This is a genomic window from Enterobacter pseudoroggenkampii (assembly GCF_026420145.1).
Taxonomy (GTDB): Bacteria; Pseudomonadota; Gammaproteobacteria; order Enterobacterales; family Enterobacteriaceae; genus Enterobacter; species Enterobacter pseudoroggenkampii.
Genome location: NZ_JAPMLV010000001.1, coordinates 115,037 through 227,096 on the forward strand (window position 1 = coordinate 115,037; position 112,060 = coordinate 227,096).

Annotated in this window: 110 protein-coding genes, 1 other RNA gene and 1 other annotated feature (2 of these 112 cut by a window edge); of the genes, 57 read left to right on the plus strand and 54 right to left on the minus strand. The window is 56.2% G+C overall.

What is annotated here, in order from left to right; all coding sequences use genetic code 11:
• A protein-coding gene (locus OTG14_RS00550) for a SadB/YajI family lipoprotein (RefSeq protein ID WP_267214443.1) crosses the window boundary here: on the minus strand, positions 1 to 107 show its beginning. Its footprint begins 433 nt before the window's first position; 107 of the gene's 540 nt are visible here — the first part of the coding sequence; its start codon is at positions 105 to 107; its stop codon lies off the left edge, out of view.
• A gap of 152 nt (positions 108 to 259) precedes the next feature.
• Here OTG14_RS00550 and nrdR point away from each other — a divergent pair, with 152 nt between their 5' ends.
• The 5 genes from nrdR to thiL all read left to right on the plus strand — a co-directional run bounded on the left by nrdR (position 260) and on the right by thiL (position 3,865).
• On the plus strand, positions 260 to 709 hold the full coding sequence (nrdR, locus tag OTG14_RS00555) for a transcriptional regulator NrdR (protein WP_008503337.1): 450 nt from the start codon (positions 260 to 262) through the stop codon (positions 707 to 709).
• A gap of 4 nt (positions 710 to 713) precedes the next feature.
• Positions 714 to 1,817: a bifunctional diaminohydroxyphosphoribosylaminopyrimidine deaminase/5-amino-6-(5-phosphoribosylamino)uracil reductase RibD gene (gene ribD, locus OTG14_RS00560; protein ID WP_090418042.1), complete on the plus strand. Its 1,104-nt coding sequence runs from the start codon at positions 714 to 716 to the stop codon at positions 1,815 to 1,817.
• Between the two features lie 87 nt (positions 1,818 to 1,904).
• Positions 1,905 to 2,375: a 6,7-dimethyl-8-ribityllumazine synthase gene (ribH, locus tag OTG14_RS00565; protein ID WP_006176874.1), complete on the plus strand. Its 471-nt coding sequence runs from the start codon at positions 1,905 to 1,907 to the stop codon at positions 2,373 to 2,375.
• Positions 2,376 to 2,396: 21 nt separating this feature from the next.
• The gene (nusB, locus tag OTG14_RS00570; protein WP_024906809.1) at positions 2,397 to 2,816 is read left to right on the plus strand and encodes a transcription antitermination factor NusB; all 420 of its coding nucleotides are present in this window, start codon (positions 2,397 to 2,399) and stop codon (positions 2,814 to 2,816) included.
• 77 nt (positions 2,817 to 2,893) lie between these two features.
• Positions 2,894 to 3,865, plus strand: a complete 972-nt coding sequence (thiL, locus tag OTG14_RS00575; protein WP_248163482.1) for a thiamine-phosphate kinase — start codon at positions 2,894 to 2,896, stop codon at positions 3,863 to 3,865.
• Between the two features lie 54 nt (positions 3,866 to 3,919).
• On the opposite strand, the gene OTG14_RS00580 is transcribed toward thiL, so the two are convergent.
• The 4 genes from OTG14_RS00580 to xseB all read right to left on the minus strand — a co-directional run bounded on the left by OTG14_RS00580 (position 3,920) and on the right by xseB (position 7,988).
• The gene (locus OTG14_RS00580) at positions 3,920 to 4,894 is read right to left on the minus strand and encodes an aldo/keto reductase (RefSeq protein WP_048992550.1); all 975 of its coding nucleotides are present in this window, start codon (positions 4,892 to 4,894) and stop codon (positions 3,920 to 3,922) included.
• Between the two features lie 64 nt (positions 4,895 to 4,958).
• The gene (gene dxs, locus OTG14_RS00585) at positions 4,959 to 6,821 is read right to left on the minus strand and encodes a 1-deoxy-D-xylulose-5-phosphate synthase (RefSeq protein ID WP_024906812.1); all 1,863 of its coding nucleotides are present in this window, start codon (positions 6,819 to 6,821) and stop codon (positions 4,959 to 4,961) included.
• Positions 6,822 to 6,845: 24 nt separating this feature from the next.
• The gene (ispA, locus tag OTG14_RS00590) at positions 6,846 to 7,745 is read right to left on the minus strand and encodes a (2E,6E)-farnesyl diphosphate synthase (RefSeq protein WP_248272979.1); all 900 of its coding nucleotides are present in this window, start codon (positions 7,743 to 7,745) and stop codon (positions 6,846 to 6,848) included.
• Positions 7,746 to 7,988, minus strand: coding sequence for an exodeoxyribonuclease VII small subunit (xseB, locus tag OTG14_RS00595; RefSeq protein ID WP_008503331.1), 243 nt, complete (start codon positions 7,986 to 7,988; stop codon positions 7,746 to 7,748). It abuts the gene before it with no gap.
• A gap of 191 nt (positions 7,989 to 8,179) precedes the next feature.
• Between xseB and thiI the strand changes: the two genes are divergently transcribed.
• A complete protein-coding gene (gene thiI / locus OTG14_RS00600; RefSeq protein ID WP_061715878.1) occupies positions 8,180 to 9,628 on the plus strand; it encodes a tRNA uracil 4-sulfurtransferase ThiI in 1,449 nt (482 codons plus the stop codon).
• Between the two features lie 69 nt (positions 9,629 to 9,697).
• Here the strand turns inward: thiI and yajL are convergent, their stop codons facing one another.
• Together yajL and panE are read right to left on the minus strand one after the other, a co-directional pair.
• On the minus strand, positions 9,698 to 10,288 hold the full coding sequence (yajL, locus tag OTG14_RS00605; protein WP_248272978.1) for a protein deglycase YajL: 591 nt from the start codon (positions 10,286 to 10,288) through the stop codon (positions 9,698 to 9,700).
• A complete protein-coding gene (gene panE / locus OTG14_RS00610; RefSeq protein ID WP_248272977.1) occupies positions 10,251 to 11,162 on the minus strand; it encodes a 2-dehydropantoate 2-reductase in 912 nt (303 codons plus the stop codon). Before panE ends, yajL begins: the two co-directional genes overlap by 38 nt.
• 121 nt (positions 11,163 to 11,283) lie before the next feature.
• Between panE and OTG14_RS00615 the strand changes: the two genes are divergently transcribed.
• Positions 11,284 to 11,775, plus strand: coding sequence for a YajQ family cyclic di-GMP-binding protein (locus OTG14_RS00615; protein ID WP_023334701.1), 492 nt, complete (start codon positions 11,284 to 11,286; stop codon positions 11,773 to 11,775).
• A 31-nt stretch (positions 11,776 to 11,806) separates the two neighbouring features.
• On the opposite strand, the gene OTG14_RS00620 is transcribed toward OTG14_RS00615, so the two are convergent.
• From OTG14_RS00620 to OTG14_RS00655, 8 genes are all read right to left on the minus strand, one after another.
• Positions 11,807 to 13,168, minus strand: coding sequence for an MFS transporter (locus OTG14_RS00620; protein WP_248272976.1), 1,362 nt, complete (start codon positions 13,166 to 13,168; stop codon positions 11,807 to 11,809).
• A 149-nt stretch (positions 13,169 to 13,317) separates the two neighbouring features.
• Positions 13,318 to 14,205: a heme o synthase gene (gene cyoE / locus OTG14_RS00625; protein WP_013095848.1), complete on the minus strand. Its 888-nt coding sequence runs from the start codon at positions 14,203 to 14,205 to the stop codon at positions 13,318 to 13,320.
• Between the two features lie 11 nt (positions 14,206 to 14,216).
• Complete coding sequence (locus tag OTG14_RS00630; protein WP_006176899.1) at positions 14,217 to 14,543, minus strand: cytochrome o ubiquinol oxidase subunit IV; 327 nt, start codon at positions 14,541 to 14,543, stop codon at positions 14,217 to 14,219.
• Positions 14,543 to 15,157 (minus strand): cytochrome o ubiquinol oxidase subunit III, encoded by a 615-nt coding sequence (locus tag OTG14_RS00635; protein ID WP_023334703.1) that lies wholly within the window; start codon positions 15,155 to 15,157, stop codon positions 14,543 to 14,545. The genes OTG14_RS00630 and OTG14_RS00635 overlap by 1 nt, the downstream gene beginning before the upstream one ends.
• On the minus strand, positions 15,147 to 17,138 hold the full coding sequence (cyoB, locus tag OTG14_RS00640) for a cytochrome o ubiquinol oxidase subunit I (protein ID WP_014168864.1): 1,992 nt from the start codon (positions 17,136 to 17,138) through the stop codon (positions 15,147 to 15,149). The genes OTG14_RS00635 and cyoB overlap by 11 nt, the downstream gene beginning before the upstream one ends.
• 16 nt (positions 17,139 to 17,154) lie before the next feature.
• Positions 17,155 to 18,102, minus strand: coding sequence for a cytochrome o ubiquinol oxidase subunit II (gene cyoA, locus OTG14_RS00645; protein WP_014882770.1), 948 nt, complete (start codon positions 18,100 to 18,102; stop codon positions 17,155 to 17,157).
• Between the two features lie 477 nt (positions 18,103 to 18,579).
• A complete protein-coding gene (ampG, locus tag OTG14_RS00650) occupies positions 18,580 to 20,055 on the minus strand; it encodes a muropeptide MFS transporter AmpG (protein ID WP_032646163.1) in 1,476 nt (491 codons plus the stop codon).
• Between the two features lie 46 nt (positions 20,056 to 20,101).
• Positions 20,102 to 20,680 (minus strand): lipoprotein, encoded by a 579-nt coding sequence (locus OTG14_RS00655; RefSeq protein WP_023310568.1) that lies wholly within the window; start codon positions 20,678 to 20,680, stop codon positions 20,102 to 20,104.
• 305 nt (positions 20,681 to 20,985) lie between these two features.
• Between OTG14_RS00655 and bolA the strand changes: the two genes are divergently transcribed.
• The 11 genes from bolA (at position 20,986) to OTG14_RS00710 (ending at position 32,064) form a co-directional block, all read left to right on the plus strand.
• Positions 20,986 to 21,303 carry a transcriptional regulator BolA gene (gene bolA / locus OTG14_RS00660; protein ID WP_021241655.1) on the plus strand — a complete coding sequence of 106 codons (318 nt, stop codon included), beginning with the start codon at positions 20,986 to 20,988 and terminating at the stop codon, positions 21,301 to 21,303.
• 330 nt (positions 21,304 to 21,633) lie between these two features.
• The gene (gene tig / locus OTG14_RS00665; RefSeq protein ID WP_024906818.1) at positions 21,634 to 22,932 is read left to right on the plus strand and encodes a trigger factor; all 1,299 of its coding nucleotides are present in this window, start codon (positions 21,634 to 21,636) and stop codon (positions 22,930 to 22,932) included.
• 259 nt (positions 22,933 to 23,191) lie between these two features.
• On the plus strand, positions 23,192 to 23,815 hold the full coding sequence (gene clpP / locus OTG14_RS00670) for an ATP-dependent Clp endopeptidase proteolytic subunit ClpP (protein ID WP_010428105.1): 624 nt from the start codon (positions 23,192 to 23,194) through the stop codon (positions 23,813 to 23,815).
• 126 nt (positions 23,816 to 23,941) lie between these two features.
• A complete protein-coding gene (gene clpX, locus OTG14_RS00675; RefSeq protein ID WP_024906819.1) occupies positions 23,942 to 25,216 on the plus strand; it encodes an ATP-dependent protease ATP-binding subunit ClpX in 1,275 nt (424 codons plus the stop codon).
• 182 nt (positions 25,217 to 25,398) lie between these two features.
• Positions 25,399 to 27,753: an endopeptidase La gene (gene lon / locus OTG14_RS00680; RefSeq protein ID WP_023334706.1), complete on the plus strand. Its 2,355-nt coding sequence runs from the start codon at positions 25,399 to 25,401 to the stop codon at positions 27,751 to 27,753.
• A gap of 210 nt (positions 27,754 to 27,963) precedes the next feature.
• A complete protein-coding gene (hupB, locus tag OTG14_RS00685; RefSeq protein ID WP_002444653.1) occupies positions 27,964 to 28,236 on the plus strand; it encodes a nucleoid-associated protein HU-beta in 273 nt (90 codons plus the stop codon).
• Between the two features lie 212 nt (positions 28,237 to 28,448).
• On the plus strand, positions 28,449 to 30,320 hold the full coding sequence (gene ppiD / locus OTG14_RS00690; protein WP_267214444.1) for a peptidylprolyl isomerase: 1,872 nt from the start codon (positions 28,449 to 28,451) through the stop codon (positions 30,318 to 30,320).
• A gap of 148 nt (positions 30,321 to 30,468) precedes the next feature.
• A complete protein-coding gene (locus OTG14_RS00695) occupies positions 30,469 to 30,849 on the plus strand; it encodes a helix-hairpin-helix domain-containing protein (protein WP_248272974.1) in 381 nt (126 codons plus the stop codon).
• A gap of 99 nt (positions 30,850 to 30,948) precedes the next feature.
• Entirely contained in the window at positions 30,949 to 31,347 is a 399-nt protein-coding gene (locus OTG14_RS00700) for a YbgC/FadM family acyl-CoA thioesterase (protein WP_024906822.1), read from the plus strand.
• Positions 31,348 to 31,394: 47 nt separating this feature from the next.
• Positions 31,395 to 31,748 (plus strand): type II toxin-antitoxin system RelE/ParE family toxin, encoded by a 354-nt coding sequence (locus OTG14_RS00705; protein WP_024906823.1) that lies wholly within the window; start codon positions 31,395 to 31,397, stop codon positions 31,746 to 31,748.
• Complete coding sequence (locus tag OTG14_RS00710) at positions 31,735 to 32,064, plus strand: addiction module antidote protein (protein WP_024906824.1); 330 nt, start codon at positions 31,735 to 31,737, stop codon at positions 32,062 to 32,064. The genes OTG14_RS00705 and OTG14_RS00710 overlap by 14 nt, the downstream gene beginning before the upstream one ends.
• A 2-nt stretch (positions 32,065 to 32,066) precedes the next feature.
• On the opposite strand, the gene queC is transcribed toward OTG14_RS00710, so the two are convergent.
• Both queC and OTG14_RS00720 read right to left on the minus strand, forming a co-directional pair.
• Positions 32,067 to 32,762: a 7-cyano-7-deazaguanine synthase QueC gene (queC, locus tag OTG14_RS00715; RefSeq protein ID WP_032646166.1), complete on the minus strand. Its 696-nt coding sequence runs from the start codon at positions 32,760 to 32,762 to the stop codon at positions 32,067 to 32,069.
• A 66-nt stretch (positions 32,763 to 32,828) separates the two neighbouring features.
• The gene (locus tag OTG14_RS00720; protein WP_248272973.1) at positions 32,829 to 34,529 is read right to left on the minus strand and encodes an SgrR family transcriptional regulator; all 1,701 of its coding nucleotides are present in this window, start codon (positions 34,527 to 34,529) and stop codon (positions 32,829 to 32,831) included.
• Between the two features lie 101 nt (positions 34,530 to 34,630).
• Here OTG14_RS00720 and cof point away from each other — a divergent pair, with 101 nt between their 5' ends.
• On the plus strand, positions 34,631 to 35,449 hold the full coding sequence (gene cof / locus OTG14_RS00725; RefSeq protein WP_248272972.1) for an HMP-PP phosphatase: 819 nt from the start codon (positions 34,631 to 34,633) through the stop codon (positions 35,447 to 35,449).
• Between the two features lie 41 nt (positions 35,450 to 35,490).
• On the opposite strand, the gene OTG14_RS00730 is transcribed toward cof, so the two are convergent.
• On the minus strand, positions 35,491 to 36,537 hold the full coding sequence (locus tag OTG14_RS00730) for a PLP-dependent cysteine synthase family protein (protein WP_248272971.1): 1,047 nt from the start codon (positions 36,535 to 36,537) through the stop codon (positions 35,491 to 35,493).
• Positions 36,538 to 36,652: 115 nt separating this feature from the next.
• On the opposite strand from OTG14_RS00730, the gene OTG14_RS00735 reads away from it, so the two are divergent.
• From OTG14_RS00735 to amtB, 5 genes are all read left to right on the plus strand, one after another.
• Positions 36,653 to 37,111, plus strand: coding sequence for an Lrp/AsnC family transcriptional regulator (locus tag OTG14_RS00735; protein ID WP_023310581.1), 459 nt, complete (start codon positions 36,653 to 36,655; stop codon positions 37,109 to 37,111).
• Positions 37,112 to 37,141: 30 nt separating this feature from the next.
• Positions 37,142 to 38,914, plus strand: a complete 1,773-nt coding sequence (locus OTG14_RS00740) for a SmdA family multidrug ABC transporter permease/ATP-binding protein (RefSeq protein ID WP_148769736.1) — start codon at positions 37,142 to 37,144, stop codon at positions 38,912 to 38,914.
• A complete protein-coding gene (locus OTG14_RS00745; RefSeq protein ID WP_267214445.1) occupies positions 38,907 to 40,688 on the plus strand; it encodes a SmdB family multidrug efflux ABC transporter permease/ATP-binding protein in 1,782 nt (593 codons plus the stop codon). Before OTG14_RS00740 ends, OTG14_RS00745 begins: the two co-directional genes overlap by 8 nt.
• A gap of 220 nt (positions 40,689 to 40,908) precedes the next feature.
• Entirely contained in the window at positions 40,909 to 41,247 is a 339-nt protein-coding gene (gene glnK / locus OTG14_RS00750; protein ID WP_008503304.1) for a P-II family nitrogen regulator, read from the plus strand.
• 35 nt (positions 41,248 to 41,282) lie between these two features.
• Complete coding sequence (gene amtB, locus OTG14_RS00755; RefSeq protein WP_061715867.1) at positions 41,283 to 42,572, plus strand: ammonium transporter AmtB; 1,290 nt, start codon at positions 41,283 to 41,285, stop codon at positions 42,570 to 42,572.
• A gap of 190 nt (positions 42,573 to 42,762) precedes the next feature.
• On the opposite strand, the gene tesB is transcribed toward amtB, so the two are convergent.
• Complete coding sequence (gene tesB / locus OTG14_RS00760) at positions 42,763 to 43,623, minus strand: acyl-CoA thioesterase II (protein WP_024906832.1); 861 nt, start codon at positions 43,621 to 43,623, stop codon at positions 42,763 to 42,765.
• Between the two features lie 200 nt (positions 43,624 to 43,823).
• Between tesB and OTG14_RS00765 the strand changes: the two genes are divergently transcribed.
• Complete coding sequence (locus tag OTG14_RS00765; RefSeq protein ID WP_024906833.1) at positions 43,824 to 44,351, plus strand: YbaY family lipoprotein; 528 nt, start codon at positions 43,824 to 43,826, stop codon at positions 44,349 to 44,351.
• A gap of 30 nt (positions 44,352 to 44,381) precedes the next feature.
• Here OTG14_RS00765 and OTG14_RS00770 read toward each other — a convergent pair whose 3' ends face one another.
• Positions 44,382 to 44,693 carry an MGMT family protein gene (locus OTG14_RS00770; RefSeq protein WP_483413893.1) on the minus strand — a complete coding sequence of 104 codons (312 nt, stop codon included), beginning with the start codon at positions 44,691 to 44,693 and terminating at the stop codon, positions 44,382 to 44,384.
• Between the two features lie 170 nt (positions 44,694 to 44,863).
• On the opposite strand from OTG14_RS00770, the gene ffs reads away from it, so the two are divergent.
• The 3 genes from ffs to OTG14_RS00785 all read left to right on the plus strand — a co-directional run bounded on the left by ffs (position 44,864) and on the right by OTG14_RS00785 (position 45,685).
• Positions 44,864 to 44,960, plus strand: an RNA gene (gene ffs, locus OTG14_RS00775) — signal recognition particle sRNA small type.
• Positions 44,961 to 45,221: 261 nt separating this feature from the next.
• Positions 45,222 to 45,473 carry a hypothetical protein gene (locus OTG14_RS00780; RefSeq protein WP_023310587.1) on the plus strand — a complete coding sequence of 84 codons (252 nt, stop codon included), beginning with the start codon at positions 45,222 to 45,224 and terminating at the stop codon, positions 45,471 to 45,473.
• A complete protein-coding gene (locus OTG14_RS00785) occupies positions 45,470 to 45,685 on the plus strand; it encodes a hypothetical protein (RefSeq protein ID WP_008503298.1) in 216 nt (71 codons plus the stop codon). The genes OTG14_RS00780 and OTG14_RS00785 overlap by 4 nt, the downstream gene beginning before the upstream one ends.
• 83 nt (positions 45,686 to 45,768) lie before the next feature.
• Here the strand turns inward: OTG14_RS00785 and yczR are convergent, their stop codons facing one another.
• Positions 45,769 to 47,190: a MocR-like transcription factor YczR gene (yczR, locus tag OTG14_RS00790; protein WP_032646174.1), complete on the minus strand. Its 1,422-nt coding sequence runs from the start codon at positions 47,188 to 47,190 to the stop codon at positions 45,769 to 45,771.
• Between the two features lie 86 nt (positions 47,191 to 47,276).
• Here yczR and yczE point away from each other — a divergent pair, with 86 nt between their 5' ends.
• The 3 genes from yczE to OTG14_RS00805 all read left to right on the plus strand — a co-directional run bounded on the left by yczE (position 47,277) and on the right by OTG14_RS00805 (position 52,229).
• The gene (gene yczE, locus OTG14_RS00795; protein WP_024906836.1) at positions 47,277 to 47,888 is read left to right on the plus strand and encodes a membrane protein YczE; all 612 of its coding nucleotides are present in this window, start codon (positions 47,277 to 47,279) and stop codon (positions 47,886 to 47,888) included.
• Positions 47,889 to 47,966: 78 nt separating this feature from the next.
• Positions 47,967 to 49,037, plus strand: a complete 1,071-nt coding sequence (locus OTG14_RS00800) for a LacI family DNA-binding transcriptional regulator (protein WP_248272967.1) — start codon at positions 47,967 to 47,969, stop codon at positions 49,035 to 49,037.
• A 102-nt stretch (positions 49,038 to 49,139) separates the two neighbouring features.
• On the plus strand, positions 49,140 to 52,229 hold the full coding sequence (locus tag OTG14_RS00805; protein ID WP_267214446.1) for a beta-galactosidase: 3,090 nt from the start codon (positions 49,140 to 49,142) through the stop codon (positions 52,227 to 52,229).
• A gap of 38 nt (positions 52,230 to 52,267) precedes the next feature.
• Here OTG14_RS00805 and OTG14_RS00810 read toward each other — a convergent pair whose 3' ends face one another.
• Entirely contained in the window at positions 52,268 to 53,071 is an 804-nt protein-coding gene (locus OTG14_RS00810; RefSeq protein ID WP_267214447.1) for a nickel/cobalt efflux protein RcnA, read from the minus strand.
• A 133-nt stretch (positions 53,072 to 53,204) separates the two neighbouring features.
• Here OTG14_RS00810 and OTG14_RS00815 point away from each other — a divergent pair, with 133 nt between their 5' ends.
• Complete coding sequence (locus OTG14_RS00815; protein ID WP_024906840.1) at positions 53,205 to 53,477, plus strand: metal/formaldehyde-sensitive transcriptional repressor; 273 nt, start codon at positions 53,205 to 53,207, stop codon at positions 53,475 to 53,477.
• Here OTG14_RS00815 and OTG14_RS00820 read toward each other — a convergent pair.
• A complete protein-coding gene (locus tag OTG14_RS00820) occupies positions 53,470 to 55,035 on the minus strand; it encodes an EAL domain-containing protein (RefSeq protein WP_267214448.1) in 1,566 nt (521 codons plus the stop codon). The two genes, OTG14_RS00815 and OTG14_RS00820, sit on opposite strands and share 8 nt — an antisense overlap.
• 219 nt (positions 55,036 to 55,254) lie before the next feature.
• Between OTG14_RS00820 and OTG14_RS00825 the strand changes: the two genes are divergently transcribed.
• Together OTG14_RS00825 and ykgO are read left to right on the plus strand one after the other, a co-directional pair.
• Positions 55,255 to 55,515: a type B 50S ribosomal protein L31 gene (locus tag OTG14_RS00825; RefSeq protein ID WP_006176933.1), complete on the plus strand. Its 261-nt coding sequence runs from the start codon at positions 55,255 to 55,257 to the stop codon at positions 55,513 to 55,515.
• Positions 55,516 to 55,517: 2 nt separating this feature from the next.
• Positions 55,518 to 55,658 (plus strand): type B 50S ribosomal protein L36, encoded by a 141-nt coding sequence (gene ykgO, locus OTG14_RS00830; RefSeq protein ID WP_003859006.1) that lies wholly within the window; start codon positions 55,518 to 55,520, stop codon positions 55,656 to 55,658.
• On the opposite strand, the gene OTG14_RS00835 is transcribed toward ykgO, so the two are convergent.
• Complete coding sequence (locus tag OTG14_RS00835) at positions 55,655 to 56,365, minus strand: GNAT family N-acetyltransferase (RefSeq protein WP_248272964.1); 711 nt, start codon at positions 56,363 to 56,365, stop codon at positions 55,655 to 55,657. The two genes, ykgO and OTG14_RS00835, sit on opposite strands and share 4 nt — an antisense overlap.
• Before the next feature lie 101 nt (positions 56,366 to 56,466).
• Between OTG14_RS00835 and pdxR the strand changes: the two genes are divergently transcribed.
• The gene (pdxR, locus tag OTG14_RS00840) at positions 56,467 to 57,927 is read left to right on the plus strand and encodes a MocR-like pyridoxine biosynthesis transcription factor PdxR (RefSeq protein ID WP_267214449.1); all 1,461 of its coding nucleotides are present in this window, start codon (positions 56,467 to 56,469) and stop codon (positions 57,925 to 57,927) included.
• Here pdxR and OTG14_RS00845 read toward each other — a convergent pair.
• The 6 genes from OTG14_RS00845 to acrA form a co-directional block, all read right to left on the minus strand.
• Entirely contained in the window at positions 57,899 to 58,366 is a 468-nt protein-coding gene (locus OTG14_RS00845) for a YlaC family protein (protein ID WP_024906844.1), read from the minus strand. The genes pdxR and OTG14_RS00845 overlap by 29 nt on opposite strands.
• Before the next feature lie 117 nt (positions 58,367 to 58,483).
• Complete coding sequence (gene maa / locus OTG14_RS00850) at positions 58,484 to 59,035, minus strand: maltose O-acetyltransferase (protein ID WP_090417995.1); 552 nt, start codon at positions 59,033 to 59,035, stop codon at positions 58,484 to 58,486.
• 205 nt (positions 59,036 to 59,240) lie between these two features.
• On the minus strand, positions 59,241 to 59,459 hold the full coding sequence (locus OTG14_RS00855; RefSeq protein WP_010428174.1) for an HHA domain-containing protein: 219 nt from the start codon (positions 59,457 to 59,459) through the stop codon (positions 59,241 to 59,243).
• Between the two features lie 27 nt (positions 59,460 to 59,486).
• Entirely contained in the window at positions 59,487 to 59,861 is a 375-nt protein-coding gene (gene tomB, locus OTG14_RS00860; protein WP_008499288.1) for an Hha toxicity modulator TomB, read from the minus strand.
• Positions 59,862 to 60,370: 509 nt separating this feature from the next.
• Positions 60,371 to 63,517: a multidrug efflux RND transporter permease subunit AcrB gene (gene acrB / locus OTG14_RS00865; RefSeq protein ID WP_045909754.1), complete on the minus strand. Its 3,147-nt coding sequence runs from the start codon at positions 63,515 to 63,517 to the stop codon at positions 60,371 to 60,373.
• 22 nt (positions 63,518 to 63,539) lie between these two features.
• Complete coding sequence (gene acrA / locus OTG14_RS00870) at positions 63,540 to 64,733, minus strand: multidrug efflux RND transporter periplasmic adaptor subunit AcrA (protein ID WP_048991485.1); 1,194 nt, start codon at positions 64,731 to 64,733, stop codon at positions 63,540 to 63,542.
• Positions 64,734 to 64,873: 140 nt separating this feature from the next.
• Here acrA and acrR point away from each other — a divergent pair, with 140 nt between their 5' ends.
• Entirely contained in the window at positions 64,874 to 65,527 is a 654-nt protein-coding gene (gene acrR / locus OTG14_RS00875) for a multidrug efflux transporter transcriptional repressor AcrR (RefSeq protein WP_024906848.1), read from the plus strand.
• 113 nt (positions 65,528 to 65,640) lie between these two features.
• Positions 65,641 to 68,988 (plus strand): mechanosensitive channel MscK, encoded by a 3,348-nt coding sequence (mscK, locus tag OTG14_RS00880; RefSeq protein ID WP_267214450.1) that lies wholly within the window; start codon positions 65,641 to 65,643, stop codon positions 68,986 to 68,988.
• Position 68,989: 1 nt separating this feature from the next.
• Here mscK and rsmS read toward each other — a convergent pair whose 3' ends face one another.
• Positions 68,990 to 69,166, minus strand: a complete 177-nt coding sequence (gene rsmS / locus OTG14_RS00885; protein ID WP_048225921.1) for a pleiotropic regulatory protein RsmS — start codon at positions 69,164 to 69,166, stop codon at positions 68,990 to 68,992.
• 14 nt (positions 69,167 to 69,180) lie between these two features.
• The gene (gene priC, locus OTG14_RS00890) at positions 69,181 to 69,708 is read right to left on the minus strand and encodes a primosomal replication protein N'' (RefSeq protein WP_248272961.1); all 528 of its coding nucleotides are present in this window, start codon (positions 69,706 to 69,708) and stop codon (positions 69,181 to 69,183) included.
• A 50-nt stretch (positions 69,709 to 69,758) separates the two neighbouring features.
• On the opposite strand from priC, the gene OTG14_RS00895 reads away from it, so the two are divergent.
• The 9 genes from OTG14_RS00895 (at position 69,759) to OTG14_RS00935 (ending at position 79,127) form a co-directional block, all read left to right on the plus strand.
• Positions 69,759 to 70,136, plus strand: a complete 378-nt coding sequence (locus OTG14_RS00895) for a DUF454 family protein (protein WP_013095896.1) — start codon at positions 69,759 to 69,761, stop codon at positions 70,134 to 70,136.
• Between the two features lie 151 nt (positions 70,137 to 70,287).
• Positions 70,288 to 70,839 (plus strand): adenine phosphoribosyltransferase, encoded by a 552-nt coding sequence (gene apt, locus OTG14_RS00900; RefSeq protein ID WP_000127359.1) that lies wholly within the window; start codon positions 70,288 to 70,290, stop codon positions 70,837 to 70,839.
• Positions 70,840 to 70,927: 88 nt separating this feature from the next.
• Positions 70,928 to 72,856: a DNA polymerase III subunit gamma/tau gene (dnaX, locus tag OTG14_RS00905; protein ID WP_208763569.1), complete on the plus strand. Its 1,929-nt coding sequence runs from the start codon at positions 70,928 to 70,930 to the stop codon at positions 72,854 to 72,856.
• Positions 72,186 to 72,250 (plus strand) — a sequence feature (DnaX frameshifting element). It overlaps the preceding gene by 65 nt.
• A gap of 53 nt (positions 72,857 to 72,909) precedes the next feature.
• Complete coding sequence (locus tag OTG14_RS00910; RefSeq protein WP_003858972.1) at positions 72,910 to 73,242, plus strand: YbaB/EbfC family nucleoid-associated protein; 333 nt, start codon at positions 72,910 to 72,912, stop codon at positions 73,240 to 73,242.
• Positions 73,242 to 73,847, plus strand: a complete 606-nt coding sequence (recR, locus tag OTG14_RS00915; protein WP_008499298.1) for a recombination mediator RecR — start codon at positions 73,242 to 73,244, stop codon at positions 73,845 to 73,847. Before OTG14_RS00910 ends, recR begins: the two co-directional genes overlap by 1 nt.
• A gap of 110 nt (positions 73,848 to 73,957) precedes the next feature.
• Complete coding sequence (htpG, locus tag OTG14_RS00920; protein ID WP_267214451.1) at positions 73,958 to 75,832, plus strand: molecular chaperone HtpG; 1,875 nt, start codon at positions 73,958 to 73,960, stop codon at positions 75,830 to 75,832.
• 195 nt (positions 75,833 to 76,027) lie between these two features.
• Positions 76,028 to 76,672, plus strand: coding sequence for an adenylate kinase (gene adk / locus OTG14_RS00925; RefSeq protein ID WP_006809841.1), 645 nt, complete (start codon positions 76,028 to 76,030; stop codon positions 76,670 to 76,672).
• A 125-nt stretch (positions 76,673 to 76,797) separates the two neighbouring features.
• Positions 76,798 to 77,760: a ferrochelatase gene (gene hemH / locus OTG14_RS00930; RefSeq protein WP_248272959.1), complete on the plus strand. Its 963-nt coding sequence runs from the start codon at positions 76,798 to 76,800 to the stop codon at positions 77,758 to 77,760.
• Between the two features lie 62 nt (positions 77,761 to 77,822).
• On the plus strand, positions 77,823 to 79,127 hold the full coding sequence (locus tag OTG14_RS00935) for an inosine/guanosine kinase (protein ID WP_047347244.1): 1,305 nt from the start codon (positions 77,823 to 77,825) through the stop codon (positions 79,125 to 79,127).
• 92 nt (positions 79,128 to 79,219) lie between these two features.
• On the opposite strand, the gene ybaL is transcribed toward OTG14_RS00935, so the two are convergent.
• A complete protein-coding gene (gene ybaL, locus OTG14_RS00940; protein ID WP_024906856.1) occupies positions 79,220 to 80,896 on the minus strand; it encodes a YbaL family putative K(+) efflux transporter in 1,677 nt (558 codons plus the stop codon).
• A 229-nt stretch (positions 80,897 to 81,125) separates the two neighbouring features.
• Positions 81,126 to 82,346 (minus strand): MFS transporter, encoded by a 1,221-nt coding sequence (locus OTG14_RS00945; RefSeq protein WP_061715852.1) that lies wholly within the window; start codon positions 82,344 to 82,346, stop codon positions 81,126 to 81,128.
• A 169-nt stretch (positions 82,347 to 82,515) separates the two neighbouring features.
• Here OTG14_RS00945 and ushA point away from each other — a divergent pair, with 169 nt between their 5' ends.
• Complete coding sequence (gene ushA, locus OTG14_RS00950) at positions 82,516 to 84,168, plus strand: bifunctional UDP-sugar hydrolase/5'-nucleotidase UshA (protein ID WP_024906858.1); 1,653 nt, start codon at positions 82,516 to 82,518, stop codon at positions 84,166 to 84,168.
• 92 nt (positions 84,169 to 84,260) lie between these two features.
• On the opposite strand, the gene ybaK is transcribed toward ushA, so the two are convergent.
• The 3 genes from ybaK to copA form a co-directional block, all read right to left on the minus strand.
• On the minus strand, positions 84,261 to 84,740 hold the full coding sequence (ybaK, locus tag OTG14_RS00955) for a Cys-tRNA(Pro)/Cys-tRNA(Cys) deacylase YbaK (protein WP_023343509.1): 480 nt from the start codon (positions 84,738 to 84,740) through the stop codon (positions 84,261 to 84,263).
• 199 nt (positions 84,741 to 84,939) lie between these two features.
• Positions 84,940 to 85,734 carry a TraB/GumN family protein gene (locus OTG14_RS00960; protein WP_248163508.1) on the minus strand — a complete coding sequence of 265 codons (795 nt, stop codon included), beginning with the start codon at positions 85,732 to 85,734 and terminating at the stop codon, positions 84,940 to 84,942.
• A 50-nt stretch (positions 85,735 to 85,784) separates the two neighbouring features.
• Positions 85,785 to 88,283, minus strand: coding sequence for a copper-exporting P-type ATPase CopA (gene copA / locus OTG14_RS00965; RefSeq protein WP_267214452.1), 2,499 nt, complete (start codon positions 88,281 to 88,283; stop codon positions 85,785 to 85,787).
• A 108-nt stretch (positions 88,284 to 88,391) separates the two neighbouring features.
• Here copA and cueR point away from each other — a divergent pair, with 108 nt between their 5' ends.
• Positions 88,392 to 88,802, plus strand: coding sequence for a Cu(I)-responsive transcriptional regulator (gene cueR / locus OTG14_RS00970; RefSeq protein ID WP_024906861.1), 411 nt, complete (start codon positions 88,392 to 88,394; stop codon positions 88,800 to 88,802).
• Here cueR and OTG14_RS00975 read toward each other — a convergent pair.
• The 3 genes from OTG14_RS00975 to OTG14_RS00985 are packed head-to-tail and all read right to left on the minus strand — an operon-like array spanning position 88,799 to position 91,046.
• Complete coding sequence (locus tag OTG14_RS00975) at positions 88,799 to 89,251, minus strand: NfeD family protein (protein WP_024906862.1); 453 nt, start codon at positions 89,249 to 89,251, stop codon at positions 88,799 to 88,801. The two genes, cueR and OTG14_RS00975, sit on opposite strands and share 4 nt — an antisense overlap.
• Complete coding sequence (locus OTG14_RS00980; RefSeq protein WP_024906863.1) at positions 89,248 to 90,162, minus strand: SPFH domain-containing protein; 915 nt, start codon at positions 90,160 to 90,162, stop codon at positions 89,248 to 89,250. The genes OTG14_RS00975 and OTG14_RS00980 overlap by 4 nt, the downstream gene beginning before the upstream one ends.
• A gap of 44 nt (positions 90,163 to 90,206) precedes the next feature.
• Positions 90,207 to 91,046, minus strand: coding sequence for a hypothetical protein (locus OTG14_RS00985; protein WP_024906864.1), 840 nt, complete (start codon positions 91,044 to 91,046; stop codon positions 90,207 to 90,209).
• 143 nt (positions 91,047 to 91,189) lie between these two features.
• On the opposite strand from OTG14_RS00985, the gene fetA reads away from it, so the two are divergent.
• Entirely contained in the window at positions 91,190 to 91,861 is a 672-nt protein-coding gene (fetA, locus tag OTG14_RS00990; RefSeq protein WP_032646196.1) for an iron efflux ABC transporter ATP-binding subunit FetA, read from the plus strand.
• Complete coding sequence (gene fetB / locus OTG14_RS00995) at positions 91,854 to 92,636, plus strand: iron efflux ABC transporter permease subunit FetB (protein ID WP_024906866.1); 783 nt, start codon at positions 91,854 to 91,856, stop codon at positions 92,634 to 92,636. Before fetA ends, fetB begins: the two co-directional genes overlap by 8 nt.
• Before the next feature lie 49 nt (positions 92,637 to 92,685).
• Here fetB and OTG14_RS01000 read toward each other — a convergent pair whose 3' ends face one another.
• From OTG14_RS01000 to tesA, 3 genes are read right to left on the minus strand one after another with little or no spacing between them, the layout of a single operon-like run.
• Entirely contained in the window at positions 92,686 to 93,540 is an 855-nt protein-coding gene (locus tag OTG14_RS01000) for a co-chaperone YbbN (protein ID WP_024906867.1), read from the minus strand.
• Between the two features lie 58 nt (positions 93,541 to 93,598).
• Complete coding sequence (locus OTG14_RS01005) at positions 93,599 to 94,369, minus strand: SDR family oxidoreductase (protein WP_014882827.1); 771 nt, start codon at positions 94,367 to 94,369, stop codon at positions 93,599 to 93,601.
• Positions 94,370 to 94,397: 28 nt separating this feature from the next.
• Positions 94,398 to 95,021 (minus strand): multifunctional acyl-CoA thioesterase I/protease I/lysophospholipase L1, encoded by a 624-nt coding sequence (gene tesA, locus OTG14_RS01010; RefSeq protein ID WP_267215181.1) that lies wholly within the window; start codon positions 95,019 to 95,021, stop codon positions 94,398 to 94,400.
• Here tesA and ybbA point away from each other — a divergent pair.
• The 3 genes from ybbA (at position 94,992) to OTG14_RS01025 (ending at position 99,418) form a co-directional block, all read left to right on the plus strand.
• A complete protein-coding gene (ybbA, locus tag OTG14_RS01015; RefSeq protein WP_008499319.1) occupies positions 94,992 to 95,678 on the plus strand; it encodes a putative ABC transporter ATP-binding protein YbbA in 687 nt (228 codons plus the stop codon). The two genes, tesA and ybbA, sit on opposite strands and share 30 nt — an antisense overlap.
• A complete protein-coding gene (ybbP, locus tag OTG14_RS01020; protein ID WP_267214453.1) occupies positions 95,675 to 98,089 on the plus strand; it encodes a putative ABC transporter permease subunit YbbP in 2,415 nt (804 codons plus the stop codon). Before ybbA ends, ybbP begins: the two co-directional genes overlap by 4 nt.
• 183 nt (positions 98,090 to 98,272) lie before the next feature.
• A complete protein-coding gene (locus OTG14_RS01025; RefSeq protein WP_024906872.1) occupies positions 98,273 to 99,418 on the plus strand; it encodes a porin in 1,146 nt (381 codons plus the stop codon).
• 123 nt (positions 99,419 to 99,541) lie between these two features.
• Here the strand turns inward: OTG14_RS01025 and mnmH are convergent, their stop codons facing one another.
• The 6 genes from mnmH to ppiB form a co-directional block, all read right to left on the minus strand.
• Positions 99,542 to 100,612, minus strand: coding sequence for a tRNA 2-selenouridine(34) synthase MnmH (gene mnmH, locus OTG14_RS01030; protein WP_267214454.1), 1,071 nt, complete (start codon positions 100,610 to 100,612; stop codon positions 99,542 to 99,544).
• Between the two features lie 84 nt (positions 100,613 to 100,696).
• Positions 100,697 to 101,764, minus strand: a complete 1,068-nt coding sequence (gene purK, locus OTG14_RS01035) for a 5-(carboxyamino)imidazole ribonucleotide synthase (RefSeq protein WP_061715844.1) — start codon at positions 101,762 to 101,764, stop codon at positions 100,697 to 100,699.
• A complete protein-coding gene (gene purE, locus OTG14_RS01040; protein WP_014882834.1) occupies positions 101,761 to 102,270 on the minus strand; it encodes a 5-(carboxyamino)imidazole ribonucleotide mutase in 510 nt (169 codons plus the stop codon). Before purE ends, purK begins: the two co-directional genes overlap by 4 nt.
• A 171-nt stretch (positions 102,271 to 102,441) precedes the next feature.
• Positions 102,442 to 102,651, minus strand: coding sequence for a YdgH/BhsA/McbA-like domain containing protein (locus tag OTG14_RS01045; protein ID WP_024906875.1), 210 nt, complete (start codon positions 102,649 to 102,651; stop codon positions 102,442 to 102,444).
• Positions 102,652 to 102,787: 136 nt separating this feature from the next.
• On the minus strand, positions 102,788 to 103,510 hold the full coding sequence (gene lpxH / locus OTG14_RS01050) for a UDP-2,3-diacylglucosamine diphosphatase (RefSeq protein WP_024906876.1): 723 nt from the start codon (positions 103,508 to 103,510) through the stop codon (positions 102,788 to 102,790).
• A 3-nt stretch (positions 103,511 to 103,513) separates the two neighbouring features.
• Positions 103,514 to 104,008 carry a peptidylprolyl isomerase B gene (gene ppiB, locus OTG14_RS01055; protein WP_008499327.1) on the minus strand — a complete coding sequence of 165 codons (495 nt, stop codon included), beginning with the start codon at positions 104,006 to 104,008 and terminating at the stop codon, positions 103,514 to 103,516.
• A gap of 174 nt (positions 104,009 to 104,182) precedes the next feature.
• Here ppiB and cysS point away from each other — a divergent pair, with 174 nt between their 5' ends.
• Positions 104,183 to 105,568 (plus strand): cysteine--tRNA ligase, encoded by a 1,386-nt coding sequence (gene cysS / locus OTG14_RS01060; protein ID WP_032646206.1) that lies wholly within the window; start codon positions 104,183 to 104,185, stop codon positions 105,566 to 105,568.
• An 85-nt stretch (positions 105,569 to 105,653) separates the two neighbouring features.
• On the opposite strand, the gene OTG14_RS01065 is transcribed toward cysS, so the two are convergent.
• The 5 genes from OTG14_RS01065 to folD all read right to left on the minus strand — a co-directional run bounded on the left by OTG14_RS01065 (position 105,654) and on the right by folD (position 110,164).
• Positions 105,654 to 106,175 (minus strand): metal-dependent hydrolase, encoded by a 522-nt coding sequence (locus OTG14_RS01065; protein ID WP_267214455.1) that lies wholly within the window; start codon positions 106,173 to 106,175, stop codon positions 105,654 to 105,656.
• Positions 106,176 to 106,248: 73 nt separating this feature from the next.
• The gene (gene malI, locus OTG14_RS01070; RefSeq protein WP_061715843.1) at positions 106,249 to 107,265 is read right to left on the minus strand and encodes a Mal regulon transcriptional regulator MalI; all 1,017 of its coding nucleotides are present in this window, start codon (positions 107,263 to 107,265) and stop codon (positions 106,249 to 106,251) included.
• Positions 107,266 to 107,348: 83 nt separating this feature from the next.
• Positions 107,349 to 108,848 (minus strand): PTS transporter subunit EIIC, encoded by a 1,500-nt coding sequence (locus OTG14_RS01075; RefSeq protein ID WP_024906880.1) that lies wholly within the window; start codon positions 108,846 to 108,848, stop codon positions 107,349 to 107,351.
• A gap of 235 nt (positions 108,849 to 109,083) precedes the next feature.
• Positions 109,084 to 109,296, minus strand: a complete 213-nt coding sequence (gene ybcJ, locus OTG14_RS01080) for a ribosome-associated protein YbcJ (protein WP_023334767.1) — start codon at positions 109,294 to 109,296, stop codon at positions 109,084 to 109,086.
• Position 109,297: 1 nt separating this feature from the next.
• The gene (gene folD / locus OTG14_RS01085) at positions 109,298 to 110,164 is read right to left on the minus strand and encodes a bifunctional methylenetetrahydrofolate dehydrogenase/methenyltetrahydrofolate cyclohydrolase FolD (protein WP_008499332.1); all 867 of its coding nucleotides are present in this window, start codon (positions 110,162 to 110,164) and stop codon (positions 109,298 to 109,300) included.
• Positions 110,165 to 110,473: 309 nt separating this feature from the next.
• Between folD and fimA the strand changes: the two genes are divergently transcribed.
• From fimA to fimC, 3 genes are all read left to right on the plus strand, one after another.
• Entirely contained in the window at positions 110,474 to 111,037 is a 564-nt protein-coding gene (gene fimA / locus OTG14_RS01090) for a type 1 fimbrial major subunit FimA (protein ID WP_023310641.1), read from the plus strand.
• 68 nt (positions 111,038 to 111,105) lie between these two features.
• On the plus strand, positions 111,106 to 111,651 hold the full coding sequence (fimI, locus tag OTG14_RS01095; RefSeq protein WP_048991450.1) for a type 1 fimbrial protein subunit FimI: 546 nt from the start codon (positions 111,106 to 111,108) through the stop codon (positions 111,649 to 111,651).
• 34 nt (positions 111,652 to 111,685) lie between these two features.
• On the plus strand, positions 111,686 to 112,060 hold the 5' portion of the coding sequence (gene fimC, locus OTG14_RS01100) for a type 1 fimbria chaperone FimC (RefSeq protein ID WP_061715842.1). The gene runs 318 nt beyond the window's last position; only the first 375 of its 693 coding nucleotides appear in the window; its start codon is at positions 111,686 to 111,688; its stop codon lies off the right edge, out of view.

Sequence of the window (112,060 nt, forward strand, 5' to 3'; positions counted from 1 at the left end):
AGCGTATTCACGCTCTGTTTCATCTGACGGACTTCGGTTTGCTGTGCACAGGCGCTAAGGGTGAAGAGGCTCCCCACCAGCAAAATTTTCAGGTAACGTCTTGTCATTGCGTTTATTTCCTTGAAATAACGGATCGTCCTAATGGTAGCCAGCATCATCGTGTCAGACATAGATCCTTTGTCTCAAAAAGCTCTTCCTTTGTTGTCAGGCCAGATCAGGGTAAAATGAAAATTAGTTAACCGGATAACAGGGATACCGTATGCATTGCCCATTCTGCTCCGCTGTGGATACCAAAGTCATCGACTCTCGTCTTGTGGGCGAAGGGTCATCCGTACGCCGTCGTCGGCAATGTCTGGTGTGCAACGAGCGTTTCACGACCTTTGAGGTTGCTGAGCTGGTAATGCCGCGCGTGGTAAAAAGCAACGACGTGCGCGAGCCGTTTAACGAAGAGAAACTGCGCAGTGGGATGCTGAAGGCCCTGGAAAAACGTCCCGTCAGCGCGGACGACGTTGAAATGGCGTTAAACCACATAAAATCTTACCTTCGTGGTTTGGGTGAGCGTGAAGTGCCGAGCAAAATGATCGGCAACCTGGTGATGGAGCAGCTGAAAAAGCTCGATAAGGTCGCCTATATCCGCTTCGCTTCGGTCTACCGCAGTTTCGAAGATATCAAAGAGTTTGGCGAAGAGATCGCCCGCTTACAGGATTAAGCTCATGCAGGATGAGATTTACATGGCGAGAGCCATGAAGCTGGCGCAGCGCGGTCGTTTTACTACCCATCCTAACCCGAACGTCGGGTGCGTTATCGTCAAAGATGGCGAGATCGTGGGGGAGGGGTTTCACTATCGTGCCGGCGAACCGCATGCTGAGGTTCATGCGCTGCGCATGGCCGGCGAGAAGGCGCGCGGTGCTACGGCCTACGTCACGCTGGAGCCCTGCAGCCATCACGGGCGTACGCCGCCGTGCTGCGAAGCGCTGATCGCGGCAGGTGTTTCGCGCGTGGTCGCATCGATGCAGGATCCGAATCCGCAGGTAGCCGGACGCGGTCTGTATCGCCTGCAGCAGGAAGGCATTGACGTCAGCCATGGCCTGATGATGCAGGACGCGGAAGCGCTCAACAAAGGCTTTCTGAAGCGCATGCGCACGGGGTTCCCGTATATTCAGCTCAAGCTGGGCGCCTCGCTGGACGGTCGTACGGCGATGGCAAACGGCGAAAGCCAGTGGATCACGTCGCCACAGGCAAGGCGCGATGTGCAACGTCTGCGCGCGCAAAGCCATGCTATTCTCACCAGCAGTGAAACCGTTCTGGCTGACGATCCGGCTATGACCGTGCGCTGGGACGAACTGAATGCCGATACCCAGGCGCTTTACCCGCAGGAGAACCTGCGTCAGCCGCTGCGTATTGTCATTGATAGCCAGAACCGGGTGACGCCGAAGCACCGCATCGTCCAGCAGCCGGGTGAAACCTGGATTGCCCGCACTAAAGAAGATACGCGCGAATGGCCGGAAGGCGTGCGCAGCATTATGGTGCCGGAGCATAACGGTCATCTGGATCTGGTGGTGCTGATGATGCTGCTCGGCAAGCAGCAGGTGAACAGCATCTGGGTCGAAGCCGGGCCAACGCTCGCCGGTGCGCTCTTACAGGCCGGACTGGTGGATGAACTGATTGTTTACGTTGCGCCTAAACTGTTAGGTCACGATGCGCGCGGCCTGTTTGTGCTGCCTGGCCTTGAAAAACTGGCCGACGCACCGCAACTCAAATTTAGCGAGATTCGTCCGGTAGGTCCGGATGTCTGCCTCCACTTAACGACAGCGTAATTGCTCCTGAAATAGGGAAGCAGTGCGCAAAGTATTATGATAAAATCCGCCCCCCTGCGGGGCCAAATGAACCCGTAAAGGAAGAGTATGAACATTATTGAAGCTGCTGTAGCTACCCCGGACGCTCGCGTCGCCATCACCATTGCGCGTTTCAACAACTTCATCAACGACAGCCTGCTGGAAGGTGCTATTGACGCCCTGAAACGTATCGGCCAGGTTAAAGATGACAATATTACCGTTGTTTGGGTTCCAGGCGCTTACGAACTGCCACTGGCGGCGGGCGCGCTGGCGAAAACCGGTAAATATGACGCGGTGATTGCACTGGGTACCGTTATTCGTGGCGGCACTGCGCACTTCGAATACGTTGCGGGCGGTGCAAGCAACGGTCTGGCACACGTTGCGCAGGATGCTGAAATTCCTGTCGCGTTCGGCGTGCTGACCACCGAAAGTATTGAACAAGCCATCGAACGTGCTGGCACCAAAGCCGGTAACAAAGGTGCAGAAGCTGCACTGACCGCGCTTGAAATGATCAATGTATTGAAAGCCATCAAGGCCTGATTTTTTTGTAAGGGGAATTCCGTGAAACCTGCTGCTCGTCGCCGCGCCCGTGAATGTGCCGTCCAGGCACTTTACTCCTGGCAGTTGTCCCAGAACGACATCTCTGATGTTGAATACCAGTTCCTGTCAGAACAGGACGTGAAAGACGTTGACGTTCTGTACTTCCGTGAACTGCTGTCGGGAGTGGCGACTAATAGCGCGTATCTCGATGGTCTGATGAAGCCTTACCTGTCCCGTCTGCTCGAAGAGCTGGGCCAGGTAGAAAAAGCAGTGTTGCGTATTGCGCTGTTTGAGCTGTCTAAACGTGATGATGTGCCGTATAAAGTGGCCATCAACGAAGCGATCGAACTGGCGAAAACCTTCGGCGCTGAAGACAGCCACAAGTTTGTAAACGGCGTACTTGATAAAGCAGCACCTGCGATCCGTCCCCACAAAAAGTGATCCGCAAACCGGAGTTCTGCATTGCCTGACGGGCAGTGCGGCTCCGGTTTTTTCTTTTATTTGCTGAGGCATAACGTATGGCATGCGGCGAATTCTCCCTGATTGCCCGTTATTTTGACCGTGTCAGAACCTCTCGTCTTGATGTTGAAACCGGCATTGGCGATGACTGTGCACTTCTCAATATTCCCGAAAAACAGACGCTGGCAATCAGCACCGACACCTTAGTGTGCGGCCGTCATTTCTTACCGGATATCGATCCTGCCGATCTGGCGTATAAAGCGCTGGCGGTGAACGTCAGCGATCTGGCCGCGATGGGTGCCGATCCTGCCTGGCTGACGCTGGCTTTGACCCTGCCAGAGGTGGATGAAGCATGGCTGGGTGCCTTTAGCGATGCGCTGTTTGAGCAGCTTAGCTACTACGATATGCAGCTGATTGGCGGTGATACCACTGCCGGTCCGCTGTCGATGACGCTGGCGATCCACGGCTTCGTGCCGCTTGGCCGCGCGCTGAAGCGCTCAGGCGCAAAACCCGGTGACTGGATCTACATGACCGGTACGCCGGGCGACAGTGCGGCAGGGCTGGCGATCCTTCAGAACCGTTTAACGGTTGAAGATGCTGATGATGCGGCATATCTGGTAAAACGCCATCTGCGGCCAACACCGCGTATCTTGCACGGCCAGGCGCTGCGCGAACGGGCGAGCTCGGCTATCGATCTCTCTGACGGGCTTATCTCGGACCTCGGCCATATTCTGAAGGCTAGCGGTGTCGGCGCGCGCGTTGACCTGGACCTGTTCCCGCTGTCTGAGCAACTGCTTCGCCATGTAGAGCCTGAGCTGGCCCTGCGCTGGGCGCTGTCCGGTGGTGAAGACTACGAACTGTGCTTCACGGTGCCTGAGCTCAATCGCGGAACGCTGGATGTGGCGTTAGCGCATCTCGGCGCGAAATTTACCTGCATCGGTCAGATCATGCCGGAGAGTGAAGGGCTGAAGTTTGTGAAAGACGGTGAGCCGGTTACGCTGGACTGGAAAGGGTACGATCACTTCGCGTGATGTTGTGCGCTCTGTATTGCCGGGTGGCGGCTCCGCCTTACCCGGCCTACGTGCTTACTTAAATCCTACCACCGGATGCTGCTGATACGGCGTCTCCAGCTCGGCAACCTGCTCCGGCGTCAGCGTGATATCCACCGCATTCAGCAGTTCGTCAAGCTGCTCTTCCCGGGATGTGCCGATAATCGGCGCCGCGACGCCGCGCTTGCCCAGCAGCCAGGCCAGCGCCACCTGGGCGCGGGTTGCACCGGTATCGTCGGCGATCCCGGCTAAACGTTCGGCAATTAGCGCATCGCTGGCTTCTGTACCACCATACAGATTTTTTCCCACTTCATCCGATACCAGACGGGCCGTGGTTTCTCCCCACGGACGGGTCAGACGACCGCGCGCCAGCGGGCTCCACGGGATCACCGCCACGCCCTCCTGATGGCACAGCGGCAACATCTCGCGCTCTTCTTCACGATAGATCAAGTTGTAGTGATCCTGCATGGTGACGAAGCGCGCCCAGCCGTGCTGCGCCTGGAGATCCAGCGCCTGAGCAAACTGCGACGCGTGCATAGACGACGCGCCGATGTAGCGTGCTTTACCGGCTTTGACCACGTCGTTCAGCGCTTCAAGCGTCTCCTCGACTGGCGTGTTGTAATCCCAGCGGTGAATTTGCAGCAGGTCTACGTAATCCATGTTCAGGCGCCTAAGGCTGTCATCAATGGAGCGCAGGATCTGTGCGCGAGAAAGTCCCTCAGCCAGGTCGCCTACCGGATAGTAGACCTTGGTGGCGACGACGATGTCATCACGACGGGCAAAATCGCGCAGGGCGCGGCCAACAATCTCCTCGCTGCTGCCGTCGGAGTAGCTGTTGGCGGTGTCAAAGAAGTTAATGCCGCCCTCGATGGCGCGTTTGATAATCGGACGGCTGCTCTCTTCCGGCAGCGTCCAGGCGTGGTTTCCCCGATCGGGTTCGCCAAAGGTCATGCATCCCAGACAAAGTCGGGAAACCTTAAGGTCCGTTTTTCCTAATGTTGTGTATTGCACGGTTCCGCTCCTGCTGTTTAAACACCAGGTTTAAGCATAGCAGGAGCGGAAAAGGGGGAAGGGGTCAGTCCAGCCAGCGGCGGATTTTAGCTTCGATACCGGCAGCGTCCAGGCCAATCGCCGCACGGGCTTCATCCTGGGTACCCTGAGGAATGAAATGATCCGGCAGGCCGAGGTTTAGCACCGGCACGGCTTTACGATTTGCCATCAGCACCTCGTTCACGCCGCTGCCCGCGCCGCCCATAATGGCGTTTTCTTCCAGCGTGACCAGCACGTCATGCGTCTCCGCCATACTCAGGATCAGCGATTCGTCGAGCGGTTTCACAAAGCGCATGTCCACCAGGGTGGCATTCAGCGCTTCAGCCGCTTTCGCCGCCTCTGGCATCAGCGTGCCGAAGTTCAGGATCGCCACTTTTTCACCGCGACGCTTCACCAGACCTTTACCGATCGGCAGTTTTTCCAGCGGCTGGAGCTCAACGCCCACCGCATTGCCGCGCGGGTAGCGAACGGCGCTTGGGCCATCCTGATAGTGGTAGCCGGTAAACAGCATCTGACGACATTCGTTCTCGTCGCTTGGCGTCATGACGACCATGTCCGGAATACAGCGCAGGAACGACAGGTCAAACGCGCCCTGGTGCGTCTGGCCGTCGGCACCGACGATGCCTGCACGATCGATAGCAAACAGCACCGGCAGCTTCTGAATCGCCACGTCGTGGATGACCTGATCGTAGGCGCGCTGCAGGAAGGTGGAATAGATGGCGACAACCGGCTTGTAGCCGCCAATGGCCAGGCCCGCCGCAAACGTCACCGCGTGCTGTTCGGCAATGGCAACGTCAAAATACTGGTCAGGGTATTTTCTGGAGAACTCCACCATGCCGGAGCCTTCACGCATGGCCGGGGTGATCGCCATCAGCTTGTTGTCTTTCGCGGCGGTTTCGCACAGCCAGTCGCCGAATATTTTTGAATAGCTCGGCATGCCGCCGCTGCTTTTTGGCAGACAGCCGCTGGACGGGTCAAATTTCGGTACCGCGTGGAAGGTGATCGGATCTTTTTCCGCCGGTTCGTAGCCACGCCCTTTTTTGGTCATGATGTGCAGGAACTGCGGGCCTTTCAGGTCGCGCATGTTCTTGAGCGTGGTCACCAGACCGAGCACGTCATGGCCGTCAACCGGGCCGATATAGTTAAAGCCCAGCTCTTCAAACAGGGTGCCCGGCACGACCATGCCTTTGATGTGTTCTTCGGTACGCTTGAGCAACTCTTTGATCGGCGGCACGCCGGAGAAGACTTTCTTGCCGCCTTCACGCAGCGAGGAGTAAAGCTTGCCGGAGAGCAGCTGCGCCAGATGGTTGTTCAGCGCGCCGACGTTCTCGGAAATCGACATTTCGTTATCGTTAAGGATAACCAGCATGTCCGGTTTGATGTCGCCCGCATGGTTCATGGCCTCAAAGGCCATACCGGCGGTGATGGCACCGTCGCCAATCACGCAGACGGTGCGGCGCTGCTTGTTCTCTTTTTCGGCGGCAACGGCAATCCCGATGCCCGCCGAAATGGAGGTAGAGGAGTGGCCAACGCTCAGCACGTCGTACTCGCTCTCACCGCGCCACGGGAACGGGTGCAGGCCGCCTTTCTGACGAATGGTGCCAATTTTATCGCGACGTCCGGTCAGAATTTTGTGCGGATAAGCCTGGTGGCCCACGTCCCAGATGAGCTGATCGAACGGCGTGTTATAGACATAGTGCAGCGCCACGGTCAGCTCTACCGTGCCAAGCCCGGAGGCGAAATGGCCGCTGGAGCGGCTAACGCTGTCGAGCAGGTAGCGACGCAGCTCGTCGCACAGCTTCGGCAGGCTCTCTTTCGGCAGCAGACGTAACTCCTGGGTGGAGTCAACTAACGCCAGTGTCGGGTATTTGGCAATATCAAAACTCATCAAAGGCTCATCGAGATATATAGTTTATTTATCACGCTGGATTATATAGTCCGCTAGCGCTTCCAGTGCCGAGGTATCCAGCGATTGCGCGGCCAGTTCATTTAGCGACTGGCGGGCATCGTCAATCAGATCCCGGGCTTTACGTTGGGCTTGCTCAAGGCCCAGCAGGGCGGGGTAGGTACTTTTGCCAAGCTGCTGGTCCGCACCCTGACGTTTACCCAATGTTGCAGTATCGCCCACCACATCCAGAATGTCATCCTGAACCTGGAATGCCAGACCGATACTTTCTGCGTAGCTGTCCAGAATCGGCAGGGCTTTGCGCCCTTGTTCACCCGCGCTCAGCGCGCCCAGGCGAACGGCGGAACGGATCAACGCCCCTGTTTTATGGCGATGAATACGCTCCAGCTGTTCCAGATTAACCTGACGTCCTTCCGCTTCAAGATCCAGCGCCTGTCCGCCGCACATGCCGGCTACGCCGCTGGCCATTGCCAGCTCGGAGATCATCGCCAGGCGGTCACGGTCAGCCACTTCCGCCATCGGCGCGTCGCTCAAAATCGAGAACGCCAGCGTTTGCAGGGCATCACCCGCCAGAATGGCATTCGCCTCGCCAAACTTGATATGGCAGGTGGGTTGACCCCGACGTAAATCGTCGTCGTCCATGGCCGGGAGATCGTCGTGGATCAGCGAGTAGGCATGGATGCACTCAACGGCGGCTGCCGGGGCGTCCAGCGTGTTATCGCTGATGCCAAACATATTGCCCGTGGCGTACACCAGGAACGGGCGCAGGCGCTTTCCACCCAAGAGTGCGCCATAGTGCATGGCTTCAACCAGTGGAGTGTTCTGAAAAGGCTGTGGCGCGATAAAACGGCGCAGGGCGTCGTTGGCGCGTACGACACGCGCCTGAAGCTCATTGGCAAAATCCATTTACTCGGCGTCCGGTGTGAAAGGCGTGGTTTTCGCGTCTTCGCTGTCGGAAAGCAGGATCTGCACGCGCTGCTCGGCCTGCTGCAGCTTGACCTGCCCCTGGCGCGCCAGCTGCACGCCACGCTCGAATTCGTTGAGCGCCTCTTCCAGCGGGAGATCGCCGCTCTCAAGGCGGGTAACAATTTGCTCCAGTTCACTCAGCGCAGTTTCGAAACTGGCCGGTGCGTCGTTCTTCTTCGGCATAGTGAATTGACTCTTATATTCTCAGCCCCGACATGGTAACGGACTCAGGGCAATTATCAAATAACGCGCAATGTGCACAGGAGCGGCGCGATGGTGGTATACTTGCGCGCCTGGATGCAGCCACGGGTGTGGGCTGCTGTACTCTTTTCCATTACAAGCCTTAATACGCTTGCCTAAGAAACATTGCCGCCATGAAGTTTATCATTAAATTGTTCCCTGAAATCACCATCAAAAGCCAATCTGTGCGTTTGCGCTTTATTAAAATTCTCACCGGGAACATTCGAAACGTATTAAAGCACTACGACGAAACCCTCGCCGTGGTGCGCCACTGGGACCACGTTGAGGTCCGTGCCAAAGACGAAAACAAACGTCAGGATATTCGCGACGCCCTGACCCGTATTCCGGGTATCCACCATATCCTGGAAGTGGAAGATGTCCCGTTCAGCGATATGCACGATATCTTCGAGAAAGCGCTGGTCCAGTACCGCGACCAGATCGAAGGCAAAACCTTCTGCGTGCGCGTAAAGCGTCGCGGCAAGCACGAATTCAGCTCCATTGAAGTGGAACGTTACGTCGGCGGCGGTTTGAACCAGCACGTTGAGACGGCGCGCGTACGTCTGACTAACCCGGACGTGACCGTGAACCTGGAGATCGAAAACGATCGCCTGCTGCTGGTAAAAGGGCGCTATGAAGGCATCGGCGGCTTCCCGATCGGCACCCAGGAAGACGTCCTGTCCCTGATCTCCGGCGGCTTCGACTCCGGCGTCTCCAGCTATATGCTGATGCGCCGCGGCTGCCGCGTGCATTACTGCTTCTTCAACCTGGGCGGCGCGGCGCACGAAATCGGCGTTCGTCAGGTCGCGCATTACCTGTGGAACCGCTTCGGCAGCTCTCACCGCGTGCGTTTCGTGGCGATTAACTTCGAACCTGTGGTTGGCGAAATCCTCGAAAAAGTAGACGACGGCCAGATGGGCGTCATCCTGAAGCGCATGATGGTGCGCGCGGCGTCCAAAGTGGCTGAACGCTACGGCGTGCAGGCGCTGGTGACCGGCGAAGCGCTGGGCCAGGTTTCCAGCCAGACGCTGACCAACCTGCGTCTGATCGACAACGTGTCTGATACGCTGATCCTGCGTCCGCTGATCTCTCACGATAAAGAACACATCATCGATCTGGCGCGCGAAATCGGCACCGAAGATTTTGCCCGCACCATGCCGGAATACTGCGGCGTGATCTCAAAAAGTCCAACGGTGAAAGCGGTGAAGGCGAAGATCGAAGCGGAAGAAGAGCACTTCGATTTCAGCATTCTGGAAAAAGTGGTGGCGGAAGCGTCCAACATTGATATCCGCGAGATTGCCCAGCAGACCGAGCAGGACGTGGTTGAAGTGGAAACCGTGAGCGGTTTCGGTGCTAACGATGCGATTCTGGATATCCGCTCTATTGACGAGCAGGATGACAAGCCGCTGAAGGTTGAAGGCGTCGACGTGGTTTCTCTGCCGTTCTACAAGCTGAGCACGAAGTTTGGCGATCTCGACCAGAGCAAAACGTACCTGCTGTGGTGTGAGCGCGGGGTGATGAGCCGCCTGCAGGCGCTGTATCTGCGCGAGCAGGGCTTTGCGAATGTGAAGGTGTATCGTCCGTAGTTTCTCGCCGGGGAGTGCGGCCTGATGCCCTCACCCCGGCCCTCTCCCACAGGGAGAGGGAGAAAACACCTATTCGTAATAATTATAAATCCCCGCCGGTATCACCAGCGATGACGCCACTTCGTACGCCTTCTCGCGCCCGACCAGCAGGTCAATAATCTTTAAGCCAAAATCAATTGCGGTGCCGGGTCCCTGGCTGGTCAGCAGGTTGACGCGCGGGTCCCAGACGACGCGTTTATCCACCCAATGCTCTTCCGGGATCGTATCCTTAAGCCCCGGGAAGCCGGTCATGTTGCCGATAGGGAAGATATCGTGCGGAATCAGCACCGTGCCGGCGGCGGCACAGATAGCGGCGACGATACGGCCGGATAAATGAAACTGACGCACGGTCTCGACCAGCAGCGGGCTGTCGCGAAAACATTCCGCGCCTTTCAGGCCACCGGGCAAAACGATGATGTCGTAATCCCCGTCGGCTACCTGCACGAGCGGGGCATCCGCGAGCAGCTTCACGCCGCGCGAGCAGGTAATCGCCAGGCTGCCGTCGCTGGCGACGCTGGCGGTTGTCACCTTAATGCCACCGCGCACCATCAAATCAATGGTGGTGACCGCTTCCATCTCTTCGCTACCAGGGGCGAGGCAGATCAGGGCTGACGCGCTCATATTCACTCTCCTTACGTTTAACCAGGTCATACAGACGGGCGTTTTCCGGCACCGCGATGCCGTGCGCGCGGGCGCGTTTTAGCAGATAACCGGTGATATAGTCGATCTCCGTGTGGCGTAATGCCCGAACGTCCTGCAGCATCGAGGAGATGTTTTCTGCCGTGCTTTCAATAATCTGCTCGACGTAGCAGCGCAAATCGTCCGCCGACGTGTGCAGGCCTTCCCGCTCAACGACCGCCGCGATTTCTGCACACAGCACCGCAACGTCCTGTGGATGATTTTTCAGCTCTCCGTTCGGACAGTTCCACAGCGCCGTCAGCGGATTGATCACGCAGTTTACGGCCAGCTTGCGCCAGAGCTGAGGACGAATATGGTTATGCCAGGCCACGTCCGGCAGCACCTTCTGCAGCACATCGGCCAGATAGCTATAGTCGCCATCCTGCGTTCTGGCGGGTCCAATGTGCGTCACCCCGCTGGCGACATGCACGATGATGTTACCGTCGCGACGGGCAGCGTGCGTGGTCGTTGCCATCAGCAGGGGCTGCGGAACGCTTTTCAGCTCGTCAAGGGTCCCCATGCCGTTATGCAGCAGCAGTATGGGCGAAGTGGGGGGGAGCTGGGCGGACAGCGTCTTTACCGCGTCTGAGACCTGCCACGCTTTGAGCGTCACCAGTAAAAGGTCACTTTGCGCCAGGAAATCAGGATCGTTCGCGGTGAGGGATTCGTTAAAGATGCTTCCGTCTTCACCAATCAGGTTTACACTGCAATAGGGCTGGGGCACGCGCAGCCAGCCCTGAACCTCATGTCCGTGCTTGCACAGCGCGGTCAGCCACAGCTGACCAAGGGCTCCACATCCGAGCACTGTAATTTTCATTGTTCCTCCTCACCTGCAACTGCGCCAGGTGTTACAGCTTAATTATACAGCTAAGCTTCTGTTGAGTTATGCCTCGTAGCGGGTATTATGCAACGCAACAAAAGTGAAGGGAGAAGAAAAGATGCCATCTTTCGATATTGTTTCCGAAGTTGATATCCAGGAAGTTCGCAACGGCGTTGAGAACGCAACCCGCGAAGTTGAGTCACGTTTCGATTTTCGTGGCGTTGAGGCGTCGTTTGAGTTGAACGATGCAAATAAGACCATCAAGGTGTTGAGCGAGTCTGATTTCCAGGTGAATCAGCTGCTCGACATTCTGCGCGCCAAGCTGTTAAAGCGCGGCATCGAAGGGACGTCTCTGGATGTACCGGAAGAGTTTGTGCACAGCGGTAAGAACTGGTTTGTTGAAGCTAAGCTGAAGCAGGGCATCGAGAGCGCGGTGCAGAAGAAGATCGTTAAGCTCATCAAAGACAGCAAGCTGAAGGTGCAGGCGCAGATCCAGGGCGAAGAGATTCGCGTCACCGGGAAATCCCGCGACGACCTCCAGTCCGTGATGGCGCTGGTGCGCGGCGGCGATCTGGGGCAGCCGTTCCAGTTTAAAAACTTCCGCGATTAATATAAAAAGCCCGGTTTAACCGGGCTTTTTTTCACGCTTTGAGCGCCTGCTCAACTTCGAAGCGGTTGGTCATTTTACTGTCTATTTTGACGTAAGCGCTGCGCTCTTCGGGGACAATCAGCACTTCTGTCACGCCTTCTTTTGCTTCCAGACGCTGTTTCAGCGCATCGACAATCTCAACGTCATTCGGGATTTCCACGCGCAGGCTGCTCACGTAGCGCGGCTCTTTCATGGTGCTGGCGACCAGCAGCCAGACTGTCGCCAACAGCGCACCGGCGAGAAACACGGTTTGTGAATCAAACAGGCCGTCCACCCAGCCGCCAAGCGAGCCGCCGATTGCCACGCCGAGAAACTGGCTGGTGGAGTAGATGCCCATCGCGGTACCTTTATACCCGGCGGGGGACTCTTTGCTGATAAGCGACGGGAGCAACGCTTCCATCAGGTTAAAGGCCAGGAAGAACAGCTGCACGCCGGCAATCAGCTCCCAGAAGTGCGGGCCGGCACCCCAGAGCACGATCTCGGCAATCAGCAGGACCGCTACGCAGCCCACGAAGACGCGCTTCATTTTGCGCTTCACTTCGGCGTAGATGATGAACGGCACGACGGAGACAAACGAAATCAGCATCGTGACCAGATAGATTTTCCAGTGCTCAGCCGCCGGGAAACCCGCTGCGGCAAGCTGGCCGGGCAGGGCAACAAAGGTCGACATCAGCAGGATGTGCAAACACATAATGCCAAAATTCAGCTTCAGCAGGCGCGGCTCGACGATCACTTTGCTGAAGCAGCCTTTTACCATCCCCGACTCACGGTTGAGGACGTGGTTTTTGCTGTCCGGAACCACCCACAGGGTTAAGGCAATACCGATGGTCGCCAGCACGGCAATCATCCAGAACAGCGCGTGCAGACCCAATGTGTGCGTAATAATGGGGCCCAGCACCATCGCAATCGCAAACGTCACGCCAAAGCTCACGCCGATGAACGCCATCGCTTTAGTGCGGTTCTGCTCGCGGGTTAAGTCTGACAGCAGCGCCATCACCGCAGCGGCAATCGCGCCGGAACCCTGCAGGGCGCGGCCGAGAATAATTCCCCAGATGGAGTGGGAGAGGGCGGCAATGACGCTCCCGAGCACAAAGACCAGCAGCCCACCAACGATCAGCGGCTTTCGGCCCACCCGGTCAGAGAGCAGGCCAAACGGGATCTGGAACACCGCCTGTGCCAGACCGTAGATGCCGATTGCGAGCCCAATCAGCGCCTCGCTGGCCCCCTGCAGCGCCATACCGTACGTGGTCAGAACAGGCAGGACCATAAACATGCCAAGCATCCGTAGCGAGAAGACAGTCCCTAAGCCCCAGGTCGCGCGAAGCTCGCCTGGCGTCATTTTATAATCGTTCATTACCACCTCAGTTCAAAAGCAGGCCATAGTGTAGTGCGGGGAAGGGGCGGGGTAAATAAAGGGTTATTTAACAAATATTACATGCGTTATTAATAAATTCCGTGAATAAAAAAGGGTGCCGAAGCACCCCTTTATTCACCTGTTGTGGCTTACCAGACGTAAGTCAGCAGGTTATGTGAATCTGGCACCATGAAATCGACAGACATCATCACGGACAGCGAGGTGATGGCCACAATCGAGAACACAAACAGTTTGCGCGCCCAGACTTTGTCATCTTCCACTTTGTAACCGCGCAGCGCCATACCGAGCCACCAGACGCTCACCGCAGCCGCTACCGCCAGATATTTATATCCAGCGTAACCACCCAGAGAGAGCATCAGCGTTGCCACGGCAAAGGCGATGATGTACAGCGTGATATGGTTCTTGGCAACCGAAATGCCTTTCACGACCGGCAGAACCGGGATGTTCGCTGCCTGATAATCCTTAAAGCGGAAAATCGCGATGGCATAAGAGTGCGGCATCTGCCACAGGCTAAAGATAGCCAGCAGGATCAGCGCACCGCTGTCGAACTCGTTCGTGACCGCGCAGTAGCCAATCACCGGCGGCGCAGCGCCGGAGAGAGAACCAATCAGCGTGCCGTAGACGGAGTGGCGTTTCATATACAGGCTGTAGACGCCCACATACACCACGAACCCCATCACCCCCAGCCAGCAGGCCAGCGGGTTAGCACCAAACCACAGCAGCATAAAGCCAGCAATACCCAGCAAGGTGGCGTACACCAGCGAGACGGAAGGGGCGATCAGGCCTTTCACCAGCACCCGATTTTTGGTCCTTTCCATCTTCTTGTCGATATCCATGTCGATGTAGTTGTTAAATACACAACCGGACGCAACAACCAGTGACACACCGACCAGCGTGTAGATAAAGAGGGTGTAATCAATGCTGCCCTTAGAGGCCAGCAGGAACCCTCCGATCACGGAGATCAGGTTGCCAAAGATGATGCCTGGTTTCGTTACTTGCAGGTATTGCTTAAACATACTCGCCGCTCTTAGTGAACCATCATGTTGTAGTTGAGGTTCCACATAATCCAGATGGAACCGACTACCAGGATAGCGATGATAATCACGGTAAAGATAAAGGCGGTCATATTCCAGCCTTCATCGGACTTGGTGTTCATGTGCAGGAAGCAAACCAGATGCACCAGAATCTGAATCACCGCGGTCACCAGGATTGCACCCAGAATAACCGGCTTAGACGCAGAACCGCTCATCACCATCCAGAACGGGATCACCGTCAGGATGATCGACAGGATGAAACCTGTCATGTAGGTTTTTACGCTACCGTGGGAAGCGCCATGATCGTTTGAATGACTCATTACATCGCCCCCATCAGATATACAACAGAGAACACACAGATCCACACCACGTCCAGGAAGTGCCAGAACAGGCTCAGGCACATGATACGGGTACGGTTAGTGCTGGTCAGGCCGCGACGGGATACCTGGAACATCAGTACCGCCATCCAGATCAGACCAGAGGTGACGTGCAGACCGTGGGTACCTACCAGCGCGAAGAACGCGGACAGGAAGCCACTGCGATCCGGACCGAAACCTTCCAGAATCAGGTGATGGAATTCATAGATTTCCATCCCGATAAATCCAGCACCAAACAACCAGGTCAACGCCAGCCAGGAAACAACCTGGCTCTTGTTGTTTTTGTACATGGCGATAGCCGCCATGCCGTAGGTGATGGAGCTGAATAACAGCAGTGCGGTTTCAACCAGAACGAACGGCAGTTCAAAGATATCCTTGCCAGCCGGGCCGCCCGCCGTGCCGTTCACCAGAACGGCATAGGTCGCGAACAGACAGCAGAACAGAATGCAGTCGCTCATCAGGTAGATCCAGAAACCGAAGACTTTGGTCGGTCCTGTATCGTGGTGCGCATGTTCATGCGCGTGGGCAGTTGAGTGCGCCAGAGTATCAGTTGCCATTTTTCAGCCCCGCTTTAGAAATCTCGTCGAAATGCTGATTTTCCAGCTTCTCAACTTCACGGACTGGTACGTAGTAGTCCACGTCCTCGTCAAAGCTCTTCACAATCCAGCTGATTACGATGCCGGCGAAGCCAACAATCGCCATCCACCAGATGTGCCAGATCATTGCGAAACCAAATACCGTTGCGAAGGCGGCAATCACGATGCCCGCACCGCTGTTTTTCGGCATGTGGATCTCTTCGTAATGAGCAGGTTGCTTGTACGCTTCACCTTTTTCTTTCATTTCCCAGAATGCGTCGCGTTCATGAACCTGCGGCACGATGGCAAAGTTATAGAAAGGCGGTGGAGAAGAGGTTGCCCACTCCAGCGTACGGCCACCCCATGGGTCACCGGTCAGGTCACGGTTCTGGTCGCGGTCGCGAATAGACACGTAGAACTGAATCAGCTGAGACGCGATACCACAGGCAATCAGCACGGCACCGCCCGCTGCAACCATCAGCATTGGGTGGAACTGCGGATCGATCTGCTGGCTCAGACGACGGGTCATACCCATGAAGCCCAGCACGTACAGCGGCATAAATGCTACGAAGAAGCCGATGATCCAGAACCAGAACGCGCGTTTACCCCATTTCTCGTTCAGCGTGAAGCCGAACGCTTTTGGCCACCAGTAGGTTACGCCAGCGAAGCAGCCGAAGACCACGCCACCGATGATAACGTTATGGAAGTGCGCAATCAGGAACAGACTGTTGTGCAGAACGAAGTCAGCACCTGGTACCGCCAGCAGTACGCCGGTCATCCCACCTACGGAGAAGGTCACGATGAAGCCGATGGTCCACAGCATCGCTGAGTGGAACACGATACGGCCCTGGTACATGGTGAACAGCCAGTTGAAGATCTTCACCCCGGTAGGGATGGCGATAATCATAGTGGTGATACCGAAGAAGGCGTTTACGTTCGCGCCCGCACCCATGGTGAAGAAGTGGTGCAGCCAAACGATGAACGACAGAACGGTAATACACACGGTTGCCCACACCAGAGAGGTGTAACCAAACAGACGTTTACGCGAGAAGGTTGCTGCGATTTCGGAGAACACACCGAACACAGGCAGAACCAGAATGTACACTTCCGGGTGACCCCAGGCCCAAATCAGGTTGATGTACATCATCATGTTGCCACCCATATCATTCGTGAAGAAATGGGTGCCCAGGTAGCGGTCCAGGGTCAGCAGCGCGATGGTGACGGTCAGAATTGGGAAGGAGGCAATAATCAGGATGTTTGCGCACAGAGATGCCCAGGTAAATACCGGCATCTTGAACATGGTCATGCCAGGGGCACGCATCTTGATAATGGTCACGAAGAAGTTGATACCGGTCAGGGTAGTACCGACACCGGAGAGCTGAAGCGCCCAAATCCAGTAGTCGACGCCAACGCCCGGACTGTACTCAATTCCTGACAGCGGCGGGTAAGCCAGCCAGCCGGTCTGCGCGAATTCGCCCACACCCAGTGACAGGTTAACCAGAATAACGCCGACAACCGTGAACCAGAAGCTCAGGTTATTCAGGAACGGGAACGCCACGTCGCGCGCGCCGATTTGCAGCGGAACGACAACGTTCATCAGACCGATAACCAGCGGCATCGCCACGAAGAAGATCATGATAACGCCGTGAGCGGTAAAGATCTGATCGTAGTGGTGCGGCGGCAGGAAGCCGGCTTCACCCGCTGAAGCGAGTGCCTGCTGGCTACGCATCATGATCGCATCCGCAAAGCCACGAATTAACATGACGATACCGACGATGCAGTACATGATACCGAGTTTTTTGTGGTCAACCGAAGTCAGCCACTCGTTCCACAGGTAGCTCCACTTACCGAAGTAAGTGATCAGGGCCAGTAAGGCCGCGCCACCAATGATAATTGCAGCCACCGTAACCACGATAATCGGTTCATGGTAGGGCACTGCATCCAGTGTCAATTTTCCGAACATTTTCTTCCTCGGCCCCTTAGTGAGCGGTTTCCGCGTGGCTCATGTCCATGCCTTCCATACCTTCATGCGCGCTGTGCTCGCCTTCAGGCTGGGTCATGTCCATGCTCTTGCCGTGATCCATAAATTTGCCAATAACGTCTTTGAACAAATCAGGTTTCACATTAGAGAAGTACTCCACCTTGTTGTATTCGCTAGGTGCAGCCACTTTTTCGAACGCCGCCATGTCAGACATGGTGTTTGGAGACTGCTTCGCTTTTTCAACCCACTGGTCGAAAGCGGCACGGTCCGGCGTCGCAATAGCTTTGAACTTCATACCTGAGAAGCCCGGGCCGCTATAGCTGGCGGAGATACCATCATAGGTGCCTGCTTCATTCGCGATCAGATGCAGATTGGTCTGCATACCGGCCATCGCGTAAATCTGGCTACCCAGACGTGGGATGAAGAAGGAGTTCATTACGGAGTTGGAGGTCACTTTGAACTGAACCGGAGTGTTCGCCGGGAAGGCGATTTCATTCACGGTAGCAATACCCTGCTCTGGATAGATGAAGAACCATTTCCAGTCCATGGAGACCACTTCAATGGTAATAGGTTTCTCATCGTGAACCAGCGGTTTGCTTGGCTCAAGTGCGTGAGTGGTTTTCCAGGTCAGTACGGCAAGGAACAGGATGATCAGAATAGGTACCGTCCAGACCACAGCTTCCACTTTATTGGAGTGTGACCAGTTAGGGCTATACTTCGCATCTTTATTGCTCGCACGATACTTCCAGGCGAAACCAACAGCCATCAAAATGGCAGGAATAACCACAATCAACATCAGGCCAAAAGCCGTCAATATCAGTGAACGTTGTTCCAGTCCAATCTGTCCTTTGGGGTCTAGTAGTGCAGAATCGCAGCCACTGAGTAATACAGTGCCCGCGAATAATGACAACCATCCCAAACTTTTATTGTATTTCCCGAGTCTCATTTAACGACCTCAATTCCACGGAGTCTGGTGGCGTTTAAAGTGTGCGGGCATTTTACGGGAAGGTTACATTACTGTAAACATCATTAGGCCTGTGTCAGGAAGGTGTTACCGGGTTCTGCCGCACGTGTCACAAGTGTTGCAAATTATGTCGGTTTTTATGACCGAAGCCGCATGGCATGGGCTTTATAACGAAAGGACCCCCAAGCATACCCTAAAAGGGGCAATTGGTATAACCATTGTTGAAAATAAACAAAAAATTAACAATTAATTATCAATAAAAAGACATCTAAAAAACGAAAAATCAAACTCTCGCATGCTGAATCGTTTAATGAAAAATAGCGTTTTGGAATGGGAGCCAATAATTTCCAAATCCTATCCCGCACAAAACAACAAATATTTTTTTTGCGGTTGATGGCTATTTCGCCGTTATAATTTCGGTTAGTGATTACAACGGGAAATAACCTTTCGCATTTTTCTTCAGGTCATCTGCGTTTTACGCAAGGCCATGAAATCGAGCAGGCCCCCGGTCAGGATCCCGGCGATAGCCAGCAGGGCGCCTGCGTCCAGCAGAAGGGCTTCGAAGGGGAGTGCCAGTGACGTGCTGGCATTAATAATGAGCACCACCAGCCACAGTGCCAGAGCAAGGCAGCCCACCATTAACAGACGTAACGCAAAACGGTAGGCGCGGTGATATTCGGTGCGCGGCATAAAGTGTTCTGTCCGCTGGGTATATTCCAGCGTCTGGCGACACACCAGCAACAATAAAATCCCCGGCACGGCGGCCACGACAGAAAAGAGATAAAATGTTGGCCAACCGTGGGCTTCCACGAACCAGCCGGCAATCGGGCCAACGTACACGCGGCCTACGGCAGAGAGCGCCGAGAGCAGAGCGAACTGCGTGGCGGAAAATGACTTGTTGCACAGGGTCATCAGCAGGGCGACAAACGCCGCTGTGCCCATACCGCCGCAGAGGTTTTCGAAGAACACCGCCGCGGCCATGCTGATCGTATGTTTATCGGTAATCGACAGCAGCCAGTAGCCTGCGTTAGAGGCGCCCTGAAGGATGCCGAAAATCAGCAGCGCGCGGAACAGCGTCAGGCGCTGCATCAGCACGCCACCGTATAATGCCCCGACAATGGTCGCAAACAGCCCCAGCGTTTTATTCACCACACCCACTTCGCCGGCGTCAAAACCGACACCGCGGATCAGGAAGGTGGTGGTCAGGCTCATGGCAAAGGCATCGCCCAGCTTATAAAGGACGATGAGCAGCAGGATCAGCCAGGCGTTGTTGCGGCCAAAGAAGTCACGCAGCGGTTCGGCGACGGCCTGCTCCAGCGAGCGGGGAACCGGGATAACGTCACTCGGTTCGGGCGCCAATAAGGTCGCGATAATGCAGGGGATCAGCAGGGCGGCCATCAGCCAGTACATGCCCTGCCAGCCGAGGTAACGGTCGGCAAGCCACAGCGCCAGCCCACCGGAGACCAGCATCCCGAGGCGATAGCCCAGCACGCTGATTGCCGCACCGGCGCCACGCTCTTCCGCAGGTAACACGTCCGTCTTCCAGGCGTCGAACACGATATCCTGAGAGGCGGAACAGAAGGCAATCACCACCGCAAGCGCCGCCATCCAGCGAAGCTGCGTGGTAGGTTCAAGAAAACCCATCGCCGCAATGGCCAGCAGCAGCAGGATCTGCGTCATCACCAGCCAGCCGCGACGACGCCCGAGGAAAGGCGGCGTGTAGCGATCCATGACCGGAGACCACAGGAACTTAAAGACGTAGGCCTGGCCCACAAGCGAGAAGAAGCCAATGGTTTTCAGATCGATGTTCTCGACCGTCATCCACGCCTGAAGCGTGCCGGAAGTGAGTGCGAGGGGTAAACCCGAGGCAAAGCCGAGGATCAGCAGAATCGCTGATTTCGGTTGCTGGAAAATGCGCAAGTAATGGCTGGACATGTTCTTATAAAACTGACCCGGTGATACACCGGGTCAGCGAGCGGGATTAACGCGCGTTCTGCTTGATGAAGTCGTGAATGCTGGTGTCCTGCGCCATATCGGCGATGGTGTCGGTCAGCACGCTATTAACGGCGTTAGCAATGTTCTGGTTGGAGGCCTGGAACGCACCTTCAACAGAGTAGCTGGCGCGGTAGTTTTTGGTCATCTTGTTGCCATTCTTCGCGGTGGCAATGATGGCGATATCCGCTTTGGTCGCGATGTTGTAGCGCACGTTGCCCTGAGACACGTCAGCATACAGGTTGTTCACGATGATCTGCAGATCAACCGCGCCGCTTGGGCCAATCATGTAGCCGCGAGCGGTCATCTGTTTCTCCAGCACTTCCTGGAGCAGGAAGCGCAGGTCGCGGGACGCGGTGAGGGTAACCTGCTGGTTATCGCGGGTCACTTTTGCCAGCGCCTGATCCTGACGCTGATCGGCACCGTTAATGCTCACGGTGACGCCCATCAGGCTTGGGTCCTGCTGAGGCAGGGTGATTTTTGGTGAGACATCAATAGTGGTAGGCGGGGTAGCGCAGCCTGCCAGCATAAAAAGGGCTACCAACGGAAAGAAGAGTTTTTTTAACATTTTCGGGTTCTCAACGAATCGTAAGCATATAAAGAGAAAAATTGCCGCCATCATAACATCGCCAACGGCGAGGGGAAGTGGTCAACGCATGTAAATTCATCGCCTTGTCCGAAAACTGACCAGTTCACCGTTTTTCCCAATCCGTGTATGACAAAACGTATGAGTCTCACAGTGAACTTCATTCGTTTGAATGAGAAAATCAGACGAAAGCTAAATATTTGTTGTCAAGGTGTAATGGAAACGGTAAAAGCGGCTAACATTTAAAGGGATGGGTGACATCCTGGCGTTGTCGGAGGAGTAATTTCATGATGATACGTGAGCATATAGAAGATAAATTAAGGGCGGCGTTCAACCCTGTGTTCCTCGAAGTCGTCGACGAAAGCTATCGTCATAACGTGCCGGCAGGTTCTGAAAGCCACTTCAAAGTGGTTCTGGTTAGCGATCGCTTCACGGGAGAACGTTTCCTGAATCGGCATCGCTTGATCTACAGCACCTTGACGGAAGAACTCTCCACGACCGTACATGCGCTGGCACTGCATACCTATACCATTAAGGAATGGGAAGGCTTGCAGGATACGGTTTTTGCATCACCGCCCTGTCGCGGAGCAGGCACAATCGCCTGATAAATCGGATTTGCAACGGCTGGAGCTTTTCCAGTATGTTGCTTACAGATTTCCTCAAAACGGCCTCCGGGCCGTTTTGTTTTGTCTGAGTTTTGAGCGGATGGTGCGATTTTAAGGCTAAAAATAGCCTTAAAGTGTGAAAAAAGCCGCAGCAACATGCCCCAACCGTTCTCGACTCACCTAAGTGATGCCGCTATAATGCCGCGTCTTATTGAATGTCTTCGGGATGATTCTGGCGACAGGGAATGTGAATCTGCACTAAGAGAGCATCCCGGTATAACAGACAGATTCAGAGTTGACCGAGCACTGTGATTTTTTTGAGGTAACAAGATGCAAGTTTCAGTTGAAACCACTCAAGGCCTTGGCCGCCGTGTAACGATTACTATCGCTGCTGACAGCATCGAAACTGCTGTGAAAAGCGAGCTGGTCAACGTAGCAAAAAAAGTACGTATTGACGGCTTCCGCAAGGGCAAAGTACCAATGAATGTTGTTGCTCAGCGTTATGGCGCTTCCGTGCGTCAGGATGTGCTGGGTGAACTGATGAGCCGTAACTTTATTGATGCGATCATCAAAGAAAAAATCAATCCGGCCGGCGCGCCGAACTACGTTCCAGGCGAATACAAACTGGGCGAAGACTTCACCTACTCCGTAGAGTTCGAAGTGTACCCGGAAGTTGAGCTGAAAGGTCTGGAATCTATCGAAGTTGAAAAACCAGTTGTTTCCGTGACTGACGAAGACGTTGACGGCATGCTGGATACCCTGCGTAAGCAGCAGGCGAACTGGAAAGAGAAAGAAGGCGCTGTTGACGCTGAAGACCGTGTCACCATCGACTTCACCGGTTCTGTAGACGGCGAAGAGTTCGAAGGCGGTAAAGCGTCTGACTTCGTACTGGCAATGGGCCAGGGTCGTATGATCCCAGGCTTCGAAGACGGTATCAAAGGCCACAAGGCTGGCGAAGAGTTCACTATCGACGTGACCTTCCCGGAAGAGTACCACGCTGAAAACCTGAAAGGGAAAGCAGCGAAGTTCGCTATCAACCTGAAGAAAGTTGAAGAGCGCGAACTGCCAGAACTGACTGAAGAATTCATCAAGCGTTTCGGCGTGGAAGATGGTTCCGTAGCGGGTCTGCGTACCGAAGTGCGTAAGAACATGGAACGCGAACTGAACGGCGCGGTGCGTAACCGTGTGAAATCTCAGGCGATCGAAGGTCTGGTGAAAGCCAACGACATCGACGTTCCAGCTGCCCTGATCGACAGCGAAATCGACGTTCTGCGCCGTCAGGCTGCACAGCGTTTCGGTGGCAACCAGCAGCAAGCGATGGAACTGCCACGCGAGTTGTTCGAAGAGCAAGCGAAACGCCGCGTAGTTGTTGGCCTGCTGCTGGGCGAAGTAATTCGTACCCACGAGCTGAAAGCTGACGAAGAGCGTGTGAAAGGCCTGATCGAAGAGATGGCTTCTGCATACGAAGATCCATCAGAAGTGATCGAGTTCTACGGTAAGAACAAAGAGCTGATGGACAACATGCGCAACGTTGCCCTGGAAGAGCAGGCTGTTGAAGCGGTACTGGCGAAAGCGAAAGTGTCCGAAAAAGCGACCTCTTTCAACGAACTGATGAACCAGCAGGCGTAATTTCGCCCCAACGGTTTAAAGTTTGAACAAAAACCCGTTGCCTTTTGGTGACGGGTTTTTTTTATCACACCAATAGCCCAGGAAGAGTGCTAAAACGCCCTTTCAGTGTTAGCGTAACAACAAAAGGTTGTTATGCTTGAAATAGGGCACTGTGAACCCCATAAGTACGTAATCACGATGAATGAGACTGGCTGATAATCCGTCCATAAGGTTACAATCAGTACAGCAGGTGTTTTCAATTTAGATCCAGGAGACGGAAATGTCATACAGTGGCGAACGAGATAACTTTGCACCCCATATGGCTCTGGTGCCAATGGTTATTGAACAGACCTCACGTGGTGAGCGATCTTTTGATATCTATTCCCGTCTGCTCAAGGAACGCGTTATCTTTCTGACCGGCCAGGTGGAAGACCACATGGCTAACCTGATCGTGGCGCAGATGCTGTTTCTGGAAGCGGAAAACCCGGAAAAAGACATTTACCTGTACATCAACTCCCCGGGGGGCGTGATTACAGCGGGGATGTCCATTTATGACACCATGCAATTCATCAAGCCAGATGTCAGCACTATCTGTATGGGTCAGGCTGCATCTATGGGCGCGTTCCTGTTAACAGCAGGGGCGAAAGGGAAGCGTTTCTGCTTGCCAAATTCCCGCGTGATGATTCACCAGCCGCTGGGCGGTTACCAGGGGCAGGCGACGGATATCGAAATCCACGCCCGCGAAATTCTGAAAGTAAAAGCGCGCATGAATGAACTTATGGCGCAGCATACGGGTCAACCACTCGAGCAGATCGAGCGCGATACCGAGCGCGATCGCTTCCTCTCTGCACCAGAGGCAGTTGAGTACGGCTTAGTCGACTCCGTGTTGACCCATCGTAATTGATGCCCGCGACGCGAGTGTGCCGCTATACTAAGGTAGGGCGGCACGCTGCTTATTGCAGCTTGCGTCTTAGATTGGCATTTGCGTCGTCATGTGCGGCACAAAGAACTTAAAAAGAGGTTTGGACTCATGACAGATAAACGCAAAGATGGTTCGGGCAAACTGCTGTACTGCTCTTTTTGCGGCAAAAGCCAGCATGAAGTGCGTAAACTGATTGCCGGGCCGTCCGTGTATATCTGCGACGAATGTGTCGATTTATGTAACGACATCATTCGCGAAGAGATTAAAGAAGTCGCACCGCACCGTGAGCGCAGCGCGCTGCCAACGCCGCATGAAATTCGTCATCACCTTGACGACTACGTCATCGGACAGGAGCAGGCCAAGAAAGTGCTGGCGGTAGCGGTCTATAACCACTACAAACGTCTGCGTAACGGCGACACCAGCAATGGCGTAGAACTGGGTAAAAGTAACATTCTGCTGATCGGCCCAACCGGTTCCGGTAAAACGCTGCTGGCTGAAACCCTGGCGCGTCTGCTTGATGTTCCGTTCACGATGGCGGATGCCACCACCCTGACCGAGGCCGGTTATGTGGGTGAGGATGTCGAAAACATCATCCAGAAACTGCTGCAGAAATGTGATTACGACGTACAGAAAGCCCAGCGCGGGATTGTTTACATCGATGAGATCGACAAGATCTCCCGTAAATCCGACAACCCGTCCATTACCCGTGACGTATCGGGTGAAGGCGTACAGCAGGCACTGCTGAAGCTGATCGAAGGTACGGTTGCCGCTGTTCCGCCACAGGGTGGTCGTAAACATCCTCAGCAGGAGTTCCTGCAGGTTGATACCTCCAAGATCCTGTTCATCTGTGGCGGTGCGTTTGCTGGTCTGGATAAAGTCATCTCCCACCGTGTTGAAACCGGCTCCGGCATTGGTTTTGGCGCAACGGTGAAATCGACGTCCGAAAAACCAAACGAAGGTGAACTGCTGTCTCAGGTTGAACCAGAAGATCTGATCAAATTCGGTCTGATCCCTGAATTCATCGGCCGTCTGCCGGTTGTGGCAACGCTGAATGAGCTGAGTGAAGACGCGCTGATCCAGATCCTGAAAGAGCCAAAAAATGCGCTGACCAAGCAGTATCAGGCGCTGTTCAATCTGGAAGGCGTTGACCTGGAATTCCGCGACGAAGCGCTGGATGCCATTGCCAAGAAAGCGATGATCCGTAAAACCGGTGCCCGTGGCCTGCGTTCTATCGTTGAAGCGGCACTGCTCGACACCATGTACGATCTGCCATCGATGGAAGACGTGGAGAAAGTGGTGATTGACGAGTCCGTCATCAGCGGTCAAACCAAGCCGCTGCTGATTTACGGCAAACCGGAAGCACAGCAGGCATCTGGCGAATAATTCACCAAATCATACAAGCAGTTAATCAAAAAGGGGGGATTTTATCTCCCCTTTACTTTTTCCGTATTCATAGCGTTGAATGTGTGGCAAACATCCCCATATACTGGATACATGTTAATGGTTATGTGAAGCACAGTGACATGACCAGCTTACCTGGCGGACACTAACTAAGAGAGAGCTCTATGAATCCTGAGCGTTCTGAACGCATTGAAATCCCCGTATTGCCGTTGCGCGATGTGGTGGTTTATCCGCACATGGTCATACCCTTATTTGTAGGGCGGGAAAAATCTATCCGTTGCCTCGAAGCCGCTATGGATCATGATAAAAAAATCATGCTGGTGGCGCAGAAAGAAGCATCAACGGATGAGCCGGGTGTAAACGATCTTTTCACCGTCGGGACCGTGGCCTCCATTTTGCAGATGCTGAAGCTGCCTGACGGCACCGTGAAGGTGCTGGTAGAAGGGCTGCAGCGTGCGCGTATTACCACTCTGTCAGACGACGGCGAGCACTTCTCTGCGAAGGCAGAGTACCTTGATTCGCCTGAGCTTGATGAGCGCGAGCAGGAAGTGCTGGTGCGCACCGCGATTAGCCAGTTTGAAGGCTATATCAAGCTGAACAAGAAAATCCCACCAGAAGTGCTGACGTCGCTGAACAGCATCGACGATCCTGCGCGTCTGGCGGACACCATCGCTGCCCATATGCCGCTGAAGCTGGCTGACAAACAGTCCGTGCTGGAAATGTCCGACGTTAACGAACGTCTGGAATACCTGATGGCGATGATGGAGTCCGAAATCGATCTGCTGCAGGTTGAGAAGCGCATTCGCAACCGCGTGAAAAAGCAGATGGAGAAATCCCAGCGTGAGTACTATCTGAATGAGCAAATGAAGGCCATTCAGAAAGAGCTGGGCGAGATGGATGACGCGCCGGACGAAAACGAAGCGCTGAAGCGTAAGATCGACGCGGCGAAGATGCCGAAAGAGGCGAAAGAGAAAGCCGAAGCAGAACTGCAGAAGCTGAAAATGATGTCTCCAATGTCGGCTGAAGCGACCGTTGTACGCGGCTACATTGAGTGGATGGTGCAGGTTCCGTGGAACGCCCGCAGCAAGGTCAAAAAAGACCTGCGTCAGGCGCAGGAAATCCTGGATACCGACCACTACGGCCTGGAACGCGTGAAAGACCGCATTCTTGAGTACCTCGCGGTACAGAGCCGTGTAAACAAAATCAAAGGCCCAATTCTGTGCCTGGTAGGGCCGCCGGGGGTGGGTAAAACCTCTCTGGGTCAGTCCATCGCCAAAGCGACCGGACGTAAGTATATCCGTATGGCGCTGGGTGGCGTACGCGATGAGGCGGAAATCCGCGGTCACCGCCGTACCTACATCGGTTCTATGCCGGGTAAACTGATCCAGAAGATGGCGAAAGTGGGGGTTAAAAACCCGCTGTTCCTGCTCGATGAGATCGATAAGATGTCGTCGGACATGCGTGGCGACCCTGCGTCTGCACTGCTGGAAGTGCTTGATCCAGAACAGAACGTGGCGTTCAGCGATCACTACCTGGAAGTGGACTACGACCTGAGCGATGTGATGTTCGTGGCGACCTCCAACTCCATGAACATTCCGGCCCCGCTGCTGGACCGTATGGAAGTGATCCGTCTCTCCGGTTATACCGAAGATGAGAAGCTGAACATTGCTAAGCAGCACCTGCTGCCGAAACAGATCGAGCGTAACGCGCTGAAAGCCAACGAGCTGACCGTCGAGGACAGCGCGATTATCGGCATCATTCGCTACTACACCCGTGAAGCGGGCGTGCGTAGCCTTGAGCGTGAAATCTCTAAACTGTGTCGTAAAGCGGTGAAACAGCTGCTGCTGGATAAGAGCCTGAAACACATTGTGATTAACGGCGACAATCTGCATGCGTACCTGGGCGTCCAGCGCTTCGACTACGGTCGCGCGGACAACGAAAACCGCGTTGGTCAGGTGACTGGCCTGGCATGGACGGAAGTGGGTGGCGATCTGCTGACCATCGAAACCGCCTGTGTGCCAGGTAAAGGTAAACTGACCTACACCGGCTCGCTGGGTGAAGTGATGCAGGAGTCCATCCAGGCGGCGTTGACCGTGGTTCGTGCGCGTGCAGAGAAACTGGGTATCAACCCTGATTTCTACGAAAAACGCGACATCCACGTGCACGTACCTGAAGGGGCGACGCCGAAAGATGGTCCAAGCGCGGGTATTGCCATGTGTACCGCTCTGGTTTCCTGTTTGACAGGGAACCCGGTGCGTGCTGATGTGGCAATGACCGGTGAAATCACGCTGCGTGGTCAGGTTCTGCCGATTGGTGGTTTAAAAGAAAAACTGCTGGCGGCGCACCGCGGTGGGATCAAAACCGTATTGATCCCTTACGAAAATAAACGCGATCTGGAAGAGATTCCGGACAACGTGATTGCCGATCTGCAGATTCATCCTGTTAAGCGAATTGAGGAAGTTCTCAGTCTCGCACTGCAGAATGAACCCTCCGGAATGCAGGTTGTAACCGCAAAATAGTGACCTCGCGCAAAGAGCGTCAATAAAAACAAGGCTGGTAAGTCATTTCGCACTTGCCAGCCTTTTTTTGTATAGCTAATTTAGATTGCTGATTAGGTCAGCCATCAACAACGGGTGTTGTAAGGTCATGGCAGGCCTGATATAACTGCTGCGCGGTCGCGTTGTGAAGGATTCAGGCGCGATATAAATTATAAAGAGAGGAAGAGAACAGTGAATAAATCTCAACTGATTGACAAAATTGCTGCTGGTGCTGATATTTCTAAAGCTGCAGCTGGACGTGCCTTAGATGCATTAATTGCTTCTGTTACTGAATCTCTGCAGGCTGGGGACGACGTTGCACTGGTAGGCTTCGGTACTTTTGCTGTTAAAGAGCGTGCTGCCCGTACTGGCCGCAACCCTCAGACCGGTAAAGAGATCACCATTGCTGCTGCTAAAGTGCCGGGTTTCCGTGCAGGTAAAGCGCTGAAAGACGCAGTAAACTGATTGCTTTCCCGTTTCAGGGAAGCCGGAAAGTACAAGGGCGCATCATTTGATGTGCCTTTTTTGTTTGTCCAGACCTGATTTGTGCGAGTTTATGCGAGTTGTGGGCTGACAATCGCCCCGTTTTCTTGTCACAATACACCTTCACGCGCGACGGGCAGGATTTTCCGTCAGCGTCAGGTAACCAGTCACCTACAGCGGAGTGTTGTTACACCATGATGGACAGCTTACGCACGGCTGCTAACAGTCTCGTGCTCAAGATTATTTTCGGTATCATTATCGTGTCGTTCATATTGACCGGCGTGAGCAGTTACCTTATTGGCGGTGGCGCAAACTATGCCGCAAAAGTGAATGGCCAGGAGATCAGCCGTGGTCAGTTCGAGAATGCTTTTGCCGGTGAACGTAACCGTATGCAGCAACAGCTGGGCGACCAATTCTCTGAACTGGCGGCGAACGAAGGGTACATGAAGACCCTGCGCCAACAGACACTGAACCGTCTTATCGACGAAGCGCTTCTGGATCAGTATGCCAAAAAACTGGGCCTTGGCATCAGCGATGAGCAGGTGAAAAAAGCCATCTTCTCCACCCAGGCTTTCCAGTCTAACGGTAAATTCGACAACGCGCGTTATAACAGCATCGTCAACCAGATGGGCATGACGGCAGATCAGTACGCGCAGGCTCTGCGTAATCAGCTGACCACCCAGCAGCTCATCAATGCCGTTGTGGGCACCGATTTCATGCTCAAAGGTGAAACGGAAGAACTGGCCGCGCTGGTGGCGCAGCAGCGCGTTGTACGCGAAGCGACTATTGATGTGAACGCCCTGGCGGCGAAACAGCAGGTGAGCGACGCTGACGTTAACGCTTACTACGAGCAGAACAAGAATTCCTTTGTTTCTCCAGAGCAGTTCCGTGTGAGCTACATCAAGCTGGATGCTGCCGCGCTGCAGGAAACCGCGTCTGATGCGGAAATCCAGTCTTACTACGACCAGCATCAGGATCAGTTCACTCAGCCGCAGCGTAACCGCTACAGCGTGATTCAGACGAAGACCGAGGCTGATGCCAAAGCGGTACTGGAAGAGCTGAATAAAGGCGCTGATTTCGCGACCGTTGCGAAAGCGAAATCCACCGACATTATCTCTGCGAAAAACGGCGGTGATATGGGATGGCTGGAAGACGCGACCACACCGGATGAGCTGAAAAATGCCGGTCTGAAAGATAAAGGTCAACTTTCTGGCGTCATTAAGTCTTCCGTTGGTTTCCTGGTCGTGCGTCTGGACGACATCACCGCGGCGAAAACCAAGCCTCTGGCTGAGGTTCGCGACGATATCGCGGCGAAAGTGAAACAGGAAAAAGCGCTGGATGCCTACTACGCGCTGCAGCAGAAGGTGAGCGATGCTGCCAGCAACGACAACGAATCTCTGGCGGGTGCTGAGCAGGCGGCGGGTGTGAAGGCGGTTGAGACGGGCTGGTTTGGTCGTGACAACCTGCCGGAAGAGCTGAACTTTAAACCGGTTTCCGATGCCATCTTCAATGGTGGTCTGGTGGGTGAGAACGGCACGCCGGGCAGTAACTCTGACATCATTACCGTCGACGGCGATCGTGCGTTTGTGTTGCGCGTCAGCGAGCACAAGCCAGAAGCGGTCAAACCGCTGGCGGACGTGAAGGATCAGGTCGTTGCCCAGGTTAAGCACAACAAAGCGGAACAGCAGGCGAAACTGGATGCTGAAAAGATTCTGTCTGATTTGAAAGCGGGTAAAGAAGACGCGCTGAAAGCGGCTGGCCTGAGCTTCGGTGAAGCGAAAACGCTGAGCCGTACCGGCCAGGACCCAATCAGCCAGGCCGCGTTTGGTCTGACTCTGCCTGCGAAGGACAAGCCAAGCTTCGGTACCACCACCGATGCGCAGGGTAACGTCGTTCTGCTGGCGCTGGATGAAGTGAAAGCCGGCACCCTGCCAGACGCGCAGAAGAAAGCGATGGTTCAGGGGATTACCCAGAACAATGCTCAGATTGCCTTCGAAGCCATGATGAGCAACCTGCGTAAAGAAGCCAAAATCAAGCTGGGTGATGTGATGACTCAGCAGCAGTAATTACGTGTCTGCTCGCAGATTTTCGTAACGCTCTGCAATAACTAAAGGCCGCTTTCGCGGCCTTTTCCATTTCTGCAATCTGCTGTTTGTGCCGGGTTTATCTGGCGGCTATTGTGACGTGGCTGTCAACAAACAAGGAGATAACAGCATGAAACGTGGAATCAAAGCACTGTTAATTACGCTGGCTATTGCCACCACCGGGATGAGCGCGGGCGCGCTGGCGGCGACGCCCGCCGCCAAACCACAGGCTACGCAGAGCAAGTCCGACGCAGCCGCGCCGGTGCAAGGGCAAACTAAAGCGACTGACGCCGGTAAAAATGCGGATTATGACGGTACGCGGGTGAGTATCAATTCGGCCTCGGCGGAAGATCTGGCCCGCGTGATGAATGGCGTCGGCCTGAAAAAAGCGCAGGCCATCGTCAGCTACCGCGAAGAGTATGGTCCTTTCAAAACGGTCGACGATCTCAAACAGGTTCCAGGTATGGGGGGCGCACTGGTTGAGCGCAACCTCTCACACCTGACGCTGTAATTACGCAATTTCTTGCACTGCGGCAAAATTTTGCCAGGATAAAGAGGTCATACCAGTTATGACCTCTCATCCTACAATAACAGTAAAGGCAATTGCGCTATGCAGACAAAAATCAAAGTACGCGGTTTTCATCTCGACGTTTACCAGCATGTGAACAACGCTCGCTATCTTGAGTTTCTTGAAGAAGCGCGCTGGGACGGGCTGGAAAATAGCGAAAGTTTTCAGTGGCTGACCGCGCACAACATCGCGTTTGTGGTCGTCAATATCAATATCAACTACCGGCGTCCGGCCGTGCTGGGCGATGTGCTCACGGTGACCAGCCAGGTGCAGCAGATCAACGGCAAAAGCGGGGTGCTAAGCCAGGTGGTGACGCTCGATCCTGAAGGGCAGGTGGTGGCTGATGCGCTGATTACTTTTGTCTGTATCGATCTGAAAACGCAGAAAGCGCTGCCGCTGGAAGGGGAACTGCGGGAAAAGCTGGAGTTGATGATCGCGTAGGAATTTGTCTTTTATAAAAGACAAAAGGGTTTTTCAGGGATAGAATAATGGACAGGGACTACGTTGTTGAACGTTACCGGACCCGTGACGGAAAAGTGCCGTTTGAAGAGTGGGTAGCCAGAATGAATCGAAAGGATCCGGATATGGTTTTCCGGATCCTTATGCGGATTAACCGTGCGATAAAACGTAATTTTGGCGATTACAGGTATCTCAGGGAAGGTGTTTGGGAGATGCGAGTCGACAGTGGCCCCGGCTACAGAATCTATTTTTCAGTAGAGAATCGGCAGGTTTTATTGTTACTGATCGGTGGTGACAAAAAGAGCCAAAAAGCAGATATCCAACTGGCAGTAGATTACTGGAAAGATCATCAAACAAAAGGACATTCCAATGAGTGCCGCTGAACGAAAATATTCGAGCTCCGTTAACCACCATGATGCTGTTGTGAAAATGCTGCGAGAGAATCCTTCCTACGCTCAGCGTTATCTGCAAACGGCCCTGGAAGAGATCTATGAAGACCAGGGGATCCCTGCTTATCTCATTGCACTCCGTCAGGTCATCGAAGCGCGAGGCGGTATCGGAGAAATTTCTACCAAAGCAGGTCTGTCCCGCCAGCAGCTATACCGAACCTTATCAGACAACGGCAACCCAACGCTGACAACGCTGATGAAAGTCACCCGTGCTGCCGGTGTGAAACTGTTCGACAGCACGGTCAAATAGCCCTATTTAAGCCCGGTCTTTTTCTGCATCGCGGCCATCACGCCGACTTTATCGGCAAGATAGTGGTTCAGCCCGTTAGCGCGAAGATTACAGGCCGCGCACTGGCCGCAACCGTCGCCTTTGATACCGTTATAGCAGGTAAGCGTTTCGCTGCGAACAAGGTCCAGCTTGCCCCAGTAGTCCGCCAGCGCCCAAGTTTCTGCTTTATCCAGCCACATGAGCGGGGTTTCAAAGCGCGTCTCTTTCGCCATCCCCAGATTGACGGCGTGGTTTAACGCTTTCACGAACTCATCACGACAGTCCGGGTAGCCGGAGAAGTCGGTCTCGCACACGCCCGTGATCACCGCTTCGGCTTTTACCTGGTAGGCGTAGATCGCCGTCAGGGTCAGGAAGAGGATATTACGACCCGGAACGAAGGTATTCGGAATGCCGCTGGCATCGGGTTCGTAGTCCGGGACGGGAATACTGTCCCGGGTGAGGCTGCTTACGGCCAGTTCATTTAACAGCGTAACGTCCAGCACCTTGTGCGCGCGTGCGCCCAGTTTCAGGGCAAGTTCACGGGCAACGTCGATTTCAGCGCGATGACGCTGACCATAATCGAAAGTCACACAGTGAACTTCATCGTACTGATGAAGAGCCTGAACCAGGCAGGTAGTAGAGTCTTGTCCTCCGCTGAATACGACGACGGCACGTTTCATAAATCATCTCGACTGTTACGGTAAAAACGTTATGTTACCGTCAGACCACGACGGCGACCAGCTTCTTCACGATTTAGGGGCGGGCAGCCAGGCTTCGGTAAAATCAAACCAGCCGCGGGTATTGAGGCGTATGCCGTTAACTCCCGGCGGGGCGCTGATCTGGTATTGATAATTGAACAGTGGGGTGATCACCGCCTTTTCCATGAGCCGGGAGAAAATGGCCCTGAGCCCGGCATGTCTGGCCTGCTCGTCGGCCTGGGTCTGTACCGCATCCAGGGTGGCCTGCAGATGAGCATATTGCGGTGCGCTAAGCACATGTGGCCATAGGGCATCACAGCGCAGCCACTGTTCAAGCGTATATTCCGGCGCTTCGCCAATCAGCCTGTCACCCATCATGAGGTCCGCGTCCGCCAGTTGCTGGCATCCGTCCCAGGTTTTTGCGTCGTGAAAGATAACCGTTAGCTCGCAGCCCTGCTGCGCAAGATACTGTTTTAGCTGACGCGCCATCGTGTGTAACTCAACCGGTAAATGGTAAATCAGGGTTAACTTAGTCGGCAGAGAGACATGAGTTAAATCCGACCACTGAGGGATTGCCCATCCTGGCAGTAACTCCTCTGTTGGGGTAATCAGCCCTTCGTTGAGCGGAAGCGTGTGCAGAAGCGATGAGAGATGAATGATGTTAATGAGCCGTCGTGCCTGCATTTCACTCAGACGCGGGCTTTGCTTCAGGGTGAGATAACAAAAGCCCAGACTGGTGCTGTTCGTCACCAGGCGCAGACTCTCCAGCTCATCCGGCTCGCCAATGGCGATCTGCACCGGATGGCGACAGCTGGTACCCAGCCCATAGTCAAACAGCGACGGTGTGATCCAGTATTCGATAGCCTCAAGCAGCGGGTGGCTGAGATGGTACTGGTCGTGGCTTTCCAGACGAACCAGATCCGGCTCATACACGCTGAGTCTGAAGGGGCCGCAGCCCGTCAGGGGCTGTTCGGGATGTGCAAGCCGGCTACAGTAGGTGGCGAGGCGGTGTGCCAGCCAGTAATCCGGCTGGTGCAGTGTGAACGTCAGACACTGGGGATGGGTGACGTCAATGCGCAGGACGCTCTGGAACAGTTTACGCAGGGCGGGTAAGGCAAAAAGCGCATTCAGGCTTTGCTGAAGCTGTCCGGTTTCGACCTTATCGCCGTTATGCCAGTGCAGAGTGGAACGAATATAGAAATGCCAGCGCAAACCGTCCGTAGACACCTCCCAGTGATGAGCGAGATCGCCCGTGGGTTCACTGCTGTTGCCGTGAAATCGCGTCAGTCCGGAGAATACCTGTCCCGCAAGATGCTGCTCCGCCCGACCGGGTAAAAAACCCGGCTGAAGCGGATCCAGTGAGCGGTAATAGGGGATGCGCAGCGTCGGCGTGTCGTTTTGCCACTGCCCGCCTAAAAACGGATGCAGCAACGATCGTAATTCTGCGGGGGCAAGCTGGGCCAGTTCCAGCGCGTTATGCTGCTGCCCGCTCTTCAGCGCCTCCTCCATCATCGCATTGCGCAGTGACTCCGGCGTGACATGGAACGTAAGCTCACCCCGCTTACCGCGGCCAGACTGCGCTCGCCAGCTCAGCCAGCCCGCCTCCTGGGCCTGACGCAGCAGCGTTCGGACATGCCGCTCGCTACAAAAACAGCGGGCGGCCAGCTCGCTGATGGTGACCTGTTGCGTTGCACCCAGGGAAGGCTGCCACAGGCGGTGATACTGGTTGAGTCGATTGAGCTGGCGCATAAGAAACCCGGAACAATAATTATCATCTATTCACTATTACTTCCGTATATCTCACACGATACTGATGCACAAGTTAACCGCATCACATTTCGGGAGTAATCATGGCTCGGCTCGCTGCATTTGATATGGACGGTACGCTGTTAATGCCGGATCACCGTTTAGGGGAAAAAACCCTGAACACGCTGAAGCGCCTGCACGAGCGTAATGTCACCCTGACGTTTGCCACCGGGCGTCATGTGCTGGAAATGCGCCACCTGCTGGGGGCGTTTTCCCTCGACGCCTTTCTGATCACCGGCAACGGGACGCGAATTCACTCCGTAGAAGGCGACGTGCTGCACCGACAGGATCTCAACCCGGAAGTGGCGGACATCGTGCTGCACAGCACCTGGGACACGCAGGCCAGCATCCACGTCTTTAACGATCGGGGCTGGTTTACCGGAAGCGACATCCCGGAATTATTGCACGCGCATGTTTACAGCGGCTTTAAATACCAGCTTATCGATCTGCGTCGGATCCCCGCCCATGCGGTAACTAAGATCTGCTTCTGCGGCGATCACGACGATCTGTGCCGCTTACGGATTCAACTGAATGAGGCGCTGGGCGACCGGGCGCACCTGACCTTCTCGGCGGTGGATTGCCTGGAAGTGCTGCCGGTGGGCTGTAACAAAGGTTCCGCTCTGGCGGTTCTGAGCGACCACCTGGGCTTAACGCTGCAGGAGTGTATGGCGTTTGGTGACGCCATGAACGACCGCGAAATGCTGGGCAGCGTAGGTCGCGGTCTGATCATGGGGAATGCGATGGAGCAGCTGAAAGCAGAACTTCCTCATCTGCCGGTTATTGGTCACTGCCGTAATGAAGCGGTGTCCCATTTTTTGACGCATTGGCTGGACAACAACAACCTCCCATATTCCCCCGAATAGTGAGACCCTTCCAGCAAGCCAGACTTCGGTCTGGCTTTTTTTTATTTCACAAGCTGCACAATCTGCGCTTTCCATGGCGTGATGTCGCCAATGTTGGCCTGCACCCACTCCGCGTTGTAGTAGGTCTCAAGATAACGCTCGCCGCTGTCACACAGCAGCGTGACGATGGAACCGGTGCGACCCGCTTCGCGCATGCGTGCGGCAAGCTGCAGCGCGCCCCACATATTTGTGCCCGTGGAGGCACCCACCTTGCGGCCCAGCTGCGTTTCCAGCCAGTGCGCCGTTGCCACGCTGGCGGCATCCGGCACGCGCATCATCTCGTCCACCACGTCGGGGATGAAAGAGGGCTCCACGCGCGGGCGGCCAATCCCTTCAATTTTACTGCCCACCGGGCTGCGCAGACCGGCATCGCGGTTTTGCCAGTAGTCGAGGAACACGGAGTTCTGCGGGTCAACCACCATCAGCTGGGTATCGTAGCCCTGACAGCGGATATAGCGTCCGATCGTGGCTGAGGTGCCGCCGGTACCGGCGCTCATGACAATATACGACGGAACCGGATGCGGTTCGTGGGTCATCTGGCGGAAGATACTGTCGGCAATGTTGTTATTGCCGCGCCAGTCCGTTGCGCGCTCGGCGAAGGTGAACTGGTCCATGTAGTGGCCGTTCAGCTCGCGGGCCAGCATTTCAGAGGCGGCGTAGATTTCGCAGGCGCTTTCCACAAAGTGGCAGCGACCGCCGTAAAATTCGATCTGCTCGATTTTGCGTTTTGCGGTGCATGACGGCATCACCGCGATAAACGGCAGGCCCAGCAGTCGGGCAAAATAGGCTTCGGACACCGCCGTTGAACCGGATGAGGATTCTATGATGGTGGTGCCTTCTTTGATCCAGCCGTTACACAAACCGTATAAAAACAGCGAGCGCGCCAGGCGATGCTTCAGGCTACCGGTAGGATGGGTGCTTTCGTCTTTCAGATAGAGCTGAATGCCGTCAAATCCCGGCAGGGAAAGGCGAATCAGGTGCGTATCCGCCGAGCGCTGATAGTCGGCATTGATTTCGCTGATCGCATGTTTAACCCAGGTGCTATTCATCGTCGTTATCCGTTTGTCATTTTGTGCCTAGCATAGCGAAAAGCACAGAAAAAATTGTTGCTATCTGGCCTTTAAAATAGAATGAAGGGAGAAAAATTTTCTCTGTGAGGTGGGTATGCTAGATAAAATTGACCGCAAGCTCCTTTCATTGCTGCAAAATGACTGTACCCTCTCTTTGCAGGCGCTGGCAGATGCCGTTAATCTGACCACCACCCCGTGCTGGAAGCGTCTTAAGAAGCTGGAAGATGACGGCATTCTTCTGGGGCGCGTCGCGTTATTAGATCCCGAAAAGCTGGGGCTTGGGCTGACGGCATTTGTGTTGATTAAAACCCAGCATCACAGCAGCGAGTGGTATTGCCGCTTCGTCACTCAGGTGTCTGAGATGCCCGAGGTGCTCGGTTTCTGGCGCATGGCCGGCGAGTACGATTACCTGATGCGCGTCCAGGTGGCCGACATGAAGCGCTATGATGACTTCTACAAGCGGCTGGTGAACAGCGTGCCGGGGTTATCGGACGTCACCTCAAGTTTCGCCATGGAACAGATTAAATACACCACAGCATTACCTATTGAATAACTTCGTAAAATACCTTCAGGAACAAACCGCGTGCGATTATTTGCCCAATTAAGCTGGTACTTTCGTCGGGAGTGGCAACGCTACCTCGGTGCAGTAGCCCTGCTTATTATCATTGCCATCCTGCAGCTGATCCCGCCGAAAGTGGTGGGGTACGTCGTGGATGGCGTCACCGAACAGCATTACACCACCGCACGGGTGTTGATGTGGGTCGGCACGCTGGTGCTGACGGCGGTCATCGTTTATCTTCTGCGCTACGTCTGGCGCGTGCTGCTGTTTGGTGCGTCCTATCAGCTGGCCGTTGAGCTGCGTGAAGATTTTTACCGCCAGCTGAGCCGACAGCATCCTGAATTTTATCTGCGCCACCGTACCGGGGATCTCATCGCCCGCGCCACTAACGATGTCGATCGCGTGGTCTTTGCCGCCGGGGAAGGGGTGCTGACGCTGGTGGACTCGCTGGTGATGGGCTGTGCGGTGCTGATCGTGATGTCCACGCAGATCAGCTGGCAGTTGACCCTGCTCGCTCTTCTGCCGATGCCGATCATGGCGCTGGCGATCAATCGCTATGGTGAACAGCTGCACGAGCGCTTTAAGCTGGCGCAGGCGGCGTTTTCGTCTCTGAACGATCGCACCCAGGAGAGCATGACCAGCATTCGCATGATCAAAGCGTTTGGCCTGGAAGACCGGCAGTCTGCGCTGTTTGCGGCCGATGCGGCGGACACGGGAGCGAAAAACATGCGCGTTGCGCGTATTGACGCCCGCTTCGACCCGACGATCTATATCGCGATTGGCATGGCGAACCTTTTGGCGATTGGCGGCGGCAGCTGGATGGTGGTGCAGGGCACGTTGACCCTGGGGCAATTAACCAGCTTTGCGATGTATCTGGGGCTCATGATCTGGCCGATGCTGGCGCTGGCCTGGATGTTTAACATCGTGGAGCGCGGCAGCGCCGCCTATAGCCGCATTCGCGCCATGCTGGCCGAAGCACCTGTGGTCGTTGACGGCAGCGACGCGGTACCGGAAGGGCGCGGCGTCATGACCGTCGACGTCCGGCAGTTTATCTATCCGCATACGGAGAATCCGGTACTGGAGAACGTCAGCTTTACCCTACAGCCGGGCCAGATGCTGGGCATCTGCGGCCCGACGGGATCCGGCAAAAGTACCGTGCTGTCGCTGCTCCAGCGCCACTTTGACGTCACCGAGGGTGATATCCGCTTCCACGATATTCCCCTGACCAGGCTACTGCTGGATGAGTGGCGTGGTCGCCTGGCGGTCGTCAGCCAGACGCCGTTTTTATTTTCGGACACCGTGGCGAACAACATTGCCCTTGGACGTCCGTCGGCGACGCAGGAAGAGATTGAACATGTGGCGCGTTTGGCCAGTGTGCATGAGGATATTTTGCGCCTGCCGCAGGGCTACGAAACGGAAGTTGGGGAACGCGGCGTCATGCTGTCCGGGGGACAAAAACAGCGTATCTCCATTGCCCGGGCGCTGCTGCTGAATGCGGAAATCCTGATCCTGGATGATGCGCTTTCTGCCGTGGATGGCCGTACCGAGCACGAGATCCTGCATAACCTGCGTCAGTGGGGCGACGGACGCACGGTGATTATCAGCGCCCACCGTTTGTCAGCGCTCACCGAAGCCAGCGAAATTCTGGTCTTACAACACGGGCACATTGCCCAGCGCGGGCAGCATGAAACGCTGGCCGAGCAGCCGGGCTGGTATCGCGATATGTACCGCTATCAACAGCTTGAAGCGGCGCTGGACGATGCGCCGGAGCAGGATGAGGAGGCCGCCAATGCGTAAGCTCGGAACGATGTGGCCAACGCTCAAACGTCTGCTGGCCTATGGCTCGCCGTGGCGTAAACCGCTCTCGGTGGCCGTGCTTTTGCTCTGGATTGCAGCAATTGCCGAGGTGAGCGGTCCGCTGCTCATCAGCTATTTTATCGACAACATGGTCGCCAAAAGCTTTCTACCGCTGGGTCTGGTGGCGGGTTTAGGCGTGGCCTACGTCGGCTTACAGCTGACGGCGGCAGGGTTGCACTATGCTCAGTCGCTGCTGTTTAACCGTGCAGCCGTGGGCGTTGTACAGCAGCTGCGTACGGACGTGATGGACGCGGCGCTTCGCCAGCCGCTCAGCGAGTTTGATATCCAGCCGGTCGGGCAGGTGATTTCGCGCGTGACCAACGATACCGAGGTGATCCGCGATCTGTACGTTACCGTGGTCGCGACGGTATTACGCAGCGCGGCGCTGATTGGCGCGATGCTGGTGGCGATGTTCAGCCTCGACTGGCGCATGGCGCTCGTGGCGATCACCATCTTCCCGGCGGTGCTGATTGTTATGGTGATTTACCAGCGCTACAGCACGCCGATTGTGCGACGGGTGCGCGCTTACCTGGCCGACATCAATGATGGCTTCAACGAAGTGATCAACGGCATGAGCGTGATCCAGCAGTTCCGCCAGCAGGCGCGCTTTGGCGAACGCATGGGCGAAGCCAGCCGTTCGCACTATATGGCGCGTATGCAGACGCTGCGCCTGGACGGTTTCCTGCTGCGACCGCTGCTGAGCCTTTTCTCGGCGCTGGTGCTGTGTGGGCTGCTGATGCTCTTTGGCCTGAGCTCAAACGGTACGATTGAAGTGGGCGTGCTGTACGCTTTTATTAGCTATCTGGGACGCCTCAACGAGCCGCTGATCGAGCTCACTACGCAGCAATCGATGCTGCAACAGGCGGTCGTCGCCGGTGAGCGCGTCTTTGAGCTGATGGACAGGCCGCGTCAGGCCTACGGCAATGATGAGCGACCTCTGCAAAGCGGGGCTATCGCCTTTGATAACGTCTCGTTTGCCTATCGCGAAGACCGTCTGGTGTTGCAGGACATCACTCTTGACGTTCCGTCGCGCGGTTTTGTGGCGCTGGTGGGGCATACCGGCAGTGGTAAGAGCACGCTTGCCAGCCTGTTGATGGGCTATTACCCGGTCACGCAAGGTGAAATCCGCCTCGACGGACGCCCGCTTGCGTCTCTTAGCCACACCGTGTTACGCAAAGGCGTTGCGATGGTGCAGCAGGATCCGGTCGTTCTGGCCGATACCTTCTACGCCAACGTGACCCTGGGGCGAGACTACACCCAGGAGCAGGTCTGGGACGTGCTGGAAAAAGTGCAGCTGGCAGAGCTGGCGCGCGGGTTCAGCGACGGGATCAATACGAAGCTGGGCGAGCAGGGGAACAATCTCTCAGTCGGGCAAAAGCAGCTTCTGGCACTGGCGCGGGTGCTGATTGAAACGCCGCAGATACTGATTCTGGATGAAGCGACGGCCAGCATTGACTCCGGCACCGAGCAGGCTATCCAGCAGGCGCTGGCCGCGGTACGCGATCATACGACGCTGGTGGTGATTGCCCACCGCCTTTCCACCGTCGTCGATGCGGATACCATTCTGGTGCTGCATCGCGGACAGGCCGTTGAACGCGGTACGCACCGTGAGCTGCTGGAAGCAAAAGGGCGCTACTGGCAGATGTACCAGCTGCAGCTGGCGGGCGAAGAGCTGGCCGCCAGCGTGCGTGATGAAGAGTCGCTTAGCGCCTGATGCACTAAAATGAGGCGGCGCGCTAACAGTCATTCCTGTTGGTGCAAAACTGAAACGCACCCTGCACCGGCATGGTGCGTTTTTTTTCACCCGGGCGTTTAACAGAACCGTGTAACGCTCATCACACCGTTGTTCCCCTTCGTTTTCATTTCTGGCACACCCCTTGCAATACCTTCTGCGTAAGCTGCGGCCATTACCGAATTCTGACTGGAGGGGATCTATGAAGCTGGTTACGGTTGTAATCAAACCATTCAAACTCGAAGACGTGCGCGAAGCGTTGTCTTCAATGGGTATTCAGGGACTGACTGTCACCGAAGTGAAAGGCTTTGGTCGTCAGAAGGGTCATGCCGAGCTTTATCGCGGGGCGGAATACAGCGTTAACTTTCTGCCAAAAGTAAAAATTGATGTCGCGATTGCTGACGATCAGCTTGACGAAGTCATTGATGTCATTAGCAAAGCGGCCTATACCGGCAAAATTGGCGACGGCAAAATTTTCGTTGCCGAACTGCAGCGCGTCATTCGCATTCGTACCGGCGAATCTGACGAAGCGGCTCTGTAATTAACGCCTGGCACACAGTGATAGGGATCGAGAAAATGAAGATAGCAACACTTAAAACGGGTCTGGGTTCGCTGGCACTGCTGCCGGGCCTGGCGCTGGCTGCTACCCCTGCGGTGGTCGACAAAGCCGATAACGCCTTTATGATGATCAGCACCGCGCTGGTGCTGTTCATGTCCATTCCGGGCATTGCGCTGTTCTACGGCGGCCTGATCCGTGGCAAAAACGTTCTCTCCATGCTGACGCAGGTTGCCGTGACGTTCGCACTGGTCTGCGTGCTGTGGGTGGTTTACGGTTACTCGCTGGCGTTCGGCACGGGCAACGCGTTCTTTGGTAACTTCGACTGGGTGATGCTGAAAAATATTGAGCTGACCGCGCTGATGGGCAGCTTCTATCAGTATATTCACGTGGCGTTCCAGGGCTCCTTCGCCTGTATTACCGTCGGGCTGATTGTGGGCGCGCTCGCCGAGCGTATTCGTTTCTCTGCGGTCCTGATCTTCGTGGTGGTCTGGCTGACGCTCTCCTATGTGCCGATTGCGCACATGGTCTGGGGTGGCGGTCTGCTGGCAACGCACGGTGCGCTGGACTTCGCGGGCGGTACCGTTGTTCACATCAACGCCGCGGTAGCGGGTCTGGTGGGTGCCTACCTGATTGGCAAACGCGTGGGCTTCGGTAAAGAAGCGTTTAAACCGCACAACCTGCCGATGGTCTTTACCGGTACGGCTATCCTCTACTTTGGCTGGTTTGGCTTCAACGCCGGCTCAGCGAGTGCAGCAAACGAAATCGCCGCGCTGGCCTTCGTGAACACCGTTGTGGCCACGGCGGGTGCAATCCTCTCCTGGGTATTTGGCGAGTGGGCGGTACGCGGTAAACCTTCTCTGCTGGGTGCCTGTTCGGGTGCCATTGCCGGTCTGGTTGGCATCACGCCTGCGTGTGGTTATGTCGGTGTGGGCGGTGCGCTGCTGGTCGGCCTGGTGTCCGGTCTGGCGGGGCTGTGGGGCGTGACCGCACTGAAACGTCTGCTGCGCGTGGATGACCCTTGCGACGTATTTGGCGTCCACGGCGTGTGCGGTATCGTCGGCTGTATCATGACCGGTATCTTCGCGGCGAAATCGCTGGGTGGTGTGGGCTACGCTGAAGGCGTCACCATGGTTCATCAGCTTCTGGTGCAGCTGGAAAGTATTGCTATCACCGTGGTGTGGTCTGCCGTTGTCGCTTTCATTGGCTACAAACTGGCGGATATGACCGTCGGTCTGCGTGTCCCTGAAGAGCAGGAACGTGAAGGTCTGGACGTCAACAGCCACGGCGAGAATGCGTATAACGCCTAATAAACAGCAAAACGGCAACCTGAGGTTGCCGTTTTTAGTGTTTGTTCCCTCTCCCCGTGGGAGAGGGCCAGGGTGAGGGCATCAGGCCGCACAAGGTAAAAGCAAAACGGCAACCTGAGGTTGCCGTTTTTAGTGTGTATTCCCTCTCCCCGTCGGGAGGGGCAGGGTGAGGGCATCAGGCCGCACATAATCACCCGCGATTACGCATTACCCCTTCCTGCACCGTTGAAGCGACCAGCACGCCGTCCTGGGTGTAAAACTCCCCACGCACAAACCCGCGAGCGCTCGACGCCGACGTACTCTCCACGCTGTAGAGCAGCCACTCATTCATGTTGAAGGGACGGTGGAACCACATCGAGTGATCGATCGTCGCTACCTGCATTCCTTTTTCGAGGAAGCCGACGCCGTGCGGCTGCAGCGCCACCGGCAGGAAGTTGAAATCTGACGCATAGCCCAGCAGATACTGATGCACTCGGAAATCTTCCGGCACGGTGCCGTTAGCCCGGATCCACACCTGGCGCTTTGGCTCGGCGGTGTGGCCCTTCATCGGGTTATGGAACTCAACCGGGCGGATCTCCAGCGGTTTATCGCAGAGAAACTTTTCTTTGACCTGAGGCGGAAGCAGATGCGCCAGCGCACGGGCGATATCCGTTTCCGATTTGAGATCGTCTGGCGCGGGTGCCGGCGGCATCACTTTCTGGTGTTCATACCCGGGCTCCGGCGCCTGGAAAGAGGCGGTCATGTAAAAGATCGGCTTGCCGTTCTGAATGGCCGCGACGCGGCGCGCGCTGAAGCTGTTGCCGTCTCTCAGGACCTCAACGTCATACACGATCGGTTTCGCGCTATCGCCAGGGCGTAAGAAGTAGCTGTGGAACGAATGCACCAGACGGTCTGCCGGGACAGTCTCCTTTGCAGCGTACAGCGCTTGTCCAACGACTTGCCCCCCGAAGACCTGGCGTAAGCCGAGATCTTCGCTCTGTCCGCGAAAGAGTCCTTCCTCAATTTTTTCCAGATTCAGTAATGTCAGCAGATTGTTCAGTGCCTGACTCATAGTTGTCCTCAATAAACGCCGTAGCGAAAGATAGGCTGAGTATAACGCAGAAATGAAAGTGGTCCGATGGGTAGAATAATCTGAATATCAGGATGATTTCAGGCATTAATCAGTGAGTTGTGCCACACTTAACTACGTTATGTGATTGAAACGACATCGGATGGGATCGATCCCGCTGGTGCATTGATAAGGAGACTTCAATGAAACTCGTGCCCATGCTAAGTGGTGTAGCTATTGCGGTGGCGTTGTCCGCCTGTGCCGGTAAGAGCGCCCAGGTGCCAGTGCCAGCAGCAGACCCGAACGGGATTAATACTCTTTCGCAGCAATCCATTCAGCAGCCTAACGTTTCCGGTACCATCTGGATTAAACAGAGAGTTGCGCTGCCGCCGGATGCGGTATTAACCGTGACGCTGTCTGATGCTTCCCTGGCCGACGCACCGTCGAAAGTCGTGGCTCAGCGTGCCGTTCGTACTGAAGGCAAGCAGGCGCCGTTTAGCTTCGTGTTGCCGTATAACCCGTCGGACGTGCAGCCTAATGCCCGTATCCTGCTGAGCGCAGCGGTAACCATTAACGGTAAGCTGGTCTTCATTACCGATACGGTCCAGGAAGCGATTAACAACGGTGGGACCAAAATCGACCTGAACCTGGTGCCGGTGCAGCAGACCGAAGTGCCGGTCGCGCCGCAGACCAATCAGCCGTCCCTGCCAACCCCACCAACTCAGATGTAATGTGTATCCCCCTCTCCTCCGGGAGAGGGGTCAGTAGACCCAGCGAAACTTTTGCAAGTCGATCTGACCCGACCCTGACACCTGCACCCCCTCTGAAAGTAACGCCTGACGCTGACGCTGGAGATCCGGCCCGGTGAGCGAAATGGTGCCATGACGATTTACTACCCGATGCCAGGGCAACGTACTGCCTTCCGGCAGCCGTTTCAGGACGCCTCCAACCTGTCGCGCCGCGCGCGGTGAACCGGCCAGGCGTGCGACATCACCATAGGTGGTGACATAGCCTTCCGGAATTGAGGCAACGATTTGCCATACGCGCTTTGGAAAGGAGTCGTGTTCGTCCATACCTTCACCTGTGGGGAGTTTCTGGAAAGCTATGGTAAACCAGGATCTTCATGATTGCTGCGCCTGTTTGCGCAAGAAACCAGCATCCGGTTCCTGGCGGCTTGCAATTGGGCCCTCGCACAGGGATAATGCGCCAGCGCGTTGGTTATCAACGCTCTCAATGGGGGCTCTGTTGGTTCTCCCGCAACGCTACTCTGTTCACCAGGTCAGGTCCGGAAGGAAGCAGCCAGGGCAGACGACGTGTGTGCCGGGATGTAGCTGGCAGGGCCCCCACCCATTTCTGCCCTCATAAGATCTTCCTGCTTTACCTCTCCCTTTAAACCGCTATCCCGCAATAATATTATGCCTATATCGTGTAATATATATTTCATCCCGCTGAAATATTATTGTCATAAACCTGTAATAATAGACTGTCATTTTATAATTGGACGGTTATTTTCTTCCATAACTCAAAAAAATATATATCTGGATAAGATTGTTAACTTCGTGTATTAAATAAAGTACTTATTCCGAAGGGAAGTGACAAACATGGCTACAGCGGTATTAAACGTTAAGATTGATGATGCGCTGAAAGAAAGACTTCGCCACTATGCGGAAGTGAATAACGAGAATTTAAGCGTGACGACAGAGAAACTGCTGCTGCTGGCGTTCGAAGCAGTAGAAGAGGCGGGAGTATCGGAAGAGGATATTGATAATCAGCACACGGAAGAAGAGAGTGTTTCTCCTTTTACTCCTAAAGAAATCAAAGCTCTACGCAAACTTCTGAAGAAGAGAAAATGAAACAACAACTGTCAACTGCCAGTGACTACAAAGAGGCCTGCGATCTGTTGCGTTCAGGCTACGTGAAGCATGTACGTCTTGGCTGGAATGTCGGAAGTGATGAGTTCTTTCGTATTGCGTCTGACTGGTGTGATACCGGCGCAAAAATAAAGAAAGACGGTGAAAACTTCGTTATTTCACTGAAAGGTTTTCCTATTCCTGCTCAGCATTAACTCCTGACTAGTGAAAACTGCTGACTGTATCCGTGACAGTCAGCAGTTTTTATTTTTTATGATCTGCTTCAAAAATTTTAATATTAGATCACGCTGCGTTTTAACGATGGCACGTTTTTATTCAGGGCGAGCCATAGCGGTTTAATCCTCAGCAACGCCTGTTCAAGCTCTGTCGATTCGAGCGAGAAGGGCATCCGTAAATAGCGGTCAAATGCGCCAGATAAACCAAACCGCGTACCGGTTCCCAGATTGATCCCCAGAATTTCAGCCCGCGCGGCAAGCTGTGTCGCCAGCATGCCCGGCAGCTCAATCCAGTAAGAGAGCCCGCCTTCCGCTTCATGGAATTTCCAGTCCGGGAAATGTTCGCGCAACAGTTCACCGCATCGATCGCGTCGTTCCGCCAGCATCTTCCGGCGCGCGGGCAGAAAGGTCTCGCTGTTGTTAATGAGCCACAGCATCGCCAGCTGTTCCAGCAGCGGCGAGCCTAAATCCAGAGTATCCCGCGTCTGGGCAAGCGTGGCGATCGTGCGCGAGGAGGCGCGGATCCAGCCAAGACGCAGCCCTCCCCAGAAACTTTTTCCGGCAGAACCTAAGGTGATGACGGTGGCCTGTGGATTAAAAGCGGCCAGCGGTGGCGGGGGAGGCGCGTCAAACCAGAGATCCACCATTGTTTCATCCACCACCAGCGCCGTGCGGGTTTGGGCAGCAATATCCGTGATGGCCCGACGGGTCGCGATATCCATACAGCGCCCGGTGGGGTTATGAAAATCTGGCATCAGATACGCCAGGCGAGGCGCCGTCTGGGCAAGCGTTGCCGCGAAGCCATCCGTATCCCAGCCGGTTTCCGGTAGCGACACCCCCACGGGCCGACACTGCGCACCCTGAATGGCGGCAATCGCCAGCGGATAGGTGGGGTGATCGACCACGACGCGATCCCCCGGCCCGGTCATCATCCGCAACACCAGCGCGAAGCCGCTGACGGCGCCATTGACAACCATCACTTCGTCTGCCCGGGTAGGAAGACCCCGCGCGGTATAGCGCGCAGCGATGGCCTCCCGCAGCGTCGGCAGCCCAAGCTGATCGTAGCCCGTCAGCGAGAGGTGCTGCGTAATGGCCGTGAGCGCATGGGCATAAGCCTGATGGATCTCCGGCCCGGCATTGAGGGCAGCAGTGGAAAGATCCAGTGCGGCACTTGCCGCTGAAAGGGTGGGAACGGCGCGCGTATCCGGGAGGAGCACGCGTGACCCGCTGCCGTGGCGGCTTTCAAGATAACCCTCTTCTCGCAGGTGGGCGAGGGCGCTGCTGATGGTGGTCCGGCTCACGTCCAGCGCGGAGGCCAGCTCACGCTCGCCCGGTAGCCGTGTATTCAGCGCCAGACGTCCATCAAGGATTAACAGACGCAGCGCGTCGGCCAGCTGTCGCCAGAGCGGGGTACGGGATGAGGCTTGCTGCCAGTGGCCTAAAAGGCGTACCAGAGACTGGCTTCCGAAGCGACGTGATGACATATGCAGTCCACTATTTGAAAACTGGACATTAATCATAGTGCCATTTTAGGTCAGGATGAAAGCCTGGTTCACTGGAGAAGATAAAAATGGTACGTCGTCTGCTACAACTCTATGTCGGTTTAGGACTGTATGGCCTTTCCACCGCAATGTTTATTCGTTCCGATTTGGGTGTCGATCCCTGGGATGTTTTTCACCTTGGGGTGGGGATGCAGCTGGGGATGACGATCGGGACGGTGATCATTGTGACCGGCGCTGCGGTGCTGCTGCTGTGGATCCCCCTGCGCCAGATGCCGGGCCTGGGCACCATCAGCAACGTGATTTGTATCGGTCTGGCGGCGGACGCCAGCATGGCACTTATTCCGGAACTGGATTCGTTACCTGTTCGCATCGCTTTCCTGGTGTCGGGTATCGTAATGAACGCGATTGCGACCAGCATGTACATTGGCGCAGGTTTTGGCCCTGGCCCACGCGACGGTCTGATGACCGGCATTCATGCCCGTCTGGGGTGGTCCATTCGCAGCGTGCGCACCTCAATTGAAGTGTCCGTCCTGCTGATTGGGTGCGTGCTTGGCGGCACGTTTGGGGTGGGAACCGTACTGTATGCCCTGACCATTGGCCCGCTTATTCAACTCTGTCTGCCCTGGTTCCGCCAGAAGCCGCGCATTGAGGAAATACCCCAGCCGGAGCGGGTTGTCTAATTTTGCGAAGCGCTCACATGTTTTAACGGCGTCGCTGTGCCACAATAATGGGCCACGACTCACGCGATGCCACAATGCATGAAAGCGATCACTCTCTATGATGTCGCCCTCCTTGCGGGGGTTTCTTATCAGACCGTCTCTCGCGTCATTAACGACGCGGAGCATGTCTCTGCCCGCACGCGGGAAAAGGTGCAGCAGGCGATGGCGGAGCTGCACTACGTACCTAACCTGCGGGCACAGCAGCTGGCGGGTAAACGCACCCGCACGCTGGGACTCATCACCACCGATCTGGCCCTGCATGCGCCCTCGCAAATCGTGTCGGCGGTAAAATCCCGGGCGGCGGAACAGGGGGCGAGTGTCCTTATCTCCATGGTGGAGCAGCCGCAGCAGTGTCAGGCCGCGCTTCAGGCGCTGCTGGCACAGCGGGTGGAGGCGCTGCTGGTAAATGTGCCGCTTGACGATCCTGACGCCGAAGCGCTCAGGGCGCTGGCGTCGCCTGTTCCGGTGCTGTTCCTTGATGTCTCGCTTTCAGCACAGGTAAACAGCCTCGTGTTTAACGCCGGGCAGGGCGCGCATCTGGGCGTTGAGCATCTGCTTTCTCTGGGGCATCAGCGCATTGCGCTGCTGAGCGGGCCGGAGAGCTCGGTCTCTGCTCGGGCGCGTCTGGCAGGATGGAAAGCGGCTCTGGCCCGGGCGGGGCTTGAAGCCGCTGCGGTGGCCTGCGGTGACTGGAGCGCGGCCAGCGGTTATGAGAAAGGGCATGTGCTGCTGTCAGGTAGCGCATTGCCGGATGCCATTCTGGTGGCGAACGATCAGATGGCGCTCGGGGTGATGCGCGCCTGCGCGGAAAAAGGGGTAGCGGTTCCGGGCCAGATATCGGTAGTTGGGTTCGACGATACGGCTGACAGCGCCTGGTTTTCTCCGCCGCTGACGACCATTCGCCAGGCGTTTCGCGAGGCGGGCGAGCGCAGCGTGGAGTGGCTGCTGGCCCCCACCGAAGGCGAGACGTGCTGGCAGGTTCAACTGCCGGTAACGCTGGTTACCCGTCATTCCACCGCGCGCCGCGCGACGCAGCAGGCCGAACGCGAGGATCTGGCGCAGCAGCTCAGAAGTCTGGCACTCCTGGCCGAGCAGCTTGCCCGCAAATAAAACTTTGTGATCGGACTCGCTACCCTGCGATTGGGCGCTTTACCGTCGCAGAGTGCCAGGGCATGTTAACCAAAATTGTGAGCGCTTCGCAAAGAGGTTGATATGTCTCATACATCTTCGCTGACCCTCAGCGACATCCTGGCCCGTCGGGACTGGGAAAACCCCGGCGTTACCCAGTGGAACCGTCTGGCCGCACACGCGCCGTTGCACAGCTGGCGTAATGAATCTTCTGCCAGAGATGACGCTGGTTCCCTCAGCAGGCGCTCCCTCAACGGGATCTGGCGGTTTAGCTACTTTTCAGCGCCGGAGCAGGTTCCTCAGGCATGGGTAACAGAAGATTGCGCGGATGCCATTGCGATGCCCGTGCCGTCTAACTGGCAGATGCAGGGGTTCGACACGCCCATCTATACCAATGTCACCTACCCGATCCCCGCCAACCCGCCTTTTGTGCCGCAGGAAAACCCGACCGGTTGTTACTCGCTCACATTCGATGTGGATGACGCCTGGCTGCAGAGCGGGCAAACCCGAATTATTTTTGATGGCGTGAACTCTGCGTTCCATCTGTGGTGCAACGGGCAGTGGATAGGCTATTCCCAGGACAGTCGATTGCCCGCCGAATTTGACCTCTCGGCGGCATTACGCCCCGGGCAGAACCGCCTGGCGGTCATGGTCTTGCGCTGGTGCGACGGCAGCTATCTGGAAGATCAGGACATGTGGCGCATGAGCGGCATTTTCCGCGATGTCTCCCTGCTGCATAAGCCGGAGACGCACATTGCGGATTATCATGTGGTTACCGATCTGAATGCGGAGCTGGACCGCGCGGCGCTGAAAGTCGAGGTCGCGCTAACAGGCGCTGACTACGCGGAGTGCGACGTGGCGATAACGCTGTGGCGCAACGGTGAACGCTGTGGCGGCACCACCCAACGGTCAGGCTCTGCCATTGTGGATGAACGCGGCAACTGGGCCGAGCGGTTAACGGCGGCCATCCCGGTTACAGCCCCCGCGTTATGGAGTGCGGAAACCCCGGAACTCTATCGCCTGACGATTGTGCTTTTGGATGCGCAGGGCAGCGTGCTGGAGACGGAAGCGTGCGATGTCGGCTTCCGCCGGGTTGACATCAGCAACGGCCTGCTGAAGCTCAACGGAAAACCGCTGCTGATCCGCGGGGTTAACCGGCACGAGCATCATCCGGAAAACGGCCAGGTGATGGACGAAGCGACGATGCGTCGCGATATCGAGATCATGAAGCAGCACAACTTCAACGCCGTGCGCTGCTCGCACTACCCGAACCATCCGCTGTGGTACCGGCTTTGCGATCGCTATGGGCTGTACGTTGTTGACGAAGCCAACATCGAAACCCACGGCATGGTGCCGATGAGCCGCCTCGCTGACGATCCGCGCTGGCTGCCCGCCATGAGCGAGCGCGTGACCCGCATGATGCAGCGCGATCGTAATCATCCCTCAATTATCATCTGGTCGCTGGGCAATGAGTCCGGGCACGGTGCAAACCACGACGCGCTGTATCGCTGGGTGAAATCCACGGATCCGACGCGTCCGGTGCAGTATGAAGGCGGCGGCGCGAACACGGCGGCGACGGATATTGTCTGTCCGATGTATGCCCGGGTCGATCAGGATCAGCCGTTCCCGGCAGTGCCTAAATGGTCAATCAAGAAATGGATCGGCATGCCGGATGAAACCCGCCCGCTGATCCTCTGCGAATACGCCCATGCGATGGGGAACAGCTTCGGCGGGTTCGCGAAATACTGGCAGGCGTTTCGCAGCCACCCTCGGTTGCAGGGGGGATTTGTCTGGGACTGGGTCGATCAGGCTCTGACGAAGCAAGATGAAGAGGGCAATACGTTCTGGGCATACGGCGGGGATTTTGGCGATAAGCCGAACGATCGACAGTTCTGTCTTAACGGGCTGGTGTTCCCCGATCGCACGCCGCACCCGGCGCTGTACGAGGCGCAGCGCGCCCAGCAGTTCTTTACCTTTACGCGGGTTAGCACCTCTCCGCTGGTGATTGAGGTGCAAAGCGGCTACCTGTTCCGCCACACCGATAACGAAGTGCTGAACTGGACGGTTGCCCGGGACGGGGAGGTGCTGGCTTCGGGCGAGGTGACGCTGGCGATAGCCCCTGGAGGCGCTCAGCGTCTGGAGATCGCTCTGCCAGAATTGAAAGCCGAGCCGGGGGAAGTCTGGCTGAATGTTGAAGTACGCCAGCCGCGGGCAACGCCGTGGTCACCGGCAGACCATCGCTGCGCGTGGGATCAGTGGCCGCTTCCCGCTCCACTCTTTATTGCTCCGCCAGTCCCGGCGGGCGAGCCGCCGGTGTTAAGGCAAAGCGATCGCATCCTGGAGATCGCGCATGGTCAACAGCGCTGGCAGTTCGATCGCGCATCCGGAAACCTGACCCAATGGTGGCGAAATGGCGTTGAAACGCTGCTTTCACCTCTGACGGATAACGTCAGCCGTGCGCCGCTGGACAACGACATTGGCGTGAGTGAAGCGACGCAGATCGATCCGAATGCCTGGGTTGAACGCTGGAAAGCGGCGGGCATGTACGATCTCACTTTACGCGTTTTGCGCTGTGAGGCAGAGCAGCATGCGGGCGAAGTCGTGGTCACCACCCTCCACGTCGGGGAGTATCATGGCAAAACGCTGTTCCTGAGCCGTAAAGTCTGGCGGGTGGACGATCGGGGCGATCTGCACGGCGATATTCAGGTCGATATGGCGTCTGATATTCCGGAACCTGCACGGATTGGCCTGAGCGTTCATCTCGCCGAAACGCCGGAATATGTTTCCTGGCTGGGGCTGGGGCCGCATGAAAACTACCCGGACAGAAAGCTGGCGGCACAGCATGGGCGCTGGACATTACCCCTGGTGGAGATGCACACGCCGTATATCTTCCCGACGGAAAATGGTTTGCGCTGCGATACCCGCGAACTTGTGCTGGGAACGCATCAGCTGAATGGCAGGTTCCATTTCTCGGTGAGCCGCTACAGCCAGCAGCAGCTGCGGGAGACAACCCATCATCATCTGCTGCGGGAAGAGCCGGGGTGCTGGCTCAACCTCGATGCGTTCCATATGGGCGTGGGCGGCGACGATTCCTGGAGCCCCAGCGTTTCACCGGAATTCATTCTGCAGAAACGCCAGCTTCGCTACACCTTTAGCTGGCAGCAAAATCCTTAACTGACCAGGGGAGGCGGCCACAGGGCGTGGCCGTGGGCTTACGCCAGAATGCCGCTCAGACCGTGCAGGCTCATATAAATCCCTACCATGGTAATCAGCGCTGCGGAGATCCATGGCGCTTTACGGGAAAATTCGCTAAATTCGGGCCAGCGTTTTGTCGCATGTTTGAGGCTTAAGGCGGCAATCGCGCCGGAAGCGACCAGGGTTAACGCCAGACCAATACTGAAGCTGAACACCAGCGTCGCGCCGAGGGCAAAATGCTTCAGCTGCAGGCAGATCAGCAAAACGGTGATGGAGGCCGGGCAGGGGATAAGCCCGCCGGTCAGGCCGAACATGACGATCTGTCCGGTGGTGACGTTTTGACCGCTGAAGCGGCGGTTAATATCCTGCGCGTGCGCGCGCTGGTGGGCATCCTGCCACTCCTCTTCAACCAGCGGGTGTTCGTGATGGTGATGATCATGATGATGATGATCGTGATGATGATGGTGATGATCGTGTGGCTGGCTCTCTTTCCAGGTTCGCCACGCCATCCACAGGGCGATCGCAACGATCAACACCCCGGAGATCAGCTGGAACCAGGGTTCGGACGTATGCGCATCCCAGCCCCGACCAAACCATAATCCCGCCATAGCAACGAGCCAGACCACCGCCGTATGGGAGAGCGTGGCCGCCAGGCCGAGCAGTACCGCCTGTTTCAGCGTGCCGCGGATGGCCACGATAAAAGCGGCCATCATGGTCTTTGAGTGGCCCGGTTCCAGGCCATGCAGCGCACCGAGCAGGATGGCGCTGGGAACAAACAGCCAGGCATTACCCTGCTGCAGGAGTGAAGCAAAATCGGTCATGGGGGATTCCGGCGTGGAAAATGTCTGCAAATACTACTCCCCCCCAGTAGGGTAATACTACCCCCCAGTAGAAAAATACTCAGGGGGAGTAGAGCGTGTTATGCTTTAAAAGCCAAAAATAAGGGATAAAGAGATGTCACATACCGTTCGCGACAAGAAAATGTTACTGACTCGCCTGAAGAAAATTCAGGGCCAGAGTAACGCCCTGGAGAAAATGCTCAACAGCGATCACGAATGCGCCGAGGTGTTACAGCAGCTGGCGGCGATCCGCGGGGCGGTCAACGGCATGATGATGCAGGTGATCGAAGGGCATTTAACCGATCATGTGGTGAAAGAACCTGAAGAAGCGCAGCGTGAAGCCGATCTTGGCGTGGTGCTGCAGGTGATCAAATCCTATCTTAAGTAGAATGCGTGCCGAGGTTATTCTCTGCCCAAAGGATAAATTCCATTTTCGGCAGCGCTTTGCTGTAGTACCAGCCCTGTCCGTACTGCACGCCGTGCTGGTGCAGCCAGGCGAGCTGACCGGCGGTCTCGACGCCTTCCGCAACCATCGCCAGCTGCAGCGACTTCGCCATTTCAATAATGTGCGGCGTCACGTTTTTGTACTCCAGCGCATCCACGAACGATTTATCAATTTTTAGCGTGTCGACATCCAGATCCTGCAGGTAGCTCAGGCTGGAATAGCCCGTACCAAAATCATCTATATAGACAGGGTGCCCCGAACGACGGAATGCGGCGATAGCCGGCGCGCTGATTTTTGGATCGGCAAAGCCGCGCTCGGTGACCTCAAGGGCGATTTGGCTCGGGTGGACCTTCCATTTGTTCAGCAAGTGACTCATCAGCGGTGGCAGCGTGCCGGAGGTTAAATCGGCGGGGGCGAGGTTGATGGAGATATGCTGATCGGGGTGAAGGTGCAGCCAGTTGCCCATATCCTCGAACACTTTTTCGATAACGAGCTGCGTCAGCTGGGAGATAAGCCCGGTTTGCTCGGCAAGAGGAATAAAAATATCAGGCGAGAGGCTGCTTCCGTCCGGCTGCGGCCAGCGCGTCAGCGCTTCTGCGCCGACAATTTTTCCGCTACACAGCGCCACGATGGGCTGATAGTGAACCACAAAATCGCGGCTGTTAATGGCGTCGAGCAGGCGGTTGCGCGGCGACTGAATGCGACGCAGTATCCGCAGGACAAAGAGCGCGGCAAGCAGGCTTATCAGGACGCCGAAGGGGAGCCATAAAAGCAGCTGCCGGTGCCAGGTTTCCGCCAGCGGTTTGAGCGTAGCCCATGCGACAACGGTAAACCCCAGTTCTGGTACAGGCTTCATAACGTACATTGAACCGTCGTACTGTATGCTGGTCATCTCCTGACCTTTGATCATGTCACGGATATGCGGATCGAGTGTATTGCTGCTGGCGAAGATACGGTGTGTTGTGCTTCCAACAAGGGCTGCATCAATCGCTATCTCGCCGAAAGGGATGACATCCACCAGTGAGGCCGGATCGACCAGGACAAGGTAATGACCTTGCCCCAGCACCGCCATGTAGCGATGAAACCCAAGATCGTTTTGCGTGGTCAGCCATGCGCTGTAACCGTCTTCGGTAATGCGCATCGGCGGGGGGAAAGGGGCCGCATGGCTGGTTTGCTCAAGAGAGGAGCAGAGCGGCCTGAGGTTGTCGATATAAATCACTTCCTGAACGTATCGCCACGAGAAAGCGACCCGTCGCATCTCCCTTAACTGCAACGGGCTGCACGGCACGCCCTCAAAGGCCTGCAGATGATTAAGCGCTTCTTTCGCCTGATCCACGACCTTGTCGGTGCGTATCAGCACACGTGAGGCATAGTTTTCCAGCGCATCGACAAATTTATCTTCCGCCTGGCGATGGGCCAGCCAGATGCTCAGGCAAATGGGGACCAGCACGGAAAAGATAAGTACGCCAGTCACCAGACTGACCAGATGTCGGGTTTTCATGCTGTCGTGTCCTTCCTCGTATACCCGTTCCTGAGCACTGAGTTCCCTGCCTGAAGAGAAAGATTTTACCGCGAAATGATATAGTTATAGCACGTGGATGGCCTGGTTTTCATTTTATCTCAGGTAAACCAGAAAATATCGTCAGAAGGAAGGGGTTGTTTTTAGAACCTGTCCTGGATATTATTTTGTTATGTTATAACAAAACATAAAGGATTGACGATGAAACCCAATATCCATCCAGCCTATCGCACCGTGGTCTTCCACGACACCAGCGCGAATGAATACTTCAAGGTTGGCTCAACCATTAAGACCGACCGCGAAATTGAACTCGACGGTGAAACATATCCGTATATCACCATCGAGGTTTCTTCAAAATCGCACCCGTTTTATACCGGTAAGCAGAAAACGTTCTCCACGGACGGTAGCGCAGCGCGCTTCCGCAAGCGTTTTGGCGGCTTTCTCAATGCGAAGCGGGGCTAACCATGCAGGTACTTAACTCATTACGCAGTGCAAAGCAGCGTCACCCGGATTGCCAGATAGTCAAACGCAAGGGACGCTTATACGTGATTTGCAAATCCAATCCGCGCTTTAAGGCGGTTCAGGGACGTAAAAAAAGACGCTAGACGCGCGTTTCTCGCCAGCTTTCCAGGGATCTTTTCTGTTTGCCATCGGCAGTAAAATTGTCGGTGGCAAGCCAGCGTTCAAAGGCGTTCGCCAGCGTCGGCCACTCTTTATCGAGAATCGAAAACCAGTCGGTATCCCGGTTGTGGCCTTTTATCACCAGCGCCTGGCGAAAGCGCCCCTCAAACTGAAAACCCAGGCGCAGGGCGGCTTTGCGGGAAGGTTCGTTCAGGCTATTGCACTTCCACTCATAACGCCGGTAGCCCAGGGTATCGAACACATACCGCATCAGCAGATATTGCGCCTCTGTCGACATTGGCGTGCGGCTTAACAGGGGAGAGAAGTGAACGTGCCCCACTTCCACGACCCCGTTTTTAGGATCGATCCGCATCAGAGACAGCGTTCCAACGGGGGACTGAGTCCGGTTATCCATCACGGTAAAGTGGATGGGATCGGATAACTCACTTACGCTCGCCACCCATTCGGCAAACTCCTCTGCGGTGGCATCGGGTTCACGCAGTAGCCACGTCCAGCTGCGGGTATCTTCGGCCAGGGAATACGCAGAGAACAGCGCCTGGGCATGCTCCACGCGCAGCGGCTCAAGCCGACAATAGTGACCCTGAAGGACCACCCGGGACGGGTGCTGACGGGGTTGCCAGTCGGTAAGCGCTTCGCCCACCGGCTGTCCGAACTGATTGAATGTCTTCATCTTAATTTCCGTGACGTTGAAAAGAACTTCAGACTAGTGAATTGCTGGTTCCTTAAAAAGAACCACTGCGCTATGTTTTGATGGTTCCACGAGGAGGCGAGATGAATATACCGGGTGATGAATTTTATACCTTGCTCCATGCAGCCCTGAAAACACGCGGGGAAGAGACGCTCCAGCGCGCGCTCTACCTTGCTCTGCGGGAGGCCATAGTGTGCGGAAGGCTACGATCCGGCAGCCAGCTTTCCGGTTCGCGAACGCTTGCTCAGCAGCTCTCCCTTTCCCGGAATACCGTCAATGCGGCGCTGGACCAGCTCACTCTCGAAGGGTATTTGCAGCGTAATCGCCAGGGAACGCGGGTGGCACAGTTAGCTCACCGTTCCGTCACCCGGACAATGCCGGACCCTGCCATCGCGCTCGCAAAACGGGTCGGGCTGCTGCCTGCGCCAGTGCCCCGGGACACGCCTGTTCTGGCGTTTACCCCAGGCACGCCGGCCATCAACTATTTTCCGCTGCCGCTGTGGCGGCGACTGTACGATCGCGTGATGCGGGAGGAGGGAAATGCTCTGCTAGGGTATGGCGACCCGGCCGGCGAGCCGTCGCTGCGGGCCGCGATTGCCCGACATCTCGCCCTGTCCCGGGGTATTGACTGCGACGCCAGCCAGATTGTGATAACCGAAGGCGCGCTTGAAGGCGTCAACCAGTGTACGATGCTGTTGAGCGAGCCGGGGGATATCGCCTGGGTAGAAAACCCCGGCTATAGCGGGGCAAAAAGCGCGTTTGTTAAAACCGGCCTGGCAATGACGGGAATACCGGTTGATGACGAGGGAATGTGCTGGGAAGGGCTGGATGCGCCTGCACCCTCACTGATTTTTACCTCACCTTCGCACCAGTTCCCTTACGGGAGCGTGCTCAGCGCGCGGCGGCGGCTGGCGCTGCTGGAGCTCGCCCGGCAGCACAACGCGTGGATCATTGAAGATGATTACGACAGCGAGTTCCGTTATGCCGGTGAGCCCGTACCGGCGATGCTGGGAATGGTCAACAATGCGCCCGTTGTGTATCTGGGGACGTTCAGTAAAACGCTGTTTCCGTCGCTCCGGATGGGATTTATGGTGTTACCGCCAGCGCTGGCGAAAGCGGCTCGCCCGGCCATCGGCTCGCTGTTGCGCGGTGGGCACCGTGCCGAACAGCGCACGCTGGCGCTGTTCATTGAGGACGGTCATTACGCTCGCCATCTTGCCGCCATGCGTCGGCTCTACCGTAAACGCTATCGCCAACTGCGGGAGGTGCTGGGCGCAGAGCTTCATGCGCCGCACCGTATTCTGGCCGGTGAAGGCGGGATGCATCTGACGCTGGCGATAGACAATATTGATGACCAGAAACTGGTGGAGCAGGCGAGGGCGTTTCAACTGGCACCCGCTGCACTGAGCGGGTACTACCTGGAGGCGAAGCAGGGGCAAACCGGTCTGGTTTTAGGTTACGGCAATACCTCTGCTTCTCAGTTTGCCTCGGGGATCCGACGTCTGCAGGCGCTCATCACGCAGCAGCAGGGCGGGAAAGGCTAAAGACATCATAGAAAGAGAGTTGTCCTTTGGTGGAGACCATTTTCTGCAGCTTCTCTTTTTGCCCGGCTTCAACCGCCGGAGAGTGCAGGATGTTTTCGATCAGTTCCGCTGGCACGAAACGCGTGTTGTACCATTCGCCGTTGTAGCAGACCCGGAAATCGAGCACGTCGATATCTTCGTAACGGTAGCGCGGATTCACGTCGAAAAAGAAAAAGGCGTTAAAGACGACAAACAGTACAACCAGCAGCCAGACGGAGTCCACCAGCGTTTCGGATGTCAGCATTACAATAAGCGTCGCCAGCCAGGCGGCATACATGGCGACAAACAGTCCAGGATGTTTGCGAATAAAGCTAATGCTAAAGCGTGGGCGATTGTCGCGCTTTTCGCGGAGGTTAAGATCGTCGATGGTGGCGGTAAGCAGGCGCTGTATCTCGGTCATTTTTTGCCTTCATGAGAGTTGACAATACAGGGTGTCTGCCAATTTTAGGGGAGCCATCAGGCTGAAAAAAGTAACAGTCTGGCGCTAAAAGACCATAACAGTTGGCTCCCCGTAACCTCACAGCGTTTTAATGATTTTGGCCGGGTTGCCGCCAACGACGACGTTAGCCGGGACGTCTTTCGTCACGACGGCGCCGGAGGCCACCACGACATTATCACCAATAGTGACGCCAGGGTTAATGACCGCCCGGCCACCAATCCAGACGTTATCGCCAATGCTGACAGGTTTTCCAAACTCCACGCCGCTATTGCGTTCCTCCGCATCCAGCGGGTGGGTTGCCGTATAAATATGAACACCCGGCGCGAGCATGCAGTTATCGCCAATATGAACAGGGCAGACATCCAGCATTACACAGTCGAAGTTAGCGTAAAAGTTTTTGCCCAGATAAATGTTATATCCATAGTCGCAGCGGAAACTCGGTTCTATATAAGCGCCTTCGCTTTGTCCCAGAAGTTCCGCCAGAATGTTCTGGCGTTCTGTTTTTTCATCAGGTGCGGTGTGGTTATAGCGATAGACCAGATGGCGGGCTCGCAGTCGGTCGGCCCGTAACGTCTCATCGCCGGGACGATAATGTTCACCGGCAATCATCTTCTGTTTTTCTAAGCTCATTGGAAACCTCGCTGGATGTGATTACCGCAGGGTAATCTGAACAGGCCAGGAGGGGAACGTTCCCGAAAAGCCGATGTGACTGGCGTCACAACATTGCTGCTGAAAAACACGTTTTACGCGGAGACCTGGCCTGGGCACAGGGAGCATAACGGGATAGGTAAATACTGAGAACGAGGCGTAGAACTCTACAGACACCCTTCAAAGATTAACGGACAAATTTCCACACAGAAGTAGGGATTTTGTCATACAGCTTATTCATTGTCAGCTCGGCAAGACGATGGTCAGCGGCTGAATAAAATACCGCCAGCTCATTATCCGAAAGCTCGTATTTATTCTTTTCAATGACGCGCTCAAGCGTGTCAATTGACTGACAACGTCGTAAGCGCATCAAATAATCGACTTTTGTGAGTGGTTTATCAGACATAAATTCACCTTAGTAATTGTAATAATTTTAACAGGAAAGACTAACCGGGTTAGCTCTGCTCACGTTGACGAAACAGCGGAATAGCCGGTTCCCCGATTTACGCCATTTTTGCAAATCCTGGGCGTTAATGCCGTAACTGCTGAACAACATAAAGGTGTCGTCCAGGTATTCATCAATTTGCTCAATGAGCTTATTATCTTCATTGTACTTAATTTTATAATTAAGTGCGAAGGTTGCGATATGCTCTATCAGCTCATTCAACTGTAAATTGATAGCAGACGTTGGGTCGTTTACCCAGCCATGGTTGCTTTCATCAAGGTTGGCAAGGCAGTCATGGTACAAGGATTCGCAGAGAAATTTCAACTGCGCGATATCATGCCTTTTTGGCGAGTACTCGTCCATAGCGCATCCCCTTCTGAGTGATTTCTTACTCACCGAACAACATTGTCGGGATGGATACAACTGACTTAGCTACATGAGTGCTGTGTTCCTGATAACCTAACTATAAGCCACTCCTTCCTGGATTTCATCGCGCGATTACGAAAAATTACAAATAAAACCGCAGACATGCGAGCAAGTACGCAAATGGTCATCCCGGACTCAACTTTTTATCCAAATTAACGAGGGTGCTTTATCGCTTCCTTACGTTTCATCGGCTTAGCAAAATGATGAGAAAAGTTCAGATTCAGACTTATCTTTGTAAGAACTTCTTATTAGGAATATTCCTAATAACTTAAGCGGAGAAATGAAATTAAAAAAATCCTGAATTCACCGATTAAGTTATCAGTTAATTATGATATGTCTATTTAAGATGGCAGAAAATAAATAGAACCACAATAAGCGTAATTTATGATTTTTTCTGAAAATGAAAAAGGCCGCTAATGCGGCCTTTTTATCATGTGAAACCGGTATCAGTGAGGTTCTACCGAATGCGTGTGTTCAATATCCTCATTTTTCCGGCTGAAGCGGCGGCGAACCACCACGAAGAACACCGGTACGAAGAAGATAGCGAGTACGGTTGCGGTAACCATACCACCCATAACGCCTGTACCAACCGCGTTCTGCGCACCGGAGCCAGCACCGGAGCTGATTACCAGCGGCAGTACGCCGAGGATAAACGCCAGTGATGTCATCAGGATTGGGCGCAGACGCATACGAACAGCCTCAAGCGTCGCCTCAATCAGACCTTTACCTTCTTTCTCCATCAGATCTTTGGCGAATTCAACGATAAGTATCGCGTTCTTCGCCGACAAGCCAATGGTTGTCAGCAGGCCTACCTGGAAGTACACGTCGTTGGTCAGTCCACGGAACGTTGCCGCAAGCAGCGCACCGATAACCCCAAGCGGTACCACCAGCATAACGGAGAACGGAATTGACCAGCTCTCGTACAGCGCTGCCAGACACAGGAAGACGACGATCAGTGAAATCGCGTACAGGGCAGGGGCCTGGTTTCCGGACAGACGTTCCTGATAGGACATACCGGTCCAGTCGTAGCCGATCCCCGAAGGCAGTTTGCTCGCCAGCTCTTCCATCAGGTTCATGGCTTCACCGGTGCTTCGGCCCGGCGCGGCCTGACCCAGGATCTCCATCGATGGCAGACCGTTATAGCGTTCCAGACGCGGCGAACCGTATTCCCAGCGAGACGTTGAGAACGCCGAGAACGGTACCATCTGACCATTGCTGCCGCGCACGAACCAGCTGTTGATATCGTTTGGCAACATACGGTATTGCGCCTCGGACATCACGTACACTTTCTTCACGCGACCGCGGTCGATGAAGTCGTTAACGTAGCTACCGCCCCAGGCGGCGCCCAGCGTGGTATTAATGTCACTGATGGATACGCCCAGCGCCTGAGCTTTCTCCTGGTCGATGTCGATTTTGTACTGCGGCGTATCTTCCAGGCCGTTCGGACGCACGCCGACCAGCAGGTCAGGGTGCTTAGCCACTTCGCCAAACAGCTGGTTACGCGCCTGCGTCAGTTTTTCGTGACCCAGACCGCCCTGGTCAATCAGCTGGAAGTCGAAGCCGGTCGCGGTACCCAGTTCAACAATCGCTGGCAGGTTGAAGGCGAAGACCATCGCATCTTTAATCTGCGAGAAGGTGCCCATCGCACGGCCGGTAATGGCTTCAACCTTGTTCTCTTTGCCCGGACGTTCAGACCAGTCTTTCAGAGAAACGAAGGCAATACCGGTGTTCTGACCACGACCCGCAAAGCCAAAGCCGTTAACTGCAAACACGGATTCAACGTTGTCTTTCTCTTTGGTGAGGTAGTAGTCCGTCACTTCGTCCAGCACTTTCTGGGTTCGCTCTTGCGACGCACCCGCAGGAAGCTGTGCCATTGTCAGGAACACGCCCTGGTCTTCATCCGGCAGGAACGAGCTTGGCAGACGAACGAACAGGAACGCCATCCCCACCACGATGATGATATAGAGCAGCAGGTAACGACCGGTGCTGCGCAGGATGTTGCCCACGCTGTCGGTGTAGTGGTGCGTACTCTTGTCAAACATGCGGTTAAACCAGCCGAAGAACCCTTTATGCTCGCCGTGACCGCCTTTCTGAATCGGCTTCAGCATGGTGGCACACAGCGCAGGCGTCAGGATCAACGCGACCAGCACCGACAGCGCCATCGCGGAAACGATGGTAATCGAGAACTGACGGTAAATCGCACCGGTAGAGCCCCCGAAGAAGGCCATCGGGATAAATACCGCAGACAGCACCATCGCGATACCGACCAGCGCGCCCTGGATCTGGCCCATTGATTTACGGGTCGCTTCCTTCGGCGGAAGACCTTCTTCCGCCATCACGCGCTCGACGTTCTCTACCACCACGATGGCGTCATCCACCAGCAGGCCGATGGCGAGCACCATCCCGAACATCGTCAGGGTGTTTATCGAGTAGCCAAATATCGACAGGATCGCAAAGGTCCCGAGCAGAACAACCGGCACGGCAATCGTTGGGATAAGCGTCGCGCGGAAGTTTTGCAGGAACAGGTACATCACCAGGAAGACCAGGATGATCGCTTCTACCAGCGTTTTAACCACTTCGTGAATCGAAATTTTGACGAACGGCGTGGTGTCGTACGGGTAAACGATTTTCAGACCTGACGGGAAGAACGGTTCCATTTTCTTCAGCTCTGCGCGGATCGCCGTGGCGGTGTCCAGGGCGTTAGCACCTGTCGCCAGTTTGATACCCAGACCGGAAGCCGGTTTACCGTTAAACTTCGCGATGATGTCGTAGTTCTCACCGCCCAGCTCTACTTTTGCCACGTCGCGCAGGCGAACCTGGGAACCGTCCTGATTCACTTTCAGCAGAATTTTGCTGAACTCATCGGCAGAGGTCAGACGGGTCTGCGCGATGATCGAGGCGTTAAGCTGCTGGCCTTTCACCGGCGGCGTACCACCTAGCTGACCGGCTGCCACCTGGGCGTTCTGCGCTTTAATCGCATTGATCACGTCAACGGGGGTCAGCTGGAAGTTGTTCAGCTTGTTAGGATCCATCCAGATACGCATTGCGTACTGAGAACCGAACAGCTGAACGTCACCCACACCGGAAGTACGGCTGATGGCGTCCTTCATATTGGCGCCCACGTAGTCGGAAATATCCTCCTGCGTCATGGTGCCGTTGGTGTTGATAACGCCGACAACCATCAGGAAGCTGCTGGACGATTTCTCGACGCTCACACCCTGCTGTTGTACTTCCTGCGGCAGCAAAGGCATCGCCAGCTGCAGTTTGTTCTGTACCTGAACCTGCGCAATGTCAGCATCCGTACCTGACTGGAAGGTCAGGGTGATCTGAACTGTACCGGTAGAGTCACTGTTTGAGGACATGTACATCAGGTTATCGATACCGTTCATGTTCTGTTCGATAACCTGAGTGACGGTGTCCTGCACCGTTTTCGCATCAGCCCCAGGGTAGGTTGCGGAGATGGTCACCGCCGGTGGCGCAATCGTTGGATATTGCGCGACAGGCAGCTTCAGGATCGCAAGTCCCCCGGCCAGCATGATGATAATGGCGATCACCCACGCAAATATGGGGCGATCGATAAAGAAATTAGGCATGTCTTAACGGCTCCTGTTTAAGTTAAGACTTGGTTTGTTCTGACTGGCCAGCGGCCGAAGCTTGTTGTTTATCGTCAGATTTCACTTCCTGTGCTTTAACCTGCGCGCCAGGACGAACTTTTTGCAAACCAGAAACAATCACGCGATCGCCATCTTTCAGACCTTCCGTCACCAGCCATTTATCGCCAATCGCCTGGGTGGCGGTGATATTGCGCGTTTCGACTTTGTCATCTGCTCCAACAACCAGTGCGCTCGCATCGCCGCGTGGCGTACGGGTCACACCCTGCTGTGGAACCAGAAGGGCGGTTGGATTCGTTCCTTCTTCCAGACGCGCGCGAACGAACATACCTGGTAGCAGGTTTTTGTCAGGGTTCGGGAAAATCGCACGTAAGGTGATGGAACCGGTGGTCTGGTCGACCGTCACGTCAGAGAATTCCAGCGTACCTTCCTGCGGGAACTTGATACCGTCGTTGGTAATCAGCTCCACTTTGGCTTTGCCGTTTTCCTGTTTCAGGGTGCCGTTAGCCAGCTCCTGTTTCAGGCGCAGGAAATCGTTGCTGGACTGCGTCACGTCAACGTAGATCGGATCAAGCTGCTGCACGGTCGCCAGCGCGGTGGTCTGACCGTTCTGCACCAGTGCCCCTTCCGTGACGGAAGACTTACCAATACGACCGTTGATAGGGGAGGTCACTTTGGTATAGGCCAGGTTAATGCGCGCGGTTTCGACCGCCGCTTTGGCTGCCACTACGGCTGCGTTAGCCTGCTGCGCATCTGCCAGGGCGGTATCGTAATCCTGTTGGCTGATGTACTTGGTACCAAGCAGTTTTTGATAACGATTCACCGTCAGCTGGGCAATTTTTGCTGCGGCCTGTGCTTTCGCCAGGTCGCCTTTCGCGCTTTCATAATTTGCCTGATAGGTTGCGGGATCAATCTGATACAGAGACTCACCGGCCTTCACATCACCGCCTTCGGTGAAGTTACGCTTCAGGATAATGCCACTAACCTGAGGACGCACTTCCGCAATGCGGTAAGCATTTGTACGGCCTGGTAACTCGGTGGTGATTTGTAGAGGTTCAGATTTGAGCGTCACGACGCCTACTTCTGGCGCCTGCTGAGCTCCTTGTTGAGCTGGTTTGTCGTCACATCCTGTTAGCGCTAAGCTGCCTGAGAGCATCAGAACGACCGCCAGAGGCGTTAACCCTCTGTTTTTGTTCATATGTAAACCTCGAGTGTCCGATTTCAAATTGATCAAGGGTCCTGAGTCTAAAACCCGTTGCTGCGTTTATATTATCGTCATGCTATGGTACATACATTCACAAATGTATGTAAATCTGACTCCTGTAAATTCACCCACCTATGGCACGAAAAACTAAACAACAAGCGCTGGAAACCCGACAACACATTCTGGATGTGGCAATACGTTTGTTCTCTCAGCAGGGTGTTTCGTCAACCTCGCTGGCACAAATTGCTCAGGCTGCCGGTGTGACGCGGGGAGCGATTTACTGGCATTTTAAAGATAAGTCAGATCTGTTCGGTGAAATCTGGGAGCTTTCAGAGTCCAGCATTAGCGATCTCGAGAGTGAGTATCGGGCAAAATTCCCTGATGATCCACTCTCAGTAATGAGAGAAATATTAGTATATATCCTTGAAGCGACGGTAGTTGAAGAACGTCGCAGATTAATGATGGAAATAATTTATCATAAATGCGAGTTCGTGGGCGAAATGGCGGTGGTGCAACAGGCGCAACGCAGCCTCAGCCTCGAAAGCTATGACCGTATCGAACTGAACCTGAACCTGTGTATGCAGGCAAAGCTGTTACCGGCCAATCTCTTGACCCGCCGGGCGGCTATCCTGATGCGCGGCTACATTTCAGGTCTGATGGAAAACTGGCTGTTTGCCCCGCAATCCTTTGACCTCAAAGAGGAAGCCCGCAGCTACGTGGCGATTTTACTGGAAATGCTACAGCTCTGCCCGTCGCTGCGCAGCGACGCGCCGTCGCTAACTGCCTGAGTCATTTCCAGGATTTATCTCAGAGGCTCACGTTCGCGCTATTCTGCTTCCGGCGAGCGTGATATTCTTCACGCCGGACTATTTTCGGTCATCTTCTGACATCATTCACAACTATGCTGCCCATCAATCGCTCGCAACATCCTGTTTTTGCATTGCTCTTTGCGATGCTGTTTTTCTTTGCCACGGCGCCGCTGACCTGGGCCCGCGCCGATAACAGCAATGACATTCCCTCGCGTGGCGATGTTCAGTCGCAGCTCGACGCGCTGAACAAACAAAAAGAGCTCTCTCCTCAGGATAAGCTCATCCAGCAGGATCTGACGGAAACGCTGGAAACGCTGGATAAAATTGAACGCGTCAAAGCCGATACCGCCCAGCTTCGTCAGAAGGTGGCGCAGGCTCCTGAAAACATGCGCAAAGCGACGGAATCACTGAACGCCCTGAGCGACGTCGATAACGATACCGAAACGCGCAAGACGCTCTCGACGCTCTCTTTACGTCAGCTGGAGTCGCGCGTCGCGCAACTGCTCGACGACCTGCAAACCGCGCAGTCCGACCTCGCGACCTATAACAGCCAGCTTGTCTCCCTGCAAACCCAGCCGGAACGCGTGCAAAACTTGATGTACTCCGCGTCTCAGCAGCTGCAGCAGATCCGTAACCGTCTGAACGGCACGACGGTGGGAGAGGGAACGCTGCGCCCGACCCAGCAAACCCTGCTGCTGGTTCAGCAGACGTTGCTCAATGCACAAATCGAACAGCAGCGTAAAAGTCTGGAAGGGAATACGGTGCTGCAGGACACCCTGCAAAAACAGCGCGATTACGTCACCGCCAACATTAATCGTCTTGAACACCAGCTTCAGCTGTTGCAGGAGGCGGTTAACAGCAAGCGCCTGACGCTGACGGAAAAAACCGCCCAGGAGGCCGTATCGCCTGATGAGACCGCCCGCATTCAGGCGAATCCACTGGTGAAACAGGAGCTCGACGCCAACCACCAGCTTAGCCAGCGCCTGATACAGGCGACGGAAAAGGGTAACTCACTGGTTCAGCAAAATATCAAAGTGAAGAACTGGCTGGATCGCGCGCTGCAGGCTGAGCGCAACATCAAAGAGCAGATCGCGGTCCTGAAGGGCAGCCTCCTGCTGTCGCGTATTCTCTACCAGCAGCAGCAGACGCTCCCGTCCGCTGATGAGCTGGAAGACATGACCAACCGCATCGCGGATTTGCGTCTGGAACAGTTTGACGTCAACCAGCAGCGCGATGCCCTTTTCCAGAGCGATAGCTTTGTCGCCAAAATTGAAGAGGGCCATTCCAGCGACGTGAACCCGGAAGTGCACGACGCGCTGCTCCAGGTCGTCGATATGCGTCGCGAGCTGCTGGACCAGCTCAACAAACAGCTGGGTAACCAGCTGATGATGGCCATTAACCTGCAAATCAACCAGCAGCAGCTGGTGAGCGTCTCGAAAAGTCTGCAGGAGATCCTGACCCAGCAGATTTTCTGGGTAAACAGCAACAAACCGATGGACTGGGACTGGATTAAATCCTTCCCTGAGACGCTGAAAACGCAGATTAAGAGCATGAAGATCACCGTAAACTGGGAGAAAGCCTGGCCTGCGGTGACGATTGCCTTGCTCGCGGGATTACCGCTGCTGCTGATTGCTGGCCTGATCCGCTGGCGTCTGGGCTGGCTGAAAAAATACCAGGCGAAGCTGGCCTCCGAAGTGGGGCAACTGCGTAACGATAGCCAGCTTCATACGCCAAAAGCGATTCTGATCGATCTCATTCGCGCCCTGCCGGTGTGCCTGATTATTCTGGCTGTGGGCCTGATTCTGCTCACCATGCAGCTCAACGTCAGCGATCTGCTGTGGGCGTTCAGTAAAAAACTGGCGCTGTTCTGGCTGGTGTTTGGCGTGTGCTGGAAGGTGCTGGAAAAAGACGGCGTGGCGGTGCGTCATTTCAACATGCCTGCGCAGCTGACCAGCCACTGGCGTCGCCAGATTGTGCGCATCAGCTTGGCCCTCCTGCCGCTGCACTTCTGGTCGGTTGTTTCTGAGCTTTCCCCGCTGCATCTGATGGATGATGTGCTGGGCCAGCTGGTCATCCTGCTGAACCTGCTGCTGATTGCGATCCTGATGTGGCCGATGTGCCGCGACAGCTGGCGTGATAAAGAGTCCCACAATATCCGTCTGGCCACCGTGACCGTGCTGGCGATCATTCCGCTGGCGCTGATGGTGCTGACGGCAACGGGCTACTTCTATACCACGCTGCGTCTGTCCGGGCGCTGGATTGAAACGGTCTATCTGGTGATCGTCTGGAACCTGCTCTATCAGACCGTACTGCGCGGCCTGAGCGTGGCGGCCCGCCGCATCGCCTACCGCCGTGCCATTGCGCGTCGTCAGCATCAGGTGAAAGAGGGGGCCGAAGGCGCGGAGCCACAGGAAGAGCCGACCATCGCGCTGGAGCAGGTTAACCAGCAGACGCTGCGTATCACCATGCTGGTGATGATCGCCCTGTTTGCGGTGATGTTCTGGGCTATCTGGTCCGATCTTATTACCGTTTTCGCCTATCTCGACAGTATTACCCTCTGGCAATACAACGGCACCGAAGCGGGCGCGGCGGTCATGAAAAGCGTGACCATGGGCAGCCTGCTGTTTGCGCTGGTGTCGTCGGTGGTGGCCTGGGCGCTGATCCGCAACCTGCCAGGCCTGCTCGAAGTGCTGCTCCTGTCACGTCTGAATCTTCGCCAGGGGGCGTCCTACGCCATTACGACGATCCTCAACTACGTGATCATTATTGTTGGGGCGATGACGGTCTTTGGTTCGCTTGGCGTCTCGTGGGATAAACTGCAGTGGCTGGCGGCCGCCCTCTCGGTCGGTCTTGGTTTTGGCCTGCAGGAAATCTTCGGTAACTTTGTCTCCGGCCTGATCATCCTGTTCGAACGTCCGGTACGTATCGGCGATACCGTCACCATCGGCACGTTCTCGGGAACGGTCAGCAAGATCCGTATTCGTGCGACCACCATCACCGACTTCGATCGCAAAGAGGTGATCATCCCGAACAAAGCGTTCGTGACCGAGCGTCTGATCAACTGGTCGCTCTCGGATACGGTGACGCGCGTGGTGATCCGCCTGGGCGTGGCCTATGGATCGGATCTGGATAGGGTGAAAGAGGTGCTGCTGAAGGCGGCGTCTGAGCATCCGAAAGTGATGCACGATCCGGCTCCGGCGGTCTTCTTCACCACCTTTGGGCCGAGTACGCTGGATCACGAGCTGCGTTTATACGTGCGTGAACTGCGTGACCGCAGCTACACGGTGGATGAGCTTAACCGCTCTATCGATCGTCTGTGCCGTGAAAACGATATTAATATCGCCTTCAACCAGCTTGAGGTTCACCTGCGTAACGAGAAAGGTGATGAGCATACGGAAGTGAAGCGCGACATTAAGGGTGATGACCCAACTCCGGCTTAATCTATTTTCCCTCTCCCCGTGGGAGAGGGTTAGGGTGAGGGGGAAGTTTCCCCTCAAAATCCCGCCGTACAATCTCCAGTGCCTTAAGCACCGTCCCGGCGGGGATCTCATGATTCTCCAGCAGCATAATCAAATCGACGGCCAGCTTGACCTCATCGGGTGCATTTTCCAGTGACATGGGTGTGGCTCCTGTTAACGGGTCAAACGTTCTATGACGCGTTCAATGTCATCCAGCGCCTGACGGCAGCGGACGATGCGTCCTTCCAGCGCGCTAATCTCGCGCATCAATAGCTGCTGCTCTTCCAGCGTTTCGCTGTTGTTCAGGCGCACCTCGCGTTCGCGCTTCATCTCAAACAGTCGGCGTTCAAACTCCTGGTTCTCCAGCCGTTTGCGCTGCCATTTGCCGAGCCCCGGCGAGGCGCTGTCCCAGGCGCGCAGCGGCCAGGCGGCGATTTCGCGATGCAGCGCGGTGATCTGCTCGGTGAGATGCGCCGCAAGCCACGCCACCTGTTCCTGCTGTTCATGCTCAACCGCATGGCGAAGCTCGTCGAGGTTCGTCTGCGCTTCAGCCAGGTAATCCTGAGTAACGGTGCTGCGGGTACGAAAAAGCTGCCGGTCAAAGCGCGGTTTCAGCGTGGCGTGCCCCATCAGCGGCGTGGCCTGCTCCCGCAGAGCAATCAGCTGATTTTGCAGCCTCTCAAGAAGCAGTGCTGTTTTCAAGGCGCTCTCCAGTGGTAAAGTAGCCGTTCAGTTTGATAACGATTCGCATTATGCAGCGTACTATTTTAATCATCATTGGCTGGCTTGCGGTAGTGCTGGGCACGCTGGGTGTGGTTTTACCCTTGCTGCCGACCACGCCGTTTATCCTGCTGGCGGCCTGGTGCTTCGCCCGCTCGTCACCGCGTTTTCACCACTGGCTGCTCTATCGCTCATGGTTTGGCGGCTATCTGCGGCACTGGCAAAAACACCGGGCCATGCCGCCCGGCGCCAAGCCGCGCGCGATCGCGGTGATCCTCATCACCTTCGCCATTTCATTATGGCTGGTGAAAATGATGTGGGTGCGGATCCTGCTGCTGGTCATCCTGACCTGCCTGCTTATCTTCATGTGGCGGATCCCCGTGGTTGATGAAAAGCAACAAAAGCACTGAAGCCTTATCATGGCTGTTGCAATTATTGCGTACAGCCAGTAAATTCGACCGTTTTCGAGCACAGGCGCGCCTGGTTAAAGGTTAAACAATTGTTACCTTTGCCGACCCGTTGCGCGCCGTGAGTAACACTGTTTCATTTAGGCACAAACCGATGACCGCAACTGCACAGCAGCTTGAATATCTGAAAAACAGCATCAAAAGCATCCAGGACTATCCAAAGCCTGGCATTCTTTTCCGTGATGTCACCAGCTTGCTGGAAGACCCGAAAGCGTACGCGCTCAGCATTGAACTGCTGGTCGAGCGTTATAAAAACGCCGGGATCACCAAAGTAGTAGGTACCGAAGCCCGTGGCTTCCTGTTTGGCGCACCGGTTGCGCTGGCGATGGGCGTAGGTTTTGTGCCGGTGCGTAAGCCGCGCAAGCTGCCGCGTGAAACCATTGCAGAAAGCTACGAGCTGGAGTACGGCACCGATCAGCTGGAGATCCACGTTGACGCGATCAAGCCTGGCGACAAAGTGCTGGTGGTTGACGATCTGCTGGCGACCGGCGGCACCATTGAAGCGACCGTGAAGCTGATCCGCCGTCTGGGTGGGGAAGTGACCGACGCGGCCTTCATCATCAACCTGTTCGATCTCGGCGGTGAACAGCGCCTGGAAAAACAGGGTATTACCAGCTACAGCCTGGTGCCTTTCCCGGGTCACTAATCCCGGTTTTCACAACCTCGCTCAATGGGTGAGGTTGTGATAGCATTCCCCTCCATAAATTCACCTTCCAGCGTTGCAGAGCCTGCCCATGAGTTATCAGGTGTTAGCCCGTAAATGGCGACCACAAACCTTTGCTGACGTTGTCGGTCAGGAACATGTGCTGACGGCCCTGGCGAACGGCTTGTCGCTAGGTCGCATCCATCACGCCTATCTTTTTTCCGGCACCCGCGGCGTCGGTAAGACCTCTATTGCCCGTTTGCTGGCAAAAGGTCTCAACTGCGAAACCGGGATCACCGCCACGCCGTGCGGCGTGTGTGATAACTGCCGGGAGATCGAACAGGGGCGTTTTGTCGATCTGATCGAGATCGACGCCGCCTCGCGCACCAAAGTGGAAGATACCCGCGACCTGCTCGACAACGTGCAGTACGCCCCGGCGCGCGGCCGCTTCAAGGTCTACCTGATCGATGAAGTGCACATGCTGTCGCGCCACAGCTTTAACGCTCTGCTGAAAACGCTGGAAGAGCCGCCCGCGCACGTGAAGTTCCTGCTGGCGACCACCGATCCGCAAAAGCTGCCGGTCACGATTTTATCGCGCTGCCTGCAGTTCCACCTGAAGGCACTGGACGTCGAGCAGATCCGTGCGCAGCTTGAGCACATTCTTGATGAAGAGAAGATTGTCCACGAACCGCGCGCCCTGCAGCTGCTGGCCCGCGCGGCGGACGGCAGCCTGCGTGATGCGCTCAGCCTGACCGACCAGGCGATTGCCAGCGGTGACGGCAAGCTCTCCACCGAGGCGGTCAGCACCATGCTCGGCACGCTGGATGACGATCAGGCGCTGTCGCTTATCGAAGCGATGATTGCCGCCAACGGCGAACGCGTGATGTCGCAGGTGAATGCCGCCGCTGCCCGGGGTATTGAGTGGGAAGGGCTGCTGGTTGAGATGCTCAGCCTGCTGCACCGCGTGGCTATGCTGCAGCTTTCTCCCTCCGCCATTGGTGCGGATATGGCGACCATTGAACAGCGGATGCGTGAACTTGCCCGCACCGTGCCGCCTGCCGACGTGCAGCTGTACTACCAGACGCTGCTGATTGGCCGCAAAGAGTTACCGTTCGCGCCGGATCCGCGTATGGGCGTTGAAATGACGCTGCTGCGCGCGCTGGCGTTCCACCCGCGCATGCCATTGTCGGAGCCGGAAGTGCCGCGGCAGTCTTTCGCGCCGGTCGCCCCTACGGCTGTGATGTCGCCGCAGCAGGTACCACAGCAGCCGACGCCGCCACCGCAGCAAAACGTGCCGCTGTCGGATGCCACCAGTTCGGTGCTTGCCGCACGCAGCCAGCTGCAGCGTGCCCAGGGAGTAACCAAACCAAAAAAGAGTGAACCGGCAGCGCCAGGAAGAGCGCGGCCGGTTAACAACGCCGCGCTTGAACGACTGGCCTCGGTAACGGAGCGCGTACAGTCGCGTCCGGCACCGTCCGCGCTCGAGCAGAAAGCCCCGGTGAAAGAAGAGGCTTACCGCTGGAAGGCAACCACCATCACCGAAGAGGTGAAGGAAGAGGTCGCCACGCCGAAAGCGCTGAAAAAGGCGCTGGAGCATGAGAAAACGCCGGAGCTTTCCGCGAAGCTTGCCGAAGAGTCCATTGCGCGCGACGCCTGGGCCGCTGAGGTCAGCAAACTCCAGTTGCCGAAGCTGGTGGAGCAGGTCGCGCTGAACGCCTGGAAAGAGCAGGACGGCAATCAGGTGCGTCTGCACCTGCGTCCGGGCCAGCGACACCTCAATTCTCCTGGCGCGCAAAAGGCGCTGGCCGAGGCGCTCGCCACATTACAGGGCGCGCCGGTTGAATTGACTATCATTGAAGATGATAATCCGGCAGTGAAAACGCCGCTCGAGTGGCGCCAGGCCATTTATGAAGAAAAGCTCGCGCAGGCGCGCGAGGCGATTATTGCGGATAACAACATTCAGACCCTGCGCCGGTTCTTCGACGCCGATCTGGATGAAGAGAGTATTCGCCCCATTTGATCGTGAGTCTGACTTACGGTTGTAATCCTTAAACGTGAAAAAGAGAGAAGCCTATGTTTGGTGGAAAAGGCGGTCTGGGTGGCCTGATGAAGCAGGCTCAGCAGATGCAGGAAAAAATGCAGAAGATGCAGGAAGAGATCGCTCAGCTGGAAGTCACGGGTGAGTCCGGTGCCGGTCTGGTCAAAGTGACCATCAACGGTGCGCACAACTGCCGTCGCGTGGAAATCGACCCAAGCCTGCTCGAAGACGACAAAGAGATGCTGGAAGATCTGGTTGCAGCCGCGTTTAACGATGCCGCTCGCCGTATCGACGAAACTCAGAAAGAGAAAATGGCTTCTGTTTCCAGCGGTATGCAGCTGCCGCCTGGCTTCAAGATGCCATTCTGATGCAAACCAGTCCGCTGCTCACGCAGTTAATGGAAGCACTGCGCTGCCTGCCGGGCGTTGGCCCGAAGTCGGCGCAGCGCATGGCGTTTACGCTATTGCAGCGCGACCGCAGCGGCGGGATGCGCCTGGCGCAGGCTCTGACCCGCGCCATGTCAGAAATTGGTCACTGTGCGGACTGCCGTACCTTTACCGAGCAGGACGTGTGTAACATCTGTACGAACCCGCGTCGTCAGGAAAACGGTCAGATTTGCGTGGTGGAGAGTCCGGCGGACATCTACGCCATCGAACAAACCGGGCAGTTTTCCGGCCGCTACTTCGTGCTGATGGGGCATCTCTCCCCGCTGGACGGTATTGGTCCGGATGATATCGGTCTTGACCGCCTTGAACAGCGTCTTGAGTCCGAAACCATCAAAGAGGTGATCCTCGCCACCAACCCGACGGTGGAAGGGGAGGCAACCGCCAACTACATCGCCGAGCTGTGCTCGCAGTACGGCGTTGACGCCAGCCGCATCGCCCATGGCGTGCCGGTGGGCGGCGAGCTGGAGATGGTGGACGGCACCACGCTGTCGCACTCTCTGGCCGGGCGTCACAAGATTATTTTCTGACCAAACGGAGGCTGCGCGCGCGGCCTCCGCTTGAAAATTTCCCCCCTTATCCCCATCTCTCACTCAACGTTTTAAAACCCCATTAAATGGCATTGTTGAGGTCGACATAGATGAAAGGACAAGAAACCCGTGGTTTCCAGTCAGAAGTAAAACAGCTTCTGCACCTGATGATCCATTCCCTGTATTCCAACAAAGAAATTTTCCTGCGTGAGCTGATTTCCAACGCATCCGATGCGGCGGACAAGCTGCGCTTCCGCGCGCTGTCTAACCCGGATCTGTACGAAGGCGACGGCGAGCTGCGCGTGCGCGTCTCGTTCAATAAGGAGAACCGCACCCTGACCATCGCCGATAACGGCATCGGGATGAACCGCGACGAGGTGATCGACCACCTCGGCACCATCGCCAAATCCGGCACCAAAGCGTTCCTCGAGTCCATGGGCTCGGACCAGGCGAAAGACAGCCAGCTCATCGGCCAGTTCGGCGTCGGTTTCTACTCGGCGTTCATCGTGGCGGACAAAGTCACCGTCCGTACCCGTGCGGCGGGCGACAGCGCTGAAAACGGCGTGCTGTGGGAGTCCAAAGGGGAAGGCGAATATACCGTTGATGACATCACCAAAGCGGATCGCGGTACCGAAATCACCCTGCACCTGCGCGAAGGCGAAGACGATTTCCTGAACGACTGGCGCGTGCGCTCCATCATCAGCAAATATTCCGACCACATTGCCCTGCCGGTCGAGATTGAAAAACAGGAAGAGAAAGACGGTGAAAACGTGGTTTCCTGGGAGAAGATCAACAAGGCGCAGGCGCTGTGGACGCGCAACAAGTCTGAAATTAAAGACGACGAGTACAACGAATTCTACAAGCACATCGCCCACGATTTTACCGACCCGCTGACCTGGAGCCACAACCGTGTGGAAGGTAAGCAGGAGTACACCAGCCTGCTGTACATCCCGGCACAGGCGCCGTGGGACATGTGGAACCGCGATCACAAGCACGGTCTGAAGCTGTACGTGCAGCGCGTCTTTATCATGGACGACGCCGAGCAGTTCATGCCGAACTACCTGCGCTTTGTGCGCGGCCTGATCGATTCTAACGATCTGCCGCTCAACGTCTCCCGTGAAATTCTGCAGGACAGCACCGTCACCCGTAACTTGCGCAACGCCCTGACCAAACGTGCGCTGCAGATGCTGGAAAAACTGGCGAAAGACGATGCGGAAAAATATCAGACCTTCTGGAAACAGTTCGGCCTGGTGCTGAAAGAAGGCCCGGCAGAAGACACCGCGAACGTTGAAACCATCGCCAAACTGCTGCGTTTCGCCTCAACGCATACCGACTCCTCCGCGCAGACCGTGTCGCTGGAAGAGTACGTCTCCCGCATGAAAGAAGGGCAGGAGAAGATCTACTACATCACCGCCGACAGCTACGCGGCGGCGAAGAGCAGCCCGCACCTGGAGCTGTTGCGCAAGAAAGGCATCGAAGTGCTGCTGCTTTCTGACCGCATCGACGAGTGGATGATGAACTACCTGACCGAGTTCGACGGTAAATCCTTCCAGTCTGTAGCCAAAGCCGACGAGTCCATCGACAAGCTGGCGGATGAAGTGGACGAAAGCGCGAAAGAAGCCGAGAAGGCGCTGGAGCCGTTCGTTGAGCGCGTGAAAACCCTGCTGGGCGACCGCGTGAAAGAGGTGCGTTTCACGCACCGTCTGACCGACACCCCGGCCATCGTCACCACCGATGCCGACGAAATGGGCACCCAGATGGCGAAACTGTTCGCGGCGGCGGGCCAGGCGATGCCGGAAGTGAAATATATCTTTGAGCTTAATCCGGATCATCCGCTGGTGAAACGCGCAGCGGATACCCAGGACGACGCCCGCTTTGCCGAGTGGGTTGAACTGCTGCTGGATCAGTCCCTGCTGGCCGAGCGCGGCACGCTGGAAGATCCTAACCTGTTCATTAAACGTGTGAATGCGCTGCTGCTGGCGTAATTGACCACGCCTCCCCTGGTCTTCTCCCTCTCCCCGTGGGAGAGGGCCGGGGTGAGGGCACCAGACCGCACCCTCCCAAATAATCTCCCCCCGTTAACCGTTTCAGCCTTCCTGCCTTCCTTGAGCGATGCCCGTTCTGGTGGTATTGTTTAGCGCTTTTGAAAAATTGAAACGACTTTTGAGGGGATTTTCGCAATGCGTATTATTCTGCTTGGCGCTCCGGGCGCGGGTAAAGGAACTCAGGCTCAGTTCATCATGGAGAAATACGGTATTCCGCAAATCTCCACCGGTGATATGCTGCGCGCCGCTGTTAAATCTGGCTCCGAGCTGGGTAAACAGGCGAAAGACATCATGGACGCAGGCAAGCTGGTGACCGACGAGCTGGTGATTGCTCTGGTCAAAGAGCGCATTGCTCAGGAAGACTGCCGTAACGGTTTCCTGCTGGACGGCTTCCCACGCACCATTCCTCAGGCTGACGCCATGAAAGAAGCGGGCATCAACGTGGACTACGTTCTGGAGTTCGACGTACCGGACGAGCTGATCGTTGACCGTATCGTTGGTCGTCGCGTACACGCTGCTTCTGGCCGCGTTTACCACATCAAATTCAACCCGCCTAAGGTTGAAGGCAAAGACGACGTGACCGGCGAAGAGCTGACCACCCGTAAAGACGATCAGGAAGAGACCGTGCGCAAGCGCCTGGTGGAATACCATCAGATGACCGCGCCGCTGATCGGCTACTATACCAAAGAAGCGCAGGCGGGTAACACCAAATACGCTAAAGTTGACGGCACCAAAGCCGTGGCTGACGTACGTGCAGAGCTGGAAAAAATCCTCGGCTAATCGCATTTCTCTCACCCGGGCCCTCCGGGTGAGAAATATTCTCATCTTACCTATTACAGCAATGGGTTTCGTTTAAACGCATTTCCGCTACAATTGACAACCTATCAAATGGTTAAGAGGCGTGAATGAGTCAGGCGAAAACCGGCATCCTGCTTGCCAATCTGGGCACCCCAGAAGCACCTACATCAGACGCGGTAAAACGCTACCTGCGACAGTTTTTAAGCGACACGCGCGTCGTGGATTTCCCGAGACTGCTGTGGTGGCCTCTGCTGCGTGGCGTCATTCTGCCGATTCGTTCTCCGCGCGTCGCCAAACTCTATCAGTCCGTGTGGATGAAAGAGGGCTCGCCGCTAATGGTTTACAGCCGTCGTCAGGAAAAAGCGCTGGCCGCCCGCCTGCCGGATATGCCCGTCGCGCTCGGCATGAGCTACGGCAAACCCTCCCTGGAAAGCGCGGTAGAATCCCTGCTGGCGCAGGGCGTGGACCATATCGTCGTGCTGGCGCTCTACCCGCAGTACTCCTGCTCGACGGTGGCCGCCGTCTGGGACGAGCTGGCCCGCATTCTGGCGACCCGCCGCCGCATTCCGGGCGTGACCTTTATTCGCGACTACGCGGATAACGATCTCTACATCAAGGCGCTTGCCAACAGCGCGCGCGCGTCGTTTGAAAAGCACGGCGAGCCGGATCTGCTGCTGCTTTCCTATCACGGGATCCCTCAGCGTTTCGCTAACGAAGGGGATGATTACCCCCAGCGCTGCCGCGATACCACGCGCGAGCTGGTCTCCGCCCTTGGCCTGCCGCCGGAGAAGGTGATGATGACCTTCCAGTCGCGCTTCGGCCGCGAGCCGTGGTTGACGCCGTACACCGATGAAACCCTCAAAATGCTCGGCGAGAAGGGCGTGAAGCATATTCAGGTGATGTCGCCGGGCTTCTCGGCAGACTGTCTGGAAACGCTGGAGGAGATCGCGGTGCAAAATCGGGAATTTTTCCTGGAGGCTGGCGGCGAAAAGTACGAGTACATTCCGGCGCTTAACGACTCGCCTGAGCATATCGACATGATGGTCTCGCTGGTGACGAACAGCCGCTGATCGCACTCCGGGCCGGGTTTGTGCTACCATTCCCGGCCCATATTCTTCGTACAGTTCAGACCATGAAATTTCCCGGTAAACGCAAATCCAAACACTACTTCCCCGTCGATGCCCGCGATCCGCTCCTGCAGCAAATCCAGCCAGAAAATGAAACCAGCGCGGCGTGGGTCGTCGGTATCGATCAGACGCTGGTGGACATTGAAGCCAAAGTGGATGATGCGTTTGTCGCCCGTTACGGTCTGAGCGCCGGACATTCGCTGGTGATTGAAGACGACGTTGCCGAAGCGCTGTACCAGGAGCTGGTGCGCGAAAACCTGATTACCCATCAGTTCGCCGGTGGCACCATCGGCAATACCATGCACAACTACTCCGTGCTGGCAGACGACCGCTCGGTGCTGCTCGGCGTGATGTGCAGCAATATCGAAATTGGTGGCTATGCCTACCGCTATCTCTGCAACACCTCCAGCCGTACCGATCTGAACTACCTGCAGGGCGTTGACGGGCCGATTGGCCGCTGCTTCACGCTGATCGGTGAGTCCGGCGAGCGTACCTTTGCCATCAGCCCCGGCCACATGAACAAGCTGCGCGCCGAGAGTATTCCGGAAGAGGTGATCGCGGGCGCCTCGGCGCTGGTGCTGACCTCCTACCTGGTGCGCTGCAAGCCGGGCGAGCCCATGCCCGACGCGACCATGAAGGCGATTGAGTACGCGAAGAAATACAACGTGCCCGTCGTTCTGACGCTGGGCACGAAATTCGTTATCGCCGATAACCCGGAGTGGTGGCAGGCCTTCCTGAAAGAGCACGTCTCGATTCTGGCGATGAACGAAGAGGAGGCCGAAGCGCTGACCGGTGAAAGCGATCCGCTGCTGGCATCTGATAAAGCGCTGGACTGGGTGGACCTGGTGCTCTGCACCGCGGGCCCGGTTGGGCTGTATATGGCCGGCTTCACGGAGGAAGAGAGCAAACGCAAGACCCAGCACCCGCTGCTGCCCGGCGCGATTGCCGAGTTTAACCAGTACGAGTTCAGCCGCGGTATGCGCCATCAGGATTGCATCAACCCGCTGCGGATCTACTCTCACATCGCGCCATATATGGGTGGTCCGGAGAAGATCATGAACACCAACGGCGCGGGCGACGGCGCGCTGGCCGCGCTGCTGCACGACATCACCGCTAACGCCTACCACAAAACCAACGTGCCGAACTCCAGCAAGCACAAATTCAGCTGGCTGACCTATTCGTCGCTGGCGCAGGTGTGTAAGTACGCCAACCGCGTGAGCTATCAGGTATTGAACCAGCACTCACCGCGCTTAACGCGTGGTCTGCCGGAACGGGAAGACAGCCTCGAAGAGGCTTATTGGGATCGGTAAATGTAAAAAGGCAACGTAAGTTGCCTTTTTTAATGTTTGTTCCCTCTCCCCGTGGGAGAGGGCCAGGGTGAGGGCATCAGACCGCACCAAACTTACCCCGTCACCGCCTCTTCAACCGGCGGTTTTTCCAGCAGCGTCAGCATCGTGTTAGCAATCTCGCGCTCGCCCATCACCACCTTATCTGCACCGCGCTCGGTAATGTACTCCACCTCGTCGTCATAGTGCGCCCGGGCGATAATCTCAATTGTTGGGCACTTCGCGCGTGCGGAAGCCACAATCTCACCCGCTTCATAGCCGTTAGGAATGGTCAGCAGCAGCCAGCGGGCGCAGTCCAGATGCGCCAGATTCATGATCTCTTCGTTCGCCGCATTGCCCAGCACCGCACGAATACCGCGCTCGCGCAGCTCGTCGACGCGGGTGCGTGAGGTCTCAATCACCACCAGCGGAATGCCCTGTGCCATCAGCTTTTCACCGAGCAGGCTGCCCACGCGGCCAAAGCCGACCAGCAGAGCGTGGTTGCAAATATCAACCGGGATCTGCTTCTCTTCTTCGATGGCCTCTTCGAGCGTCTGCTCTTCCAGCGTTTCGGTTTTATCGAGGTATTTTTCCAGCAGGGCAAACAGCACCGGGTTCAGCATGATCGACAGGATCGCCCCCGCCAGCACCAGGTTTTGCCCTGCCTGCGGCAGCAGGTTCAGAGCCATGCCCAGACCGGCCAGAATAAAGGCGAACTCACCGATCTGCGCCAGGCTGGCGGCAATGGTCAGCGCCGTCCGCGGCGAGTGGCCAAACATCCGCACCAGGAAGAAGGCGGCAAGCGACTTACCAAAGATGATGATCGCCAGCGTGCCCAGCACGGCCAGCGGTTGATGGATCAGGACCATCGGGTCAAACAGCATCCCGACGGAGACGAAGAACAGTACGGCGAAGGCATCGCGCAGCGGTAGCGTATCGTGCGCAGCGCGGTGGCTCAGCTCGGACTCGTTCAGTACCATCCCGGCGAAGAACGCACCCAGAGCAAAGGAGACATCAAACAGCTCAACGGCACCAAAGGCGATGCCCAGCGCCAGCGCCAGCACGGAGAGGGTAAACAGCTCGCGTGAGCCGGTCGCCGCGCTGCGGGACATGATCCACGGCACCAGACGGCGGCCCACCAGCATCATGATGGCGATAAACGCCACAACCTTACCGATGGTGATGCCCATATCCAGCGCCAGCGAGGCAAAACCGACGTTGTCTTTTTCCATCATCCCGGCGACGGCAGGCAGCAGTACCAGCGTCAGGACCATGACCAGGTCTTCCACAATCAGCCAGCCAATCGCGATCTGCCCGCGCTGGCTGTCAATCAGCTGTCTCTCCTCAAGCGCGCGCAGCAGCACCACGGTACTGGCGGTTGAGAGACACAGCCCAAATACGATGCCGGTCATCAGCGACCAGCCCAGTACGGCCGAAAGCGCCATCCCCAGCAGCGTCGCCACCCCTATCTGGGCGATCGCTCCCGGTATGGCAATCGACTTTACCGCCATCAAATCCTTCAGGGAAAAATGCAGACCGACGCCAAACATCAGCAGAATCACGCCCAATTCCGCCAGTTCAGGTGCCAGTTTGGTATCCGCAACGAAACCTGGCGTGAACGGTCCCGCCAGAACACCTGCCAGCAGATAGCCGACAAGAGGAGAAATACGCAGTTTATTGGCAATCATGCCGAGGATAAAAGCGAGCACAAGTCCACCAACAATGGTGGTGATAAGCGGTGTGGCGTGGTGCATTCCGTCTCCTTTCGTTGTGGGTGTTCCTTTTTGGCGAAAACCAAAAAACCGAGTAATAGTTTATGACAATTTTTACCCTTATGTTTATGAATAATTGTTGAAGTTTGAATAAAACAGCAATATGCACGTAAAAAAGCGCATTTTGATAAATTCAGAGAGTGGATGAAGAAGAAACCCTTATGGCATCAGGGTGTCAGGTAGCCAAAGTAAAACTTTGGCTACCCGTAATTCAGGCTTTATGCCGGTTATCAGGCAGGAATATGGTTAACATCCCAAGAAGCGGCAGGAAAGCGCAGATTTTATAAACCAGGAAGATGCTGGTGTGATCCGCAACCATCCCTAACACCGCTGCGCCAAGCCCGCCCATACCGAAGGCGAAACCGAAAAAGAGTCCGGAAACCATACCGATACGGCCAGGCAGCAGCTCCTGGGCATAAACCAGAATGGCGGAAAACGCGGAAGCGAGGATAAAACCAATAATCACGGTTAAAATCCCCGTCCATTCAAGGCTCGCGTGCGGCAAAATAAGGGTAAACGGCGCCACGCCGAGGATAGAGCCCCAAATGACATATTTACGCCCAATCTTATCACCCACAGGCCCGCCAATGACCGTACCGGCCGCGACGGCGAACAGGAAGGCAAACAGGTGAATCTGCGCATTTTGTACCGATAATCCGAATTTTTGCATCAGATAAAAGGTGTAATAGCTGCTGATGCTCGCCATATAGAAGTATTTCGAGAAAATCAGCACCAGCAGCACAGAGACGGCCAGGATAACCTTATTGCGCGGCAGGGGATTAATAACCTTCGCTTTAGGTTTCCCTTTGTTCACGCGATGCTGCGCGGCATACCAGCGGCTGATTTGCGCCAGCACGATAATCGCCAGCAGTGCGGCCAGTACAAACCAGGCCACGTTGCCTTTGCCATACGGCGCGATGATCACCGCCGCCAGCAATGGGCCCAGGGAGCTACCAAAGTTACCGCCCACCTGGAAGAGCGACTGCGCCAGCCCGTGACGACCACCGGACGCCATCCGTGCCACGCGGGAGGACTCCGGATGGAACACGGACGACCCGGTACCCACCAGCGCGGCGGCGATCAGCACGGCTTCAAAACTCCCGGCCATGGCCAGCAGCACCAGCCCGCTTAAGGTAAAGCACATGCCAACCGGCAGCGACCACGGCATCGGGTATTTATCCGTCCAGTAGCCCACCACCGGCTGCAGCAGCGACGAAGCCAGTTGGAAGGTCAGGGTGATCATCCCGATCTGCACGAAGGTGAGTGAGAACTCAGACTGCAGCAGCGGGTAAATCGCCAGAATCAACGACTGGATCATGTCGTTGAGCAGGTGCGAGAGACTGATTGCGCCTAAGACTTTAAAGGAGGTGCGCGATGCAGGCGGCGACGCCGGCGCGCCCGGAGCGGGCTGGGTTGATTCACTGATTGCCATAGAGAGAAGTACCACGTCTTTAGTTATTAGAGATGCAGGGTGTAATTATTATCCGACTAACATACCCGCCCGGGACATTTGAAGAAAGTCGCAATTATGAAAACTTATTTGTCTATTCTTATTAGTCACTGTAATTTCTGCCTTTGTCTATTGGTCAGGGAGAGAGAAGATGAAGTTAATGAAGCGGGGCGTCGCGCTGGCGCTCATCGCGGCGTGGGGGCTGGTAAGCCTGCCCGCGCAGGCGTATGAAAAAGACAAAACCTATAAAATTACCATTCTGCATACCAACGACCACCACGGTCACTTCTGGCGCAGTGAATACGGCGAATATGGCCTGTCGGCACAAAAAACGCTGGTGGATGGCATTCGCAAAGAGGTGGCGGCTCAGGGCGGCAGCGTACTGTTGCTCTCAGGCGGTGATATTAATACCGGCGTGCCGGAATCCGATTTGCAGGACGCCGAACCCGACTTTCGCGGCATGAATCTGATTGGCTACGACGCGATGGCCGTGGGTAACCATGAGTTTGATAATCCGCTGACCGTGCTGCGTCAGCAGGAAAAATGGGCCAAATTCCCGTTCCTCTCAGCCAATATTTATCAGAAAAGCACCGGCGAACGCCTGTTTAAGCCGTGGGCGCTGTTTAAGCGTCAGGATCTGAAGATCGCGGTCATCGGCTTAACCACTGACGATACGGCGAAAATTGGTAACCCCGAGTTCTTTACCGATATCGAATTCCGCAAACCGGCAGACGAAGCGAAGCTGGTGATTCAGGAGCTGCAGCAAAACGAAAAGCCGGACGTGATTATCGCCACCACCCACATGGGGCACTACGACAACGGTGAGCACGGCTCCAATGCGCCCGGCGACGTCGAGATGGCGCGCAGCCTGCCGGCAGGCTCGCTGGCAATGATTGTGGGCGGTCACTCACAGGATCCGGTGTGTATGGCCTCGGAGAACAAAAAGCAGGTGGACTACGTGCCGGGCACGCCGTGCGCGCCGGACCGTCAGAACGGTATCTGGATCGTACAGGCGCACGAGTGGGGCAAATACGTGGGTCGTGCAGATTTCGAGTTCCGTAACGGCGAGATGAAGCTGGTTCACTACCAGCTCATTCCGGTCAACCTGAAGAAGAAGGTCACCTACCCGGACGGGAAAAGTGAGCGCGTACTTTACACGCCTGAGATTGCAGAGAACCAGCAGATGCTCTCCCTGCTGACGCCGTTCCAGAACAAAGGCAAGGCGCAGCTGGACGTGAAGATTGGCACGCTCAATGGCCGCCTGGAAGGGGACCGCAGCAAAGTCCGCTTCGTGCAGACCAACATGGGCCATCTGGTGCTGGCGGCGCAAATAGCGCGCACCGGCGCTGACTTTGGCGTAATGAGCGGCGGTGGCATTCGTGATTCCATCGAAGGCGGAAACATCACCTATAAAGACGTCCTGAAGGTACAGCCGTTCGGCAACGTGGTGGTGTATGCGGATATGAGCGGGAAAGAGGTGATTGAGTACCTGACCGCCGTGGCGCAGATGAAGCCAGATTCCGGGGCCTATCCGCAGTTTGCCAACGTCAGCTTCGTCGCGAAAGACGGCAAGCTTAACGACCTGAAGATCAAAGGCGAACCGGTTGACCCGGCTAAAACGTACCGTCTGGCGACGCTAAGTTTCAACGCCACGGGCGGCGACGGCTATCCGCATATTGATAATAAACCGGGATACGTGAATACCGGCTTTATCGATGCCGAAGTGCTGAAGCAGTTCATCGAGCAGAATTCACCGATTGACGTGAATGCATATGAGCCGAAAGGCGAGGTGAGCTGGCAGTAGTGCGGGGATTTTGTGCCGGGTGGCGGCTTCGCCTTACCCGGCCTACATCCGAACCGTAGGCCCGGTAAGCGCAGCGCCACCGGGCAATTTCCTCAATCCCGGCGGGCAATATCCGCAAACTTCGCGTCCAGCATTTTCGCCAGATCGCCCGCGGCCAGCTCAATGTCCAGCCCGCGTTTGCCGCCGGAGATAAAGATGGTGTCAAATTCCTGCGAAGGGGCATCGATCAGCGTCGGCAGGCGTTTTTTCTGTCCGAGCGGGCTGATGCCGCCCACCAGGTAGCCCGTGGTGCGCTGCGCCACCATCGGATCGGCCATATCCACCTTCTTCGCCCCCAGCGCTTTGGCGACCTTCTTCAGATCCAGCTGTCCTGCCACGGGAGTCACCGCGACGGCGAGGTGCTTCATATCGCCGTTCACCGCCACCAGCAGCGTTTTATAAACCTGGTCAGCGTTCAGCCCCAGCTTGCGCACCACTTCATCACCAAAGTTGGTCTCGTTCGGATCGTGATCGTAAGTGTGGATCCGGAAAGAAATGTTGTTTTTTTCGAGTAATTTAACGGCGGGAGTCATAGCTATCCTTCTTACGACAGACAAATCATGCCAACAGCATACGCCTGACGTTTGTCTAAAAAATAGCACCATCTTGCGCAATAGTATTGGCAGTGATGGTCACTTTGAGCGACAATCGGCTCAACCGAAGGTCTCCTTCGGCATAATAAAAACGATGAAATTCCTCTTTGACGGGCCAATAGAAATATTGGCCATTTTTTTATTTTAACAGTGACGGCAAATTCCCTTCTCCGTACAAATGTAACGCCCCAACCGCCACCACGTAATGCCCCGCAGGTAAAGCATGCAGCGTCTGCCGCCAGGCTTTGTTGCGCGCATTCATCAGCACATCATACAGCGATTCGCTGAACGTCGACGGTAATGCCAGCTTACCGTCCTCTGGCGGCGCATCCAGCCACCAGCCAATCATGGTCTGCAGCAGGCGAGCGTTGGTGTGCCAGTGGGTCAACGTATCATCCAGCAGCATCAAGCCGTCGTCGGGAAGCTGCCGCAGAAGCGCAATCTGGCTGTCCGTCCCCTCCAGCTCGATGATGGGCAGGCTGCGCGCCCTTGCTGCGTTCAGCAGCTGGTAATCGATGCCGTAATCACCGCGCAGGCCCAGACGCTGCGCCTGCGTAGCCTGTAATACCATCGCGATTTGCCAGAGCGGCAGGGTGTCAATCATAGAGAGCGAGACGCCCGTCTCATCGGCCACGCGCGTCAGTTCCGCAAGCTGGGTTTCATCCAGGCGCTCCGCCAGGGTGAGATCGCTCTCGAGCCCGGCAAACGGTGACTCCTGACCGGAAATGTCCGCCTCAACGACCAGCGCGTCGGCGTGTTTCAGCAGTTTTATCAGGCCGGGTGGCAGGGGAGACATATCCTGCGTTCCCATATGGATGCTGCCGACCAGGTGCAGGTGTTGCCCGCCGGGGAGCGAGATATCCAGACCGGGCCAGGCGTAACGGCGAGGGAAAAGGGCGCGAAACGATGTTTTTATACGATTAAACAGACCCATACGCGCTCCATGAACGGAAAGGTTCATGCTAGCGCGTACGGGTACAAGGTTCAATCCTTCGGTTTAAAGCGCAGCAGGCGGTTGGCGTTGCTCACCACGGTGATGGAGGAGAGCGCCATCGCCGCACCCGCGACCACCGGGTTAAGCAGCGTGCCGGTCAGCGGCCACAAAATACCGGCAGCAATCGGGATGCCGAGTGAGTTATAGATAAACGCCCCCAGCAGGTTCTGCTTCATGTTGCGCAGCGTGGCTTTTGAAATGGCCAGCGCGTCGGCAACGCCCATCAGGCTATGGCGCATCAGCGTGATGGCAGCGGTTTCAATGGCGACATCGCTCCCGCCACCCATCGCAATCCCCACGTCCGCCTGGGCCAGCGCCGGGGCATCGTTGATACCGTCGCCGACCATCGCCACCTGACGGCCCTGACTTTGCAGTTTCTTGATGGCGTCCGCTTTACCGTCCGGCAGTACGCCCGCAATCACCTCATCAATTCCGGCTTCTTTCGCGATGGCGTTGGCGGTGGTCGGGTTATCCCCGGTCAGCATTACCAGACGGTAACCGGCACGGTGCAGGCGCTGCAGGGCGTCCACGCTGTCCTGGCGAAGCGGATCGCGCACGGCCAGCAGCGCGGCGGCTTTGCCATCCACCGCCAGCAGAACCGGCGTGGCGCCCTGAGACGCCTGCGCTTTAAGCTCGCTTTCCAGCGCGGTGGTATCAATACCGTTTTCATTGAGCAATGCCTGGTTGCCCAGCAGCAGCACGTGGCCTTCTGCTTCGCCGCTGACGCCGAGCCCGCGCAGGGTGCGGAAATTGCTGACCTGCGGAAGGGCAGACTCACTCGCTTTATCGAGAATGGCGCGCGCCAGCGGATGGCTGGAGCCTTGCTCCAGCGCGGCGGCGAGGCGCAGCGCGTTCCCTTCCGGAATGCCGACCGTGTGGACGGCCACCACCTGCGGTTTACCTTCCGTCAGCGTGCCGGTTTTATCAAACACCAGCGTATCGAGGGTGCTGGCCCGCTGCAGCGCGTCCGCATCCCGCACCAGTACGCCAAATTCGGCTGCGCGGCCAACGCCGGAGATGATCGACATCGGCGTCGCCAGACCAAGGGCGCAAGGACAGGCAATGATCAGTACCGTGGTGGCGATCACCAGGGTATAAACAATCTGCGGCGCGGGGCCGAAGACATACCAGATCGCCGCGCTCAGCAGGGCAATACCAACCACCACCGGCACAAAAATGGCCGAGATTCTGTCAGCAAGCTGGCCAATTTCCGGCTTGCTGCTCTGCGCCTGGCGCACCATGCGGATAATACGCGACAGCGTGGTGTGGCTGCCGACGGCGCTGGCGGTGAACAGCACGCTGCCGTCCTGCACGACCGTACCGGCATGCACGGCGTCGCCGTCTGATTTCTGCTGGGGGATAGGCTCCCCGGTCAGCATCGCTTCATCCAGCCAGGCTTCGCCCTGGGTTATCTTACCGTCAACGGGAACCCGGTCGCCGGTTGTCAGACGCAGCGTCATGCCCGGCTGAACCTCGGCCAGCGGAACGCTCTTTTCCCCTTCGTCCGTGACCACGCGGGCCGTCGGTGGGGTTAAATCGAGCAATCTTTCCAGCGCTTTCGAGGAGCGCTGACGGGCGCGGGCTTCCAGCATATGACCTAAGTTAATCAGGCCGATAATCATCGCGCTGGCTTCATAATAGAGATGCCGTGCTTCCATCGGGAACCACTGGGGCCAGACGTTCACGCTCATCGAATAGAGCCATGCTGCGCCGGTACCGAGCGCCACCAGCGTATCCATCGTCGCGGTGCGGTTTTTCAGGCTTTTCCAGGCGCTGGTATAGAAATGTCCGCCTGCAAACACCATCACCGCAAGGGTAATCAGACCAATCACCAGCCACAGCGTGCGGTTGTCGTCGGTAACCATCATGTTGTCGCCGATCATCCCCCACACCATCACCGGAATACCGACCAGCAGGGCAACGATGGCCTGCCAGCGGAAGCGCTTCATGGTGGCGATAGCCGTTTCCTGCTGGCGCTCGCGGCGCTCGGCATCATCTTCGATGGCCTCCGCCCCGTAGCCCGCTTTCTCAACGGCTTGCACTAAATCTGCGGCGGAGGCACTGCCCATCACCAGCGCAGTACGCTCCGCAAGATTGACCCGTGCCTGCGCGACGCCCGGTACGGCCTGCAAGGCGTTTTGTACCCGGGTGACGCAGCTGGCGCAGCTCATGCCGTTGATCAGCAGCTGTTGGCTGTCATCAATATCATCAGCTACCGGAAGCTCAGGAGTGGCCGCTGTCAGTGCTTCCGACGGGGATGATGACTCTGCCAGCGGTTTAGCCTTTGGGTGGCTTAACTCCGCCCCGTAACCGGCCTGCTTGATGGTATCGATCAGCGCATCCGCGCTGGCGCTGCCGGTGACGGCGGCATGATCGATAGTCACCTCAGCGCTTTCAACGTCAGGGCGCTGTTCCAGGCTTTCTTTAACGCGTTTGACGCAGTGACCGCAGGAGAGGCCGTCCAGCGTCAGGTCAATAGTGTGAGACATAACAAAACTCCCGTATAATATTTTGGTCAGTTGTTGACCGGAGTAACGCTTTTTACTAACTGTTATGAAGGTTAAACCTTCCATCAAGGGGAAGGTCAAGGGGGAAATGTGAATATCAGTGATGTGGCAAAAAAAACCGGCTTAACCAGCAAGGCAATCCGCTTTTATGAAGAGAAGGGGCTGGTCACGCCGCCGCTGCGCAGCGAAAACGGCTACCGCAGCTATACGAAACTGCATATTGATGAGCTGACGCTGCTGCGCCAGGCAAGACAGGTCGGGTTTAATCTGGAAGAGTGCGGCGAGCTGGTTAACCTGTTCAACGATCCGAAGCGTCACAGCGCCGACGTGAAAAAACGCACGCTGGAAAAAGTGGCCGAGATTGAACGCCACATCACCGAGCTGCAGGCGATGCGCGAACAGCTGCTGCAGCTCGCGGAGTCCTGTCCGGGGGATGACAGCGCCGACTGCCCGATAATCGACAATCTTGCCGGCTGCTGCCACCGTAAGGCCTCTGCCTAACAGGCTTTCACCCGCAGGGTAATGCCTTCCACCGCAATGACCTCAACCCGCGTGCCGGCGCTGAGGTCGTCGTCGGCGACCACCGGCCACGAGCTGTCGCCCACCCGCATATGCCCCCGCCCGTTTACCAGGGCGGTATCGAGCGTAAAACGTTTGCCGACAATTTGCTGCCCGCGCTGGTTAAGGTGCGCGTCGACCGGTTTCTGCTCGTTAACCCGCCGGTTGAGCCAGCGCCACCACAGCCACGCGGCCACCAGCGTGAGCACGGCAAACAGTGCGCCCTGCCACGCCCACTCCAGGGGAAGGATCCAGACCAGAAGGCCCGTAATGACGGCGGCAACACCGCTCCAGAGCAGGTAGCCGTTGCCGCCCAGCATCTCCGCCGCCAGCAATAAGCCACCGAGGCTTAGCCAGAAGGCATGAGGATGTGCAACGATCAGCTCAATCATTTTTTACGCTCGTTTCCGCTGTCCTTGATCAGTTCGGCAATACCGGCGATAGAGCCCATCAGGCTGCTGGCATCCAGCGGCATCATCACCACTTTGCTGTTGTTCGCCGAGCCAATCTGTTTCAGGGCGTCGGTATATTTTTGCGCGACAAAGTAGTTCACGGCCTGGATATCACCGGCGGCAATCGCCTCAGACACCATTTGGGTGGCGCGGGCTTCCGCTTCGGCCGAACGTTCACGCGCTTCAGCCTGTAAGAATGCGGACTGACGATCGCCTTCCGCTTTCAGGATCTGCGACTGTTTTTCACCTTCCGCTTTGAGGATCTCCGCCTGACGCACCCCTTCAGCTTCCAGAATATAGGCGCGCTTGGTTCGCTCGGCCTTCATCTGGGCGTTCATGGAGGCGATCAGCTCCGCCGGTGGGCGCACGTCGCGGATCTCGATGCGGGTGACCTTGATCCCCCACGGGTTGGTGGCCTCATCGACAATGTGCAGCAGGCGGGTGTTGATGCTGTCGCGCTGGGAAAGCATCTCGTCCAGCTCCATCGAGCCGAGCACGGTACGAATGTTGGTCATCGTCAGGTTAACGATCGCCAGCTCCAGGTTGCTCACCTCATAGGCCGCTTTTGGCGCATCAATCACCTGAATAAAGCAGACGGCGTCGATGGTGACGTTGGCGTTATCTTTGGAGATCACTTCCTGGGACGGAATGTCCAGAACCTGCTCCATCATGTTGATCTTGCGACCAATTCTGTCCATGAACGGAACAATCAGGCTTAAGCCAGGCTGGAGTGTGTTGGTGTATCGACCGAAACGCTCAACGGTCCACTGATAACCCTGAGGGACAATTTTGACGCCGGCGCCCACGATAACCAGCGCAACGAAAATAAGGACAGGAACAACGATAAGCATAAAAACCTCCTGTTTTGCATGCTGTGACGAGTGAAAGTGTGTGTTTATTGCTCGTAAGTATAGGTAAAGTCAGAGATGAATCCATCACCCGCTTCAGCAATGGCTTTCGATAATCCCTCGTAGTAATTCTCCAGCCCCAGCGCTTCGATACGCTGGATCTGTTCGCGAATGGGGGCGCAGAACAGTACGGCATTCCCCGCTTCAACGCGCTTGTTATTCGGTGGAAGGTCGCCCGCGATGGCTTTAAACCAGGTTCTGATACCCTGCTTTAAATTATGCGGCGCTTTTGTCAGATTATCCATGCCCGTCAGGACCTGCAGGGTAGGGAACTCATCGGCCAGCACGGCGGTTTTCATTCGTGCAAAGAACTGACGGAACAATTCAAACGATCCCAGATCGGTCACGCGTGGTTTGGTGGTTTTACCGTTCTTATTGCCGATTTTACCTGCGGCCGGAACCGCATTCACCTTTTCCAGCTCCAGCCCAAATAACAAATTACAGTGCGCGCGGCGTTCTTTCAGCGGGTAGGACATCAGCACGTCAATGAACTGAGTGGCTTTTACATCCGCAAGATTGTGGTTGATAAGCCACTGGGTGCGTGAAAATTCCGCCGGAGAGACGAACCAGTCGGGTACGTCATTGAAACGTTTTGATTTTCCCTTACCGTCAAATTCAAGGAAGTGTGTCCCGTTGTCGAAGGCGAAATAGCAATTTTTGAAGCTGCCGATCGTGGTGTTCACGATGAGCGCCTTCTTAACAAAATCCACCACCTCTGCACCAATGACAAAACGCGTGAGTTCCGACGATTTGATGACTTCCATTAATGTTTCGACATCAGGAACACCAGGCTTCAGGGAAGGAAACTCATAAAAGATATGTGCCATGTCGCATACTTCCTGTAGTGATGGTGGTGACAAATAACAAACAAAAAGTTTAACACTTGCTTTAGCGTGAGGCTATTCGCTCTGTGCGGGCGAAAGGATTATGCTACAGACGGTTATGACAAAAAGCGGTTAACGGAAGCGCAATGAACGATAAAAAAAACGTATTACTTCTCAGGGATGTCGGATTTCGGGTCGGGGAAAACACGATCCTGCAGCACGTCGGGTTTAGCCTGTCGCCGGGCGAGTTTAAATTAATCACGGGCCCCTCAGGCTGCGGCAAAAGCACGCTGTTGAAAATCGTGGCCTCACTCCTCAGCCCGACGGAGGGAACCATTCTGTTTGAAGGACAGGATATTGCGTCGCTCTCTCCGGAAAGCTATCGCCAGCAGGTCTCCTATTGCGTGCAAACGCCCGTGCTTTTTGGCGATACGGTTTATGACAACCTGATTTTCCCGTGGCAAATCCGCAATAAAACGCCGGAGCCGGAACAGTTTATAAACGATCTGGCCCGCTTTGGCCTGGCGCAGGAGACGCTGACCAAATCCATCAACGCGCTGTCGGGCGGAGAAAAGCAGCGCGTCTCGCTGATCCGCAACCTGCAGTTTTTACCGAAGGTGTTGTTGCTTGACGAAATCACCAGCGCGCTGGATGACGTCAACAAGCGCAACGTCAACGAGATTATTCATCGCTACGCCCGGGAGCAAAATATTGCCGTGCTGTGGGTGACGCACGATGCTAACGAAATAACCCATGCGGATGACGTGATTACGCTTCAGCCGCACGGCGGAAAAATGCAGGAGGCAAACCGTGGGTGAACATAACATTACCAACGAATCGCTGGCCTTTTCGATGGTGCTGGTATTGATTGCGATTGTGGTCAGCTACCGCGAAAAGCTGGGGCTGGAAAAAGATATTGTGTGGAGCATCTGCCGCGCGGTGATTCAGCTCATCATCGTCGGCTATGTGCTGAAGTATATCTTCAACGTTAACCACGCGGTGCTGACGCTGCTGATGGTGCTCTTTATCTGCTTTAACGCGGCGTGGAATGCGAAAAAACGCAGTAAATACATTGATAAAGCGTTTATCTCGTCGTTTATCGCCATTACCACCGGGACGGCGCTCACGCTGGCGGTGCTGGTGCTCTCCGGCTCGATTGAGTTTACGCCGATGCAGGTTATCCCTATTTCCGGGATGATTGCGGGAAACGCGATGGTGGCCGTTGGGCTCTGTTACAACAACCTTGGCCAGCGATTCAGCAGTGAACAGCAGCAGCTACAGGAGAAACTAAGCCTGGGGGCAACGCCAAAAGTGGCCTCGGCGCGGCTGATTCGCGAGAGCATTCGTTCATCGCTGATCCCAACGGTAGATTCCGCCAAAACGGTGGGGCTGGTGAGCCTGCCGGGCATGATGTCGGGGCTGATTTTTGCCGGTATCGATCCGGTAAAAGCGATTAAGTATCAGATCATGGTGACGTTTATGCTGCTTTCCACGGCAAGCCTGTCGACCATCATTGCCTGCTACCTGACCTATCGGAAGTTTTACAACGCGCGTCACCAGCTGGTGGTGACGCAATTAAAGAAAACGGGTTAAGCCTGTTTTGTAGGCCCGGTAAGCGTTAGCGCCACCGGGCATTTTTTTGTTAGTAGAGCAACGCGTACAGCTGACGACGATACTTCGACGCCAGCGCGTCTCCGGTGCCCAGTGCGGCCAGGATCTCCTGGAACATCTTGCGCGCCTGACCGTCTGCGGCAGCGAGGTCTTTTTGCAGATGACTGAACAGCAGCTCCAGCGCCTCTTCGTTACGCCCTACCTGGTGCAGCTGCAGCGCCAGCTGGCTTGCCAGCGCGGCATCCGCCGGGTTGTCGGCAACCTGCTGCTGCAGCTGCTGAATTTCCGGGGTGTCCGCCGCCTGTTTCAGCAGCTCAATTTGTGCGACCAGCCCCTGATAGCGGGTATCCTGATCCTGCAGCGGAACGGTCTTGAGTACGGCTTCCGCGTCTTCTGAACGGTGCAGGGCGATCTGCGTTTCCGCCAGCAGCAGGCCAATCTGGCTGTTTTGATTCGACAGCTGCCATGCGTCTTTGAGCAGCGGCAGCGCCTCGTCGTATTTGCCTTCCTGCATCAGCGCCATGCCTTCCTGCGCCTTCAGCTCTTCTTCGCGCGGCAGCACTTTATCCAGCAGGGCGCGGATAGCCTCTTCCGGCTGCGGCCCCTGGAAGCCGTCAACAGGCTGACCGTTCTGGAACAGATAGACGGTAGGAATGGCGCGCAGACCAAACTGGGACGCCACCATCGGCTCGGCGTCGCAGTCCAGCTTCGCGAGAATGAACTGACCGTTGTACTGGGCGGCAAGGCTTTCCAGCACCGGCGTCAGCTGCAGGCAGTGTTGGCTGCGTTCAGACCAGAAGTAGAACAGCACCGGTTTGGTCATCGACTGTTCAAGGGTCTGTTGCAGGTTAGCTTCTGTAATATTGACGATATTCTGTACGGACATGCGGCTTTCTCTTTTGTCGGTTTGTTCTTTACATGGGGATGCGCGTCGTCGCTTCAACTCAGCCGTGTAAAATTTTGTCCATCATCCGGCCCGGCAGCAGGCGTTTTAACCAGCCTACGGCATGGGTGACCAGCGTCACCGGATAGCGCATTTTGGGATGTTCGCTCTCAAAAGCATGGCGCACTTTGGCCACCACTGCCTCTGGCCCGAGGGTAAAACGTGCGGCAATACCGGGGTTCTCGACCGGTTTATCCGCCTGCGTCTGGTTCACGTTTTCGGTAAAGCGGGTGCGAATTGGGCCGGGTTCAATCAGGCTGACCTTAATGCCGCTGTGGCGTAGCTCCATGCGCAGGGCGTCGGACCAGGCCTCCAGCGCATATTTGCTGGCGGCGTAGGCGCCGCGTCCCGGGGTGGAAATCAGCCCCATCACCGACGACGTCATCACGATGCGCCCTTCACCGTGCGGCAGCATCGCGGGAAGCAGACGCATGGTGAGCTGATGCACGCCGAAGAAATTGGTGGAAAACTGCTTCTCCAGCGTTTCGCGGGAGAGGGTATCCAGCGGGCCATACACGCCGTAGCCGGCATTGTTAAACAGCCCGTACAGACGATTATCGGTCAGCGCGATCACCTCATCGGCGGCGCGCTCAACGCTCTCCGGCGAGTCCATATCCAGCAGCACGCCGGTAAAGCCCAGCCCGTTCATGCGTTCGACATCGTCGGGTTTGCGGCAGGCCGCCAGGACCCGAAACCCCTGGCGCTTCAATTCGAGCGCGCTTTCCAGACCGATTCCACTGGAACATCCTGTAATTAAGACCGATTTTTGCATAACTTTACCTGTCAGGATCTCCGCTTAATCAGGAGTCATGTTTAACTAAAGGAGCCAGCCGCGTTGCCATCCAGTCGGCAATAAACGGCTGCGCATCGCGATTGGGGTGGATCCCGTCGTCTTGCATCCACTGGGGTTTGAGATAGACCTCTTCCATGAAAAATGGCAGCAGCGGAATATCAAACTCTTTGGCAAGCTTAGGGTAGATCGCGCTAAAGGCTTCATTATACCGACGACCGTAGTTGGCGGGCAGGCGAATTTGCATCAGCAGCGGCTGAGCGTTTGCCGCCCTGATGTCCTGCAAAATGGTGCGCAGCGTTTGCTCGGTTTGCTGAGGCTGGAAACCGCGCAGGCCATCATTACCGCCAAGCTCCACCAGCACCCAGCGCGGCTGATGCTGTTTGAGCAGCGCAGGCAGGCGCGACAGGCCCTGCTGCGAGGTATCACCGCTGATGCTGGCGTTGATTACAGACGTTTTGCTCTGCCATTTTTCATTGAGCAGAGCGGGCCAGGCCGCGCTGGCCGCCATGCGATAGCCTGCGCTCAGGCTGTCGCCAAGAACCAGTAACGTGTCCGCTGCCGCCGCGCGGAAGGTCATCAGAATCAAAAACAGGAAGGGCAAATGCCAGCGGAAAACAGTGTTGAAGTTCATCATCTTAAGAAGTCCGTCGGTCAGGGGGAACACGAGCTTTCCATCCTTACTGGAGTTGAACTCGTTGTCAAACGCGCTGAAACCATCGCGCTGATTGGCGAATCCGGTTCCGGTAAGTCCACGCTGCTGGCGATTTTGGCCGGTCTGGACGACGGCAGCAGCGGCGAGGTCCACCTTGTCGGGCAGCCGCTGCATCAGCTTGATGAAGAGGCGCGGGCCGCGCTGCGCGCGCGTCACGTTGGTTTTGTCTTTCAGTCCTTTATGCTGATCCCGACCCTGAACGCGCTGGAAAACGTCGAGCTCCCGGCGCTGCTGCGCGGTGAAAATAGCCGTGAAAGCCGCGCTCACGCGAAGGCGCTGCTGGAACAGCTCGGTCTGGGTAAACGTCTCGACCATCTTCCCGCCCAGCTTTCTGGCGGTGAGCAGCAGCGCGTGGCGCTGGCCCGCGCGTTTAACGGCCGTCCTGAGGTGCTGTTTGCCGATGAGCCTACCGGCAACCTTGACCGTAAAACCGGAGACCGGATTGCCGACCTGCTGTTTTCGCTCAACCGCGAGCACGGCACTACGCTGATCCTCGTGACCCACGATCCGCAGCTCGCCGCCCGCTGCGACCGCCGCCTGCGGCTGGTCAACGGTGTTCTGCAGGAGGAGGCATGATTACCCGCTGGTTCTGGCGCGAGTGGCGCTCGCCCTCGCTGCTGATTGTCTGGCTGGCGTTAAGCCTGGCGGTGGCCTGCGTGCTGGCGCTCGGCAGCGTCAGCGACCGGATGGAAAAAGGGCTCAGCCAGCAGAGCCGGGAGTTTATGGCGGGAGACCGGGCGCTGCAAAGCTCCCGCCCCGTGCCGCCGGGCTGGATTGACGAAGCGCGTAAAGAAGGGCTGAAGGTGGGGGAGCAGGTAAGCTTCCAGACCATGACCTTTGCGGGCGACACGCCGCAGCTGGCGAGCGTCAAGGCCGTCGATGACATCTACCCGATGTACGGTGACTTGCAGACCCGCCCGCCGGGATTAAAGCCCACGCCCGGTACGGTGCTGCTGGCATCGCGTCTGATGGCGCTGCTGAATCTGAAACCCGGCGACAGTATCGACGTCGGCGACGCCACCCTCAAAATTGCCGGGGAAGTGGTACAGGAACCTGACTCTGGGTTTAACCCGTTCCAGCTTGCGCCGCGCCTGCTGATGAACACCGCGGACGTAGCAGCAACCCATGCGGTACAGCCGGGCAGCCGCGTTACCTGGCGCTATAAGTTTGGCGGCACGCCTGCCCAGCTTGACGCATATGAAAAATGGCTTCTGCCGCAGCTCAAACCGGAACACCGCTGGTACGGGCTGGAGCAGGACGAGGGGGCGCTCGGTAAATCTCTGGAGCGCTCTCAGCAGTTCCTGCTGCTGTCGGCCCTGTTGACCCTGCTGCTGGCGGTGGCGGCGGTGGCCGTGGCGATGGGGCACTACTGCCGCAGCCGCTACGACCTGGTGGCGATCCTCAAAACCCTGGGGGCGGGCCGGGCGCAACTGCGCAAGCTGATTGTCGGTCAGTGGCTGATGCTGCTGGTCCTGTCCGCGCTGACCGGCGGAATAATGGGGCTGCTGTTTGAAAAGCTGCTGATGGTGATGCTGAAACCGGTGCTCCCGGCCGCATTGCCGCCGGCCAGCCTCTGGCCGTGGCTGTGGGCAATCGGCGCGATGACGGTCATTTCGCTGCTGGTAGGGCTACGCCCCTACCGACTGCTGCTCGCCACGCAGCCGCTGCGTGTGCTCCGCAGCGATGTGGTGGCGAACGTCTGGCCGCTGAAGTTCTACCTTCCGGTGATTATTGCGGTGGCGGCGGGGCTGCTGGCGTGGCTGATGGGGGGCAGCACGCTGCTTTGGGCGGTACTGGCCGGGGCGGTTGTGCTGGCGCTGCTGTGCGGCGTGCTGGGCTGGATACTGCTCAACGTCCTGAAGAGGCTAACGGTAAAATCCCTGCCCGTGCGCCTGGCGGTCAACCGCCTGCTGCATCAGCCCTGGTCAACGCTCAGCCAGCTGTCGGCCTTTTCTCTGTCGTTTATGCTGCTGGCGCTGCTTTTAGTGCTGCGCGGCGATCTGCTCGATCGCTGGCAGCAGCAGCTTCCCCCGGAAAGCCCGAACTATTTTCTGATCAACATTGCCCCAGAACAGGTCACTCCGCTAAAGGGTTTCCTGTCGGAGCATCACATTATCCCTGAGTCGTTCTATCCCATCGTTCGCGCGCGTCTGACGCAGATCAACGGGCAGCCAACGGAGGGGAACAAGGACGAGTCGCTTAACCGCGAGCTGAACCTGACCTGGCAGGAGAAACGCCCTGACCACAACCCGATAACCGCTGGCATCTGGCCGCCGAAAGCGGGAGAGGTGTCGATGGAGGAGGGGCTGGCGACGCGCCTGAACGTGAAGCTGGGAGACAGCGTCACCTTCACAGGGGATACCCAGGATTTTACCGCGAAAGTGACCAGCCTGCGTAAAGTGGACTGGGAAAGCCTGCGGCCAAACTTCTTCTTTATCTTCCCGCCGGGCGCGCTGGACGGTCAGCCGCAGAGCTGGCTGACCAGCTTCCGCTGGGAAAACGGCAACGGCATGCTGACCCAGCTTAACCGGGAGTTTCCGACGGTCAGCCTGCTGGATATTGGGGCGATCCTGAAGCAGGTAGGGCAAGTTCTGGAGCAGGTGAGCCGCGCGCTGGAGGTCATGGTGGTGCTGGTGACAATCTGCGGCGTGCTGTTGCTGCTGGCCCAGGTGCAGGTAGGCATGCGCCAGCGCCATCAGGAGCTGGTGGTCTACCGCACGCTGGGGGCCGGAAAGCGGCTGCTGCGGATGACGCTCTGGAGCGAGTTTGCGCTGCTGGGGCTGGTGGCGGGTCTGGTGGCAGCCATTGGCGCAGAGACGGCGCTGGCGGTGTTGCAGACAAAAGTCTTCGACTTCCCGTGGGAGCCTGACTGGCGTCTCTGGTTGATCCTGCCTCTCTGTGGCGCGGTGCTGCTTTCACTCTGCGGAGGCTGGCTCGGCACGCGGCTGTTAAAGGGCAAAGCCCTGTTCCGTCAGTTCGCGAGTTGATTTAGCACGGTGAAAGTTACGCACCGGTTTCAAATGCCGGTGCGTAGTGTTTAAAAAGCACAAAGTGATAATACCCACTCATTTAGTAGCACAAAACATTAAAAACCCGACCACACAGCCCGATTATTTCCAGTTAATATTCACCCGCTAAATATTTAGCAGCGTGTCTATTAAGGAAAAATAATGACTATAAAAAAATCAGCGCTGGCGGCAACGATCGGCGCGGCAGTGGCATTGACTACCTTCGCTTCTCAGGCGGAAATCACCGTTCTTAAGCAGGATCCTCAGGCGGGTAACCCGCTGAGCCGCCTGAACTTCACCGTGGGTGGGAGTATCCGTCCACAGTTCAACATGATGACCGGTGACGGCGACAAAGGTTCTTACAAGCGTAACGGCTTCGACGGCGGCACCCGTTTCCGTTTCGCAGCAGATTACTACCTGTTTGATGACATCAGTTGGGTAAGCTACTACGAGCTGGGCGTGAACTTCCCTGCAATGTTCAACTGGGACAACCACTACAGCGAAAGCGACCACGACACGACGCGTCGTATGCTCTACACCGGGCTGAAGAGCGACACCTGGGGTACGCTGACCTTCGGTCAACAGAACAGCGTTTACTATGATGTGGTGGGCGCGAAAACCGATATCTGGGACTACGACATGATCGGTCAGGCACCAGGTAACGGGATCAAAGGCGATTACGACGGCTCTTACCGTTCACGTAATATGCTGAAATATAAGAAAACCGTGGGCGATGCTGACATTTATGCATCCTACCTGTTTGAAGACAGCGAATACCTGCCGGGCAACGGCCTGCGCTACAAGCGTAAAGGCGGCGGTTCACTGGGTCTGGATTACCACCTGACCACCGATCTGACCTGGGGCGCCGCGTGGAACTACACCCGTGCGGATATGCGTAACCCGGCCAATGGCGACAGCAAAACCTACGACCAAAACATCCTCGGTACCGCGCTGAGCTGGACCCCGGACAACTGGACATTCTCCGTTGGCGGCGGCTGGTATCAGAACTTCATGACCACCAAAAAAGTGTCTGTTAACGACTACTTCGCCGGTGATGCATGGGGTATTGAATACTTTGCGGGCTACAAGTTCCCAATTGGTCAGTATGCGGTTAAATCTATCCAGCCTTACTTCATGGGCGACCGTATTGACTACGTGAATGGCCGCAACTACCAGCGCATCGACAACGGCGTGGGTATCAGCTTCCAGCTGGATTACGGTTTCCGCGTGGACTACGAGCACGTGTTCACCTCCAGCACCGACGACCTGGGCGACATGAACCTGGTGCGTCTGCGTTACGACTTCTAAGTGATCTTGTAGGGTGCGGCCTGATGCCCTCACCCTGACCCTCTCCCACGGGGAGAGGGAACAAACATTAAAAACGGCAACCCTGGTTGCCGTTTTGCTTTTACCTCGCCACCCGGCTTTCTTTTAGCGATTAAGCCAGTCAGCTACCTCGCCGTACGTCCCGCGATACACAATCTTCTCCGCCTTTTTCTCCAGCTGATAGCCGTACATCGGGTCGTAATAGTCCTTCAGCAGCGGCGCAAGCCAGCTGAAGTGCGCATCCGTGCTGCCAGTACGTTGTTGTTTGACAAGCGCGGCGTCCAGTAAGACGGTAAATTCCGCAAAGCGCTGCAGCCCCAGACGGCGGCGAATGGCGAACAGGCCGTGGTGCAGGTACTCGCTGTACTCTTTCCAGCCCGCTTCTTCGCCGTAGGCAGCAGAAAAATCTGCCCACATATGGTCGAAATACTCTTCGCGCAGGCGTTCAAGACGGATCTCAAACGGATCCTCTACCACCACGATAGGCGCTTCAACCATGCGGTCACGCAGGCACTCCGGCAGGTGGTTGGAGCCAATCATCCGGCCTTCATCTTCCAGCACCCAGCGCGCGGCGTCTTTTTTCAATAGCTCAACCGCAAGGTGGTTTTCAAAGCTCGCCTGGGAAAGCTGCGGCGTGAGCGTGCGGCCAAAAGACGAACCGCGATGGTGCGCCAGCCCTTCCAGATCGATGCCCTGTGCGTGCTGCTTCACCAGCAGGGTTTTACCGTTTCCGGTACAGCCGCCGATAAGCACTATCGGCTTTTGTGACTGCTCAATCGTCACCTGAATCGCCGTCTGGCGCAGGGCTTTATAGCCGCCGCGGATCAGCGGGTAGTCGATGCCCGCCTCTTTAAGCCAGGCCTGCGAGATGTGCGAGCGCTGACCGCCGCGCGCGCAGCAGAGAAAGCCCTCAGGATGGGCAAGGCTGGCTTCACGCCAGGCGTTAATACGTGTCTCACGCGTCTCGCCGTTCACCAGACTATGGCCAAGCGCCAGCGCGGCCTCGGGGCCCTGGCGTTTATAGCAGGTGCCGACGGCGGCGCGTTCGTCGTCATTCATCAACGGCAGGTTAATGGCGGCGGGCATCGCACCCTGGGCAAATTCAATCGGCGCGCGAACGTCGATTAAAGGGGTATCAGACGCGAGGATCGCGCGATAGTCCGTTCCATCGTTCATGGTTATTCCAGAAGAAAACTCAGCAGCAATGGGCGGGGATTGTACGCCGGGGAAGGGGAAGGTCAACTCCCCGGCGCAGATGTCTTACTTGAGCTTTGACTGTGCCCAGACGATACCGCTCGCATATTCCGGCGGCAGGAGAGGGATCATGGCTTCCAGGGTGGCGCTCAGGCGGCCCGTGTCGCTGTCGTTCAGGTTCAGGTGACCGACCTTACGACCCGCGCGAACCTCTTTGTCATACCAGTGCAGATGCACCAGCGGCAGCTTCAGCCAGTCGTAGTTCAGATCGGTGCCGATCAGGTTGATCATCACCGACGGGCTGTCCACCACCGGCTGCGGCAGCGGCAGGTCGGTGATCGCGCGCAGGTGCAGTTCGAACTGGCTGATGGACGCGCCGTTTTGCGTCCAGTGGCCGCTGTTGTGCACGCGCGGTGCAAGTTCGTTGATCAGCAGACCGGACGGGGTGATAAAGCACTCCATCGCCATGACGCCCACATATCCGAGTTCGTGCATGATGGCAGAAAGCATCTCTTCTGCCTGCGCCTGCTGCTCAGCATTGGCGTGCGGGAAGGCGACGCTGGTGCGCAGAATACCGTCCTGATGCAGGTTATGCGTCAGCGGATAAAAGACGGTATGTCCGTCGTGCCCGCGTGCGCCAACCAGTGACACTTCACCGCTAAAGTTGATGCCCTGCTCAACGATGCATTCGCCGTAGCAGTCGTCCGGCAGCTCGGCAGTGTCGTCTGCGCGCAGACGCCACTGGCCACGGCCGTCGTAGCCGCCCACGCGGCGCTTCACGATGGCCAGCTCGCCCAGCATCGCGAAAACATCATTCCACTTGCTTTTATCGGACAGGAGCTGCCACGGCGCGGTCGGCAGGCCGAGCTTGTCGAACAGCTGCTTTTGCGTCAGACGGTCGGCAATGATCGGGAACACGTCGCGGTTTACGAAGGCGTTATGACGCGCCAGTTCGCGGGTCAGCGCGGTTTCCGGCCAGCGTTCGATCTCGGCGGTGATCACGCTCTGGTGGAACGGTACGGCTTCAGGTTCAGCGTCCAGCCCGACGGGCCAGACGGCAATACCCAGCGGCTCACCGGCCTGACGCAGCATGCGGCCTAACTGGCCGTTACCGAGGACGCAAACCTGCTTCATGCCGCACCCCGCGGGTCCGGATTGTCCAGCACTTCGTCGGTCTGGGCTTTACGCCACTCCGCCAGACGCTGATGTAACGCTTTATCGTGCGTCGCCAGGATCTGCGCGGCCAACAGGGCAGCGTTCGCCGCGCCCGCTTTGCCAATCGCCAGCGTCCCGACAGGAATACCGCGCGGCATCTGGACGATGGAGTAGAGGCTGTCCACACCGCTTAACGCGGCGCTTTGTACCGGGACGCCCAGAACCGGCACCAGGGTTTTGGCGGCAATCATGCCCGGCAGGTGTGCTGCGCCGCCCGCACCGGCAATGATCACCTCATAACCGTTCTCTTCGGCGCTTTCGGCGAAGCTGAACAGTTTGTCCGGTGTACGGTGCGCGGAGACCACTTCGACGTGGTGCGGAACATTCAGGATTTCAAAGATTTCGGCGGCGAACTGCATGGTAGCCCAGTCGCTTTTGGACCCCATCACGATGGCGACACGCGCCGGATTATTGCGGGAAGACATGCGTCTTAAAACTCCTGTGGTGCGAAACACACTGCTTTCGAGGGCACAGAGAATAGCATGTTATACGGGCAAGGAAAACGGTTGCGCGGTTAAATCTTGAGCCGTTGTTGCCATCAATTCATAACAAAACAGACCGCATTCTGGCGGTCTGTTTTTGTCGAAGGGCAATCATTATTTCGTCAGTTCTGCGGTCATATACACGCGGTTGTCGACCTTCGCGCTGGTGATTTTGTAAGACGCGCCCTGTTCAGCAGCCTGTGCAGCAATTTTCGCTTCTGCGCGGTCAAGGGTTGAACCGGTTGCGCTGACGCTCTGCGCGAAAGCGCCGAAGGAAGCCAGGGAAAGAGCGGTAACTGCAACGAAAGTTTTGATGGATTTCATGGTCGTATTCCTTAAGTAATTTATCTGGGATAGGGCGTGCTGCCCTGATGTGATAAATAATAGGCCGACCACGGGCTGATTAAAATCGAAACAATTTGCCAATATTGTTCAAAAAAATAGAATGAACTGTAAGGGGTTAAAACGGAAAAGCGATCAGCTCCACACCCTCTGGCGTGACTTTGACCATGGATCCTTCTGAGTGCCATGCACCCAACACCACGCGATGGGCCGGTTCGCCGTTGGCGATAAGGGAATGCACGTCTGGACGATGGGTATGCCCGTGGATCAACCACTGAACGCCATGTTTTTCCATCACGTTGACCACCGCGTGAGGATTAACGTCCATGATGGTCATGGATTTGCTGCTGTTGGCGGCTTTACTGCCCGCGCGCATTCTGGCGGCGATGCGGTTGCGGATAAACAGCGGCAGGGCAAGGAACACCTTCTGGATCCACGGGGTGTGGACTTTAGCGCGAAACGCCAGGTAGCCGGTATCGTCGGTGCAGAGCGTGTCGCCGTGCATGATCAGCACCTTGCGGCCGTAGAGGTCGAGCACCTGTTCTTCCGGCAGCAGCGTCATGCCGCTTTCACGGGCGTAGCGCTTGCCGATCAGGAAATCACGGTTGCCGTGAATGAAGTAGCAGGGGACGCCGGAATCCACCAGCGCTTTAATGGCCGAAGCCATTTCACGGTGCAGCGGGTTAGGATCGTCGTCGCCAATCCAGGCTTCAAAGAGGTCGCCCAGGATGTACAGCGCATCGGCGCTTTTCGCTTCACCGCGTAAAAAACGCAGAAAACCGGCGGTTATCGCCGGTTCTTCTGTTTGCAGATGCAGATCCGCAATAAAGAGTGTCGCCACGAATTACTCGCTGACGGTCACGCTTGTAATCACAACGTCTTCTTTCGGAACGTCCTGGTGCATACCGCTGCGGCCAGTAGAGACGGCTTTGATCTTGTCAACCACGTCCATACCTTCAACCACTTCTGCGAATACGCAGTAGCCCCAACCCTGCAGGCTTTCGCCGGAGAAGTTCAGGAAGTCGTTGTCCGCCACGTTAATGAAGAACTGCGCGGTTGCAGAGTGAGGTGCCTGAGTACGCGCCATCGCCAGCGTGCCGCGGGTGTTTTTCAGGCCGTTGTTCGCTTCGTTCTTGATCGGCTCTTTAGTGGCTTTCTGGTTCATGCCAGGTTCGAAACCGCCGCCCTGGATCATAAAACCGTTGATCACGCGGTGGAAAATGGTGTTGTTGTAGAAACCTTCGCGGCAGTAGTCCAGGAAGTTTTTAACTGTTTCAGGCGCTTTGTCATCAAAGGTTTTGATTACGATATCGCCATGATTAGTGTGGAAAGTAACCATTTTTGCATCCTGTTCCGTTATTGTGGTACGTCGACCCGCGTTCGGGTCATCTATAGGGGCTTGTTATAGCATAACCACAGGATGCGATCACCTTGCATTGTGTGCTGCTTCGGGTTTGAATTACGGGTAGAATAGCCGGTTTTCAACCACACACGTGTTTACATGGAATCTTCGATGTTAAAAATCTTTAATACAATGACGCGCCAAAAAGAGGAATTTAAACCTATCCATGCCGGGGAAGTCGGCATGTACGTGTGTGGTATTACGGTTTACGATCTCTGTCACATTGGCCATGGCCGTACCTTTGTCGCTTTTGACGTGGTGTCACGCTACCTGCGTTTTCTGGGCTATACCCTGAAATACGTGCGTAATATCACCGACATCGACGACAAAATCATCAAGCGCGCTAATGAGAACGGCGAAAGCTTTGTCGCGCTGGTGGATCGCATGATCGTCGAGATGCACAAAGATTTCGACGCCCTGAATATTCAGCGCCCGGACAGCGAGCCGCGCGCGACCCACCATATTCACGAAATCATCGAGATCACCGAAAAGCTGATCGCACGCGGTCACGCCTACGTTGCGGACAACGGTGACGTGATGTTCTCGGTGCCAACGGACCCAACCTACGGTTCGCTTTCCCGTCAGGATCTGGATCAGCTCCAGGCCGGTGCCCGTGTCGACGTGGTTGACGTGAAGCGTAACCCGATGGACTTCGTGCTGTGGAAGATGTCCAAAGAGGGGGAGCCAAGCTGGCCATCCCCGTGGGGCGAAGGCCGCCCGGGCTGGCACATTGAGTGTTCCGCGATGAACTGCAAACAGCTGGGCAAGCACTTCGACATTCACGGCGGCGGTTCAGACCTGATGTTCCCGCACCACGAAAACGAAATTGCGCAGTCCACCTGCGCCCACGGCGGCGAGTACGTGAACTACTGGATGCACTCCGGGATGGTAATGGTTGACCGCGAGAAGATGTCGAAATCGCTGGGCAACTTCTTTACCGTGCGCGACGTGCTGAAGTATTACGACGCGGAAACCGTGCGCTACTTCCTGATGTCTGGCCACTATCGCAGCCAGCTGAACTACAGCGAAGAGAATCTGAAGCAGGCGCGCTCGGCGCTGGAGCGTCTGTACACCGCGCTGCGCGGGACCGACAGGTCTGTTCCGGCGGCAGGCGGCGAAGCGTTCGAAGCACGCTTTGTTGAGGTGATGAACGACGACTTCAACACCCCGGAAGCCTACTCCGTGCTGTTCGACATGGCGCGCGAAGTGAACCGCCTGAAGTCAGAAGATATGGCGGCGGCGAATGCGCTGGCGTCTCATCTGCGTAAGATCTCTTCCGTGCTCGGCCTGCTGGAGCAGGATCCGGACGTGTTCCTGCAGAGCGGTGCGCAGGCGGACGACGGCGAAGTGGCGGAAATTGAAGCGTTGATCAAAGCGCGTCTGGAAGCGCGTCAGGCGAAAGACTGGGCGGCGGCCGATGCGGCGCGTAACCGTCTGACCGAGATGGGCATCATTCTGGAAGACGGCCCGCAGGGTACCACCTGGCGCCGTAAGTAAGTCTGTAACGCCCGGTGGCGCTTACGCTTACCGGGCCTACGGGTAAAAGTAGGCCGGGTAAGGCGCAGCCGCCACCCGGCTTTTTTTACCTTCTTCTCCACCACAACATTCCCATCAGCACAACCCCCGGCAGCCACACCCACAGCAGTTCTGAAATAATCACCTGCTGCCCGTACGGCGTGGTATAGCGTGAGAGCGCAAACGGCGCGACCTTAATCACCTGCCACGGCGCAAAGAAGCGTTCATCTGACCACGGCCACAGCCAGCCGACGCCTTTTCCGCCTGTGGTAATCGAATCCAGCAGGCTGTGCGACAGCAGTGATACCGTTAAAAACAGCCAGCACCGCGTCAGGCTGGCCCTGAACCATCGTCGTCCAGTCAGCACGCAAAGTATCGGCACCACGAAGGCGAACAGCAGGGAGTGGGTAAAGCCGCGATGGCCGAAAACATTTCCATACGCGACGCCGAACCTGAACGCCAGCACGTCGGCATCCGGCAGCATGGCGAGGACAATCCCGGCAAACAACAGGCGAGGAGGAATCACTTTGGTTCCCAGGCCTAAGCCCAGACAAAGCGGAACAGCAGCGTGCGTAATAACGGTAGGCATTGACATTATCCATGGCAAATCATGGAAATATAGCAGTAAACCCGCGCCAGCAGACCCGCGTCAAATTCTTATTTTACGCCGACTCGCGCGCGATAAGCTGCCCGGAAAGCGTAATGCGCTGGGTTTGCAGCGTCGGCTCCTTCAGCGTGCGAATAATCAGCCCGGCCGCCTGACGCCCCGTCTCTTCGCTGGCGGACGAGACGTAGGTAAACGAGGGCGAGGTGAGGTTAACGTGGAGCATATCTTCGAAACCGACCAGCGCGACCTGCTGTGTTAAAAACACATCTTTACCCACCGTACGCCCGACCTGATGAATACCGGAGATGGAGCCGATCATGGCATCCGGCGAGTGGCAGAGCAGGGCGGTGATAGTATTGTTTTTTTCCAGCAGCTGGCGGGTGGCGAAACCCGCAGCCAGGGTGTCATCGCTGCAGGCCGGAGAGTATTCATCGCGCCAGACCAGCCCGTTTTGCGCCATCGCGCTGCGAAAACCGAGCAGGCGCTGTTCGCGGATAAGGCAGCCTTCGCGTCCGCCAATGTAGGCGATATTGCGATGACCGCGCTCGATAAGATAACGCACCGCCAGACTGGCCGCCTGACGGTTATCGCGCATCACCAGATTGCATTTTTCATCCAGCAGCGACTGAGAGACCACCACCAGCGGCAGCGGGCAGCGGCGAATCTGTTCCGGTAGGGTAGAGGTGCGGGTATCCGAGGCCAGATAGATCACCCCTGCGACGCCCTGCTGCTTAAACGACAGCAGGCAGCGCTCAAGTTGGTCATGGTCGTTCTGGGGCTGGCCGAGAAAAACCATATACCCCTGTTTTTCAAGATCCTGAACGATGCTCGCCATCACCTTGATGGAGAAACTGTCGCTAAAGTCACGGAGGATCAGGCCAATCAGATTGGACGTATTGGCGCGGAGGTTGGCAGCGGCAACGTTATGAACATAGCCCAGCGTATTGATGGCAGCGTTGACCTTCTCGATCGTTGCCTCTGAGATTTTCCCTTTCTGGCGCAGCACCAGCGAGACGGTGGAAACCGACACGCCCGCGTGCTTTGCGACATCAATAATGCTGACTTTCTTCAAAACCGCTCCCTGAAATTTACCGATTATCAGCCAGATAAAACACGTCTCCCAGCGTACAGGAGACGTGTCGTTCAGGCATCTTATTATTTGCCGATCATGGTGGACATGGTCTGGGCGATAAACTGTGCTCTGGCACCGAAAATCACCTGAATACCGTTGTCGCCGACAAAGACCACGCCGCGCGCGCCGAGTCCGTTCAGGCCGTCTTTATCCACCACCTCACTTTTTGTCACTTCCAGGCGAAGACGGGTGATACAGGCGCCGACGGAGTCGATGTTATGCGCCCCGCCCAGCAGGGTGATGATCTCGGTCGCGAGTTCAGAATCAGATTTCTCATCCGCGTTGGCGGTCACTTCAGTGCGGCCCGGCGTTTTCACGTCGAAGCGACGGATCACAAAGCGGAACGTGAAGTAATAAATCAGGCCCATTGGAATGCCGATGATAATGGCGCTCAGGAAGTGGGTCTGGTAGCCGTTAAACGACGGCAGGATCCCGAATGACAGATAGTCGATAAAGCCTGCAGAGAACGACTTGGCGATATGCGCATGCAGCAGGTACATGGTCATGTAGGCCAGACCCGCCATGATGGCGTTAAAGACGTACAGAATCGGTGCCACGAAGATAAAGGTAAACTCAACCGGTTCGGTGATCCCCGTCAGGAAGCAGGTGAGCGCCGCGGAGAACAGAATACCGGCCGCGATTTTCTTATTCTTCGTATGGGCTTCGTGATACATCGCCAGGCACGCGGCGGGCAGCGCGAACAGCATCAGCGGGAATTCACCCTGCATGAACTTACCGGCGTTCTGGTAGGTGTCGCTGCTGAAGGATTTCACCCCTTCTTCCAGCATCTTGAACCAGATGGTCTGGTCGCCATGGATCACCTGGCCTGCCTGGGTGGTGTAATCGCCAAACGAATACCAGAACGACGGATACCAGATATGGTGCAGACCGAGCGGGATCAGCGCACGTTCCACCAGACCGAAGATAAAGGTCGACGCCGCCTGATTATCGCCGTTCACCACCACGGAGAGCGCGTCGATACCGGCCTGGATATGCTGCCAGACGTACGGCAGCAGCAGCCCCATCAGGAAAGAGAGGAACGCCGTTGCAATCGCCACGAAGCGCTTGCCGGAAAAGAAGCCCAGGAACTCCGGAAGCTGCATGGTGTGGAAGCGGTTATAGCACCAGGCCGCGAGAATACCGCAGATTAGGCCGCCGAAGACGCCCATCTGCAGCGTCGGAATGCCCACCACCATGGCGTATTTCCCGCCCTGGGAGGCCATTTCCGGCGTGATGCTCAGCACGGTGCTGATGGTGATATTGGTGACAAACACCGAAACGGCCGCAGACAGCGCCGCGATGCCGGATTCTGATGCCAGACCCACGGCGGAGCCAATGGCAAACAGCATTGGCAGGTTATCAAAAATAACCCCACCCGCGTTCATCATCAGCGGCAGATGGAACTTATCGCCGAAGGCCAGCAGCAGGCCCGCAGCGGGAAGCAGTGAAATTGGCAGCATTAAGGCGCGACCAATCATCGATAACTTAGACAGCGATTTAACAAACCCTGATATCAGACTCATGCTGATTTCCCCCGAGTAGCGCTTTTTTTGGCGCTGTTATTGTAAGTAGAACGTTTTAGTAGAACGTTCTACTTATCGTGGGCAAAGAGTGAAAAACGCGCAACTGAATTTTCACGTTTCAACAGATGAAATAGTGATTATTTGAAGTTGATCGATAAATAACCGTGATGGGTGTGAGGGAATTTTTTATCCCCTCTCCCTGAGGGAGAGGGTTGGGGTGAGGGCATCAAACGGCTCAGGCCGTCACGGTTACGCTCTGTCCTTCAAAGCTCACGGTCTGTCCCGCGACAATCTTGCAGCGCTTGCGGGTTTCCACCACGCCGTCGACTTTTACCAGCCCGTCGGCGATAACGATTTTCGCCTGCGCGCCGCTTTCGCTCCAGCCTTCCAGCTTGAGCAGATCGCACAGCTCAACGTGCGGGTGTTTACCTAATGAAAAAGTCGCCATCTTACGCGTCCTCTACGTCGTGATATTCTTCGCATGCCTGCAAAGTATTCTGAATCAGCGTTGCGACGGTCATTGGACCTACGCCGCCCGGTACGGGGGTAATGTAAGAGGCGCGCGCGGCGGCATCTTCATACACCACGTCGCCAACCACTTTGCCGTTTTCCAGACGGTTAATCCCGACGTCCACGACGATTGCACCCTCTTTAATCCACTCGCCCGGAATAAAGCCCGGCTTACCGACCGCGACGATCAGCAGATCGGCATTTTCGACGTGATGACGCAGGTTCTTGGTGAAGCGGTGGGTCACGGTGGTGGTGCAGCCGGCCAGCAGCAGCTCCATGCTCATCGGACGGCCCACGATGTTAGAGGCACCAATCACCACGGCGTTCAGGCCGTAAGTATCGATGTTATAGCGCTCCAGCAGCGTCACAATGCCGCGCGGCGTGCACGGGCGCAGACGCGGCGCACGCTGGCACAGGCGGCCAACGTTGTACGGATGGAAACCGTCCACGTCTTTATCCGGTGCGATACGCTCCAGCACCTTCACGTTGTCGATACCTGCTGGCAGCGGCAACTGAACCAGAATGCCGTCGATCTCTTTATCGGCATTCAGAGTGTCAATAAGTTCCAGCAGTTCTGCTTCGCTGGTGGTTTCCGGCAAATCGTAAGAGCGGGAGACGAAGCCGACCTCTTCACACGCTTTGCGCTTGCTGCCGACATAAATCTGCGATGCCGGGTTGCTGCCAACCAGCACAACGGCCAGCCCGGGGGCGCGTTTTCCGGCGGCTTTACGCGCCTTCACTTTTTCCGCGACCTCAGAGCGCACCTGCTGCGCAATCGTTTTACCGTCAATAATCTTTGCTGCCATCAGAGAGAAGATTCCGTCTGTAACGTTCGAAAGGGGGGATGCGTGTATTTTGTCAGAAGCGAGCCTCGCTGTCAGTCACCCTTTACGCGTTTTTATCAGCAAGACGCAAAAACCCTTCTTAAGGGATGGTCAATTTCTTAGGCGGGATTAGGATGTGACCTGGCGAAATGGCAGCGTTTTGACATATTTAAAAATCGCCTCCTGAGCTACTTTGTCTCCTCCGAAATAAGCTTTCAATTACTCAATTGAACGTATTTCTTATTCCCGATTATTCGCGGGAAGGGTTATTTACATTTTAAAGGAATAGACATGAAACTCAGCAACATTGCTTCTACTGTTATTGCAACTTTGGCCCTGGTTGCGGGTGCCGCAAATGCAGCAGATCCTGCTGCGCCGGTTTCCGTAAATGGCGGTACCGTACATTTTAAAGGTGAGCTGGTTAATGCCGCTTGTTCAGTAAATACGGATTCTTCCGAGCAGACCGTTAATCTGGGTCAGTATCGCACCGCGAAATTTACCAAAGTGGGCGACACCACCTCTAATATTCCATTCAACATTGAACTGAATGATTGCGATCCGCTGGTTGCCAAAACTGCAGCTGTTGCGTTCACCGGTCAGATCGACCCAACCGACAAAACCCTGCTGGCCGTGACCTCCGGTAACAACGACAACACCGCGAAAGGCGTGGGTATCGAGATCCTCGACAGCAAATCCAGCGTTCTGACCCCAGACGGCGCGACCTTCTCTGCTGCGCAGACGCTGATCGAAGGGACCAACACCCTGAAGTTCACCGCGCGTTATAAATCAACGGCTGCCACCACCGAGCCGGGCCAGGCGAACGCTGACGCCACCTTCGTAATGAAATACGAGTAATTCCTCCGCACAGGGATGTTCAGGCCTCAGGGACGAGGCCCGTCATACGCTATTGCCAGGAACGAAGGATGACAAGGACTGGAACACTACTGCTGTTAACCCTTGCGATGGCTTGCCCGGCTTCGGCGCATACCGTGGTGATCGAAGGTGGCAAGGTTCATCTCCGGGGTGAACTGGTGAACGGCGGCTGCGCTGTGGCGCCCGACAGTCAGAACATGCGCATCGACATGGGGCAGTATCGAACCAACTCATTTTCCGGCGTGGGCAGTTTTTCCACGGTGAATGTGCCTTTCACCGTGCGGCTGCTGGACTGCAGCGTTGATGTTTCGCGCACCGTGGGGATCCAGTTTCAGGGCGTCACACCCGCAGAGGATCCGCAGGTCTTTCTGGCGACATCGCGGCCGGGTGAAACACCTGTCAGCAGCGGCGTCGGGCTGGCGCTCTTTGACGAACAGCAGCGTCAGATTATCCCAAACGCCACGGCCATCAGCTGGCTGCCGATCGAAACTCGCGAGCTCGCGTTCCATTTTAGCGCTCGCTATCGGGCTATTTCCGAACATCTCGAGCCAGGCAAAATTCAGTCGGATGTCTGGTTTACGTTGATTTATCCATAACACCTGCGAACACATTATTAAAGGTACGGTTGTGATGAATACCCTAATTAAACCAGGACTTTTTTTATCGTTTATTTTGATGATGGTTTCTGCCTGCGCAAATGCATCCGGCGGTATTGCGCTGGGGGCCACGCGCGTTATTTATCCGGCAGAGGCGAAGCAAACGTCGCTGGCGATCACCAACAGCAACAAACAGGAACGCTATTTAATTAACGCGTGGATCGAAAATGCGAATGGGCAAAAAGAAAAAACCTTTGCCGTCACGCCGCCCCTGTTTGTTAGCGAGCCGAACAGTGAAAACACGCTGCGTATTATTTACGCCGGGCCGGCGCTGCCTGCCGACCGCGAATCGCTGTTTTACATGAACGTGAAGGCGATCCCGTCAGTGAACAAAGCCAAAACGGAAAAC

What these genes read in the sequence shown, in the direction of transcription:
- nrdR (WP_008503337.1), top strand. Translation starts at nt 260, where the DNA reads ATGCATTGCCCATTCTGCTCCGCTGTGGATACCAAAGTCATCGACTCT.
- ribD (WP_090418042.1), top strand. Translation starts at nt 714, where the DNA reads ATGCAGGATGAGATTTACATGGCGAGAGCCATGAAGCTGGCGCAGCGC.
- ribH (WP_006176874.1), top strand. Translation starts at nt 1,905, where the DNA reads ATGAACATTATTGAAGCTGCTGTAGCTACCCCGGACGCTCGCGTCGCC.
- thiL (WP_248163482.1), top strand. Translation starts at nt 2,894, where the DNA reads ATGGCATGCGGCGAATTCTCCCTGATTGCCCGTTATTTTGACCGTGTC.
- dxs (WP_024906812.1), bottom strand. Translation starts at nt 6,821, where the DNA reads ATGAGTTTTGATATTGCCAAATACCCGACACTGGCGTTAGTTGACTCC.
- ispA (WP_248272979.1), bottom strand. Translation starts at nt 7,745, where the DNA reads ATGGATTTTGCCAATGAGCTTCAGGCGCGTGTCGTACGCGCCAACGAC.
- xseB (WP_008503331.1), bottom strand. Translation starts at nt 7,988, where the DNA reads ATGCCGAAGAAGAACGACGCACCGGCCAGTTTCGAAACTGCGCTGAGT.
- thiI (WP_061715878.1), top strand. Translation starts at nt 8,180, where the DNA reads ATGAAGTTTATCATTAAATTGTTCCCTGAAATCACCATCAAAAGCCAA.
- yajL (WP_248272978.1), bottom strand. Translation starts at nt 10,288, where the DNA reads ATGAGCGCGTCAGCCCTGATCTGCCTCGCCCCTGGTAGCGAAGAGATG.
- panE (WP_248272977.1), bottom strand. Translation starts at nt 11,162, where the DNA reads ATGAAAATTACAGTGCTCGGATGTGGAGCCCTTGGTCAGCTGTGGCTG.
- OTG14_RS00615 (WP_023334701.1), top strand. Translation starts at nt 11,284, where the DNA reads ATGCCATCTTTCGATATTGTTTCCGAAGTTGATATCCAGGAAGTTCGC.
- OTG14_RS00620 (WP_248272976.1), bottom strand. Translation starts at nt 13,168, where the DNA reads ATGAACGATTATAAAATGACGCCAGGCGAGCTTCGCGCGACCTGGGGC.
- cyoE (WP_013095848.1), bottom strand. Translation starts at nt 14,205, where the DNA reads ATGTTTAAGCAATACCTGCAAGTAACGAAACCAGGCATCATCTTTGGC.
- OTG14_RS00630 (WP_006176899.1), bottom strand. Translation starts at nt 14,543, where the DNA reads ATGAGTCATTCAAACGATCATGGCGCTTCCCACGGTAGCGTAAAAACC.
- OTG14_RS00635 (WP_023334703.1), bottom strand. Translation starts at nt 15,157, where the DNA reads ATGGCAACTGATACTCTGGCGCACTCAACTGCCCACGCGCATGAACAT.
- cyoB (WP_014168864.1), bottom strand. Translation starts at nt 17,138, where the DNA reads ATGTTCGGAAAATTGACACTGGATGCAGTGCCCTACCATGAACCGATT.
- cyoA (WP_014882770.1), bottom strand. Translation starts at nt 18,102, where the DNA reads ATGAGACTCGGGAAATACAATAAAAGTTTGGGATGGTTGTCATTATTC.
- ampG (WP_032646163.1), bottom strand. Translation starts at nt 20,055, where the DNA reads ATGTCCAGCCATTACTTGCGCATTTTCCAGCAACCGAAATCAGCGATT.
- OTG14_RS00655 (WP_023310568.1), bottom strand. Translation starts at nt 20,680, where the DNA reads ATGTTAAAAAAACTCTTCTTTCCGTTGGTAGCCCTTTTTATGCTGGCA.
- bolA (WP_021241655.1), top strand. Translation starts at nt 20,986, where the DNA reads ATGATGATACGTGAGCATATAGAAGATAAATTAAGGGCGGCGTTCAAC.
- tig (WP_024906818.1), top strand. Translation starts at nt 21,634, where the DNA reads ATGCAAGTTTCAGTTGAAACCACTCAAGGCCTTGGCCGCCGTGTAACG.
- clpP (WP_010428105.1), top strand. Translation starts at nt 23,192, where the DNA reads ATGTCATACAGTGGCGAACGAGATAACTTTGCACCCCATATGGCTCTG.
- clpX (WP_024906819.1), top strand. Translation starts at nt 23,942, where the DNA reads ATGACAGATAAACGCAAAGATGGTTCGGGCAAACTGCTGTACTGCTCT.
- lon (WP_023334706.1), top strand. Translation starts at nt 25,399, where the DNA reads ATGAATCCTGAGCGTTCTGAACGCATTGAAATCCCCGTATTGCCGTTG.
- ppiD (WP_267214444.1), top strand. Translation starts at nt 28,449, where the DNA reads ATGATGGACAGCTTACGCACGGCTGCTAACAGTCTCGTGCTCAAGATT.
- OTG14_RS00695 (WP_248272974.1), top strand. Translation starts at nt 30,469, where the DNA reads ATGAAACGTGGAATCAAAGCACTGTTAATTACGCTGGCTATTGCCACC.
- OTG14_RS00700 (WP_024906822.1), top strand. Translation starts at nt 30,949, where the DNA reads ATGCAGACAAAAATCAAAGTACGCGGTTTTCATCTCGACGTTTACCAG.
- OTG14_RS00705 (WP_024906823.1), top strand. Translation starts at nt 31,395, where the DNA reads ATGGACAGGGACTACGTTGTTGAACGTTACCGGACCCGTGACGGAAAA.
- OTG14_RS00710 (WP_024906824.1), top strand. Translation starts at nt 31,735, where the DNA reads ATGAGTGCCGCTGAACGAAAATATTCGAGCTCCGTTAACCACCATGAT.
- queC (WP_032646166.1), bottom strand. Translation starts at nt 32,762, where the DNA reads ATGAAACGTGCCGTCGTCGTATTCAGCGGAGGACAAGACTCTACTACC.
- OTG14_RS00720 (WP_248272973.1), bottom strand. Translation starts at nt 34,529, where the DNA reads ATGCGCCAGCTCAATCGACTCAACCAGTATCACCGCCTGTGGCAGCCT.
- cof (WP_248272972.1), top strand. Translation starts at nt 34,631, where the DNA reads ATGGCTCGGCTCGCTGCATTTGATATGGACGGTACGCTGTTAATGCCG.
- OTG14_RS00730 (WP_248272971.1), bottom strand. Translation starts at nt 36,537, where the DNA reads ATGAATAGCACCTGGGTTAAACATGCGATCAGCGAAATCAATGCCGAC.
- OTG14_RS00735 (WP_023310581.1), top strand. Translation starts at nt 36,653, where the DNA reads ATGCTAGATAAAATTGACCGCAAGCTCCTTTCATTGCTGCAAAATGAC.
- OTG14_RS00745 (WP_267214445.1), top strand. Translation starts at nt 38,907, where the DNA reads ATGCGTAAGCTCGGAACGATGTGGCCAACGCTCAAACGTCTGCTGGCC.
- glnK (WP_008503304.1), top strand. Translation starts at nt 40,909, where the DNA reads ATGAAGCTGGTTACGGTTGTAATCAAACCATTCAAACTCGAAGACGTG.
- amtB (WP_061715867.1), top strand. Translation starts at nt 41,283, where the DNA reads ATGAAGATAGCAACACTTAAAACGGGTCTGGGTTCGCTGGCACTGCTG.
- tesB (WP_024906832.1), bottom strand. Translation starts at nt 43,623, where the DNA reads ATGAGTCAGGCACTGAACAATCTGCTGACATTACTGAATCTGGAAAAA.
- OTG14_RS00765 (WP_024906833.1), top strand. Translation starts at nt 43,824, where the DNA reads ATGAAACTCGTGCCCATGCTAAGTGGTGTAGCTATTGCGGTGGCGTTG.
- OTG14_RS00770 (WP_483413893.1), bottom strand. Translation starts at nt 44,693, where the DNA reads ATGGACGAACACGACTCCTTTCCAAAGCGCGTATGGCAAATCGTTGCC.
- OTG14_RS00780 (WP_023310587.1), top strand. Translation starts at nt 45,222, where the DNA reads ATGGCTACAGCGGTATTAAACGTTAAGATTGATGATGCGCTGAAAGAA.
- OTG14_RS00785 (WP_008503298.1), top strand. Translation starts at nt 45,470, where the DNA reads ATGAAACAACAACTGTCAACTGCCAGTGACTACAAAGAGGCCTGCGAT.
- yczR (WP_032646174.1), bottom strand. Translation starts at nt 47,190, where the DNA reads ATGTCATCACGTCGCTTCGGAAGCCAGTCTCTGGTACGCCTTTTAGGC.
- yczE (WP_024906836.1), top strand. Translation starts at nt 47,277, where the DNA reads ATGGTACGTCGTCTGCTACAACTCTATGTCGGTTTAGGACTGTATGGC.
- OTG14_RS00800 (WP_248272967.1), top strand. Translation starts at nt 47,967, where the DNA reads ATGAAAGCGATCACTCTCTATGATGTCGCCCTCCTTGCGGGGGTTTCT.
- OTG14_RS00805 (WP_267214446.1), top strand. Translation starts at nt 49,140, where the DNA reads ATGTCTCATACATCTTCGCTGACCCTCAGCGACATCCTGGCCCGTCGG.
- OTG14_RS00810 (WP_267214447.1), bottom strand. Translation starts at nt 53,071, where the DNA reads ATGACCGATTTTGCTTCACTCCTGCAGCAGGGTAATGCCTGGCTGTTT.
- OTG14_RS00815 (WP_024906840.1), top strand. Translation starts at nt 53,205, where the DNA reads ATGTCACATACCGTTCGCGACAAGAAAATGTTACTGACTCGCCTGAAG.
- OTG14_RS00820 (WP_267214448.1), bottom strand. Translation starts at nt 55,035, where the DNA reads ATGAAAACCCGACATCTGGTCAGTCTGGTGACTGGCGTACTTATCTTT.
- OTG14_RS00825 (WP_006176933.1), top strand. Translation starts at nt 55,255, where the DNA reads ATGAAACCCAATATCCATCCAGCCTATCGCACCGTGGTCTTCCACGAC.
- ykgO (WP_003859006.1), top strand. Translation starts at nt 55,518, where the DNA reads ATGCAGGTACTTAACTCATTACGCAGTGCAAAGCAGCGTCACCCGGAT.
- OTG14_RS00835 (WP_248272964.1), bottom strand. Translation starts at nt 56,365, where the DNA reads ATGAAGACATTCAATCAGTTCGGACAGCCGGTGGGCGAAGCGCTTACC.
- pdxR (WP_267214449.1), top strand. Translation starts at nt 56,467, where the DNA reads ATGAATATACCGGGTGATGAATTTTATACCTTGCTCCATGCAGCCCTG.
- OTG14_RS00845 (WP_024906844.1), bottom strand. Translation starts at nt 58,366, where the DNA reads ATGACCGAGATACAGCGCCTGCTTACCGCCACCATCGACGATCTTAAC.
- maa (WP_090417995.1), bottom strand. Translation starts at nt 59,035, where the DNA reads ATGAGCTTAGAAAAACAGAAGATGATTGCCGGTGAACATTATCGTCCC.
- OTG14_RS00855 (WP_010428174.1), bottom strand. Translation starts at nt 59,459, where the DNA reads ATGTCTGATAAACCACTCACAAAAGTCGATTATTTGATGCGCTTACGA.
- tomB (WP_008499288.1), bottom strand. Translation starts at nt 59,861, where the DNA reads ATGGACGAGTACTCGCCAAAAAGGCATGATATCGCGCAGTTGAAATTT.
- acrB (WP_045909754.1), bottom strand. Translation starts at nt 63,517, where the DNA reads ATGCCTAATTTCTTTATCGATCGCCCCATATTTGCGTGGGTGATCGCC.
- acrA (WP_048991485.1), bottom strand. Translation starts at nt 64,733, where the DNA reads ATGAACAAAAACAGAGGGTTAACGCCTCTGGCGGTCGTTCTGATGCTC.
- acrR (WP_024906848.1), top strand. Translation starts at nt 64,874, where the DNA reads ATGGCACGAAAAACTAAACAACAAGCGCTGGAAACCCGACAACACATT.
- mscK (WP_267214450.1), top strand. Translation starts at nt 65,641, where the DNA reads ATGCTGCCCATCAATCGCTCGCAACATCCTGTTTTTGCATTGCTCTTT.
- rsmS (WP_048225921.1), bottom strand. Translation starts at nt 69,166, where the DNA reads ATGTCACTGGAAAATGCACCCGATGAGGTCAAGCTGGCCGTCGATTTG.
- OTG14_RS00895 (WP_013095896.1), top strand. Translation starts at nt 69,759, where the DNA reads ATGCAGCGTACTATTTTAATCATCATTGGCTGGCTTGCGGTAGTGCTG.
- apt (WP_000127359.1), top strand. Translation starts at nt 70,288, where the DNA reads ATGACCGCAACTGCACAGCAGCTTGAATATCTGAAAAACAGCATCAAA.
- dnaX (WP_208763569.1), top strand. Translation starts at nt 70,928, where the DNA reads ATGAGTTATCAGGTGTTAGCCCGTAAATGGCGACCACAAACCTTTGCT.
- OTG14_RS00910 (WP_003858972.1), top strand. Translation starts at nt 72,910, where the DNA reads ATGTTTGGTGGAAAAGGCGGTCTGGGTGGCCTGATGAAGCAGGCTCAG.
- recR (WP_008499298.1), top strand. Translation starts at nt 73,242, where the DNA reads ATGCAAACCAGTCCGCTGCTCACGCAGTTAATGGAAGCACTGCGCTGC.
- htpG (WP_267214451.1), top strand. Translation starts at nt 73,958, where the DNA reads ATGAAAGGACAAGAAACCCGTGGTTTCCAGTCAGAAGTAAAACAGCTT.
- adk (WP_006809841.1), top strand. Translation starts at nt 76,028, where the DNA reads ATGCGTATTATTCTGCTTGGCGCTCCGGGCGCGGGTAAAGGAACTCAG.
- hemH (WP_248272959.1), top strand. Translation starts at nt 76,798, where the DNA reads ATGAGTCAGGCGAAAACCGGCATCCTGCTTGCCAATCTGGGCACCCCA.
- OTG14_RS00935 (WP_047347244.1), top strand. Translation starts at nt 77,823, where the DNA reads ATGAAATTTCCCGGTAAACGCAAATCCAAACACTACTTCCCCGTCGAT.
- ybaL (WP_024906856.1), bottom strand. Translation starts at nt 80,896, where the DNA reads ATGCACCACGCCACACCGCTTATCACCACCATTGTTGGTGGACTTGTG.
- OTG14_RS00945 (WP_061715852.1), bottom strand. Translation starts at nt 82,346, where the DNA reads ATGGCAATCAGTGAATCAACCCAGCCCGCTCCGGGCGCGCCGGCGTCG.
- ushA (WP_024906858.1), top strand. Translation starts at nt 82,516, where the DNA reads ATGAAGTTAATGAAGCGGGGCGTCGCGCTGGCGCTCATCGCGGCGTGG.
- ybaK (WP_023343509.1), bottom strand. Translation starts at nt 84,740, where the DNA reads ATGACTCCCGCCGTTAAATTACTCGAAAAAAACAACATTTCTTTCCGG.
- OTG14_RS00960 (WP_248163508.1), bottom strand. Translation starts at nt 85,734, where the DNA reads ATGGGTCTGTTTAATCGTATAAAAACATCGTTTCGCGCCCTTTTCCCT.
- copA (WP_267214452.1), bottom strand. Translation starts at nt 88,283, where the DNA reads ATGTCTCACACTATTGACCTGACGCTGGACGGCCTCTCCTGCGGTCAC.
- OTG14_RS00975 (WP_024906862.1), bottom strand. Translation starts at nt 89,251, where the DNA reads ATGATTGAGCTGATCGTTGCACATCCTCATGCCTTCTGGCTAAGCCTC.
- OTG14_RS00980 (WP_024906863.1), bottom strand. Translation starts at nt 90,162, where the DNA reads ATGCTTATCGTTGTTCCTGTCCTTATTTTCGTTGCGCTGGTTATCGTG.
- OTG14_RS00985 (WP_024906864.1), bottom strand. Translation starts at nt 91,046, where the DNA reads ATGGCACATATCTTTTATGAGTTTCCTTCCCTGAAGCCTGGTGTTCCT.
- fetA (WP_032646196.1), top strand. Translation starts at nt 91,190, where the DNA reads ATGAACGATAAAAAAAACGTATTACTTCTCAGGGATGTCGGATTTCGG.
- OTG14_RS01000 (WP_024906867.1), bottom strand. Translation starts at nt 93,540, where the DNA reads ATGTCCGTACAGAATATCGTCAATATTACAGAAGCTAACCTGCAACAG.
- OTG14_RS01005 (WP_014882827.1), bottom strand. Translation starts at nt 94,369, where the DNA reads ATGCAAAAATCGGTCTTAATTACAGGATGTTCCAGTGGAATCGGTCTG.
- ybbA (WP_008499319.1), top strand. Translation starts at nt 94,992, where the DNA reads ATGCCAGCGGAAAACAGTGTTGAAGTTCATCATCTTAAGAAGTCCGTC.
- tesA (WP_267215181.1), bottom strand. Translation starts at nt 95,021, where the DNA reads ATGAACTTCAACACTGTTTTCCGCTGGCATTTGCCCTTCCTGTTTTTG.
- ybbP (WP_267214453.1), top strand. Translation starts at nt 95,675, where the DNA reads ATGATTACCCGCTGGTTCTGGCGCGAGTGGCGCTCGCCCTCGCTGCTG.
- OTG14_RS01025 (WP_024906872.1), top strand. Translation starts at nt 98,273, where the DNA reads ATGACTATAAAAAAATCAGCGCTGGCGGCAACGATCGGCGCGGCAGTG.
- mnmH (WP_267214454.1), bottom strand. Translation starts at nt 100,612, where the DNA reads ATGAACGATGGAACGGACTATCGCGCGATCCTCGCGTCTGATACCCCT.
- purK (WP_061715844.1), bottom strand. Translation starts at nt 101,764, where the DNA reads ATGAAGCAGGTTTGCGTCCTCGGTAACGGCCAGTTAGGCCGCATGCTG.
- purE (WP_014882834.1), bottom strand. Translation starts at nt 102,270, where the DNA reads ATGTCTTCCCGCAATAATCCGGCGCGTGTCGCCATCGTGATGGGGTCC.
- OTG14_RS01045 (WP_024906875.1), bottom strand. Translation starts at nt 102,651, where the DNA reads ATGAAATCCATCAAAACTTTCGTTGCAGTTACCGCTCTTTCCCTGGCT.
- ppiB (WP_008499327.1), bottom strand. Translation starts at nt 104,008, where the DNA reads ATGGTTACTTTCCACACTAATCATGGCGATATCGTAATCAAAACCTTT.
- cysS (WP_032646206.1), top strand. Translation starts at nt 104,183, where the DNA reads ATGTTAAAAATCTTTAATACAATGACGCGCCAAAAAGAGGAATTTAAA.
- OTG14_RS01065 (WP_267214455.1), bottom strand. Translation starts at nt 106,175, where the DNA reads ATGCCTACCGTTATTACGCACGCTGCTGTTCCGCTTTGTCTGGGCTTA.
- OTG14_RS01075 (WP_024906880.1), bottom strand. Translation starts at nt 108,848, where the DNA reads ATGAGTCTGATATCAGGGTTTGTTAAATCGCTGTCTAAGTTATCGATG.
- ybcJ (WP_023334767.1), bottom strand. Translation starts at nt 109,296, where the DNA reads ATGGCGACTTTTTCATTAGGTAAACACCCGCACGTTGAGCTGTGCGAT.
- folD (WP_008499332.1), bottom strand. Translation starts at nt 110,164, where the DNA reads ATGGCAGCAAAGATTATTGACGGTAAAACGATTGCGCAGCAGGTGCGC.
- fimA (WP_023310641.1), top strand. Translation starts at nt 110,474, where the DNA reads ATGAAACTCAGCAACATTGCTTCTACTGTTATTGCAACTTTGGCCCTG.
- fimI (WP_048991450.1), top strand. Translation starts at nt 111,106, where the DNA reads ATGACAAGGACTGGAACACTACTGCTGTTAACCCTTGCGATGGCTTGC.